General features: G+C 56.6%; 98 protein-coding genes, 1 tRNA gene and 1 pseudogene (1 of these 100 only partly in view). 50 read left to right on the forward strand and 50 right to left on the reverse strand.

Translation table 11 applies throughout. From position 1 onward, the window contains the following. Both CLM58_RS13385 and CLM58_RS17435 read right to left on the reverse strand, forming a co-directional pair. Positions 1-634, reverse strand: partial view of a L,D-transpeptidase family protein gene (locus CLM58_RS13385; protein WP_229666096.1) — the beginning only. 968 nt of this gene lie to the left of the window's left edge; the window shows 634 of its 1,602 coding nt (coding positions 1-634); the start codon lies at positions 632-634; its stop codon lies off the left edge, out of view. Between the two features lie 29 nt (positions 635-663). Further along, complete coding sequence (locus CLM58_RS17435; RefSeq protein WP_268236392.1) at positions 664-789, reverse strand: hypothetical protein; 126 nt, start codon at positions 787-789, stop codon at positions 664-666. Positions 790-979: 190 nt separating this feature from the next. On the opposite strand from CLM58_RS17435, the gene CLM58_RS13390 reads away from it, so the two are divergent. Together CLM58_RS13390 and CLM58_RS13395 are read left to right on the forward strand one after the other, a co-directional pair. Further along, positions 980-1,546: a YcbK family protein gene (locus CLM58_RS13390; protein ID WP_095596394.1), complete on the forward strand. Its 567-nt coding sequence runs from the start codon at positions 980-982 to the stop codon at positions 1,544-1,546. Between the two features lie 92 nt (positions 1,547-1,638). Further along, the gene (locus tag CLM58_RS13395) at positions 1,639-2,364 is read left to right on the forward strand and encodes a VIT1/CCC1 transporter family protein (protein WP_095596395.1); all 726 of its coding nucleotides are present in this window, start codon (positions 1,639-1,641) and stop codon (positions 2,362-2,364) included. Here the strand turns inward: CLM58_RS13395 and CLM58_RS13400 are convergent. Next, entirely contained in the window at positions 2,361-3,476 is a 1,116-nt protein-coding gene (locus CLM58_RS13400) for a DUF6456 domain-containing protein (RefSeq protein ID WP_095596396.1), read from the reverse strand. The genes CLM58_RS13395 and CLM58_RS13400 overlap by 4 nt on opposite strands. 229 nt (positions 3,477-3,705) lie before the next feature. On the opposite strand from CLM58_RS13400, the gene CLM58_RS13405 reads away from it, so the two are divergent. The 9 genes from CLM58_RS13405 (at position 3,706) to CLM58_RS13445 (ending at position 12,822) form a co-directional block, all read left to right on the forward strand. Beyond that, a complete protein-coding gene (locus CLM58_RS13405) occupies positions 3,706-4,002 on the forward strand; it encodes a DUF6477 family protein (protein ID WP_095596397.1) in 297 nt (98 codons plus the stop codon). A gap of 73 nt (positions 4,003-4,075) precedes the next feature. Continuing rightward, entirely contained in the window at positions 4,076-5,635 is a 1,560-nt protein-coding gene (gene guaA / locus CLM58_RS13410; protein WP_095596398.1) for a glutamine-hydrolyzing GMP synthase, read from the forward strand. A gap of 282 nt (positions 5,636-5,917) precedes the next feature. Further along, positions 5,918-7,096: an outer membrane protein transport protein gene (locus tag CLM58_RS13415; RefSeq protein ID WP_095596399.1), complete on the forward strand. Its 1,179-nt coding sequence runs from the start codon at positions 5,918-5,920 to the stop codon at positions 7,094-7,096. 124 nt (positions 7,097-7,220) lie between these two features. Further along, a complete protein-coding gene (locus CLM58_RS13420; RefSeq protein WP_095596400.1) occupies positions 7,221-8,087 on the forward strand; it encodes an ATPase in 867 nt (288 codons plus the stop codon). A gap of 41 nt (positions 8,088-8,128) precedes the next feature. Then, entirely contained in the window at positions 8,129-9,052 is a 924-nt protein-coding gene (gene metA, locus CLM58_RS13425) for a homoserine O-acetyltransferase MetA (RefSeq protein ID WP_095596401.1), read from the forward strand. Beyond that, entirely contained in the window at positions 9,042-9,980 is a 939-nt protein-coding gene (locus tag CLM58_RS13430) for an alpha/beta fold hydrolase (RefSeq protein ID WP_095596402.1), read from the forward strand. Before metA ends, CLM58_RS13430 begins: the two co-directional genes overlap by 11 nt. Before the next feature lie 46 nt (positions 9,981-10,026). After that, positions 10,027-10,896 carry a polyphosphate kinase 2 gene (gene ppk2, locus CLM58_RS13435; RefSeq protein ID WP_095596403.1) on the forward strand — a complete coding sequence of 290 codons (870 nt, stop codon included), beginning with the start codon at positions 10,027-10,029 and terminating at the stop codon, positions 10,894-10,896. Then, positions 10,889-11,506, forward strand: a complete 618-nt coding sequence (locus tag CLM58_RS13440; RefSeq protein ID WP_095596404.1) for a TetR/AcrR family transcriptional regulator — start codon at positions 10,889-10,891, stop codon at positions 11,504-11,506. Before ppk2 ends, CLM58_RS13440 begins: the two co-directional genes overlap by 8 nt. Positions 11,507-11,607: 101 nt before the next feature. Next, complete coding sequence (locus tag CLM58_RS13445) at positions 11,608-12,822, forward strand: NADP-dependent isocitrate dehydrogenase (RefSeq protein ID WP_095596405.1); 1,215 nt, start codon at positions 11,608-11,610, stop codon at positions 12,820-12,822. A 30-nt stretch (positions 12,823-12,852) separates the two neighbouring features. Here CLM58_RS13445 and CLM58_RS13450 read toward each other — a convergent pair whose 3' ends face one another. After that, a complete protein-coding gene (locus CLM58_RS13450; protein WP_095596406.1) occupies positions 12,853-13,059 on the reverse strand; it encodes a DUF6356 family protein in 207 nt (68 codons plus the stop codon). A gap of 111 nt (positions 13,060-13,170) precedes the next feature. Between CLM58_RS13450 and CLM58_RS13455 the strand changes: the two genes are divergently transcribed. The 3 genes from CLM58_RS13455 (at position 13,171) to typA (ending at position 16,346) form a co-directional block, all read left to right on the forward strand. After that, the gene (locus CLM58_RS13455) at positions 13,171-13,635 is read left to right on the forward strand and encodes an Lrp/AsnC family transcriptional regulator (protein WP_095596407.1); all 465 of its coding nucleotides are present in this window, start codon (positions 13,171-13,173) and stop codon (positions 13,633-13,635) included. A 42-nt stretch (positions 13,636-13,677) separates the two neighbouring features. Beyond that, positions 13,678-14,463, forward strand: a complete 786-nt coding sequence (locus CLM58_RS13460) for a hypothetical protein (protein ID WP_095596408.1) — start codon at positions 13,678-13,680, stop codon at positions 14,461-14,463. 62 nt (positions 14,464-14,525) lie between these two features. Further along, on the forward strand, positions 14,526-16,346 hold the full coding sequence (gene typA / locus CLM58_RS13465; RefSeq protein WP_095596409.1) for a translational GTPase TypA: 1,821 nt from the start codon (positions 14,526-14,528) through the stop codon (positions 16,344-16,346). A gap of 36 nt (positions 16,347-16,382) precedes the next feature. Here typA and CLM58_RS13470 read toward each other — a convergent pair whose 3' ends face one another. The 4 genes from CLM58_RS13470 to recA form a co-directional block, all read right to left on the reverse strand. Beyond that, positions 16,383-16,646: a hypothetical protein gene (locus CLM58_RS13470; protein ID WP_095596410.1), complete on the reverse strand. Its 264-nt coding sequence runs from the start codon at positions 16,644-16,646 to the stop codon at positions 16,383-16,385. A 6-nt stretch (positions 16,647-16,652) separates the two neighbouring features. Continuing rightward, a complete protein-coding gene (locus CLM58_RS13475) occupies positions 16,653-16,943 on the reverse strand; it encodes a DUF1330 domain-containing protein (RefSeq protein WP_095596411.1) in 291 nt (96 codons plus the stop codon). A 2-nt stretch (positions 16,944-16,945) separates the two neighbouring features. Continuing rightward, complete coding sequence (gene alaS / locus CLM58_RS13480) at positions 16,946-19,597, reverse strand: alanine--tRNA ligase (protein ID WP_095597113.1); 2,652 nt, start codon at positions 19,595-19,597, stop codon at positions 16,946-16,948. Between the two features lie 150 nt (positions 19,598-19,747). Next, positions 19,748-20,812: a recombinase RecA gene (gene recA / locus CLM58_RS13485; RefSeq protein ID WP_188720408.1), complete on the reverse strand. Its 1,065-nt coding sequence runs from the start codon at positions 20,810-20,812 to the stop codon at positions 19,748-19,750. Positions 20,813-20,850: 38 nt separating this feature from the next. Between recA and CLM58_RS13490 the strand changes: the two genes are divergently transcribed. Further along, complete coding sequence (locus tag CLM58_RS13490) at positions 20,851-21,600, forward strand: sulfotransferase family protein (RefSeq protein ID WP_143226572.1); 750 nt, start codon at positions 20,851-20,853, stop codon at positions 21,598-21,600. A 3-nt stretch (positions 21,601-21,603) separates the two neighbouring features. On the opposite strand, the gene CLM58_RS13495 is transcribed toward CLM58_RS13490, so the two are convergent. From CLM58_RS13495 to pdxH, 15 genes are all read right to left on the reverse strand, one after another. Beyond that, positions 21,604-23,841 (reverse strand): ATP-binding response regulator, encoded by a 2,238-nt coding sequence (locus CLM58_RS13495; RefSeq protein WP_158221912.1) that lies wholly within the window; start codon positions 23,839-23,841, stop codon positions 21,604-21,606. Between the two features lie 249 nt (positions 23,842-24,090). Next, positions 24,091-25,260, reverse strand: coding sequence for an RsmB/NOP family class I SAM-dependent RNA methyltransferase (locus tag CLM58_RS13500; protein ID WP_095596414.1), 1,170 nt, complete (start codon positions 25,258-25,260; stop codon positions 24,091-24,093). Then, on the reverse strand, positions 25,261-26,709 hold the full coding sequence (guaB, locus tag CLM58_RS13505; protein ID WP_095596415.1) for an IMP dehydrogenase: 1,449 nt from the start codon (positions 26,707-26,709) through the stop codon (positions 25,261-25,263). It lies immediately after the preceding gene. Positions 26,710-26,784: 75 nt separating this feature from the next. Next, positions 26,785-27,750, reverse strand: coding sequence for a TDT family transporter (locus CLM58_RS13510; RefSeq protein ID WP_095596416.1), 966 nt, complete (start codon positions 27,748-27,750; stop codon positions 26,785-26,787). A 74-nt stretch (positions 27,751-27,824) separates the two neighbouring features. Next, a complete protein-coding gene (locus CLM58_RS13515; protein ID WP_095596417.1) occupies positions 27,825-28,613 on the reverse strand; it encodes a crotonase/enoyl-CoA hydratase family protein in 789 nt (262 codons plus the stop codon). After that, positions 28,610-29,467, reverse strand: a complete 858-nt coding sequence (locus CLM58_RS13520; protein WP_095596418.1) for a hydroxymethylglutaryl-CoA lyase — start codon at positions 29,465-29,467, stop codon at positions 28,610-28,612. The genes CLM58_RS13515 and CLM58_RS13520 overlap by 4 nt, the downstream gene beginning before the upstream one ends. Then, positions 29,460-31,424: an acetyl-CoA carboxylase biotin carboxylase subunit gene (locus tag CLM58_RS13525; RefSeq protein ID WP_095596419.1), complete on the reverse strand. Its 1,965-nt coding sequence runs from the start codon at positions 31,422-31,424 to the stop codon at positions 29,460-29,462. Before CLM58_RS13525 ends, CLM58_RS13520 begins: the two co-directional genes overlap by 8 nt. 9 nt (positions 31,425-31,433) lie before the next feature. Then, on the reverse strand, positions 31,434-33,005 hold the full coding sequence (locus CLM58_RS13530) for a carboxyl transferase domain-containing protein (RefSeq protein WP_095596420.1): 1,572 nt from the start codon (positions 33,003-33,005) through the stop codon (positions 31,434-31,436). After that, positions 33,005-33,508, reverse strand: a complete 504-nt coding sequence (locus CLM58_RS13535; RefSeq protein ID WP_095596421.1) for a lysozyme inhibitor LprI family protein — start codon at positions 33,506-33,508, stop codon at positions 33,005-33,007. The genes CLM58_RS13530 and CLM58_RS13535 overlap by 1 nt, the downstream gene beginning before the upstream one ends. Then, positions 33,505-34,668: an isovaleryl-CoA dehydrogenase gene (locus CLM58_RS13540; protein ID WP_095597115.1), complete on the reverse strand. Its 1,164-nt coding sequence runs from the start codon at positions 34,666-34,668 to the stop codon at positions 33,505-33,507. The genes CLM58_RS13535 and CLM58_RS13540 overlap by 4 nt, the downstream gene beginning before the upstream one ends. Positions 34,669-34,863: 195 nt before the next feature. Beyond that, a complete protein-coding gene (locus CLM58_RS13545) occupies positions 34,864-38,532 on the reverse strand; it encodes a vitamin B12-dependent ribonucleotide reductase (protein ID WP_095596422.1) in 3,669 nt (1,222 codons plus the stop codon). A 456-nt stretch (positions 38,533-38,988) separates the two neighbouring features. Further along, positions 38,989-39,065, reverse strand: a tRNA-Pro gene (locus CLM58_RS13550). Positions 39,066-39,166: 101 nt separating this feature from the next. Then, on the reverse strand, positions 39,167-39,661 hold the full coding sequence (locus CLM58_RS13555) for a DUF192 domain-containing protein (RefSeq protein WP_095596423.1): 495 nt from the start codon (positions 39,659-39,661) through the stop codon (positions 39,167-39,169). Beyond that, a complete protein-coding gene (locus tag CLM58_RS13560; RefSeq protein WP_095596424.1) occupies positions 39,625-40,155 on the reverse strand; it encodes a cold-shock protein in 531 nt (176 codons plus the stop codon). The genes CLM58_RS13555 and CLM58_RS13560 overlap by 37 nt, the downstream gene beginning before the upstream one ends. Before the next feature lie 127 nt (positions 40,156-40,282). Next, positions 40,283-40,888, reverse strand: coding sequence for a pyridoxamine 5'-phosphate oxidase (pdxH, locus tag CLM58_RS13565; protein WP_095596425.1), 606 nt, complete (start codon positions 40,886-40,888; stop codon positions 40,283-40,285). A 138-nt stretch (positions 40,889-41,026) separates the two neighbouring features. Here pdxH and fabI point away from each other — a divergent pair, with 138 nt between their 5' ends. Continuing rightward, positions 41,027-41,845 (forward strand): enoyl-ACP reductase FabI, encoded by an 819-nt coding sequence (fabI, locus tag CLM58_RS13570; RefSeq protein ID WP_095596426.1) that lies wholly within the window; start codon positions 41,027-41,029, stop codon positions 41,843-41,845. A 19-nt stretch (positions 41,846-41,864) separates the two neighbouring features. On the opposite strand, the gene CLM58_RS13575 is transcribed toward fabI, so the two are convergent. Next, positions 41,865-42,608: a L,D-transpeptidase family protein gene (locus CLM58_RS13575; protein WP_095596427.1), complete on the reverse strand. Its 744-nt coding sequence runs from the start codon at positions 42,606-42,608 to the stop codon at positions 41,865-41,867. A gap of 115 nt (positions 42,609-42,723) precedes the next feature. Here CLM58_RS13575 and gpt point away from each other — a divergent pair, with 115 nt between their 5' ends. From gpt to trpE, 3 genes are all read left to right on the forward strand, one after another. Continuing rightward, the gene (gene gpt / locus CLM58_RS13580) at positions 42,724-43,227 is read left to right on the forward strand and encodes a xanthine phosphoribosyltransferase (protein ID WP_095596428.1); all 504 of its coding nucleotides are present in this window, start codon (positions 42,724-42,726) and stop codon (positions 43,225-43,227) included. Between the two features lie 82 nt (positions 43,228-43,309). Beyond that, positions 43,310-45,154, forward strand: coding sequence for a peptidyl-prolyl cis-trans isomerase (locus tag CLM58_RS13585; RefSeq protein ID WP_095596429.1), 1,845 nt, complete (start codon positions 43,310-43,312; stop codon positions 45,152-45,154). Between the two features lie 7 nt (positions 45,155-45,161). Beyond that, positions 45,162-46,676 (forward strand): anthranilate synthase component I, encoded by a 1,515-nt coding sequence (gene trpE, locus CLM58_RS13590; RefSeq protein ID WP_095596430.1) that lies wholly within the window; start codon positions 45,162-45,164, stop codon positions 46,674-46,676. Positions 46,677-46,690: 14 nt separating this feature from the next. Here trpE and CLM58_RS13595 read toward each other — a convergent pair whose 3' ends face one another. Continuing rightward, positions 46,691-48,136, reverse strand: a complete 1,446-nt coding sequence (locus CLM58_RS13595) for a divergent polysaccharide deacetylase family protein (protein WP_158221913.1) — start codon at positions 48,134-48,136, stop codon at positions 46,691-46,693. A gap of 146 nt (positions 48,137-48,282) precedes the next feature. Between CLM58_RS13595 and CLM58_RS13600 the strand changes: the two genes are divergently transcribed. The 7 genes from CLM58_RS13600 to lexA all read left to right on the forward strand — a co-directional run bounded on the left by CLM58_RS13600 (position 48,283) and on the right by lexA (position 53,781). Beyond that, on the forward strand, positions 48,283-48,870 hold the full coding sequence (locus CLM58_RS13600) for an anthranilate synthase component II (RefSeq protein ID WP_095596432.1): 588 nt from the start codon (positions 48,283-48,285) through the stop codon (positions 48,868-48,870). Further along, on the forward strand, positions 48,867-49,883 hold the full coding sequence (trpD, locus tag CLM58_RS13605) for an anthranilate phosphoribosyltransferase (protein ID WP_095596433.1): 1,017 nt from the start codon (positions 48,867-48,869) through the stop codon (positions 49,881-49,883). The genes CLM58_RS13600 and trpD overlap by 4 nt, the downstream gene beginning before the upstream one ends. Continuing rightward, a complete protein-coding gene (locus tag CLM58_RS13610; RefSeq protein ID WP_095596434.1) occupies positions 49,883-50,542 on the forward strand; it encodes a uracil-DNA glycosylase in 660 nt (219 codons plus the stop codon). Before trpD ends, CLM58_RS13610 begins: the two co-directional genes overlap by 1 nt. Further along, positions 50,539-51,348, forward strand: a complete 810-nt coding sequence (gene trpC, locus CLM58_RS13615) for an indole-3-glycerol phosphate synthase TrpC (RefSeq protein ID WP_095596435.1) — start codon at positions 50,539-50,541, stop codon at positions 51,346-51,348. The genes CLM58_RS13610 and trpC overlap by 4 nt, the downstream gene beginning before the upstream one ends. Further along, positions 51,348-51,827: a cyclic pyranopterin monophosphate synthase MoaC gene (gene moaC, locus CLM58_RS13620; RefSeq protein ID WP_095596436.1), complete on the forward strand. Its 480-nt coding sequence runs from the start codon at positions 51,348-51,350 to the stop codon at positions 51,825-51,827. Before trpC ends, moaC begins: the two co-directional genes overlap by 1 nt. Beyond that, on the forward strand, positions 51,824-52,999 hold the full coding sequence (locus CLM58_RS13625) for a molybdopterin molybdotransferase MoeA (RefSeq protein WP_095596437.1): 1,176 nt from the start codon (positions 51,824-51,826) through the stop codon (positions 52,997-52,999). Before moaC ends, CLM58_RS13625 begins: the two co-directional genes overlap by 4 nt. A 92-nt stretch (positions 53,000-53,091) precedes the next feature. Further along, positions 53,092-53,781 carry a transcriptional repressor LexA gene (gene lexA / locus CLM58_RS13630; RefSeq protein WP_095596438.1) on the forward strand — a complete coding sequence of 230 codons (690 nt, stop codon included), beginning with the start codon at positions 53,092-53,094 and terminating at the stop codon, positions 53,779-53,781. On the opposite strand, the gene CLM58_RS13635 is transcribed toward lexA, so the two are convergent. After that, positions 53,775-55,799, reverse strand: coding sequence for a ComEC/Rec2 family competence protein (locus tag CLM58_RS13635; protein ID WP_095596439.1), 2,025 nt, complete (start codon positions 55,797-55,799; stop codon positions 53,775-53,777). The genes lexA and CLM58_RS13635 overlap by 7 nt on opposite strands. 77 nt (positions 55,800-55,876) lie before the next feature. On the opposite strand from CLM58_RS13635, the gene gltX reads away from it, so the two are divergent. Beyond that, positions 55,877-57,280: a glutamate--tRNA ligase gene (gene gltX, locus CLM58_RS13640; protein ID WP_095596440.1), complete on the forward strand. Its 1,404-nt coding sequence runs from the start codon at positions 55,877-55,879 to the stop codon at positions 57,278-57,280. Positions 57,281-57,357: 77 nt separating this feature from the next. Beyond that, complete coding sequence (gltA, locus tag CLM58_RS13645) at positions 57,358-58,653, forward strand: citrate synthase (RefSeq protein WP_095596441.1); 1,296 nt, start codon at positions 57,358-57,360, stop codon at positions 58,651-58,653. A gap of 47 nt (positions 58,654-58,700) precedes the next feature. On the opposite strand, the gene CLM58_RS13650 is transcribed toward gltA, so the two are convergent. Together CLM58_RS13650 and CLM58_RS13655 are read right to left on the reverse strand one after the other, a co-directional pair. After that, entirely contained in the window at positions 58,701-58,946 is a 246-nt protein-coding gene (locus tag CLM58_RS13650; RefSeq protein ID WP_095596442.1) for a hypothetical protein, read from the reverse strand. Further along, positions 58,943-61,732, reverse strand: a complete 2,790-nt coding sequence (locus tag CLM58_RS13655; protein WP_095596443.1) for a bifunctional [glutamine synthetase] adenylyltransferase/[glutamine synthetase]-adenylyl-L-tyrosine phosphorylase — start codon at positions 61,730-61,732, stop codon at positions 58,943-58,945. Before CLM58_RS13655 ends, CLM58_RS13650 begins: the two co-directional genes overlap by 4 nt. An 84-nt stretch (positions 61,733-61,816) precedes the next feature. Here CLM58_RS13655 and CLM58_RS13660 point away from each other — a divergent pair, with 84 nt between their 5' ends. The 9 genes from CLM58_RS13660 to ilvN all read left to right on the forward strand — a co-directional run bounded on the left by CLM58_RS13660 (position 61,817) and on the right by ilvN (position 69,697). Then, on the forward strand, positions 61,817-62,284 hold the full coding sequence (locus tag CLM58_RS13660; protein WP_095596444.1) for a YbaK/EbsC family protein: 468 nt from the start codon (positions 61,817-61,819) through the stop codon (positions 62,282-62,284). Positions 62,285-62,400: 116 nt separating this feature from the next. After that, positions 62,401-62,787, forward strand: coding sequence for a DUF2852 domain-containing protein (locus tag CLM58_RS13665; RefSeq protein WP_095596445.1), 387 nt, complete (start codon positions 62,401-62,403; stop codon positions 62,785-62,787). Between the two features lie 54 nt (positions 62,788-62,841). Further along, entirely contained in the window at positions 62,842-63,294 is a 453-nt protein-coding gene (locus CLM58_RS13670; RefSeq protein ID WP_095596446.1) for an RDD family protein, read from the forward strand. A gap of 68 nt (positions 63,295-63,362) precedes the next feature. Then, positions 63,363-64,187, forward strand: coding sequence for an arginyltransferase (locus CLM58_RS13675; protein WP_095596447.1), 825 nt, complete (start codon positions 63,363-63,365; stop codon positions 64,185-64,187). 83 nt (positions 64,188-64,270) lie between these two features. Continuing rightward, a complete protein-coding gene (locus CLM58_RS13680) occupies positions 64,271-64,621 on the forward strand; it encodes an antibiotic biosynthesis monooxygenase family protein (RefSeq protein WP_095596448.1) in 351 nt (116 codons plus the stop codon). Positions 64,622-64,913: 292 nt separating this feature from the next. Continuing rightward, on the forward strand, positions 64,914-66,668 hold the full coding sequence (locus CLM58_RS13685) for an acetolactate synthase 3 large subunit (RefSeq protein ID WP_095596449.1): 1,755 nt from the start codon (positions 64,914-64,916) through the stop codon (positions 66,666-66,668). A 3-nt stretch (positions 66,669-66,671) separates the two neighbouring features. Beyond that, positions 66,672-67,904, forward strand: a complete 1,233-nt coding sequence (locus CLM58_RS13690) for a glycosyltransferase family 87 protein (protein WP_095596450.1) — start codon at positions 66,672-66,674, stop codon at positions 67,902-67,904. Continuing rightward, on the forward strand, positions 67,901-69,130 hold the full coding sequence (locus tag CLM58_RS13695; RefSeq protein WP_095596451.1) for a glycosyltransferase family 87 protein: 1,230 nt from the start codon (positions 67,901-67,903) through the stop codon (positions 69,128-69,130). The genes CLM58_RS13690 and CLM58_RS13695 overlap by 4 nt, the downstream gene beginning before the upstream one ends. Further along, positions 69,131-69,697, forward strand: a complete 567-nt coding sequence (gene ilvN / locus CLM58_RS13700) for an acetolactate synthase small subunit (RefSeq protein ID WP_095596452.1) — start codon at positions 69,131-69,133, stop codon at positions 69,695-69,697. A gap of 28 nt (positions 69,698-69,725) precedes the next feature. Here the strand turns inward: ilvN and CLM58_RS13705 are convergent, their stop codons facing one another. The 3 genes from CLM58_RS13705 to CLM58_RS13715 all read right to left on the reverse strand — a co-directional run bounded on the left by CLM58_RS13705 (position 69,726) and on the right by CLM58_RS13715 (position 72,724). Next, a complete protein-coding gene (locus CLM58_RS13705) occupies positions 69,726-70,739 on the reverse strand; it encodes a hypothetical protein (protein WP_158221914.1) in 1,014 nt (337 codons plus the stop codon). Positions 70,740-70,836: 97 nt separating this feature from the next. Beyond that, positions 70,837-71,550, reverse strand: a complete 714-nt coding sequence (locus CLM58_RS13710; RefSeq protein WP_095596454.1) for an RlmE family RNA methyltransferase — start codon at positions 71,548-71,550, stop codon at positions 70,837-70,839. A gap of 61 nt (positions 71,551-71,611) precedes the next feature. Then, entirely contained in the window at positions 71,612-72,724 is a 1,113-nt protein-coding gene (locus CLM58_RS13715) for a Ppx/GppA phosphatase family protein (RefSeq protein WP_095596455.1), read from the reverse strand. Positions 72,725-72,906: 182 nt separating this feature from the next. Between CLM58_RS13715 and CLM58_RS13720 the strand changes: the two genes are divergently transcribed. From CLM58_RS13720 to CLM58_RS13740, 5 genes are all read left to right on the forward strand, one after another. Then, a complete protein-coding gene (locus CLM58_RS13720; protein WP_095597116.1) occupies positions 72,907-73,221 on the forward strand; it encodes a virulence factor in 315 nt (104 codons plus the stop codon). Further along, on the forward strand, positions 73,218-74,198 hold the full coding sequence (locus tag CLM58_RS13725) for a methyltetrahydrofolate cobalamin methyltransferase (protein WP_095596456.1): 981 nt from the start codon (positions 73,218-73,220) through the stop codon (positions 74,196-74,198). Before CLM58_RS13720 ends, CLM58_RS13725 begins: the two co-directional genes overlap by 4 nt. Before the next feature lie 144 nt (positions 74,199-74,342). After that, a complete protein-coding gene (locus CLM58_RS13730; RefSeq protein ID WP_095596457.1) occupies positions 74,343-74,957 on the forward strand; it encodes a DUF6778 family protein in 615 nt (204 codons plus the stop codon). Positions 74,958-75,086: 129 nt separating this feature from the next. Continuing rightward, entirely contained in the window at positions 75,087-76,253 is a 1,167-nt protein-coding gene (locus CLM58_RS13735) for a CaiB/BaiF CoA transferase family protein (RefSeq protein WP_095597117.1), read from the forward strand. 139 nt (positions 76,254-76,392) lie between these two features. Continuing rightward, positions 76,393-78,426, forward strand: a complete 2,034-nt coding sequence (locus CLM58_RS13740) for an ASKHA domain-containing protein (protein ID WP_095596458.1) — start codon at positions 76,393-76,395, stop codon at positions 78,424-78,426. On the opposite strand, the gene ccmI is transcribed toward CLM58_RS13740, so the two are convergent. From ccmI to CLM58_RS13760, 4 genes are read right to left on the reverse strand one after another with little or no spacing between them, the layout of a single operon-like run. After that, positions 78,423-79,637, reverse strand: coding sequence for a c-type cytochrome biogenesis protein CcmI (ccmI, locus tag CLM58_RS13745; protein ID WP_095596459.1), 1,215 nt, complete (start codon positions 79,635-79,637; stop codon positions 78,423-78,425). The genes CLM58_RS13740 and ccmI overlap by 4 nt on opposite strands. Continuing rightward, on the reverse strand, positions 79,634-80,104 hold the full coding sequence (locus CLM58_RS13750) for a cytochrome c-type biogenesis protein (protein ID WP_095596460.1): 471 nt from the start codon (positions 80,102-80,104) through the stop codon (positions 79,634-79,636). Before CLM58_RS13750 ends, ccmI begins: the two co-directional genes overlap by 4 nt. Continuing rightward, positions 80,101-82,074, reverse strand: a complete 1,974-nt coding sequence (locus CLM58_RS13755) for a heme lyase CcmF/NrfE family subunit (protein ID WP_095596461.1) — start codon at positions 82,072-82,074, stop codon at positions 80,101-80,103. Before CLM58_RS13755 ends, CLM58_RS13750 begins: the two co-directional genes overlap by 4 nt. A gap of 54 nt (positions 82,075-82,128) precedes the next feature. Next, the gene (locus CLM58_RS13760) at positions 82,129-83,229 is read right to left on the reverse strand and encodes an OmpA family protein (RefSeq protein WP_095596462.1); all 1,101 of its coding nucleotides are present in this window, start codon (positions 83,227-83,229) and stop codon (positions 82,129-82,131) included. A gap of 197 nt (positions 83,230-83,426) precedes the next feature. Between CLM58_RS13760 and CLM58_RS13765 the strand changes: the two genes are divergently transcribed. Next, complete coding sequence (locus CLM58_RS13765; RefSeq protein WP_229666095.1) at positions 83,427-84,644, forward strand: caspase family protein; 1,218 nt, start codon at positions 83,427-83,429, stop codon at positions 84,642-84,644. 24 nt (positions 84,645-84,668) lie between these two features. Here the strand turns inward: CLM58_RS13765 and CLM58_RS13770 are convergent, their stop codons facing one another. The 5 genes from CLM58_RS13770 to CLM58_RS13790 all read right to left on the reverse strand — a co-directional run bounded on the left by CLM58_RS13770 (position 84,669) and on the right by CLM58_RS13790 (position 91,733). Next, positions 84,669-86,516 carry a TonB-dependent receptor gene (locus tag CLM58_RS13770; RefSeq protein WP_095596463.1) on the reverse strand — a complete coding sequence of 616 codons (1,848 nt, stop codon included), beginning with the start codon at positions 86,514-86,516 and terminating at the stop codon, positions 84,669-84,671. 74 nt (positions 86,517-86,590) lie between these two features. Further along, positions 86,591-88,246, reverse strand: a complete 1,656-nt coding sequence (locus CLM58_RS17035; protein WP_158221915.1) for a hypothetical protein — start codon at positions 88,244-88,246, stop codon at positions 86,591-86,593. Positions 88,247-88,588: 342 nt separating this feature from the next. After that, positions 88,589-89,404, reverse strand: a complete 816-nt coding sequence (locus CLM58_RS13780; RefSeq protein WP_095596465.1) for a M15 family metallopeptidase — start codon at positions 89,402-89,404, stop codon at positions 88,589-88,591. Next, positions 89,401-90,981, reverse strand: coding sequence for a Mur ligase family protein (locus CLM58_RS13785; protein ID WP_095596466.1), 1,581 nt, complete (start codon positions 90,979-90,981; stop codon positions 89,401-89,403). Before CLM58_RS13785 ends, CLM58_RS13780 begins: the two co-directional genes overlap by 4 nt. Beyond that, complete coding sequence (locus CLM58_RS13790; RefSeq protein WP_095596467.1) at positions 90,978-91,733, reverse strand: alpha/beta fold hydrolase; 756 nt, start codon at positions 91,731-91,733, stop codon at positions 90,978-90,980. The genes CLM58_RS13785 and CLM58_RS13790 overlap by 4 nt, the downstream gene beginning before the upstream one ends. Positions 91,734-91,836: 103 nt before the next feature. On the opposite strand from CLM58_RS13790, the gene CLM58_RS13795 reads away from it, so the two are divergent. Further along, complete coding sequence (locus CLM58_RS13795) at positions 91,837-93,009, forward strand: ATP-binding protein (RefSeq protein WP_095596468.1); 1,173 nt, start codon at positions 91,837-91,839, stop codon at positions 93,007-93,009. A 39-nt stretch (positions 93,010-93,048) separates the two neighbouring features. Here CLM58_RS13795 and CLM58_RS13800 read toward each other — a convergent pair whose 3' ends face one another. From CLM58_RS13800 to CLM58_RS13815, 4 genes are all read right to left on the reverse strand, one after another. Further along, positions 93,049-93,522, reverse strand: coding sequence for a phosphoribosyl-AMP cyclohydrolase (locus CLM58_RS13800; protein ID WP_095596469.1), 474 nt, complete (start codon positions 93,520-93,522; stop codon positions 93,049-93,051). 246 nt (positions 93,523-93,768) lie between these two features. Further along, positions 93,769-95,229: a hypothetical protein gene (locus CLM58_RS13805; RefSeq protein WP_143226574.1), complete on the reverse strand. Its 1,461-nt coding sequence runs from the start codon at positions 95,227-95,229 to the stop codon at positions 93,769-93,771. Further along, positions 95,213-96,622 (reverse strand): class I SAM-dependent methyltransferase, encoded by a 1,410-nt coding sequence (locus CLM58_RS13810; protein ID WP_143226575.1) that lies wholly within the window; start codon positions 96,620-96,622, stop codon positions 95,213-95,215. The genes CLM58_RS13805 and CLM58_RS13810 overlap by 17 nt, the downstream gene beginning before the upstream one ends. Before the next feature lie 2 nt (positions 96,623-96,624). Next, the gene (locus tag CLM58_RS13815; protein WP_095596472.1) at positions 96,625-96,840 is read right to left on the reverse strand and encodes a hypothetical protein; all 216 of its coding nucleotides are present in this window, start codon (positions 96,838-96,840) and stop codon (positions 96,625-96,627) included. A 519-nt stretch (positions 96,841-97,359) separates the two neighbouring features. Between CLM58_RS13815 and CLM58_RS13820 the strand changes: the two genes are divergently transcribed. The 5 genes from CLM58_RS13820 to CLM58_RS13835 all read left to right on the forward strand — a co-directional run bounded on the left by CLM58_RS13820 (position 97,360) and on the right by CLM58_RS13835 (position 100,236). Beyond that, a complete protein-coding gene (locus tag CLM58_RS13820; protein WP_095596473.1) occupies positions 97,360-98,559 on the forward strand; it encodes a tyrosine-type recombinase/integrase in 1,200 nt (399 codons plus the stop codon). A gap of 275 nt (positions 98,560-98,834) precedes the next feature. After that, positions 98,835-99,014, forward strand: coding sequence for a helix-turn-helix transcriptional regulator (locus CLM58_RS13825; RefSeq protein WP_095596474.1), 180 nt, complete (start codon positions 98,835-98,837; stop codon positions 99,012-99,014). A gap of 99 nt (positions 99,015-99,113) precedes the next feature. Continuing rightward, positions 99,114-99,425, forward strand: coding sequence for a winged helix domain-containing protein (locus tag CLM58_RS13830; protein WP_095596475.1), 312 nt, complete (start codon positions 99,114-99,116; stop codon positions 99,423-99,425). 309 nt (positions 99,426-99,734) lie between these two features. Then, on the forward strand, positions 99,735-99,866 hold the full coding sequence (locus tag CLM58_RS17440) for a hypothetical protein (RefSeq protein ID WP_269843648.1): 132 nt from the start codon (positions 99,735-99,737) through the stop codon (positions 99,864-99,866). Then, positions 99,859-100,236, forward strand: coding sequence for a hypothetical protein (locus tag CLM58_RS13835; protein ID WP_095597119.1), 378 nt, complete (start codon positions 99,859-99,861; stop codon positions 100,234-100,236). The genes CLM58_RS17440 and CLM58_RS13835 overlap by 8 nt, the downstream gene beginning before the upstream one ends. Positions 100,237-100,511: 275 nt before the next feature. On the opposite strand, the gene CLM58_RS13840 is transcribed toward CLM58_RS13835, so the two are convergent. Further along, the gene (locus CLM58_RS13840) at positions 100,512-101,030 is read right to left on the reverse strand and encodes a hypothetical protein (RefSeq protein ID WP_143226576.1); all 519 of its coding nucleotides are present in this window, start codon (positions 101,028-101,030) and stop codon (positions 100,512-100,514) included. A 253-nt stretch (positions 101,031-101,283) separates the two neighbouring features. Here CLM58_RS13840 and CLM58_RS17360 point away from each other — a divergent pair. Then, positions 101,284-101,471, forward strand: a pseudogene (locus tag CLM58_RS17360) (integrase core domain-containing protein); the annotation flags it as partial. Positions 101,472-101,502: 31 nt separating this feature from the next. Here the strand turns inward: CLM58_RS17360 and CLM58_RS13845 are convergent. The 5 genes from CLM58_RS13845 to CLM58_RS13855 form a co-directional block, all read right to left on the reverse strand. Then, positions 101,503-102,435, reverse strand: coding sequence for a hypothetical protein (locus CLM58_RS13845; RefSeq protein WP_095596477.1), 933 nt, complete (start codon positions 102,433-102,435; stop codon positions 101,503-101,505). A 268-nt stretch (positions 102,436-102,703) separates the two neighbouring features. After that, positions 102,704-103,699 (reverse strand): COG3904 family protein, encoded by a 996-nt coding sequence (locus CLM58_RS17040; protein WP_143226577.1) that lies wholly within the window; start codon positions 103,697-103,699, stop codon positions 102,704-102,706. A gap of 326 nt (positions 103,700-104,025) precedes the next feature. Further along, positions 104,026-104,397, reverse strand: a complete 372-nt coding sequence (locus tag CLM58_RS17045; RefSeq protein WP_143226578.1) for a hypothetical protein — start codon at positions 104,395-104,397, stop codon at positions 104,026-104,028. Between the two features lie 261 nt (positions 104,398-104,658). After that, complete coding sequence (locus CLM58_RS13850) at positions 104,659-105,423, reverse strand: ankyrin repeat domain-containing protein (protein WP_095596478.1); 765 nt, start codon at positions 105,421-105,423, stop codon at positions 104,659-104,661. Between the two features lie 49 nt (positions 105,424-105,472). After that, on the reverse strand, positions 105,473-105,830 hold a 358-nt coding region (locus CLM58_RS13855), incomplete at its 5' end, for a tetratricopeptide repeat protein (protein ID WP_143226598.1).

Raw genomic sequence — 105,830 nt, forward strand, 5'->3', positions numbered from 1 at the left:
CTTTGCCGCTGTCACCTGGTTCTATCTTGCGGCTGGTACGCACCTTTGGCCCCCAGCCTTTGCTGCCCAAGATCCGCTCTAACCGCAGCTTTTCTTCCATCAAGCGCGCGTATTGCGCGCCTTGGGGGGCAAGCGATTTGACGAATGGAGCCGGAGAGCTTTTGGCAAAAGCATTCAGAATGTCAGAGCTTCTGCGACGCGGCGCCTTGCGTTCAATCCCATCAACGACACGTTCCGGGATCAGGATGCCCGATTGGACATCACGAGCATAGCGCAGGAACATCTTGGTCAACTCGACCTCTGCCTTGCCCCGGCTGGTGCCCGACTTGGCCGACCTAAAAAGGGCTTCGATTTGCTCAGGATCATAACGCCCCCCGGGCAAACCATGCGCACGCGCCTCTTCCGCTGCCTTCAAGAAGGCTTTGCGACGGCCGCGATCCGCATTCGAGGTCCAAAGCGGTTTATAGCCGCGTTCTTTATAAAACGCAGCGATGACATCGTCTTGGTACGCTGCCTGCGCAACCGCTTGTTTAAATGGGGTCACCTCTGCCAGTGCAGGGGATCCACCAAGAGATAGCGCAATTGCAACGGCCCCAGCCAGGCCTGCGAATTTGAAGCTCTGAAAACGTGTCACTGCCAAATACCCATTCATTTGTTCGCCCGTCACAGGGCTTTGTCACCAGTTTGCCGAAGCCATCCAGACTGTCCATTCACATTCATGACAGCGTAGAACTTGCCCACGGGATGTTGCAGGAAGCCCGCGTTTTTCGGAATTTTGAGGGCCAGCATAGCGCCTTCCTACACGAAACTTACGGGGAAAAGTCGGCGACAATTTGCCTATAATCTGCCCAAACGCCTCCATTTGGGAACCTAAACTGTTGGTCCGCGCAAAAATTTGTGTAATAAATTCGTCGCACTTGGGGAAAATATAGCAACAGGCTGCGACTAAGCGGCCGATAGCGATGGGACAGCGCAGGTAATGACTGTGAACAAATCGGGTTTCACCCGCCGTGGAGTATTGCAAGCTTTTGCAGCGACCACATTGGCGGCAGCTCCGACAATGTCGAATGCATTTAGCTTTGGCAAAGGCGCCGGCGACATTCGGCAACTCTCCATGTATTCAGGCCGCACCGGTGAAAGCATCAATACCATCTATTGGATTGATGGCGACTACATCAAAGAAGCAGTGAAAGAGATCTCTTACTTCATGCGCGACTGGCGCACGAATGAGGTTAAGATGATCGACACGCGCACGCTGGACATCATGGCCGCGGCGCATAACCTGCTTGATACGTCCGAGCCTTACATGATGCTGTCGGGCTATCGCACCCCGCAGACCAATGCCTCGCTTCGCAGCCGTTCCAGCTCTGTCGCGCGCAATTCTCTGCATATGAAGGGTCAAGCCGTTGATCTTCGCCTGAAGTCGCGGTCGGTTGGCCAGATGTTCAAAGCGGCCTCGGCTTGCAATGGTGGCGGCGTCGGTCGCTATTCGCGCTCGAACTTCGTGCACATGGACTGCGGCGATGTCCGCACCTGGGGCCGCTAAGCGCTTTTGACGCGGCAGGGACTGCCCTGCCGCCTTTTCAATACTTCAGACAAGTTTATTGTGAACCCTGATAGTAAGTTCAGGGAGCCATCATGGATTGGCGAGCACACCGGCGCGAGGCCCATTCATTGGGCAACCTTCAAGAATATCTGAAACAAATCGTCTACGGCGGGAATGACGGGATCGTCACGACCTTCGCCATTGTCGCGGGCTTTGCGGGCTCATCCTTGGATGGCGTTGCTCAGATCGGCGGTATAGCCGTTTTGGTGTTTGGCCTTGCAAACCTGTTTGCCGACGCAATCAGCATGGGACTGGGAGAGTTCCTGTCTCTTCGGTCACAACATGACCTGTACCGTGCGCGCCGCGAAAGCGAATTAAGAGAGATTCAGGAAAACCCCGAACAGGAACGGATGGAACTGTTCGAGATCCTTCGCCAGCGGGGCTTGCCCGCCGGAGAAGCTGACACGACGACCACAATCCTTTCGCGCCACCCGTCACTAATGGCGGATTTCATGATGACATACGAATTCGGCATGCAGGATCCTGAAGAAGAAAATCCGGCGATCAACGGCTTGGTGACGTTTCTGTCCTTTACCGTTTTCGGCGCGATCCCGTTGGTTCCATATTTCATTTTCGAGGCCAACGACCAGACGTTCGCGCTGTCGGTTGGCTCCACGTTTGCCGCTTTGTTCTCGTTGGGCATATTAAGGTGGGTGGCAACAGGCGAACGCCTGTTGCGCTGTGTCTCCGAGACCGTCGCTGTTGGGGCCGTCTGTGCAATGACAGCTTACGTCGTTGGTCTGCTGGTGGGCGGCTAGCCAATCATCTTAGAGCTTTCACCCTGCGCGTCGTAATGCATCCTTAGGCGCTGCAAAGCGATGCGCAGAACGATCTTGCCGGACCGGGCAGACCAGCCCATTCGCTTTTCTGCTGTCTCCATGCCTTCCAGATAACAACAGCAACGCAAAACAACGTCCCCCAACCCTGGGCCTAAGTCGCGCAGCGCCTCGGCGACGCGATCGCGCGCATTGTAAGAGCCACCACCCGCATTCGGATTATACCCGCCCCGTTCGCCACCCGTCAGAAAACGATCCCAGTTTTGCGTCACGCGCGGGCCCATCTGTGCAAGTTCAAAATCTTCGCGCAACCGCTCGCCGGCCGCAACCAGATCAGGGCTTAGGAAGGGTTGACCGTTTTTATCCTTGCGACGTGCCAACAGGGCAAGCGGGCTTTCCGCGAGGTTGCATCGCACCTTCTGGGCCTTTTGCTCGTCCACGCCGGTAATGGTTTTCTCTCCCCAGACCTTGTGCTGGGCACTGAACGGGGCTTGGGCCTCTGCAAACCCGTTTTTCTTGGCCTGTTCTTCAGAAATCATGCGCTTCAAAGCACTTCGGCCTGCCTGCGTCACGTGATAGGTGGCCACCCGACCGGGTTTTGTACAACAGATCCAATCCTTTAGCACAAAGGCTTCGGCTATGGGCCGATCAACCACCGCAATACGTGCGGGCGGTCCATCAGTGGTTTCCTTCATGACAATCGCGCGTTCCAGATCGTTGGCGATCGCCAGAAACGCCTCTTTTTCGCACAGGCGGCGCAGAATACGTTTCGCCTCTTTGGTGATCGTCACTTCGTCAACGGCGGTCGGGGATTGGCGCATGGGGGCAGTCATGGATGAGGGCTCCTTCAGAGTTGGTCGAGTCAAAGTGGTGCTCAGACGATCCAGCGCACTGTCCACCAACGGATCATCCCGCCGTTGTTCAAACCGCCGCACTTGTCTGAGTATGGTCGAGGCATGACGCCCTTCGGTCCGCGCCAAAGCGCGAAGCGAAGTGCCTCTTTGCGTATGATCAAGATACCAGACGACTGGATCAGGCACCCACGCCGGCAAGAGATTGCCCCCGTCTTGCGTGTATGCGTCAGTGCTGCCCATGGACTCTGGTTCCTTTGAGTGAAACCGCCGGGTAATCCGCATCCCAAAAACTTGGAACTTTAGGTACGGGTCGTAACCCCTTATCCGACAGTTAATAAATTCGTTAAAAGAAGAATTTCTTTTTAATCGGTAAAGGTTTCTGAACCCAACGAACGCACAAGAACCTTTGGGCGCAACACCCGCATAGCGCGAATAATGCTTTGCTTACTGGAACAAGCAGGAGCCCAACATGTCCGACCTGAACTCTCTTCTTTCGTCTCTTCGTCGTCCACGCCTTTTGATCCGAGCCGCGCGTATTGGACTTTCTGACTACCGGCGGGACCGCGATCTGGGACGAATCCTGCAGGAAGAGGGCCAAACCACAGCGCATTTGGCGCTGGATGCATTGATCACCGCTGAGGCCGAGATCGAATCGATCCGAAAGGCTGGCGATGTCACCTATTCGGCACGCCGCCATGTCGAGATTTTGATCGCCCTGATGGCCGAATTGAAGCTATTACCGCAGGCACCTGCCCAATCCTGCTGAAAGCACGGCTGAATCCGTCTGTCAGCGTCTACAGGGGCTTGAAAGCGCATCTGCCCTGCCCTAGGACGCTGGCATGACCACCGTATCTCATGACCGCCTTCTTATTATCGACTTTGGCAGCCAGGTAACGCAGCTGATTGCGCGCCGCCTGCGCGAGCTGAGCGTCTATTGCGAAATCCACCCCTACCAGAACGTGACCATGGATATGGTCCGTGAAATGGCGCCCAAGGCGATCATTTTCTCGGGTGGACCTGACAGCGTGACCCGCGAGGGTTCGCCGCGCGCTCCGCAAGAGATTTTCGACTATGGCGTCCCGATCCTTGGCATCTGCTACGGTCAGCAGGTCATGATGCACCAACTGGGCGGTAAGGTCGAAAGCGGTCATGGCACCGCTGAATTCGGTCGCGCCTATGTGACACCTAAGAATTCTTTGGACATCCTGAACGGCTGGTTCACCGAAGGCGACGAACAGGTCTGGATGAGCCACGGCGACCACGTCTCCGAGATCGCACCGGGGTTCGAGGTTTACGGCACCTCCCCCAACGCGCCTTTCGCGATTACCGCAGATACTGATCGTCACTTCTATGCGGTTCAGTTCCACCCCGAGGTCCACCACACGCCGAACGGCAAGAAGCTGTACGAAAACTTCATCAAGCTGGCTGGTTTCACGGGCGACTGGACCATGGGCGCCTATCGCGAAGAAGCCATCCGCGAAATCCGCGAACAGGTTGGCGACGCGCATGTCATCTGTGGTCTGTCTGGCGGCGTTGACAGCTCTGTCACCGCGATCCTTCTGCACGAGGCCATCGGAGACCAGTTGACTTGCGTATTCGTGGACCACGGACTGCTGCGCAAGAACGAGGCGGCCGAGGTCGTCTCTATGTTCCGCGACAACTATAACATTCAGCTGATTCACGCAGATGAAACCGATCTGTTCCTTGGCGAGCTTGAAGGTCAATCCGACCCGGAAACCAAGCGTAAAACGATCGGTAAGCTTTTCATCGACGTGTTCCAGAAACACGCCGACACGATCGACGGGGCAGAATTCCTGGCGCAGGGCACGCTGTACCCGGATGTCATCGAAAGTGTCAGCTTCTCTGGCGGCCCCTCGGTCACCATCAAATCGCACCATAACGTTGGCGGTCTGCCCGAGAAGATGGGGCTGAAACTGGTCGAGCCTCTGCGAGAGCTGTTCAAAGACGAAGTGCGCGCCCTTGGCCGTGAGCTGGGCCTGCCGGACAGCTTTATCGGACGCCACCCCTTCCCCGGACCGGGTCTTGCAATCCGCTGCCCGGGCGAGATTACGCGCGAGAAACTGGACATCCTGCGCGAAGCAGATGCGGTCTATATCGACCAGATCCGCAAGCACGGTCTGTATGACGAGATCTGGCAGGCCTTTGTCGCGATCCTACCCGTCCGCACCGTTGGCGTGATGGGCGACGGCCGAACCTATGACTATGCCTGCGCGCTGCGTGCGGTGACATCGGTTGATGGGATGACAGCGGATTACTATCCCTTCACCCACGAATTCCTTGGCGAAACCGCCACGCGGATCATCAATGAAGTCAAAGGCATCAACCGGGTCACATATGACGTCACCTCGAAGCCTCCGGGAACCATCGAGTGGGAATGACGCCTTAACACTCTGTCACAGACAGATTTTGACGCCACTGGGTGACTTGACGTAATCTTTCTTTGCGTCAAGTCGGCATGCCAATCAGCCTAAAACACATAAAATATTCAGTTTATTGAATAATTTTCTAAGCTATTGAAAAGATGATCACCCTTGGAGCCTGCTCGGGAATTTGATCAAATTTTTCTTATGACGTTGCGTTACAATTGACCCAATGCGACCTAACCCTCTAGCTTCGCCTTATTATTCTGCCACCACTCATCGGCAATAAGGGAGAACAAGGTGAAACTACTGGGAGGAACGGCGCTGGCCTTGCTTGCGCTAGGGAATGCAGTTGCGGCTGGAGGGATCGAGCGGTCACCTCAATCGACAGCCATTCTGTTCGAAGACGGCAACTATTTTGAGGTCACATATAGCAATGTGAACCCGACCGTCAGCGGTACCGCGACCGCCACCTACGGTGGTGTTGACACCGGCGACATGGCTGAAAGCTACAACCAGCTGAACTTCGGAGCGAAGTTCGAGCTGTCCGAGAAGCTGAACCTTGCCCTGATCCAAGACTCCCCGGTTGGTGCGGACGTCTTCTATCCGACAACCTCGGGAGTACCGTTTCCATTCGCCGGCGCGGGCTCAGATCATGTCTTTTCCGGCGGCAATGCTGACCTGAATTCCAATTCTCTTGCGGCATACCTGCGCTATGAATTGCCCAACAACTTCAGCCTAGTGGGTGGTATTCGTCGTGTATCTGTAGGTGGTGAACTCGGGATTCCGTTCTTCAACAACTACACGCTCGACGTCGAAGACTCGACCGAGATCGGATACTCCGCCGGGATCGCTTGGGAAAAGCCCGAGATTGCAGCACGCGTCGCTTTGACCTTCCACTCGGCGACGGATCATACGTTCGCGTCGACTGAAAATACGAACGCAGCACCGATCCCTGATCCGTTCCCAGATTTCGATGACTTCACCGGTTCGTTCGATGTAACGATTCCGAAATCCGTAAATTTGGACTTTCAGACTGGTGTTGCAGCCGACACGCTCGTTTTTGGCTCTATCCGTTGGGTAGACTGGTCGTCCTTTGACATCACCCCCCCAGGCTACAATGCGTTCAGCGGTGGTGGTTCGTTGGTTGACTATGACGACGACGTGATCACCTACAATCTGGGTGTTGGACGCCGCCTGAACGAAAACTGGTCCATTGCCGCAACAGTTGGACACGAGAAATCCGGCGGTGGCTATGTTGGCAACCTTGGACCGACAGATGGCTACACCAGCCTTGGCCTTGGCGCGACCTACACCAACGGGAACATCAAGATTACAGGTGGCGTACGCCACGTTTGGATTGGCGACGCAGACACGTTTGGACCACCGATCACCGGTATAACAGCAGGCGAAGAACTTGCTAACTTCCGCGATAACTCTGCTTGGGCCTGGGGCCTGCGCGTCGGTTACTACTTCTGAGCCGACTATCCTTCCTGAAAACACGAACCCCCGGGCCTGTGTCCGGGGGTTTTGCTTTGAACAATCCGTTTGACCCAAATTCCTTGCCCCGCTACGACGAAACAAAGGCAAGAAAGGTCCGGGCATGATCTATAACTCTGCAAAGGAATGGCGAGAGGCACCGACAAAGCGCGTGCTGCTGTTTGGCATGTCGGGCCTTGGGAAAACCTATCTTTCGAATGCCTTGCGGGCTTCGGGGAATTGGTTTCACTATTCCGTCGATTACCGGATTGGCACGCGCTACATGGGCGAACACATCGCCGACAACTTCAAACATGAAGCGATGAAGGTGCCCCTGCTTCGCGAACTGTTGAAAAGCGATAGCGTCTATATCTCGTCGAATATCACGTTCAATAACCTGGCGCCCCTGTCGACCTATCTGGGCAAACCCGGCAACCCGGAATTGGGCGGCCTGCCCTTTGCCGAGTACATGCGCCGTCAGGATCAGCATCGCGTGGCCGAGATCGCAGCGTTGAACGACACACCGCATTTCATCGACCGCGCCAAGGCGTTGTACGGCTATGACAACTTCGTTTGTGATTCCGGCGGCTCCATCTGCGAAGTCGTAGACCCCAATGATCCGAACGACCCGGTTCTGAATACACTGTCTGACTCTGTTCTGATGGTCTGGATCAAGGGGTCGGATGATCACACCGAAGAACTGATCCGCCGCTTCACCGCGGCGCCCAAACCGATGTATTACGCGCCCGATCAAATGCACGACTATTGGCAAGGGTATCTGGCCGAAAAAGGCGTGGCCGAAGATAAGGTTGACCCCGATGACTTCATGCGGTGGAGCTATGCCAAGGCCCTGTCGCACCGCCAACCTAGCTATGCTGCCATGGCCGAAAACTGGGGGCTGACGATCACGGCCGAGGATGTGGCCAAGGTAAAGACCGCCGCAGATTTCGAAGCCCTGATCGAACAAGCCCTTGAGGATAAGAGCGCTTAGCCCTATCTCTCGTGTTCTTAAGCCAACCGGAATGACCTGAAATGCCCATTAAACTGCCATCAAACCTACCTGCCTTCGACGTTCTGACGAACGAGGGCGTGATGGTTATGGGCGAAGGCCGCGCCTCGCATCAGGATATCCGCCCCCTGCGCATCGGTCTGTTGAACCTGATGCCCAAAAAGATTCAGACGGAAAACCAGTTTGCGCGGTTGATTGGGTCTACCCCTCTGCAGATTGAGTTGTCCTTGATCCGTATGAGCGAGCACGAGACCAAAAACACCGCCGCCGAACACATGGCCGAATTCTATCGCCCCTTCAGCGAGGTTGAAGCGAGTGGCGAAAAGTTCGATGGCCTGATCATCACCGGCGCCCCGATCGAGCATCTGCCGTTCGAAGAAGTCACCTACTGGGAAGAGCTTCGTCGTATCATGGACTGGACCCAGACCCATGTGCATTCCACCTTCGGCGTGTGCTGGGGCGGGATGGCGATGATCTATCATTTCCACGGTGTGAAGAAGCACATGCTTGATCACAAGGCGTTCGGCTGTTTCCGGCACACCAACCTGTCACCGGCTTCGCCGTTTTTGCGCGGGTTCTCGGATGATTGCGTGATCCCGGTCAGCCGCTGGACCGAGATTTTGCAGTCAGAGATCGACGAACATCCCGATCTGGTCACCCTTCTGGGCAGTGACGAGTCTGGCCCCTGTCTTGTACAGGATGCCAAACATCGGGCGCTCTATATCTTCAACCACTTCGAATATGACAGTGGGACGCTGAAGGAAGAGTACGACCGCGACGTCGCCAATGGCGACCCGATCAACGTGCCGATGAACTATTACCCGGACGACGACCCCTCTCGTACCCCGCTGAACCGTTGGCGCAGCCACGCGCACCTTCTGTACGGCAACTGGATCAACGAGATTTATCAGTCGACCCCCTATAAGCTGGAAGAAATTGGCACTTAGCCTAGCCGTCATTCTGATCGCGGTTTTGGGGGTGACCCAATGGCGCGCCTTCGTGCGTGAAGCACGGGCAATGGCGTCCTATCCGCCAGAAGGACAGTTGCTGACCGTCGATGGCACGCAGATGCACGCCGTGGTCCGTGGCGACGGGCCCGACCTTGTGCTGATCCACGGATCCTCTGGGTCAACGCGCGATTTCACCTTCTCTTTGATGGATAAACTGGCACAGGACTATCGCGTCATCGCCATCGACCGGCCCGGGCTGGGCTGGAGCGATTGGGCAGACAGCGCCGAAACCCTGTCCAAGCAGGCCGAATTGATCCGCAAGACAGCGCAAGAGCTTGGGGCGACCTCTCCCTTGGTGCTTGGGCAAAGCTATGGCGGGGCTGTTGCCTTGGCTTGGGCGTTGGACGCGCCGCAAGACGTGGCCGGACTGGTTTTGCTTGCGACGCCATCGCATGAATGGCCAACGGGCTTGCCTGGGCTTTACAAGGCCACCACAAACCCCGTTGGTCGGACGTTTCTGGTGCCTTTGATCACAGCGTTTGTTCCTCCGTCATACGTGGACTCTCAGGTCGAAGCGATTTTCCACCCTCAGGCGGCCCCGTCCGGGTATCTGGACCACTTCGGCCCAGGCATGAGCCTGCGCCGACGCACGTTCCGCGCCAATGGAGCGCAGCGCAAAGCGCTAAAGGATCAGATTGTCGGTATGGAAGGGAACTACCCCTCGTTGCAGATGCCGATCGAGATTGTGCACGGGACGGCTGACGAAATTGTCGGCCTCGACATTCATGCCGTCAAACTGGCCCACGATGTGGACAGCGCGACCCTGACCCCGCTGGAGGGTATCGGCCACATGCCGCACCACGCTGCCGAGGCCGACGTCGTGCAGGCCATTCACCGCGCGGCAACCCGGGCTGGATTGCGCTAACCGACCAGATCGTCATACTGGTGCGGTAACAAGATACGAGGCCCCAATGACCCTGCCCTTTGACGGTGCAATCAGCGACTTTTTCGAAAACACGGCCCCAGCCGCAGTGCGCGCGGCTATCAAGGCCAATGGCAAGGGTTATATTCTTGACAAAACATACCCTTACGACGAGCCGTTGAAGCGTAAGCCCTATGAAAAACACCTTGAAAAGCTTCAGATCGAGCTGGTCAAACTTCAGGCTCACGTAAAGGCCTCGGGGCAAAAGGTGGCCGTTGTGTTCGAGGGCCGAGATGCCGCGGGTAAAGGCGGCGCCATCAAGCGGTTTCGCGAGAACCTGAACCCCCGCGTGGCACGGGTCGTGGCCCTGTCGAAACCGTCTGACCGGGAAGCCTCTCAGTGGTATTTCCAGCGCTATGTGAACCAATTGCCAGCGGGGGGTGAAATCGCCCTATTCGACCGCAGCTGGTACAACCGCGGCGTCGTGGAAAAGGTCTTTGGCTTTTGTACTGACGATCAACGGACACATTTTTTCAACCAACTGCCCGACTTTGAAAAGATGCTTGTGGATGAGGGAATTCACCTTTTCAAAATCTGGCTGAACGTTGGGCGCTCTGAACAGTTGCGACGTTTTCTTGCCCGCGAAAGTGACCGGTTAAAACAGTGGAAGCTAAGCTGGATCGATGTTGAAGGCCTGAAGAAGTGGGACGAGTATTCCGCGGCCATTCAAGAGACGTTGAACACGTCGCATTCCGACTCGGCGCCTTGGACAGTGATCCGGTCTGACGACAAGAAACGGGCAAGGATCGCCGCGATACAAACAGTCTTGTCCGGCGTACCCTACGACGGAAAAGACGAAGCAGCGATCGGCGAAATCGACCGGTCTATTTGCGGAGGCCCGGACATCTGGGATGGCTAAACGCGGTTATCATCACGGCAATCTGCGTCAGGCGCTGATCGACGCGGCTCTTCCGTTGATCGAAGAGAAAAGTCCGCAGGGCTTCACCCTGTCAGAGGCCGCCAAAGCCGCAGGCGTGACCCCCGCGGCAGTCTATCGCCATTTCCAAGGGCGAGAGGACCTGCTGGTCGAGATCGCCAAGCAGGGTTACGCCATTTTCGCCGATCTGATGGAATACGCCTATGAAAAAGGGCAGCCCTCGGCGCTGTCGTCCTTTGAATCCACGGGGCGTGCTTACCTTGCTTTTGCGCGCAAATACCCGGGCCACTACATGGCGATGTTCGAAAGTGGATTGTCTTTGAACGCCAACCCCGATCTGGCACGTGAAGCTTCACGTGCCAGCGCCGTCCTTGAACGCGCCGCTGCGGACCTGTTGCAGGACATGCCCGCAGACAAACGCCCGCCCGCGGCTATGTTTTCTGCCCATATTTCAGCGATGAGCCACGGGGTTGTTGAACTATATGCCCGGGGAAATCCCGGCGCCCGCGCCCCCTTCCCGCCCGAGGATTTGCTGGAAACCGGTATCGGAATTTATTTGCGCGGCCTTGGGATCCTACCCCCGGATTCATAGGTCAACGAATTACTGTATACACTGGTATACAAATCTGGTCATTCCTCGTCTTTTAATTTATGGTTCGCGCAACGACTCGGACCAACCTACGAGGTTTCCCAATGACCAAAATTAAAGTCGACAATCCAATCGTCGAAATGGACGGCGATGAAATGACCCGCATCATGTGGCAGTTCATCAAAGACAAATTGATCCTGCCGTATCTGGACCTTGATCTGCTCTACTACGATCTGGGCATCGAAGAGCGTGATCGTACCGAAGACCAGATCACAATCGACGCCGCTGAAAAGACCAAAGAAGTGGGCGTTGCCGTCAAATGTGCAACGATCACCCCCGACGAAGCCCGTGTGGAAGAGTTTGGCCTGAAGAAGATGTGGCGCTCGCCCAACGGCACGATCCGCAACATTCTTGGCGGTGTCGTCTTCCGTCAGCCGATCATCTGTAAGAACGTCCCGCGTCTGGTTCCGGGCTGGACCTCGCCCATCGTTGTGGGACGCCATGCGTTTGGCGACCAGTACAAAGCCACTGACTTCACCTTCCCCGGCAAGGGCAAGCTGACGATGAAGTTCGAAGGCGAAGATGGCACTGTCATCGAGAAAGAGGTCTATGACGCGCCGTCCGCCGGTGTGTATCAGGCGATGTACAACCTCGACAGTTCGATCATCGACTTTGCACGGGCCTCGTTCAACTATGGTTTGAACCTTGGCTGGCCGGTCTACCTGTCGACCAAGAACACGATCCTGAAAGCCTATGACGGCCGTTTCAAGGATCTCTTCCAGAAGATTTACGAGGAAGAGTTCGAAGAACAGTTCAAGAAAGCCGGCATCTGGTACGAACACCGCCTGATCGACGACATGGTCGCCTGCGCCATGAAGTGGAACGGCAAATTCGTCTGGGCCTGCAAGAACTATGATGGCGACGTGCAGTCCGACACCGTTGCACAGGGCTTTGGCTCTTTGGGTCTGATGACCTCGCAGTTGATGACGCCCGACGGAAAGATCGTCGAGGCAGAGGCCGCACACGGTACCGTCACCCGCCACTATCGCCAGCATCAGAAGGGCGAGGCGACCTCGACCAACTCGATCGCATCAATCTACGCGTGGACCGGCGGCTTGAAGCACCGCGCCAAACTGGACGAGAACACCCAACTGATGAACTTCGCCGAAACGCTGGAACGTGTGATCATCGATACCGTCGAAAGCGGCCACATGACCAAGGACCTTGCGCTGCTGGTCGGACCTGATCAGGGCTGGCTGACCACTATGGGCTTCCTTGAGAAGATCGACGAGAATTTGAACAAGGCCCTTGTAGGCTAACGCAATCGGGCGGCCATTTGGCCGCCCTTTTCATCTGCCGCGGGTCTTTAATGGCTCTGCCATCTCAAGGATCATCCGGCTGGCAGTCTTCTCAAAAAGACACGGAATGATCGCGTGCACCAAGGCCGCGCAGGCTGCCCCGAACAAACGCAAAGAGAACTTGCCGGCGAATGCCGCGTGCTGAAGATAGGTTTCGTCCACTTTGCGTGGGTGGTTTAGGAAAATCTGAGTGATCATTTTACGCCTCCTGGGATATACGCCCACACTACCTGCCTAAAAGCACCCAAGCTTCCCAAATTCACCCGCGTTTACGTTGTAATTTGCATCATTTCACGCCATATCCTTCATATGGCGATACAATTTGACGACATTGACCGCAAAATACTCAACACTTTGCAACGCGACGCGAGTCTTTCAATGGAAGACCTTGGCGAAACCGTCGGCCTGTCCCGCAACGCCTGTTGGCGGCGCCTCAAGGCGTTAGAGGCCGCAGGCGCGATCAAGGGCCGCGTGGCCATATTGGATGCACCAACCCTTGGATTGCCGCTGACGGTTTTCGTACAAGTCCGCACTCATAGCCACGATCAGGATTGGGCGAAAAAGTTCGCCCGTGCCACCAGCGCAATCCCGGAAATTCAGGGCGTGTTCCGAATGAGCGGAGATCTGGATTACCTTATCCGCATTCAGGCGCGCGACGTGGCGGATTATGACCGGATATACCAGAAACTGATTGCGCAGGTACCATTACAGGATGTCTCGGCCAGTTTCGTGATGGAACATATCAAAGACAGCCACCAACTGTATCTTCCGTAAATCCACCCAAGACTTTTTGAACGAAAGGCGGCACATATAAGCATGTTCTGGCGCGCAGTCCTGTTGTTGATCCTGGTTGCGGGGGCGTCCATTGCCCTGACCTACGCCTTTGGAGCGAAGGTGCTTCTGGCGCTTGGACTGATCCTGTCACAATTGAAGATCATCGGCAGCAAGCTGATGGGGATCGAAGCGCCCGCCATCCTGATCTGGCTGAAAACTCAGGCTGCCATGTTCTTTCGGATCGAGCTTTTGAAAAAGTGGTTCATGTCCTCGATGCTGCCACTGATCATGGGCCCGATGCTGCGCCGGAAGATCGTGCAGGTCCTGACCCGTTATAAAGACGCGGTCAAGCAGCGCTATGACAGCATGCTTGCATGGTATCGCGGGCTGGAGTGGTACGAGAAAACTGTCGCCGCCCTGATTGTTGTCTTCGGGACGATTGGCCTATCGGTCAGTTCGCTTGGTCTGTGGCTGGTCCTGTTTTCGGTCAAGCTTCCGTTCTGGCTGATCGCGGCCAGCACGGCGCTTGGACGGATGATCGTGGCAAGCGTCAGCAAGATGGCTTTCAAGACAATCGCCTTCCTGCAACTTGGCTTTGCTTGGCGACTGGTGCGTCGCTGGCTGCCCAAGGACTATTTGGATCGCAAGCGCCGTTGGGACTTTCGTGTCGCCCGTGCGGTGGTACGGCAACGTCGCCTTACGGTGCGCCAGTTGCATGACAGCAAACACTCACTTTCCATGCGTTTAGCGCTTTTACGCGCGTATTTCCGCACAGAACGCCCCAAAATCGCGTCAGAGACTAATGAAACCGCTCAGACTGATCTTTAAGCTCTAGCCTTTTCTGCGCATGCACGATATGGCCCCGGCAACATCGAAAAAAGGCTTCCCTAATGGATCTGCGCAATATCGCCATCATTGCCCACGTTGACCACGGCAAGACCACTCTTGTGGACGAGCTGCTGAAACAGTCGGGCGCATTCCGCGAAAATCAGGCCGTCAGCGAACGCGCCATGGACAGCAACGACCTGGAGCGTGAACGCGGCATCACCATTCTTGCCAAGGCGACCAGTGTTGAATGGAAAGGCACCCGTATCAACATCGTCGACACCCCCGGCCACGCCGACTTCGGTGGCGAGGTCGAACGTATCCTGTCGATGGTCGACGGGGTTGTCCTGCTGGTTGACGCCGCTGAAGGCCCGATGCCTCAGACGAAATTCGTGACCTCGAAAGCGCTGGCTCTTGGCCTGCGCCCGATCGTGGTTCTGAACAAGGTCGACAAGCCGGACGCAGAAAGCGACCGCGCACTGGACGAATGCTTTGACCTGTTCGCAAGCCTTGATGCGGATGATGACCAGTTGGACTTCCCGCACATGTATGCCTCGGGCCGCTCTGGCTGGGCTGACCATGAACTGGACGGGCCGCGTGAAAACCTGCACGCCCTGTTTGACCTGATCGTCAACCACGTCCCTGCCCCCAAGCAGATCAAGAAGCAAGACGACGATTTCCGCATGCTGGCCACCACTCTGGGCAGCGACCCGTTCGTTGGTCGCCTGCTGACCGGTCGTGTCGAAAGCGGGACGCTGAAAGTGGGCGCTACCGTGCAGGCCCTCTCGCGCATTGGTCAAAAGATCGAACAGTTCCGCGTCACCAAGATCCGCGCGTTCCGTGGACTGGCGATGGAAGACATCGAAGAGGCCGTCGCGGGCGACATCGTTTCGATCGCAGGTATGACCAAAGCCACCGTCGCCGACACGATCTGCGCACTGGCCGTCGAAGAGCCGCTGGACGCCCAGCCTATCGACCCGCCCACCATCACCGTGACCTTCGGCATCAACGACAGCCCGCTGGCTGGTCGTGATGGTAAGAAGGTCCAGTCGCGCGTTATCCGTGACCGCCTGATGAAAGAAGCCGAATCCAACGTCGCCATCAAGGTTACCGACACCCCCGGCGGCGAAGCCTTCGAAGTCGCCGGTCGCGGCGAATTACAGATGGGCGTTCTGATCGAGAACATGCGCCGCGAAGGGTTCGAACTGTCGATCTCTCGCCCGCAAGTTCTGTTCCGCGATGTTGACGGCCAGCGGATGGAGCCGATCGAAGAAGTCACCATCGACGTGGACGACGAATACACCGGCGCCGTCGTTGAGAAAATCACAGGTGCCCGTAAAGGCGATCTGGCCGAGATGAAACCGGCAGGTGCGGGTAAAACTCGTATCGTCGCGCACGTCCCGTCGCGTGGCCTGATCGGCTATCACGGCGAATTCCTGACAGACACCCGCGGCACCGGCGTTCTGAACCGCGTCTTCCACGACTGGGCCCCGCACAAAGGCCCGATCCCGGGTCGCCGCGCTGGCGTTCTGATCTCGATGGAAAACGGCGAGGCCGTCGCCTATGCCCTGTGGAACCTGGAAGAGCGTGGTCGCATGTTCGTTGGTCCTCAGGCCGCCGTTTACACCGGCATGATCATCGGCGAGCATTCGCGCGATAACGATCTGGAAGTGAACCCGCTGAAGGGTAAAAAGCTGACCAACGTCCGCGCCTCTGGCTCGGATGACGCGGTCCGCCTGACCCCGCATATCGAGTTCTCGCTGGAAGAGGCCATCGCCTACATCAACGACGACGAACTGGTCGAAGTGACCCCGAACGTCGTGCGCCTGCGCAAGCGCTATCTTGATCCGCACGAGCGCAAGCGGATGGCAAAGGCCAACCAATAAAACAACAAACCCCGGCTGGAAGCCGGGGTTTTTCGTTTAGGTAAGCAATCCGTAGGCTAGGATCGCGACACCAAAGACAATCGGCGCTCCGATGAAAAGCGCGACCAGATTGTAAAGAAAACTGCCGTATTCCAACTTCAACCGTTCTGTAACCAAATCAACAAGGCCAGCGCTGACTGGAAAAGTGATCAGAGACGTCAGCAATAGCGCGATGAAAAACTCGCCCAACAGAAACTTACCCAGTTCGATCCCTAGAGATTCCAAAATCGATGTGACGATGGCTTCTAGGGCTCTAATCAACGGGGCCTAGTCCTCTGTCGTCTCGACCACAACCAAGTTGCGGTCTGACGCCCCGTTCGCGTGGCTTAGGGCCTCTTGATATTCGGGGCTTTCATAACAGGCTACAGCGGCCTCAACCGTATCAAACCGCACCACGACATTGCGCGGGGCCTCCTGCCCCTCAAGCTGCACATAACGGCTGGCACGCGCAATGAAGGTCCCGCCATGTTTGGCAATCGCGGGACCCGCCAGTTCGGCATATTTGGCATAGCTTTCAGGATCGGTCACGGTGACGTGGTTGATCCAAAGCGCGCCCATACTTAGCCTTCGATCACGGCCTTGGCCGCAGCAATCGCACCGTCAGCGTTCGAGGCATCCTTGGCCCCACCCTGCGCCATGTCAGGACGGCCACCGCCACCTTTGCCACCAAGCTCGACCACGGCCGCACGGACCAAATCGACGGCAGACAGCTTCCCTTTCAGGTCATCTGTCACGCCGGCCGCAACGGCGACCTTGTCGCCATCGGCAATCAGCAGCACCGCACCAGAGCCCATGCGTGTTTTATGCTCGTCGATCAGCGCCGGCAGGTCTTTGCCCGAAACGCCGCTTAGAACCTGCGCCATGAAGGCCACGCCATTCACTTGCTCGGCCTCGGGTCCGGACGCGCCACCGCCGCCCATTGCCAGTTCGCGACGCAGTTGAGCCACTTCGTTCTGAAGGGCCTTGCGCTCATCCGACAGGGCTTTGACACGCGATACGATCTCGGCCGGTTGCGCCTTCAGCATCTGGCCAACTTCGTTCAGGGCCTGCTGTTGCGACACCAGATGATCCAACGCGGCGCCGCCTGTCAGCGCCTCGATCCGGCGGACGCCAGAAGACGACGCGCTGTCGCCCAGAACGACGCACAGCCCGATGTCACCCGTGCGCTTCACATGCGTGCCGCCACACAGTTCGATAGACCATGTTGTGCCCTCATGGCCCTTGCCTGTCTGGGCTTCCCCCATCGAAACCACGCGGACCTCATCCCCGTATTTCTCGCCGAACAGGGCCTGCGCCCCGATACCGCGCGCATCATCAGGCGTCATGATCCGGGTCTCAACCGCAGAGTTCTGGCGGATGAATTCATTCACCCGGCCTTCGACCTCGGCCAGTTCTCCGCCTGTCATGCCCTTGGAATGGCTGAAGTCAAACCGCAAACGATCCTCTGCGTTCAACGACCCCTTCTGCGCCACGTGATCGCCAAGCGTTTCGCGAAGGGCTTCGTGCAGCAGGTGCGTGGCAGAGTGGTTCGCGCGGATCGCGGAACGACGGTCGTGGTCGACACGCAGTTCCAGTGGGTCACCAACAGACAGGGTGCCTTCGGTCGCGGTGATCTGATGCGCGAACAGTTTACCCGCCATCTTCAGCGTATTGGTCACGGACCCAGATACACCCGGCTTCAGATAAGATCCGGTGTCGCCAACCTGGCCACCCGATTCCGCATAGAACGGGGTTTGGTTCACGACCATCCAACCGCTGTTGCCTTCGGTGATTTCCTTAACTTCCGCGCCATCAGCGACCAAAGCCAGGACCTGCCCCTCGGCCACTTCGGTTTCGTAGCCAAGGAAGTCGGTTGCTTCCAACTTGTCCGCCAGATCGAACCAGATCGTCGCGTCTTTGGATTCGCCAGAGCCGGACCAGCTTGCGCGTGCCTTGGCTTTTTGCTCTTCCATCGCGGTGTCGAACCCATCGGTGTCTACCGCGCGACCCTTTTCGCGCAGAGCATCCTGCGTCAGATCAAGCGGGAAGCCGTAAGTGTCGTACAGTTTGAACGCTGCCTCACCCGGCAGGTTCGCCCCTTCCGGCAGTTTATCCAGTTCGTCATCCAGTAGTTTCAAACCGCGATCGAGCGTCTGGATAAAGCGGGTCTCTTCCAGCTTCAGAGTTTCCTCGATCAGCGCCTGCGCCTGCCCCAGTTCCGGATAGGCCGCGCCCATCTTGCCGACCAGAGACGACACCAGCTTGTGCATCACCGGGTCCTTGGCCCCCAATAGGTGCGCGTGGCGCATCGCACGACGCATGATGCGGCGCAGCACATAACCACGACCGTCATTCGACGGCATCACGCCATCGGCGATCAAGAAAGACGTCGACCGCAGGTGGTCCGCAATCACACGGTGATGAACGTTCTGATCCCCATACGGGTCGGTCGAGGTCGCATGGGCCGAGGCCTCGATCAGCGCCTTGAACAGGTCAGTGTCATAGTTGTCATGGCTACCCTGCAACAGCGCGCCGATCCGCTCTAGCCCCATGCCGGTGTCGATCGACTGCATGTCCAGTTCGACCATCGAGCCATCTTCAAACTGCTCGTTCTGCATGAAAACGACGTTCCAGATTTCGATGAAACGGTCACCGTCTTCTTCGGGCGAACCCGGAGGGCCACCCCAGATGTGGTCGCCATGGTCAAAGAAGATCTCGGTGCACGGACCGCACGGGCCGGTCGGGCCCATTTGCCAGAAGTTATCCGAGGTCGCGATGCGGATGATCCGATCTTCCGGCACGCCGACCTTCTTCCAAATCTCAAAGGCCTCATCATCGGTATGATAGACGGTTGTCAGCAGACGCGATTTGTCGATCCCATATTCCTTGGTGATCAACTCCCAAGCGAAAGGGATCGCATCGTGCTTGAAGTAATCGCCAAAGCTGAAGTTCCCCAGCATCTCAAAGAACGTGTGGTGGCGGGCTGTATAACCAACGTTATCCAGGTCGTTGTGTTTACCCCCTGCGCGCACACATTTCTGGGCAGTCGTCGCGCGTACATAGTCACGCTTTTCCACCCCGGTAAAGCAGTTCTTGAACTGCACCATCCCAGAGTTGGTGAACATCAAAGTCGGGTCATTTCGCGGCACCAGCGGAGAGCTAGGCACAACCGTATGTCCCTTGCTTTCAAAATAGTTCAGGAAGGTAGAGCGGATATCGTTCAGACTGGCCATTTTCGCGTCTTTCAGCACGGATTTCGGGTGTTTCAACCCGTGTAGCTTTCTGACGCGGGACTGTCCACTGGCGATGGCCTTCCCGCTTGGCAAGAAACAAAAAACCGGGACACTTGGCCCCGGTTTTTCTTAATACTGGTGATCCAAGGATCAGTCTTCCAGAATGTCCTCTCCCATGGGGGCATCAAAATCCAATCCGTGGGCCGCGCGGATCTTATCTTCGATCTCATAGGCCAAATCTGGATTTTCTTTCAGGAAGGTTTTGGCGTTCTCACGCCCCTGCCCGATCCGCTCATCCCCGTAAGAGTACCAAGCGCCCGATTTATCGACGATGCCGGCCTTAACGCCCAAATCCAAAAGCTCACCGCGCTTGGAAATGCCTTCGCCATACATGATGTCGAATTCAACCTGTTTGAACGGCGGAGCCACCTTGTTCTTCACAACCTTCACACGGGTCTGGTTACCGACAACCTCATCACGGTCCTTGATGGCGCCAATACGGCGGATATCCAGACGTACCGAGGAATAAAACTTCAGTGCGTTACCACCGGTCGTGGTCTCTGGTGAACCAAACATAACGCCGATCTTCATCCGAATCTGGTTGATGAAGATCACCATGCAGTTCGACCGTGCAATCGAGCCGGTCAGCTTGCGCATCGCCTGGCTCATCAGGCGGGCCTGAACGCCAACGTTGCTGTCGCCCATGTCGCCTTCAAGTTCCGACTTCGGGGTCAGGGCCGCGACCGAGTCGACCACAACCATGCTAACCGCCCCGGAACGAACCAGCGTATCGGTAATCTCCAGCGCCTGCTCACCGGTATCGGGCTGCGAAATCAGCAGCTCGTCCAGATCCACGCCAAGTTTCCGCGCGTATTGCGGGTCAAGGGCATGTTCCGCGTCAACAAAGGCACAGACGCCGCCTTTTTTCTGTTCTTCCGCCACGCAGTGCAGCGTCAAAGTCGTCTTACCAGAGCTCTCAGGGCCGTAAATCTCGATGATCCGGCCTTTCGGCAAACCGCCGATCCCAAGGGCGATATCCAAGCCAAGCGACCCGGTCGAGGTCGCCTCGATCTCGGCCACAGGGTTATCGGCGCCCAGCTTCATAATAGAGCCCTTGCCGAACTGCCGTTCGATCTGCGCAAGCGCCGAATCCAGCGCCTTTTGTTTCTCGGAATCTTTTTTGTCTGCCATATCCAGAAGGTTCGCCATTGCCATCGTTTCGATCCTTATTTCACACCCGCCCAAAGGCGGCAATGCTTGCCTGTGTTCACCTCTTGTTCACAAATCTATGCGGACAAAAAGAGAACAAATCAAGGAAATTCTATAAAATTCATTTCAAACCAGTTCGGTTAAAGATTAGTTTAGACGCTATAAACAACCTAAGAGTATCAAGGGCAGTTCACGGCATGATGGTTTTTTGGAGGGCAGGAATCGCCTTTTTGGCCGTTCCGAAAACAGGGACGCATGCCTATCAGGCCGCCCTCGCGGATTCGGCGGATATCATTTTGCGTGGACCTCCGGGCGCGAAACACATGAATGCCCGTAAATTCAATCGTCACATGCGCCCGATTTTGGGTAAGGAAGACGCCAAGAAACTGAAAACCATTGCGGTCATCCGTGACCCTATCGATTGGCTGGGAAGCTGGTACAGATATCGCAGTCGCCCACAGCTTGATGGCCTCCCGAATTCTACCGCGAATGTCTCTTTCGATACCTTTGTCCAAGACTACCTAAGCGATGATCCTCCAGCCTATGCCAGGCTGGGCTCGCAGCTTCGGTTTGTTGGAGACTCAGAGGGCAATGTGATCGTGGACCGCCTGTTCGACTATGCACGTCTAAGTCAGCTAGACAGATTTCTGGAGAAGAAACTGGAGCGGAAGATAATCGCGCCAAGGCTCAACGAATCCCCACAAGGCGACCTGCAGATTAGCGCAAAAGTCGAAGCAAAACTTCGAGAGGAAAGATCAAAGGAATTTGAACTTTATCAAAGCGTTGCAGGGTAAACCTCAATCTGCCTTTGAGATTTCAACCTGCTGCTTCACCGTTTTCGTAAAATCCGCCAATGAGAATGGCTTTTGTATGAAAACAGAGTTTGGCAGGTCACCTTTATTTTCTGTAAACGCCTCTTCGGTATAGCCCGACATAAAGACCACTCGGGTATCGGGGTAAGTCTCTCGCGCTTTACGCACCCATGTGGGCCCGTCATCGCCCGGCATAACCACATCCGTTACAAACAGATCAATCGGGACTGTCGTAACCGCCAACACGTCCAATGCCTGTTCAGCACTTTCTGCTTCCAGAACAGTAAACCCACGCATGGACAGGGCACGCGCCGCAAAGGCCCGGACAGAGGCCTCGTCCTCAACCAAAAGGACAATCCCAGCCCCCTGACCGCCTGCTTCGGTGCTCGATAGAATTTGGCGACGCTCTTCTGGCGCAGCTTTGGCATTTAAACGGGTTTCTTCGACCCTCTGGAAACTTTCCGTCAGGCCGATATCGATCTCGTCAGCTCGGTTCGCAACCTGCTGTGGAAGGCTATTGGGCCGACAATCAGCGCTTCCTCTTCGCACGGGGAAGTAAAGATAGAAACGTGTGCCTTCGCCAGTATTGCTGTCCACAAATATGAAGCCACCGCTTTGCTTAACAATCCCGTAGGCCATGGACAGCCCCAACCCAGTGCCTTTTCCTTGCGGCTTCGTAGTGAAGAACGGATCAAATATCTTGTCGATTTGCTCGGCAGGGATACCCTCGCCCTGATCTTCGACCGAAATAACGACATAGTCGCCAGCGGGGACCTTGGCGCGGTTACGGTGCAAGTCACGAACAAGTTTGCGCACCGAAGTCGAGATTTGAATCTCTCCTCCGTTCGGCATCGCATCCCTTGCATTGACAACAAGGTTCATAATCACCTGTTCGAATTGTCGGCGATCAACCCAGATCGACGCATCCGCGCTGTCGTGGTGAACTGTCAACTTTACGGTTGCCCCGACCAAGCGATCCAGAAGATGGCCCAAATCCTGCAAAGCATCTCGGAGCCCAACCTTCTGAGGCCGCAAGTTCTGCTTTCGGGAAAAGGCCAAAAGTTGTTCGACCAAGGCAGCGGCCCGGTTGGCGTTTTGATGAATTTGCATCAAATCGCCGTAGTCAGGATGCCCTTCGTCACGGCGAAGCAGAAGCAGATCACAATGGCCCGAAATCGCCGTAAGCAGGTTGTTGAAATCATGCGCCACTCCACCGGCCAATTCGCCAATCGCTTGCATTTTTTGGCTTTGGTTGAATTGCGCTTCAAGCTGCTTCATTTCAGTCGCATCGTGCAGCACTGCAATCGCAGACTGGTCTTCCGGGAACAGCGAGCGTCTTAGCGAGACCTGAACAAAGACCTCGCGATCCTCGCGACGCACCCGCAAAACTTCGGAGCTGGCGCCATGATCCGTCTCGATCACCTCGTTCACCCATTCCTTGACGGGACGGCCTAACCCCTCGACGTGATCTTGGAAAAAATGTTCACCCGGCGTCAGGCCCAGCAAATCCCTGCCGACCTGGTTCACCACATCAATTCGCCCCCCCAGTTCGATTTTAAGAATTGCCACAGGAAGACCATCGATCAACGAATCTGCCGTTTCCTTCATCGGCTCTGGGCGGTCGATCGGAGCCAGAAGATAATGCGCCCCACCTCGCTCGGCCGGACGTTTGATAACAGTTACAAATTTTCGAGCGTTCCTGATTTTCAGTTCCTGCAATCCAGGTTCCAGACCCCTATCAGCGATCTCGTCAACCCGAATTGGCTGGCCCCTAAGAAGGGTTCTGGCGGGCCTGTTAAGATACCGGATGACGCCGTCGTCATCTGCCCTAAGCATCGGCAATTCCCAGATAGCGCCCAATTCCTGATCTGTCGGAAGCTTGTCAAACCGCCAAAGCAGGCAACTCCCATTCATCCTTAAAGCGCGAACCATCATCCGCTCGGCAGAGGCAACGGCTGCTTCAACCTCTGCAATGCCTCTGGCAATTGCCGCATCCGTCATCTCGTTGAAGACTTTATCGACATTGGCAAAATATAGGCCCAAGGAATGGCTAAGGTGGTCAACCTCAGCGATCTTGAATTGATCTCGGGCAGCTGGATTTGCATAGATCACCTGCCCCGAGTAGCTGGCGACGATACAGGGCGAGGGGTCGAACGTTAGAAGTGCGTCCGAAATTCGGTCTACATCGACCCGAAAGCGGCGGAACTTGCATCGCAAAGCCATAAGGGCAAGGCAACTGAATGCCGCGGCCACTAGGCCTATCGTATGGGAATCTAGGCCGCGATCGAAGTATTCGAACGCAGCAAAGGCTGCAGTCGCTGAGGCACTCAACAGCACACCCAATGACAGCACTGGTTCGCGAAAGATCGAGCCAGAGATCTCACGTAGTTTAGTTCTGGAAGGCCGCATCAAGGGATCCTGCTTGGAGGCTTCACCTTATCTGGCGACAAAGAGGTAAACAGAAGGTTAACGCTATCGACGTAGCAAGGCCGCATACAGTCCGTCACCAGCTTCGTCGGGATGAAACTGCAAACTGCGCTCTAACGTCCATCCCGGATTGCGCTTCAGAAACGCCGATACTTGATCTTCATTTTCGCAGGCCAGCACTGAACAGGTCGCATAAACAATCCACCCGTCGGGCTGAACCAGCGACGCTGCCTGATCTAGGATATCGGCCTGTATCTGGCACAGCTCTTCAAGGCGCTTCGGGGTCAAAGACCATTTACCTTCGGGGCTGCGACGCCAAGAGCCGCTGCCTGAGCAAGGCGCATCGCACAAGACGCCATCAAAGCCTTCGGCCCTGCCAAGCTGATCGGATTGCAGTAATTTGACTGCGACCCCTGCTCGTTTTGCACGCTCTTTGATGGGGGCCAATCGCTTTGGATCAATGTCATGGGCGTAGAAATCCGCATGGACCCGCGCGGCCATCGCCAAGGTTTTACCCCCGCCACCTGCGCAAAGGTCCAAGATATTCTGCCCCGTCTCGACAGGGACAAAATCGGAAATCGCCTGCGAAGACGCGTCCTGAAGCTCGACCAACCCATCAGTATATGCGGTCGATTGCTGCAAACGCCGAGGGTTGCTGCGGATTTCCAGCGCTGTGTCTTGGGTCGGGTGCGGGACGGTCTCTATCCCGTCATCGGCCAACGAGGCTTGCGCCGAAGGCAAATCCGCCTTTGCGAGATTCACTCGCAGGAAAGTTGGGGCGCGCGATTGCTGGCTGCCAAAGACCTCGGACGCGGCAGCACCCAGGGCCTGAACCACATCGGGCCAAAGCCAGTCCGGGCAATCGACCGCCTCGTCACCAAACATCTCGACGCATGATTCCAAATGGGTCAATTCTTCGGGGGTCAGCGGCGCGGGGGCAAACCGGTCGCCGGTAAAGACCTCTTGCAGGTCAACACCGTCTGCCGACAGAAGCCCGATCATCAGCCCCCTGCCTGTTCTTGCCCCGCCAATCGCAGCAGCAGATCGCATGCGACGGCAGGCGCTGAACACATGGTCACGCACCGCCGCCCGATCTTTGGACCCGGCATAGCGGTTCTGGCGCCCCCAGTTGGTCAGCGCTTTCTCAAGCGGTGTTCCATCGAGATAGCGATCAAGAACCTCGATCGCCGCAGAGACGCGGGCCGCCGGGGTCACTTACATGCCACGATAGTTCGGGCTTTCGCGGGTGATCTGAACGTCATGCACATGGCTTTCCTTCAGACCCGCGCCGGTGATTTTCACGAAACGGCAGTTCTTGCGCATTTCTTCCACAGTCGCGTTACCGGTATAACCCATTGCCGCGCGTAGACCGCCCACCAGTTGGTGGATCACGGCGCCTGCAGCCCCTTTGTACGGGACCTGGCCTTCGATGCCTTCGGGAACCAGCTTGTCGCTGGCCGCGTCCTTCTGGAAATACCGGTCGGCAGAGCCACGCGCCATTGCGCCAAGGCTGCCCATCCCACGATAAGATTTGAAAGAACGACCCTGGTACAGGATCACTTCGCCCGGGCTTTCGTCGGTGCCGGCAATCATGCTGCCAACCATTGCGCAGGACGCGCCCGCCGCAATGGCCTTGGCAAAATCGCCCGAGAACTTGATGCCGCCGTCTGCGATCACCGGAGTGTCCCCCGCCGCAATCGCGCAATCAGAAATCGCGGTCAGCTGAGGCACACCAACGCCCGCCACCATACGTGTCGTACAGATCGAACCCGGGCCAATGCCGACTTTCACAGCATCCGCACCAGCATCGATCAAAGCTTTGGTCGCTTCACCGGTGGCAACATTGCCGGCGATCACCTGAACCTCATTCGACAGCGCCTTGACGCGTGCAACAGCGTCCAGAACGCCTTTGGAGTGTCCATGCGCCGTGTCGACGACAACGATATCCACACCCGCGTCCACCAACGCCTCAGAGCGTTCAAAGCCAGCATCACCAACAGAGGTCGCCGCCGCAACGCGCAGGCGTCCAAGGCGGTCCTTGCAGGCCGTGGGGTTCAGCACCGCCATCTCGGTGTCTTTCAGTGTCAGAAGGCCGGTCAGCTTGCCGTTACCATCATGAACCAAAAGCTTCTCGATCCGGCGGGCGCGCATCAGGCTTTTCGCTTCTTCAAGGTCGGCAGGTTCCGCCAGCATCGCCAAGTCGTTGCTGGTCATCATGGCCTTAACCGGCGTGTCATCCGATTGTGCAAAGCGCATGTCACGGTTGGTCAGGATGCCGACAACACGACCGGCTTCATCAACGACCGGGAAACCCGTGAAGTTATAGCGATCAACCAGTTCCTTGGCATCGGCCAGTGTCTGGTTGGCGGTCAGGGTTACCGGGTTATAGACGATCCCGGATTCGAAGCGCTTCACACGGCGCACTTCCTTGGCCTGCTGCTCGACGTTCAGGTTCTTGTGGATCACGCCGATCCCGCCAGCCTGTGCCATGGCAATGGCCATGCGGGCTTCGGTAACAGTGTCCATCGCGGAACTCAGCAACGGGATATTCATGCCAATCGACTTGGTCACGCGGGTGCGGGTATCGGCCGTGGACGGCAGGACAGAGCTGGCCGCCGGAACAAGCAGTACGTCGTCGAAGGTAAGCGCCTCGCGAATCTCCATGGTGATCTCCTTGGAAGCTTTCGTTTGACGCCTCCCTATTTCACGGGTCGGCACAAAAGGAAAGAGAGAATCCGCCTAAACGCGCGCAGCGTTGGTTTTAAGGGCCAACTGGTTGCTTGCCCAAAGCTTCAATACCCGGGTGGCGATCAGCGGATTGACCCCAAGCGCACCTGCCAAAGACAGGGCCCCAAGAATACCGAAGACCGGAGACAGCGATGCCAGCGACATCATCGCTGAACTGAACGCGGCCAGCGGAAAGGTGAACGCCCCCCAGAACGGCGAAAACCCAGCCACGGTCAGCCAGCGCGTCTTCACCAGCAAGGTTCCAAAGATCGCGATTGCGACAATCCCGAAGGCGAAGGAAAGCAACGTCCATCCCAATAGGCCTGCGGTCACAGTGAAAAGGCTAGCCGGAGCCAGATGGATCGCCAGCGTCGGACGCAAAGGCGGAGGTGTTTCGTTGGTCAGGATATCACGCAGGCTTAGGCCCCAGATCGTCATGGCAACCGGAACAGTTACGCAAAAGATCACCACCGAGAGCTGGCTGTAGCCAAGCGGTTGGGCTGCCAAGATCGCGACGATGAACCCGACATAGCTAAGGTGCCAAACAGGCGTGATCTGGCGCTGTTCTGAGGGCAGCGACAGCAAGTATCGAGTTTTGAACAGCACCAGAACAACGTGCCAGGCCAAACCCGCGAACAAGACCACTTGGGCGACAGAAGTCGAAAACGGCAACAACGCCGCCGCCAGACAATAGATCGAAACGACCATCGCAGCAGTTCCGGCACGTCCCGGCAAGGTCCGGATATCCTCGGCCAGAGTTCCGAAACGGCGGATCAACTTAAGCGAATAAGCAAAGATCGCGAACAAAAGCAAAAGCGTCACAGCGCCGGTAATCAGATCGACAATTGGTCTTGGGATCCCAAAGACCGGGACCCCACGCGAAAGCGCGAGCGCCAATCCCATCAACCCAAGCAATGGGGGGAAAATTGCCGGAGGGACCTGATCGCCAAACCGCGGTTTCTGTGGGATTGCCTGCATACTGCACCTTTTCGATTTAGGCGCAGTTTACGCGATCCCGCCACGGCGGAAAGGCGCGAAATGGTCACACTCGCCTAACCGTTGGCCCAAGGCGCAGGACGTTTCTCCAAAAACGCGGCGATGCCTTCGCGCGCCTCGTCCGTTTCCCAGACATCAGCCAGCCGTTCGATCGTGTCGTCAATCACCGCAGATGAGATCTTCGGACCCAGGCTTCGCGCCAAAGCTTTTGCTGCACCAACCGCGCCCGGAGCGACCGAAAGATAGGGGGCTACTTCGGCCTCGATGGCCTCGTCCACTGCGTTTTCATCAACGACTTTCGACACGACGCCAAGATCAACAGCCTCTGTCGCTTTGAACAACCGCGCCGACATGAAAACCTGCCTTGCACGTCCTTCGCCCATACGCGCCAGCACATAGGGGCTGATCGTAGCAGGGATCAGACCAAGCTTCGTCTCTGTCAGGCCAAATCGCGCCGTGGGCAGCGCCAGCGTCAGGTCGCAGACACAGGCCATACCGACGCCTCCGCCATAGGCTCCACCCTGTACCATGCCGATCAAAGGCGTTGGCATCTCGTTCAGAGCATTCAGCATCATGGCCAGCTTGCGGGCTTCTAACATTCGGGTTTCTCGGTCGGCTTTGATCTGGTCCATCATCCAGCCCAGATCCCCACCGGCACAGAAGGTGTCGCCAGCCCCGGTCAGAACCATCGCGCGGGTCGAGGCCTGCGCCCCAACCGTCTTGGCCAAATCTGTCAGCTCTGCAATCATTTGCGCCGACAAGGCGTTGCGCTTTTCGGGACGGTTGAGCGTCACATAGGCAACGCCGCGATCATCAATCTTTACGTCCAAAGTTTGATAGGTCATGCGGCCTCCTTCAATCCACGCGCAAACTCTGCCGCGTTGGCCAGTGCTTGAGTGTCGATGCATGTGTCAAATCCTAGCGCCTGTAGCCGGGCGACCACTGCTTCTGTTGCAACATTCCCTGCGGCCCCGGGCGCATAGGGGCAACCGCCCAAGCCGCTCACGGCTGCATCAAATGTGCGGATACCTTTGGCCAAACACACTTCGATATTATCCAAAGCGCGGCCCTTCGTGTCGTGGAAGTGACCGGCAAGTCTGGCCGCAGGCACGACCTTCAAAACGGCCTCTAGCATTGCTTCAACTGTTTCCGGGGTCCCTGCCCCAATCGTGTCACCAAGACTGATTTCGTAGCAGCCCATCTCAAGAAGTTTTGCTGCAACCGAGGCGACAGATTCAGGCGCAACCGGCCCGTCATAGGGGCAGTCGGTTACGCAAGACACATAACCGCGCACCGGCATCCCCGCCTCTTTCGCCGCTGTCATTACGGGCGCAAAACGGTCAAAACTCTCAGCGATCGAGCAATTGATGTTGGCCTGACTAAACCCTTCCGAAGCCGAGGCGAAAATCGCGACTTCATCGGCTTTGGCCGCAATCGCGCCCTCTAGTCCGCGCAGGTTGGGCGTTAGCGCTGCATAGCTTATCCCTTGCTTGCGCTCGATCCCTGCAAGAACCGCGGCCGCGTCCGCCATTTGCGGCACCCATTTGGGGCTGACAAAACTGGTGACTTCGATCTTCCGAAATCCAGCCTGAGACAACAGATCGACCAAGGCGATCTTGTCAGCGGTTGAAATAAGCGTTTTCTCGTTCTGTAACCCGTCGCGCGGGCCCATCTCGAAGATCGTGACGTGTTCAGCCATCTTCGGCCTCCAACCGGATCAAAAGCGTATCCTTGCCGACCTGATCCCCTTCGACCACGGTAAGTTCTTCGATTACGCCATCGCGTGGGGCTGTCAGGCTGTGCTCCATCTTCATGGCTTCCAGGACGACCAAACGGTCGCCTTCGGAAACAGCCTGACCCTTCTTAACAGCGACATGGCGGACCAATCCGGGCATCGGCGCCAGAACAGCGTCGCCCCCGGCACCCCCGGCTTGAGCGGCCTGTTTCAGAGGGTCGACGCGGGTGTATTGCTGAACCCCACCCCAGAATACGGACAGATGGTCCCCTTTCAGAACCGTCTTGGCGACCGTCTTAACACCGTTGACCCACCACACACCGTCAGAGTTTTTGACCTCGACTGTTTGATCGGGCAGCTCAACGCGGTAATTGCCCCCGCCCAAGGTCGTTACCCTGGCCGCAACCGGTTCCGCCTCTTTTAACAGGCTGACATCCTGCGCCAGAGGTTGCCAAAGGGCAAACCCCGCGAATGGGTCTTCAGCATTGGTCTGCATGAAGGATACGGCCGCGATCGCATCCGCATTCGGCGTTTCCGCGGGCGCGGTCAAGGCGTCCAAGTCACGCGCGATCAGCCCCGTATCCACCTGCCCTGCGCCAAATCCTTCGTGTTTGGCCAGCGCCGACAGGAAGCCAAGATTGGTAACCGTTCCGCTGACTTCGGTTTCTGCCAGAACGTGCTGTAGGCGGGCCAATGCCTTTTCACGGGTTGCGCCGTGGGTAATGACCTTGGCGATCATCGGGTCGTACCAGGGGCTGATCTCATCCCCGGTTTCTACCCCGCTGTCGATCCGGACAGGACCACGGTTGAAGGCACCCCCGTCGGGAAACTGCAGATGCTCCAGACGCCCGATCGCAGGCAGAAACCCACCCGGAACGTCTTCGGCGTAAACGCGGGCTTCGAAAGAGTGTCCCGTTAGGGTCAGGTCGTCTTGTTCGAACGGCAAAGGCTCACCCGCTGCGACACGCAACTGCAATTCGACGAAATCCAAGCCTGTAACGGCTTCAGAAACGGGATGTTCGACCTGCAGGCGGGTGTTCATCTCCATGAACCAGAAACCATCGGTACGCAGGTCACCCGACCCGTCGACGATAAACTCGACCGTGCCAGCCCCACGATAATTGATCGCCTTGGCTGCATCGACAGCAGCCTTACCCATAGCTGCGCGCACTTCGGCAGTCATCCCAGGAGCTGGGGCCTCTTCGATCACCTTTTGGTGGCGGCGTTGCAACGAGCAATCACGCTCGAACAGGTGAACGACATTACCATGGGCGTCCCCAAACACCTGAATCTCGATATGACGCGGGTTCTGGATGAATTTCTCGACCAGCACTGCGGGGTCACCAAAGCTGGCCTGACCTTCACGCTGCGCACTTTCAAGCGAGGTTTCGAAATCCGCTGGATCTTCGACCAGGCGCATGCCCTTGCCACCGCCACCGGCGCGCGCCTTGATCATGACGGGATAGCCGATCTGATCAGCCTCTCCGGCAAGAAAGGCCGCGTCCTGCCGGTCCCCGTGATAGCCGGGAACGACAGGAACATTTGCTTTTTCCATCAGATCCTTAGCGGCATCTTTTAAACCCATCGCGCGGATCGCGTCAGCCCGTGGACCGATGAAGCTAAGACCTGCGGACTCGACAACCTCGACAAACTCGGGGTTCTCGGACAAGAAGCCATAGCCGGGATGAATGGCCTGCGCACCGGTCGATTTGGCCGCCGCGATAATCTTGTCCGTCAGAAGATAGCTTTCCGCGACAGGGGCTGGCCCAACGCAAACCGCTTCGTCTGCCATACGCACGTGTCTGGCAGTCCGGTCCGCTTCGGAAAAGACCGCGACAGTAGAGATGCCCATTTTGCGGCAGGTGGCGATAACACGACAGGCGATCTCGCCCCGGTTGGCAATCAGAATCTTGGTAAACATGTCGCCTCCTTACATCCGGAACAGGCCGAAACGGGTGTCTTCAATCGGCGCGTTCAGACAGGCCGACAGTGAAAGCGCCACGACCTTGCGGGTCTCGCGCGGGTCGATAATGCCGTCGTCCCACAACCGGGCCGAGGCATATAGCGGATGAGACTGTTCAGTGAACATGTCGATGGTTGGCTGTTTGAAGGCGGCTTCTTCTTCCGCGCTCCATTCCCCGCCAGAGCGTTCGATCGCGTCGCGTTTCACGGTCGCAAGCACGCCCGCAGCCTGTTCGCCTCCCATCACGCTGATCCGAGAATTCGGCCATGTCCACATAAAGTTTGGGCTGTAAGCCCTTCCACACATTCCATAATTCCCCGCACCAAAAGAACCCCCGACCAACACCGTGATCTTGGGAACTTTCGAGGTCGCGACAGCTGTCACCAGTTTTGCACCGTCTTTTGCGATGCCACCAGATTCATACTCTCGACCGACCATGAAGCCTGTGATGTTCTGCAGGAAAAGCAACGGGATTTTCCGCTGGCTGCACAGCTCGACGAAATGCGCCCCCTTCAGCGAGGATTCCGAGAACAATACCCCGTTGTTCGCGATAATCCCGACCGGCATCCCGTGAACATGGGCGAAACCGCAGACAAGGGTCGTGCCATAGCGCTCTTTGAACTCATCAAAGGTTCCTGCGTCGACGATCCGGTCGATCACGACGCGAATGTCATAGGGCGTTTTCAAATCTGAAGGGACCACGTCCAGCATGGTGCTGGGGTCTTCCGCAGGATAGACCACGTCCCGCATCGCAAGTTGGTCCGGTTTCTTAATGTTCAGATTGCGAACGGCTTGCCGTGCAAGGGCCAGCGCATGCGCATCGTCTTCGGCCAGATAGTCGGCAACACCGGACAGGCGCGTGTGAACATCGCCACCACCCAGATCTTCTGCGGTTACGACCTCTCCGGTCGCGGCCTTCACCAGCGGAGGGCCGGCAAGGAAAATCGTACCCTGCTCTTTCACGATAATAGAGACGTCGCACATAGCCGGGACATACGCGCCACCAGCGGTACACGACCCCATCACAACTGCGATCTGAGGAATGCCCGCAGCAGACATATTGGCCTGATTAAAGAAGATACGGCCAAAATGATCGCGGTCGGGGAAGACTTCGTCCTGATTTGGCAGGTTGGCGCCACCGCTATCGACCAGATAAACACAAGGCAGCCGGTTCTGGGCTGCAATCTCTTGCGCGCGCAGGTGTTTCTTCACGGTCAGCGGGAAATAGGTTCCCCCCTTCACCGTGGCGTCATTGCAGACCACCATGACCTCTTGCCCTTCGACCCGACCAATTCCAGCCACGGCGCCGGCACAGGGAACCTGATCATTATACATCCCGTGGGCAGCAAACATGCCAACCTCTAGAAACGGCGAACCGGGGTCCAGAAGGTTTGCAATCCGGTCCCGAGGCAACATTTTCCCGCGCGACAAATGCCGTTCGCGAGCCTTTTCACCGCCACCGGCAGCCGCTTTGGCCGCAGCTTGCTGAACCAAGCCCAAATCTGTGGCGTGCGGGCCCTTTATCTGGATGTCTGTCATCAAAATTCCTCGCGCATTTGCAGCAGTTCGATCGTGCGATCCGCTGTCATTTCCATCAGGCAAGAAGCGCCGGCGATATGGCGCATCGAGCCAGAGCCCCAACGGGCATATTCCAACGCACACTCCGCATCGCGAAATGCGATCCAGGCAATTTGTGTTTTACGAAGGCTGTCCACACGCATCGCATAAGCCGGAAAATAGATTGCTTCGTCGCTGTCCATTTTGCGGTAAACCGCCATGGTTGTTTGATATTCTTGGTTCAGGAACTTGTCCCAAACCTCCATCTCGGCGTGGGTGCAACCGGTCATGCCAAGTGTAGTCTCGCCACCATCTTCGCCAACAATGCAGGCCTGTGACATGGCACCTTTGCATTGAGCCTTGGCTTCAGCCCCCTGCGCCTCGGTATAGCATTGCTCTAGAAGCGATCCGTATTTGGCGATCTGTTCGGGCTGGGCCAAGGCAGGCCCAGCAACCAATCCAAAGATCGCCAAATGGCGTATCATTTCATCGCTCCCATCATTTCGCGACCGATCAGCATCCGACGGATTTCGCTGGTCCCTGCCCCGATTTCCATCAGCTTGGCGTCGCGGAAGATGCGGCTGACTGGGGTTTCGTTCATGAAGCCCATGCCACCCATCGCCTGAACCGCCTGATGCGCAACAACCATCGCCTCTTCCGAGGCATACAGGACGCAAGCCGCAGCGTCTTGGCGGGTCACCTCGCCACGATCACAGGCCTTCGCGACCTCGTAAACATAGGCGCGGGCCGAGTTCATCTTGGTGTACATATCGGCGATCTTGCCCTGCATCAGTTGAAAGTCCCCAATGGGCTTGCCGAACTGCTTGCGTTCCGCAAGATATGGCATCACCTCATCAAGACAGGCCGCCATGATGCCGGTACCGATGCCCGACAGGACCACTCGTTCATAGTCGAGCCCCGACATCAGCACGCGAACGCCTTTGCCTTCTTCACCCAGAACGTTCTCGAAGGGCACTTCGACATCTTCGAAGATCAATTCTGCCGTGTTGGAGCCGCGCATCCCCAGCTTGTCGAAATGTGCAGACGTGCTGAACCCTTTCATCGTCTTCTCAACGATAAAGGCGGTCATGCCTTTTGATCCCGCCTCTGGGTCAGTCTTGGCATAAACGACAAGCGTGTCAGCATCAGGACCGTTGGTGATCCAGAACTTGTTGCCGTTCAGCGTGTAATAGCCATTCTTCTTCTCGGCACGCAGCGACATGGAGACGACATCAGACCCTGCACCGGTTTCCGACATGGCCAAAGCGCCGACGTGTTCCCCCGAAATCAGCTTCGGCAGGTATTTGGCCTTCTGCTCATCTGTCCCGTTCAGCTTGATCTGGTTCACACACAGGTTCGAATGCGCCCCGTAGGACAAGGAAATCGAAGCGCTGGCACGCGCGATCTCTTCCGTCACGATGACATGAGCCAGATAGCCCATGCCTGCCCCGCCAAACTCGTCGGGCACGGTGACGCCCAGAAGACCCAAGTCTCCCATTTCGGCCCAAAGCTCGTTCGGGAATGCGTTGTCCTTGTCCGTCTTGTCCGCGATCGGTTTGACGCGGTCCTGCGCCCACCGATGCACCATATCCCGCAATGCGTTGATCTCATCGCCCAGGTCGAAGCGCATAGTTGCGTTGAACATGGGATCCTCCTCGCCATTAATGAACGCTTGTTCATTAAATGACATGAGTTGCCGATTCCTGCAATAGGGAAAGAAAAAGGGGGGCCGAAGCCCCCCTAAGTTTCGCTGATAAGGTTCAATATTAGATACCGCTCGGTGATTTTTTGCCTGCGACCTTATCCGCGTCAGGGGCGAGCGCACCCGCCCCGGTGACCCTTAGGAACAACCAGATGTTGCTCCGCAGGTATTGCATTTCATGCAGGTGCCGTTGCGAACCAGCGTGTAGTTACCGCAGTCGCCGCACGGATCGCCTTCGTAACCCTGCATCTTCGCCTTGACCCGTTCGTCCATGGTGACGGCACCAACAGCGGTTTCGACTTTGGTTTCTGTCACCACAGCCTGCACAGAGGCGACCGGATCGGTGGCCGTGTTCAGCGCAGCAGTACTGGACGCCCCACCCTGCAGAACCACCAGTTCTTGCGGGACGCGGTTCCGCAGATAGCCGCTGGACGCCACTTGCTTCAGCACGTCGATCGGGCTGGAACCTGCGCTTTCCGGTACTTCGGTGAAGTTGCGCTTGCCCTCTTCCTCACCGCGACCAAGGTCGTCGAAGTGCTGGCCGCCAGGCTTCACATGCGCCAGATCGGTGCGATCCAGATAGCTGATCGCCAGCTCGCGGAAGATGTAGTCCAGGATCGAGGTCGCGTTTTTCACGCTGTCGTTGCCCTGAACCATGCCCGCGGGTTCAAACCGGGTGAAGGTGAAGGCTTCGACGAACTCTTCCAGCGGAACACCATATTGCAGGCCGACCGACACGGCGATGGCAAAGTTGTTCATCATCGCACGGAAGCCAGCGCCTTCCTTGTGCATGTCGATGAAGATTTCGCCCAGCTTACCGTCACGGTATTCACCGGTCCGCAGATAGACTTTGTGCCCACCAACGATGGCTTTCTGGGTGTAACCACGGCGACGTTCCGGCAGCTTTTCACGCTCGGACTTGATGATCTCTTTGATCACCACCTTCTCGACGATCTTCTCGGCCAGAACAGCGGCCTTTTCCTGCGTCGAGCCGCTTTCAAGGATCTCTTCCGCCTCTTCATCGTCTTCGATCAGGGCAGCGGCGAGCGGCTGCGACAGTTTCGAGCCGTCGCGGTACAGCGCGTTCGCCTTGATGCCAAGCGACCAAGACAGTTCGTAGGCCTTCTGGCAGTCCTCGATCGTTGCATCGTTCGGCATGTTGATCGTTTTCGAGATCGCACCCGAGATGAACGACTGCGCTGCAGCCATCATGGTGATGTGGCTGTCCACGGACAGGAAGCGCTTACCTTTCTTGCCGCACGCATTCGCGCAGTCGAAGACGTTCAGGTGCTCTTCCTTCAGGAACGGCGCGCCTTCCAGCGTCATGGTGCCGCAAACGTGGTCGTTGGCCGCGTCAATATCGGCTTTCGAGAAGCCCAAGTGACGCAGAAGGTCGAACGACGGGTCGTTCAGCTTCTCGGTCGGGATGCCCAGGGTGCCGGCGCAGAACTCTTCACCCAGGGTCCACTGGTTGAAGACGAAGCGAATGTCGAACGCAGTCGGCAGTGCGGCTTCGATCTTGTCCAGCTGCACTTGTCCGAACCCATGACCCACCAGCGAGGTGTGGTTGATCACCGGGGCGTTGCCCAAGGTGCCATGACCCACAGCGTAAGAGATGATCTCTTCGATCTGGGCCGAGCCATAACCCAGCTTCTCAAGTGCCGCGGGAACCGAGCGGTTGATGATCTTGAAGTAACCGCCACCGGCCAGCTTCTTGAACTTCACCAGCGCGAAGTCAGGTTCGATCCCGGTGGTGTCGCAGTCCATGACCAGACCAATGGTGCCGGTCGGCGCGATTACGGTGGATTGCGCGTTGCGATAGCCCCACTTTTCACCCAGCTCCAGCGCGTTGTCCCAAGCCAGTTTTGCCAAGCGTACCAGACGCTTATCCGGGCAATTCGCGTGATCCAACGGTACTGGCTTCACGGCCAGATCTTCATACCCTTCGGTGTTTCCATAGGCCGCGTTGCGGTGGTTCCGCATCACGCGCAGCATGTGCTTCGAGTTACGGGCATAGCTTGGGAACGGACCCAGCTCTGCGGCGATCTCGGCCGAGGTTTCATAGCAGACGCCGGTCATGATCGCGGTCAAGGCACCGGTCAGGGCACGGCCCTCGTCGCTGTCATAGCCCAGCCCCATGTTCATCAAGAGGCCGCCAATGTTGGCATAGCCAAGACCGGTTGTACGGAAGTCATAGGACAGCTGCGCAATCTCTTGGCTGGGGAACTGGGCCATCATCACCGAGATTTCCAGCGTCAGCATCCACAGGCGGGTCGCGTAGATATAGTCGTCCGCGTTGAACTGGCCGTCGTTATAGAAGGTCAACAGGTTCATCGACGCCAGGTTACAAGCCGTGTCGTCAAGGAACATGTACTCCGAACACGGGTTCGAGCCGCGAATTTCGCCATCTTCCGGGCAGGTGTGCCATGCGTTGACGGTGTCGTGGTACTGGATGCCCGGGTCGGCACAGGCCCATGCGGCGTGGCCAACCTGTTCCCACAGATCGCGGGCCTTGATGGTCTTGGCAACGGTTCCGTCAGTCCGGCGCAGAAGTTCCCAGTCGCTGTCATCACGAACAGCCTGAAGGAATGCGTCGGTCACGCGGATCGAGTTGTTCGAGTTCTGGCCAGCAACGGTACCATAGGCTTCCGAATCCCAGTCGGTGTCGTAGGTCGGGAATTCGATGCTGTCATAGCCCTGCTTGGCATAATCCAGAACGCGCTTCACGTAAGTCTCTGGGATCGCGACCTTTTTGGCTGAACGGATTGCGGCTTTCAGAGACTCGTTCTTAGACGGATCCACCGCATCTTCGCTAGAGCCATCCCATTCGCGGATCGCGCCGAAGATGTCGTTCAGACGCGCTTCGTGCATCTTGGAACCAGCGACAAGGCTTGCCACTTTCTGCTCTTCTTTCACCTTCCAGGTGATGAATTCTTCGATATCGGGGTGGTCTGCATCACAGATCACCATCTTCGCCGCACGGCGTGTGGTGCCGCCCGATTTAATGGCGCCCGCTGCACGGTCACCGATCTTCAGGAAGCCCATCAGGCCCGAGGATTTACCACCGCCCGACAGCGCCTCGCCATCGGCGCGCAAGCTGGAGAAGTTAGTGCCGGTGCCCGACCCGTATTTGAACAGACGCGCTTCACGGACCCACAGATCCATAATGCCGCCGTCGCCAACCAGATCGTCTTTCACCGACTGAATGAAACACGCGTGGGGCTGCGGGTGCTCATAGGACGATTTCGACTTGGTCAGTTTGCCGGTCTTGTAGTCGACGTAATAGTGACCCTGCGAGGGGCCATCGATGCCGTATGCCCAGTGCAGACCGGTGTTGAACCACTGCGGAGAGTTCGGTGCGGCACGCTGCGTGGCCAGCATGTAACGCATTTCATCAAAGTAGACGCGCGCGTCTTCTTCGGTCGAAAAGTATCCGCCTTTCCAGCCCCAATACGCCCAAGCACCTGCCAAACGGTCGAAAACTTGTTTGGCAGAGGTTTCGCCACCGAAACGCTCGTCCTCTGGCAGCTCTTCCAGAGCTTTCTCATCCGGGACCGACCGCCACAGGAACTCCGGCACGCCTTTCTCACGAACTTTCTTGAGGCGCGCCGGGACCCCTGCCTTACGGAAATACTTTTGTGCGATCACGTCCGAGGCAACCTGGCTCCACGATGTCGGAACCTCGAGGTTGGGAAGGCTGAACACAATCGTGCCGTCGGGATTACGAATCTCTGACGAGGTTTCAGTAAATTCCAAAGCACCGTATGCGCCGGTTTTGCTTTTCGTGAAATTGCGTTCAAACTTCATGACGTGCCCCGTCGTTAATCGTTTCTTGTCACCGCGAGGTTTCCCCTCGGCTAAATTCCCTTGATACGCAGAGACTAAACGACACCGATCGCGTGAATCTCACGCGAGACACAGACTCGCCCCACTCAGACGAGCTAGATCTTGGTAATCTTATCCCTGCTGCAGCCGCTCTCACTATATCTTGTGGTTGAGCCGCGAACCCCTACAAACTGACGTATCCACCCATAGCTGGTCAACGAAAAAATTTCACATTTCGGCGGGAAAATTCTGTTGACCGGAAGTGGTTTTTGAACCGAACCGAATCGTAAAGTGATTCACTAAATCATTGCCTAAAAATACACCAATTAGTGGCCAGCGAGATTTTCGCACACAATATATAGACTTAGCGTAGAACCTTGAGAAATAGGATGAATTCCTTCTGCGCTGCAGAGAGGGAATTCGCCTATTTCTTGGAAATGGTCGGGACGGCAAGATTCGAACTTGCGACCTACGGTACCCAAAACCGTCGCGCTACCAGGCTGCGCTACGCCCCGACTTCGGCCGCAGTCCTATCCTGCAAAGGAGAGAAAGAAAAGGCTCTATTTTAAGTGCGCAGAGAAAGATCCATTTTGACGTGCCTCAGACGGAAATACCCTTATTTTCCGCAAGGCCAAACTGCGCTGCGCTGGTCAAAGGCCTCGTGACGCAACACATCGCCTACTTCCAGACCCAACCGGCGAGACAGCCCTCCGTTGATCTCAAGCACGGCTAAGATGTTGTCCCCGCCGGGAATCGGTGTTTCGTCCAGCGGGATGGCGTTTTCATGGATTCGCGCAATTGTCCCAGTCGAATCGACGAAAAGCATATCCAGCGGGATCAGCGTGTTCCGCATCCAGAATGCGACGGATCGGGGACTTTCATAGACGAACAACATACCAGCGGCGTTCGGCAGCGACTCGCGAAACATCAGCCCCTGTGCCCGCTCATCCTCATCATCGGCAACTTCGATGTTGAAGCGCGCTTTCCCAAAGTCACCTTTGATCGTGACGACAGACGGGCTGCACCCGGCAAACGCGGGTGTCGAAAGGCCTGCAATTAGAGGAAAAAGAAAGGCTAACTGCCCGAAGATCGATCCAACGCGCTTTCCCATGGTTTCACCACCGTGGCCATCCGGCCTCTTTTACCATCAACAACGCGCAGGCACACAGCCTCGCCCGGTTGCAAATCAGCCAGACCCGAACGGCGCAAGACCTCAACATGCACGAAAATGTCATCGTCATCACCGAAAATATTCGCAAACCCGAATCCTTTGGCTTTATCGAACCACTTCACCCGCGCCGGTTCCAGCGGTAGTGAGTCGTCGTCGGCAAAGTGCCCATCCGTGATTTCAGCCAGTGGAGATTGATCGGCAGGTTCAGGCGGGTCAATGTGCAAGACCCGTGTCGCCTGAACACCGCGGTCGGTCTTCTGAACCTCGATGTCTATCCCGGAATCATCCGCGACAGAGCTTTGACCGAAGTTGCGCAAGACATTGGCATGCAGAAGGATATCGGGGCCTCCGCTGTCAGCTACCACAAACCCGAAGCCCTTTGTCGGATCGAACCACTTCACACGGCCATGTACCGAGGTGGTGCTATTATCCATGGGGTCGTCCAACGCTAAAACACCTTACGCTGCGCATATCCCTTGCGCTCAAAATGACTGTCACGACCGGGCTTTCAAGCTATCCTTTTGAGAAGAACGCCTTACAACCCATTAAATTTATTAGTATTCAGGGGTTTAGCCGCTCGATATTCCAAGCGTCCCCAACTTCTTTTCGCGTCCACCGAAACCTGTCGTGCAACCGAAAGGCTCCGTCTGCCCAAAATTCTATCTCAAAGGGTTCGATTCGATATCCACCCCAGAATGGCGGCCGATCCGGATCTGTCCCTTTTTCCAAGGTGACCTGTGCCACCTTGGCCATCAAACTGGCCCGCGATGCCAGCGGCTTTGACTGGTCCGAGGCCCATGCCCCTAACCTACTCTTTAATGACCGCGACTTGTAATAAGCATCGGCCATTGGCCCTTCTTCTCGCGTGACGCGACCACGGACACGAAGCTGCCGTCTAAGCGACTTCCAGTGTAACACAAAGGAAGCAAAGCCAGAGTCCTCTATTTCCGTAGCTTTAACGCTACCATAATTAGTGTAAAAAACGAAACAGTCCGGTTCAATGCTCTTCAAAAGGACCATTCGCACGTTAGGTCGGCCGTCCGCATCAACGGTCGAAAGCGCCATTGCATTGGGGTCATTGACCTCTGAAGCCTCGGCCTCGCTTAACCAGCTTTGCGCGATCATAAAGGGGTCTTCCCCTGCGAATATCCCTGTTCTGTCCGACATAGAGGCCTCTTGAGTAGTGCTTGTTGTGGGTCAGGCGATTTCCGGTCGCTACTTCGCGCGCAGATTGCTTCACTCTTGAAGCAAGGTGTCAGATCACCTAAACCCGATCTCAATGAAAACATGCTCTAGGGATGAAAGATGTCAAGCAACCTGATGCAAGGAAAACGCGGCCTGATCATGGGTCTGGCCAACGACAAATCCATCGCTTGGGGCATCGCCAAAGCCTGTGCTGACGCGGGCGCTGAGCTGGCTTTCTCGTACCAAGGGGATGCGTTGCGAAAGCGGGTTGGACCGCTGGCGGCGCAACTGGGCTCTGATCTGGTGATCGAATGCGACGTGACCAACACCGAGTCCATGGACGCCCTGTTCGCCGAACTCGAAGCCAAGTGGGGCAAACTGGATTTTGTTGTCCACGCGATCGGCTTCTCGGACAAGTCTGAACTGCGCGGCCGCTATGTCGACACCAGCGCCGAGAACTTCCAGATGACCATGGACATCTCGGTCTACTCTTTCACAGCCGTTGTGCAGCGCGCTGAAAAGCTGATGACCGACGGCGGCTCCTGCCTGACACTGACGTATTATGGCGCAGAACAGGTTATGCCCCATTACAACGTTATGGGCGTGGCGAAAGCCGCACTGGAAGCTTCGGTCAAATATCTGGCAGAGGATCTTGGCAAAGACGGCATCCGCGTAAACGCGATCTCGGCTGGCCCGATCAAAACACTTGCCGCCAGCGGCATCGGCGATTTCCGCTATATCCTGAAGTGGAACGAGCTGAACTCGCCCCTGCGCCGCAACGTGACACAGGACGAGGTCGGCAAATCGGCGCTCTACCTGCTGTCCGATCTGGGTTCTGGCGTCACGGGTGAGAACCTGCACGTCGATGCTGGTTACCACGTGGTCGGCATGAAAGCCGTCGACGCCCCGGATATCGACGCCGTCACCGGGCGCAAATAAGAATAGATTTGGGCGGCGACTAGCCGCCCGCAATTTGATAGTGCCGCCCGGTCATCTCGACCTGCGGCACTTTCTTTTTGGTCTCGAAAGCTTGGTAAGCCTCTGCGATTTCAGACCAAAACCCATGCCACCGGTGCCCTTCAGCCTTGGCCAGGCGCCTCTCTGTCATTCGGAACGGAAAGGCATGAACAGGGACATGGTCCTGCCCTGCTCGCAGCGCGGCTTCGACCATCACATAGATCTCTTCAATCGCCGGATCGGTCATCGCGTAGCACCCGATTGAAACGCAGGCCCCATGCACCATCAGAAACGACCCCGTGCGCCCATGCGCGCGGTCAAACGCGTTTGGAAAGCCCAGATTGAAGGACAGATGATAGGACGACCAAGGGTTCAGGCTGTCCTGGCGCACTTGATAGAACCCTTCGGGCGCTTGCCGGTCCCCTTCTCTTAGCTTCGGGCCAAGCCCACCAGAGTAGCGGCAGATCGGATAGGTCTTGAACAGGTCATAGGTCTCGCCGTTGCGCACCCATACCTCTAGCTCGGCTTCTTCCTTAAACAGGCGCAGATACAGATCAGAGCCAAACTCCAACCCTGCCTCGGCCAATGCAGACGTCAGAATTGGTCGCTGCTCAGCACGGATTTCTGCAATCGGGCGTTTCGGCAGATCAATGACCGGCGAACGGTCACGGAAAGAGATCATGGCGATCGCCCCGACCGCACTGAACACCGCGAGCCCCAAAATAGCCCTGCGAAGAAGACGCATATACCCTGCCCTTTTTGTTTTCCTATACATGCGCATGACGCTTGACGATTGCCACCCCCGGCCAGACAGCTTATCTCTGACCTGCGAAAAACTGCTTATAAGAAGAGAGTCACTCATGTCCGAACGTCTGCCACACGAGAAAGGTTTTCACGTAAGCTGGGATCAGGTGCACCGAGATAGCCGTGCGCTTGCTTGGCGGCTGGACGGGCGCGGCCCGGATAATGGCGAATGGAAGGCCATCGTTGCGATCACCCGTGGCGGCATGGCACCGGCCATGATCGTGGCCCGAGAACTGGATATCCGCGTGATCGACACCATTTCGGTCAAATCCTATAGCCACCAAGACCAGTCCGAAGCCAAGGTGCTGAAAGCCCCCGACCCCGAAATGATCGGCGATGGCCGCGGTGTTCTTGTGATCGACGATCTAGTCGACAGCGGTAAGACGCTGGAACTGGTGCGCGAGCTTTATCCGAACGCCCATTTCGCAACCGTCTATGCCAAACCAAAGGGCGAGCCGCAGGTCGATACGTTCATCACCGGCGTTAGCCAGGACACGTGGATTTTCTTCCCTTGGGATATGGCCCTGCAATATGTCGAGCCCTATCGCGGTAGCGACTGATCCAAGACGGTCGCCAAGCGCTTGCGGCTACTTGCGCTTGGCTCTACACAACTTGCACTGAATTCAAACTAAGGACCTGCGTATGTCTGGCGAAAAGAAAAACAGCCTTGGGAAAATGGCCTCGGGCGTCCTTCTGGTTCTGCTGATCGTGGGCCTTGCAGGCTTTGGTGCCACGAACTTTGGTGGCGCGAACACGGCCATCGCGACTGTTGGTGACGAAGAAATCACCGTCACCGATTACGGGCTGGCCCTGCAGTCTGCGATCCGCGCACGCGAGGCTGAAACAGAGCAATCGCTCAGCTTCATTGAAGCCCAGAACATCGGCCTGCCGGCCGTCGTGCGCTCGCAACTGATTGCAGAAGCCGCGCTGGACAACACCGTGACCGGCATGGGCCTGTCCATCGGCGACGAGGAAGTCCGCCGTCAGGTGCTGGCATACCCCGCATTTCAGGGCATCGACGGGCAGTTCGACCGCGAAAGCTATCGTTTCTCGCTAGAGCAGATCGGCCTTAGCGAGTCCGAGTTCGAAGAACAAATCCGCACCGACACCGCGCGTAGCATTCTGCAATCCGCTGTTGCCTCTGGCGTGCCCCATTCGGTTCAGTCTGTGGACGCAATGTTCAACTATATGTCGGCCCGCCGCAGCTATAACCTGTTCACGCTGACCGCCGATAACCTGTCGAGCGAAATCTCTGAACCCACCGATGCAGAGCTGCAAACCTACTACGAGGAAAACGCCGCTGCTTTCACTGTGCCCGAGGCGCGTGAAATCACCTATGTGTGGATCACGCCTGACATGATCGTGGATCAGGTTGAAGTCGACGAAACCCTTCTGCGCGAACTCTATGATCAGCGCATCGATGAGTTCGTTCAGCCGGAGCGCCGCCTTGTCGAACGACTGGTCTTCCCGGATCAGGCCGCTGCCGACGATGCGGCCGCGCGCCTTGAAAGCGGCGAAGCCAGCTTTGACGATCTGGTCACTGAACGTGGTCTGGAACTGGGCGACGTCGATCTGGGTGATGTCGGGGTCGATGACCTTGGCGCCGCCGCTTCGGCAGTCTTCGGAATGGCAGAGCCCGGCACAACCGGCCCCCATGCCAGCGATTTCGGCCCGGCCATCTTCCGCATGAACGCCGTTCTGGCCGCTCAGGAAGTCACTTTTGAAGACGCCCGCAGCGACCTGTCGCTAGAGGTTTCTCTGGATCAGGCCACCCGTATCATTGCGGACATGACACTGGAAATCGACGACCAGCTCGCCGCTGGCGCCACCTTGGAAGAGCTGGCCAAAGACACCGATATGGAGCTTGGTCAAATCGCCTTCCACGAGGGTGTGACCGATGGAATCGCCGCTTATAACAACTTCCGCGAAACGGCCGTCGAACTGCGTGAAAGTGATTTCCCCGAGCTAGCCGACCTTGAAGACGGTGGCATTTTCGCGGCTCGCCTGAACGGAATCGCCCCGCCAAACCTGCAGCCGCTGCAAGACGTGCGTGACGAAGCCATCGAAGGCTGGACCCGCGAAGAAACCGTACGCTTGCTTCAGGAAGAAGCGATTGCAATCAAAGCTAAGCTGGAAGCCGGAGAGAACGCTATCTCTGTGGGCTACCCGGTTGAGCTTTTCGAAGGTCTGACCCGCTCTGGCGTGTCGCCGCTGATCCTTTCGGAAGATCTGTTTGCGGCCGAGATCGGTAACATCCTGATCAAGGCAGACGGCGATCAGGTTTACGTCGTTCAACTTAAAGAGATCCTGCCGCCGGACACCGAAGACACCTCGACCGCGCTGCTTCGTCAGCTGTGGGAACAGCAAAGCGCGCAGTCGCTGACGCAAGACCTGTTCTCGATGTTCTCGCAGTCGCTGCTGAACGACGCAGAGCTTAGCCTGAACCAGGCCGCGATCGAAGCGGTCCACACACAATTCGTGCAATAGGTTTAACATGGCCACCCTGACACCATCCTTCGCAGAGTTTCAAGAAGGCTTTGACGAGGGAAAGACCCAATTGGTCTATGCCCGCCTGGCCGCGGACCTTGATACGCCGGTCAGCCTGATGCTGAAACTGGCCGAGGCACGCAAAGACAGCTTCATGCTGGAATCGGTCACCGGTGGTGAAACGCGTGGCCGTTATTCGATTGTTGGAATGAAGCCGGACCTGATCTGGCAGTGTCATGGGGAAGAAAGCCGGATCAACCGTCAGGCACGCGTTGATGCCGAGGCGTTTGAACCGCTAGAGGGCCATCCGTTGGACACCCTGCGGGCGCTTCTGGCCGAATGCCGGATCGAGATGCCCGACGACCTGCCTGCCGTTGCGGCTGGCCTGTTTGGCTATCTTGGCTACGACATGATCCGTCTGGTCGAGCACCTTCCAGACGTAAACCCCGACCCGCTTGGCCTGCCTGACGCGGTGCTGATGCGCCCAACCGTTGTTGCGGTTCTGGATGGGGTTAAGGGCGAAGTTACCTTGGTGTCACCCGCATGGGCCAACAGCGGCTTGTCCGCACGCGCCGCATACAATCAGGCGGCAGAACGTGTCATGGACGCGCTGCGTGATCTGGAGCGGGCCATTCCGGACGCCAGCCGCGATCTGGGCGAGATATCTCAGACCAACGAAGCCGTCTCGAACTTCACCAAAAAGGGCTATCTGGCCGCGGTGGAGAAGGCCAAGGAATACATCCGCGCCGGGGACATTTTTCAGGTTGTTCCGGCTCAGCGATGGACACAGGACTTCCCGCTTCCGCCTTTCGCGCTTTATCGCTCGTTGCGCCGGACCAACCCGTCGCCCTTTATGTTCTTCTTCAACTTCGGCGGTTACCAAGTCGTCGGCGCAAGCCCGGAAATCCTTGTCCGCCTGCGCGAAGAAGAGGTCACCATCCGTCCAATCGCAGGCACCCGTCCGCGTGGGAAGACTCCGGAAGAAGATCGCGCATTGGAAGCGGACCTGCTGGCCGACAAAAAGGAACTGGCAGAGCATCTGATGCTGCTGGACCTTGGCCGCAACGATGTTGGCCGCGTTGCCAAAATTGGCACGGTTCGTCCGACCGAAGAGTTCATCATCGAGCGTTATAGCCACGTGATGCATATCGTATCGAATGTGGTCGGCGAAATTCGCGACGACCAGGACGCGCTATCGGCCTTGCTGGCGGGCCTGCCCGCAGGCACCGTTTCGGGAGCGCCGAAAGTGCGCGCGATGGAGATCATCGACGAATTGGAACCCGAAAAGCGCGGCGTCTATGGCGGCGGTGTGGGCTATTTCAGCGCCGATGGCGACATGGATATGTGCATCGCCTTGCGGACCGCTGTGATCAAGGATCAAAAGCTGTACATCCAAGCCGGTGGCGGCGTCGTCTATGACAGCGACCCCGAGGCGGAGTTCCAAGAGACGGTGAACAAGTCCAAAGCGATCCGCAAAGCCGCTGAAGATGCGGGCCTGTTTGCCCGCAGCGGCAATAGCTAATCGCTGACTTCGGTCTACTCCACGGCCTTCAGTACGGCAGACAACGGAACAGCCTGAACACCGCTGGAGGTGCTACCGCTTAGCGCCCACTCCAACAACGTGACATAGGTCCACGGATGGGTGTGTGCATAGACAACGGCAGCGCCGTTTTGCGAAGCGTCGAATACAGCCTTGTTCAACGCAAAACGCTGCTTGGCGGCGTCGTCGCCCTCTGCGTCCAGCACGCGCGACACGGAAACGACAGGCACGTTGGTGCCCTCGGCCAGTTGCTCTGGTCGGACAAGACCTTTGCCCGATGTCACCAAGCCATGCCCGGTTGTCGCCGCAGCCTCGACCAATTGACGCATGACCGGACGCGAAATGGTTTTCTCCATTTCCGGCATCAGTGCCACTGTGGATGGAACTTTGGCCATGTATTCAGCGACTGTTCCCGCGACATCCCCCGAGACACCAGTTGACGGCAATTCCGTCGCCAATAGCACGACTTCATAACCGGCGTCGCGATAGGCCTGCGCTTGTTCTGCAGCACCTTCCTGAGTTGGATCAACCGCGAAGGTGATCGGCATACGAACGTCTTTCCAAGCAGGCAAAGCAACCCCACCTTGTCCGACATCGCGAAGAACGACCGCCAAAAGGGGAATATCGGCAGCGATCTCGAACTCTTCAGCATTCGCATCCAGTGCCCGGGTGAACACCTCTGCTACAACTGGCTCTGCTTCTTCCGTTGCTTCTGGCTCCGCTTCGGCCCCAACAGACGGCAGACGATTGACGGCAACCTTCGGCTCTTCAGCCTCTTGTGGCGCGGCGCTTTGCTCTTCCTCTGATGCCGGTGATTCTTCTACAGGGGTTTCCGCTTCCGGTGCGCTCTCTGCTTCGGCTTCCACCGGTTCCGAAGCGGCAGGCGCCGGTGTGGCAACAACAAGATCAGTCACATCTGGCAGCACCACTGGAGATTCGGGTGCAGGCGGTGCTTGCGGTGCGGGAACGGCGGGGCTGGGTAAGGCTGGCTCGTTGGTCAAGGTGTTGCCAGGCGCTGCTTCAACCGAAGGCGCACCACCTTCGGATTGTTCTTCGACCGCATCGTTCACGGTCGGGACCGCCACGCTTTCGGTGTTCGCTAAAGGCGCCTCATCATCAGCTTCGGGAAGCTGCGCTGGCTCAATGGTGATCTCTGGCTCCGCTTCAGGCTGACCAAAGGCCGACCCGGTCCCTAGTTCGACAGTTGATTGGACCCCAGTCGAACGCTCTGGCGTCGGTTCAGGATCTTCAGCTGGTTCAACCGTTACAGACTGCGCCGTAAGCGTCTCTGCCTGCCCCTGAACAGGAAGCGGGCTTGCGTCACTGGCTGGAGCTGGCGCTCTCGTAATAGTGCGAAGTGGCGAAACAGATGAAATAATCAGCAAAAAGCACAACGAGACGATTAATCCCATGATCACTCCGCCAAGGAAACCTTTGCCCATCATTTGCCTCCGTCAAATTACCGCTTTTAGCTGGTTCTCTTACCACCGGATTGGGCTGTCTGCCCTTGACCCCATGGCGATGCTCTGAACATGTATACCGCGACCAAGGCCAGCGGGTCACCCCTAATTCACGAAAGGCGCAAAAGATGCTGCTGCTGATCGATAACTACGACAGTTTTACCTACAACCTAGTTCATTACCTGGGCGAGTTGGGTGCGGATGTGCGCGTCGAGCGTAACGACTCTTTGGATGTACAGCAGGCCATGGCGCTGAAACCCGAGGCGATCCTGCTTTCGCCCGGCCCTTGTGACCCGTCGCAGGCGGGTATTTGCCTTGCGCTCACGAAAGCAGCGGCAGAGACCCGAACACCCCTGATGGGCGTCTGCTTAGGCCACCAGACCATCGGCGAGGCCTTTGGTGGGAAGGTCGTTCGCGCAGGCGAGATTGTGCACGGCAAGATGGGAACGATGCATCATGACGGGACTGGCGTCTTCGCTGGCCTGCCCTCGCCGTTCGAGGCCACCCGCTATCACTCTTTGACGGTAGAGCGCGAAAGCCTGCCCGATTGCCTAGAGGTCAACAGCTGGCTGGACAGCGGCATGATCATGGGATTGCACCACAAGGAACTGCCGATCCACGGCGTTCAGTTCCACCCTGAATCCATTCGCTCTGAACACGGGCACAAGATGCTTCAGAACTTCCTCAATCTGGCCAAAGTGAAGGCAATGGCATGAGCGACGCGCTGAAACCCCTGATCGGTGCGGCGGCCGAACGCGCCCTGACCGGCCAAGAGGCCGAGAAAGCCTTCGACATCCTTTTCTCGGGCGAAGCGACACCAAGTCAGATTGGCGGCCTTCTGATGGCCCTGCGGACCCGCGGTGAGACCGTGGATGAGATCGCCGGTGCAGCAACGGCCATGCGCCGCAATTGTGTTCCGGTCAAAGCACCAGCAGGTGCGATTGACATCGTCGGCACGGGTGGCTCCGGCAAAAAGACCCTGAATATTTCGACCGCGACTATCTTCACCGTGGCAGCCTGCGGCGTACCCGTCGCCAAGCACGGCAACAAGGCAGCGTCTTCTCTGTCTGGCGCCGCAGATGCGCTTGGCCAGATGGGCGTGAACGTCATGGTCGGCGCTGATGTCGTCGAAGAGGCGTTACGAGAGATTGGCGTCGGTTTCATGATGGCCCCGATGCATCACCCCTCTATCCGCCACGTCATGCCGTCGCGCATCGAACTGGGCACGCGCACCGTGTTCAACATCCTTGGCCCCCTGACCAACCCCGCAGGCGTGAAACGCCAGCTGACAGGTGCCTTCTCGCGGGATTTCATTCGCCCGATGGCAGAGGTTCTGGGCAAGCTGGGTTCAGAAAAAGCGTGGCTGGTGCACGGCTCGGATGGAACGGATGAGATCACCATCACTGGCATCAGCTATGTCGCCGCACTGGAGAACGGATCGGTGACAGAGCTAGAGCTTCACCCAGAAGAGGCTGGCCTTCCCGTCTACCCGTTCGAAGAAATCAAAGGCGGCACGGCCGAGGAAAACGGGGCCGCCCTAAGGTCCGTTCTTTCCGGGGACAAAGGGGCTTATCGCGACTGCGTCCTGTTGAACGCGGCAGCCGCCCTGCAACTTGCCGACAAGGTTGATAACCTGAAAGACGGTGTCGCAATGGCGGAAGAAGCCATCGACAGCGGCGAGGCGATGGCCCGCATCACCGCTTTGGCAGAGATGACAGCAGGTCACTGATGCAATTCGACCTGTCGCGCCTTGGCGACTGGTCGTCGCTTCCGTTCTTCGATGACGCGTTGCCATCCATTGCTTCGGCACTGGCAACGGACAGCCGAACAATCCTGCCACCCTCGGCGCAGGTTTTCGCGGCGCTTGAACGCACCCAGCCAGACGCTGTCAAAGCCATCATCCTTGGTCAGGACCCCTACCCAACCCCGGGTCATGCACACGGTCTGGCCTTTTCGGTAGAACCCGACGTTCGCCCCCTGCCCCGATCCCTGAACAACATCTTCAAGGAATTGGCCGACGATCTGGCGTTTCAGCCTTCCAACGGCGACCTGCGCCCTTGGGCCGACCAAGGGGTACTGCTGCTGAACACCGCGCTGACCGTCCCGGCGGGCGAAGCCGGTGCTCATGCCAAACTTGGCTGGTCGACGCTTGTCGAGCAGGTTCTGCAACGTCTCGACGATCATCCTCGCGCCTGCCTCCTTTGGGGCAAGCACGCGCAAAAGCTTGGGGCGCATCTGCACAACCCCGACCATTTGCGTATTGAAACCGCCCATCCCTCGCCTCTTTCTGCCAGACGCGGATTTTTCGGCTCTCGCCCCTTTTCACGGGTGAACGAGTGGCTTATCGCAAGAGGGGACACACCAATCGACTGGACCGGCACATCATGAGCGCAACCATTCTGGACAAAATCAAAGCCTACAAGCTGGAAGAGGTCGGCGCCGCGAAGGCCGCGAAACCACTGGCCGAAATCGAGGCAGAGGCAAAGGCCGCAAGCCCGACCCGGGGTTTTGCGAATGCTCTGATCAAGGCCTCCAAGGACGGCTATGGCCTGATCGCCGAAATCAAAAAGGCCAGCCCTTCAAAAGGTCTGATCCGTGAAGATTTCAATCCGCCAGAGCTGGCCAAGGCATATGAAGCTGGCGGCGCAACCTGTCTGTCCGTTCTGACTGACACCCCGTCGTTTCAAGGCGCGCCAGAGTTTCTGACCGAAGCCCGCAACGCCGTTAGCCTGCCCGCCCTGCGGAAGGATTTCATGTACGACACCTATCAGGTGGCCGAGGCCCGCGCATGGGGTGCTGACTGTATCCTGATCATCATGGCGTCGGTCTCAGATACCCAAGCGGCAGAGCTGGAAGACGCCGCCTTTGGCTGGGGCATGGACGTACTGCTAGAGGTCCACGACGCCGAAGAGCTAGAGCGCGCCAGCCAGTTGAAATCGCCGCTGATGGGCATCAACAACCGGAACCTGAACACGTTTGAGACCACGTTGGACACCACGCGTACCCTTGCGCCGAAAGTGTCCTCGGATCGTCTGGTGGTCTGCGAAAGCGGACTGTTCACGCCTGAGGACCTTGCCAGCATGGCCGAGGTCAACGCTCGCACCTTCCTGATCGGCGAAAGCCTGATGCGGCAGGCAGACGTGGCAAGTGCCACTCGTAATCTTCTGGCCAACCCCGTGAAAGGAGCCGCCTGATGTCGGAACTGACTCATTTCGATGGTAAGGGCGATGCCCATATGGTGGACGTGTCCGAGAAGGACGTGACAAGCCGCGTAGCAATTGCCGCCGGGTCCGTCAAAATGACGGCCGACACGCTTGCGATGATCACCGAAGGTCGCGCCAAGAAAGGTGACGTGCTGGGTGTTGCCCGTCTGGCTGGGATCATGGGCGCCAAGAAAACCGCCGACCTGATCCCGCTGTGTCACCCTCTGCCGATCACCAAGGTCGCAGTAGAGCTGACCCCTGATCCTTCGCTGCCCGGCGTACAGATCGAAGCGACGGTAAAAACCACCGGCCAGACCGGCGTCGAGATGGAAGCTTTGACTGCTGTTTCGGTCGCCGCCCTGACCCTTTACGACATGGTGAAAGCGGTCGAGAAAAGCATGGTCATTTCCGATATTTCGCTGCGGATGAAAGACGGCGGCAAGTCGGGCCGATACGAGGCCAACGAATGATCTCTGTCGACGAGGCCCTGGCCAAGGTCTTTGCCCTCGTCGACCCGACCGAGGTCGAAGAAGTCCCCCTGCGCAATGCCGCGGGCCGGGTTTTGGCAGAGGACGTCTCGGCCAAGCGCGACCAACCACCCTTCAGCGCCTCGGCCATGGATGGCTATGCGATCCGGCGCGAAGACCGGGTCGATGGCAAAACACTGACCCTGATCGGGGAAGCGGCCGCAGGCTCAGGATTTGACGGCACAGTATCGGCAGGTCAGACCGTCCGCATCTTCACCGGCGCCCCGGTGCCCGAAGGCGCGGATCACGTTGTAATTCAGGAAGACGTTTCGGCCGTCGGCGACCGGATCACTCTGGTGAACTCTGAAAGCGACGATAACGGCAACATTCGCCCCGCTGGCGGAGATTTCAGGGTCGGTGACACGATCAGCTCACCCAGTTTGTTAAGTCCGGAACTGGTTGCTCTGTTGGCCTCTATGAACATCGACCGTGTTCCTGTGCGTCGGAAGCCCATCGTCGCAATCATCGCAACCGGGGATGAGCTGGTGATGCCTGGCGAAACACCCGGCCCCGACCAGATCATCGCGTCCAACAACTTTGGACTGAAAGCGCTGTGCGAACGCGCCGGTGCCGAGGTCAGAATGCTTCCCATTGCGCGGGACAACGTGGCCTCATTGACGAAGGTTCTTGAACTCACCGAGGGTGCAGATGTGGTCGTGACCATCGGTGGCGCGTCGGTCGGTGACCACGATCTTGTAGGAGAGGTCGCCGCCCAGATGGGAATGGAACGCGCCTTCTATAAGATCGCGATGCGCCCCGGCAAACCTTTGATGGCGGGTCGCCTTGGGCAGTCGGCCATGCTGGGCCTGCCGGGAAACCCTGTATCCTCGATGGTCTGTGGGCATCTGTTTCTGCTTCCGCTGCTGCGCAAGATGCTGGGGTTGGGCGAAGCCGCCGCCCCGCGTGTTTCGATGAAGCTTGCAAAAGACCTGACACCCAATGGCCCGCGCGAGCACTATATGCGCGCCACCACCGATGGCGCATGGGTGCAGGCATTTGATCGTCAGGACAGTTCCTTGCTTTCCATCCTTTCGAAGGCCGACGCGCTGATCGTTCGTCCGCCACATGACGGGCCGGTCAAGGCAGGCGAATGGGTGGACGTTGTACGCCTTTAACCCGGCATTGTTGACACAAAACAAGAACACGCGTAGAACAAAGGGGACACAAGCCCCGAACAACGCGGGGCGCGCCATGAGGGGAGCAGCCCATGTTAACGCGCAAGCAACTGCAACTGCTGGAGTTCATCAACAAACGCCTGCAGCAGGATGGTGTTCCGCCTTCCTTTGACGAAATGAAAGACGCGCTGGACCTTCGGTCGAAGTCCGGCATCCACCGTTTGATCACCGCTTTGGAAGAACGAGGTTTCATTCGGCGCCTTGCCCACAGGGCCCGCGCGATTGAGATAGTGAAGCTACCAGACAGCCTTGATAAGGGCGGGTTCAAGCCGAAGGTGATCGAAGGCGATGCACCGCCGCCACCGCCTGCAAATGCGATTGCGGTCGACAGCCTGCATGCATTGGAATTGCCGGTCATGGGCCGGATCGCCGCGGGCACACCGATCGAGGCGATCAGCGAAGTTTCCCATAACGTGACTGTTCCGGGCTCGATGCTGTCGGGTCAAGGCAGCCATTACGCTCTAGAGGTCAAAGGCGACTCGATGATCGACGCCGGAATCAACGATGGCGACATCGTTGTGATCCGTGAACAAGTATCCGCCGATAATGGTGAGATCGTTGTCGCCTTGGTTGAAGGTCACGAAGCGACTTTGAAACGCTATCACCGCAAAGGAAACATGGTCGCCTTGGAAGCCGCGAACCCAGCCTATGAGACCCGCATGTTGCGCGGTGATCAGGTTAAGGTTCAGGGGCGTCTCGTCGGCCTGATCCGCAGCTACTGAGCCCAAGGGCGCCCCGCGCGCCCTTCATTCGCTCTGACGAAGCGCGGTTTCCCATTATTGTCATAAACGGCAATGGCCCCTGTGCGGGCCAATGTTCGGCGGTCCAACAGGCTGCACTTCCCATTCGGGCGATCACGGATCCACTGTGGCACAATCAGCCAATCGGCTTGCTGACATGCAGGGTCTAGTCGTTCTCGCCAACCACGCCCTTTCAACAAGACTACAGATTTTCCTAGCACTTCGGTCTGAACCCAATTCGGATCTGGGCCCCAGTCTAGCCTTGCATGCGCTATGACCGGGTTTCCCGCGTCACCGTCATTCTCAAGCCAGCTTCGGGCGGAAAACCCGTCGCCCTTCGCTTTGCTCAACGCGCGCCCGGATGGGGTCATAACACCGTAGAGGCTTGCGGTGTCGGCGATCAGCATAATGGGCCGGTCCGAAATGCCCCACAAACCGACAGCGATTGCGCAGGGTATGAACCCGGCCAAGCGCAGGGCCCCACGCCAGATGATCACGAACAACCCGCCAAGCGCTATCAACGGCAGAACGGCCACGTTGGGCGTTGTCACCGGCCATATCGCGCCCTCCAATGACGACACCCACTGCGCAACGTACAAGATCCACTCGATACCCCACCCCATCAGGGTGAACCCCACTTTCCCCAAGCCAAGCGGAGCAAGCCCCAACCCCAGAACGGCAGACGGAATAACCAAGATCCCCATCAGAGGGACCGCCAGCAGGTTTGCCAGAAGGCCAAATTGTGCAACCTGATTGAAATGGGCCGCCGCGAAAGGCGCAGTCGCTGCGCCTGCGACTGCAGAGGAGATCACAGTTCCCAATATAGGGCGCGCCCATTTGGGGGACTGCGGCCAGTGATCAGGCCAGTCTTGTAGCGCACCAAATACGGCAACCAGCGCTGTCGTGGCAGCAAAGGACATCTGGAAGCCCGGCTCGACAAGGCTTTCGGGCTCTAAAAACAAGATGATCAGCGCGGCAATCGCGACAGACCGCAAGGTGACTGCCCTTCGATCTAACAACACGGCAAGCAACATTACGGCCACCATGACAAAGGCGCGTTGGGTAGCGACATTCGCCCCCGATAAAGCCAAATACCCCGCCGCCGCGATTAACGCGACTAAGGCGGCGATCTTCTTGCTGTTCACGCGAAGGCCAAAAGCTGGCCAGAGGGCGAATCCAGCCCGCGTCAAGGCGAAGACAAACCCTGTCAGCAACCCCATGTGCAGCCCAGAGATTGCAAGAAGGTGCGCAAGGTTAGAATCTCTAAGATTATCCAACCGCTCTCGTGAAATGCCCGACCTATCCCCTGCAAGGATCGCCGCCGCAAAGGCGCCTGTTTCACCCGGCAATTGTTTATGCAGATAAGACGACAACGCTTGGCGCTGCTTCGCGACTGGCAAACTGTCAGCCTTGTCCGGGAGGATTTCGACCTCGCCCCTGACATATCCAACGCCACCAAGCCGGTCGAACCACGCATGCCGTTGAAAATCAAAACCTCCCGGCTCGACCGGCCCTGAAGGCGGCGACAAATTTGCCGTCAGGCGGATGCGCATCCCCGCCAGCAAAGGTTGCGAAGGCAATGGACCATGAAGCGACACCCGCAGTTTTGCCGGCATCGGCCCAGAGAGTTTTGCGATGATCACGTTGTCCAAGGTCAGGCGCGGCGCATCCGACAAGGATCGGTCGACGCCAATCAACCTCCCCTCGACCAAACTGTAGGTGCGATATTCCAAAACCGGGGCGGCAACGGTCTGCGCCCGGACAGAGATCAGAACGACCCCCAGAAGGACGAAACCAATAGCACAAAAGACAGGGGCGACAGAGCGCGCCCAAATGCCAAGCGTCAAAAGAAACAGCGCGAGGCCCGTAAAGATCATCAGGTGACGCGAACCCGGTTCCCAGGGCAATTGAAAGTAAATGCCGATCCCGCAGGCAAGTGCGACGGGCACCCATAAAAACAGGTGACCGCGTTGCGCCGCAAAGAGATCACCTGGGGCCATGGCTTGTTCTTGCGCCTGCGATTGCTTAATCAGGCGCCAACGCTACGACCAACAAAGTTTCCAGAAGGTTAATCCTCATGTCCGACGCCCCCGTCGTCACCCGTTTTGCCCCCTCGCCGACCGGCTACCTGCACATTGGCGGCGCCCGCACAGCCCTGTTCAACTGGCTTTATGCACGCGGGAAAGGTGGCAAGTTCCTATTGCGGATCGAAGATACTGACCGCGAACGTTCTACACCTGAAGCGACCGACGCCATTCTGAAAGGTCTAGAGTGGCTGGGACTGGACTATGACGGAGAGCCGATCAGCCAGTTCTCTCGTGTGGATCGCCACGCAGAGGTTGCGCATCAGCTTCTGGCCGAGGGCAAAGCCTATAAATGCTACGCCACTCAAGAAGAGATTGCTGCCTTCCGTGAAGCAGCAAGGGCCGAAGGAAAATCCACCCTCTATCGCAGCCCCTGGCGCAGCGCTGACCCGGCAACCCACCCGGATGCCCCCTATGTCGTGCGCATCAAGGCACCGCGGGACGGCGAAACCGTCGTACAGGACGCCGTTCAGGGCAAAGTCGTCACGCGCAACGAATTGCTGGATGACATGATCCTGTTACGTTCGGACGGCACACCGGTCTACATGCTGGCAGTTGTCGTTGATGACCATGACATGGGTGTGACCCACGCGATCCGAGGGGACGATCACCTGAACAACGCTGCGCGTCAGATGATGATTTACGACGCGATGGGATGGGAAGCGCCCGTCTGGGCCCATATTCCCCTGATCCATGGTCCCGACGGCAAAAAACTGTCGAAACGCCACGGCGCGCTTGGTGTCGAAGAATATCAAGCCATGGGTTATCCGGCCGCAGGTATGCGCAACTATCTGGCCCGTCTGGGGTGGAGCCACGGGGATGATGAATTCTTCACCGACGCGCAAGCACGTGAGTGGTTTGATCTGGATGGAATCGGCAAGGCGCCGGCGCGTCTGGACTTCAAAAAACTCGAGAATATTTGCGGGCAACATATGGCGGCGGCAGATCATGCTGCGCTGCTAACAGAATTTGAAACATTTTTGTCAGCGACCGGGGCGTCTCCGCTTACTGCGACACAAAGAACCAGCCTCAGTGCGGCCCTGCCGTTTCTTCAAGGCAGTGCGAAGACCTTTCCTCAACTTGTTGAAAAGGCTAATTTTATTTTGGCATCCCGTCCGTTGGAACGCGACGCAAAAGCAGAAAAAGCGCTCGACACGGTATCCCGTAGTATACTGAAACAATTGACGCCGCAGTTGCAAAATGCTAGCTGGGACCGCGAAGCGCTAGAGGCGACTCTCAACGGGTTTGCGGAAGCTAACGAATTGAAGTTCGGCAAGCTTGCAGCACCACTCCGAGCAGCCCTCGCAGGGCGAGCAGTCTCGCCTAGCGTGTTTGACATGATGTTGGTTTTGGGCCGCGAAGAATCGCTGGCCCGGATCGAAGACGCGCAGGAATAACAGGTCACTGTCATCCCTGCGAACCACACAGGTCGGGGCCATCCTGCCCCGATCTTTCCTACGAGGGGATAGATACCATGGCTGACAGCCCAAAAACTGCCACGCTGACGATCGGCGAAAATAGCTACGAATTGCCGATGAAAAGCCCAAGTGCTGGGCCTGATGTAGTTGATATCTCCAAGCTGTATGGTTCCGCAGGTGTGTTCACGCACGACCCCGGCTTCACCTCGACCTCGTCTTGTGAATCCACCATCACCTATATCGATGGTGTGAAGGGTGAACTGCTGCACCGCGGGTACCCGATCGACCAACTGGCCGAGAAATCGCACTATCTGGAAGTCTGCTTCCTGCTGCTCTACGGCTATCTGCCGTCCAGCGTCGAGCTTGAGAAGTTCGAAACCACCATTACGCACCACACCATGGTGCACGAGCAGATGGGCAACTTCTTCCGTGGTTTCCGCCGAGACGCACACCCGATGGCGATTATGACCGGTGTTGTTGGTGCGATGTCAGCCTTCTACCATGACTCGACCGATGTGAATGACCCGCGCCAGCGTGAGATCGCTTCGCACCGCCTGATCGCGAAAATGCCGACCATTGCCGCCATGGCGTACAAATACACCATCGGTCAGCCTTTCGTGTATCCGCGCAACGATCTGGACTATGCGTCCAACTTCCTGCGCATGTGTTTTGCCGTTCCTGCCGAGGACTATGAGGTCAACCCGATCCTGTCCCGCGCCATGGACCGCATCTTCACCCTGCATGCCGATCACGAGCAGAACGCGTCGACCTCGACTGTACGTCTGGCCTCGTCCTCGGGTGCGAACCCGTTCGCCTGTATCGCCGCTGGCATCGCCTGCCTGTGGGGTCCGGCTCACGGTGGCGCAAACCAGGCGTGTCTGGAAATGCTGCGCGAGATCGGCACCGTCGATCGCATCCCTGAATTCATCGCCCGTGCGAAAGACAAGAACGATCCGTTCCGCCTGATGGGCTTCGGTCACCGCGTCTACAAAAATACCGACCCGCGCGCGACGGTTCTGAAGAAATCGGCCGACGAAGTGCTGGAGCTTCTGGGTGTCGACGACAACCCGCTGCTGCAGGTCGCGAAAGAACTGGAACAGACTGCTCTGAACGATCCGTACTTCGTCGAGAAGAAGCTGTTCCCGAACGTCGACTTCTACTCGGGCATCATCCTCGAGGCGATGGGCTTCCCGACCTCGATGTTCACCCCGATCTTCGCGCTGTCGCGCACCGTTGGCTGGATCAGCCAGTGGAAAGAGATGATCTCGGATCCAGCGCTGAAAATCGGTCGCCCACGTCAGCTGTACACCGGAGAGACCCTGCGCGATTACGTGGAAATCGAAAACCGCTAATTCCGGTTCTCATAATACGAAACAGCCGCCCAATCGGGCGGCTGTTTTCATTTGCGACGGCGGCGTTTTCGGTGAATCGGAATCTGCGCCTCATTTAACACCGTGATCATCGGATGATCTGGGTGATCTGCGCCATGTCGCTCTGCAAGCACTGCCGCACTTGGGGCCATGTCATCATGTGGCAGGGATACAGCCCAATCCAGAAATATGGTTCGACAATCCTGAAGCGTAATGTCGGGGATCTGGAAGGACTGGGCGATCAAGCCTCTGGGGTCATGTGTGTCGTCGGTCATTTGGAGGGGTCACCAAGAGCCTGCGTGATGGTCGCCCCAGCCTCGGCTGTGACGCTGTTCAACGTTTTGGACAACTTGTCCAAGTCATCGACCTCGCATGTTTGAAGTACAAACCGCAAGCTGCCCTGCCCCAACTTGTCTGGTGTGATTTCGCTGTCACTTAGCAGTTTCGAGGCGATCTGAAGTTTGCGCAGCAATGTATGCGCGCGGTTCAATATCTCTGCCTGTTCGGCACTCGGCCATCCGCCGGCGACAGCATCTTCCAACTGTTCCGTCGGACGAACCTGAGTGCTCGCCGCCAACAACGCCCCGGCAGAGGCAACCAACTCGATATCGGTCAAATTTCCGGGGCCGTTCTTGGCATCCCAAACGCCCGTGCCGGGCTTGGCATCGGCAAGGCGGGTACGCATATCACGCACACCTTCCAAAACATGCTCTGGATTGCCTTTTTCGGCCAGCAGAAGGCGGCGGAATGCCTCGACCACCTGCGCCAGATCGGGCGAACCCGCAACGACACGCGCGCGCGTCAGAGCAAGATGTTCCCACGTCCATGCCTCTTCGCGCTGATACAGCCGGAAGGACTCCAACGAGGTTGCCACAGGCCCTTGATTGCCCGACGGCCGCAGGCGCATGTCGACCTCGTACAGCTTGCCTTCGGACATCGGCGCGGACATCGCAGTTACCAAGGCTTGCGTCAGTCGGGCGTAATATGTGCGCGAGGCCAAAGGCCGTCTTCCCTCAGAACTATCAACGCCCGCCGGGTCATAGATCACGATCAGGTCCAAATCGGACCGCGGGGTCAGGCGCCCTGCCCCCAAAGACCCCATCCCCAGAACGACCGCACCATTACCCGGGGGTGGCCCGTGTTTTTTAGCGAAATTATCGACAACTACAGGCCATAGAGCCGCCAGAATAGCCTCTGCCAGATCAGCATATTCGGAAGAGGCCTCTTCCGCAGAAACCAGCCCGCGCAAAAGGTGCACACCAATCCGGAAATGCCACTCTTTCAGCCAACGTCGCGCCGTGTCGAGCTTGCGCTCATAGTCGTCGGCCCGCCCCATTGCTGCGGACAATTCCTGCACCAATGGTTCGAGGCCGGGCCATGGTGCAAAGAAGTCCCCGCCGATCACCGCATCCAGAACGCTGGCATTACGCGACAGGTATTGAGACAGCTCTGGCGCGATCGACGTGATATCGATGATCAGATCGATCAGCTGCGGATTTGCTTCGAACAACGAAAACAGCTGCACACCGGCAGGAAGACCCGACAAGAACCCGTCAAACGCGGTCAGCGCCTCTTCCGGGCGGTCGGAATCTGCCAGTTTTTTCAAAATTCCGGGGCGCAGGCGGTTAAAAATTTCGACCGCACGTTCAGATCGCAACGCGGGATAGCTTTGCCAGCGCTCAACCACTTTGGCGGTTGCCTCGGGAATGTCGATCAAAGCGTTCTGGCCGGGTTGCGAGGGCTCAAAGAAGTCCTCTGTCAGGTCTGCGACCCGTTCTAGTCGCTCGGTCAGTTCATCGCGAAACGCCTGCGTATCGCCATAGCCCATAAACCGTGCGATCCGGTCTACACCTTCAGCACTTTTGGGCATGGTCTGCGTTTGGGCGTCTCCGACCATCTGCAGACGGTGCTCCAGCTCTCGGTGGATACGGTAGTCTTCGGACAGCTGTTCGCTGACGGCCTGCGGAATCCATCCGTTGGTGGCTAGACGGTCCAGACCTTCGACAGTGCCCCTAACCCGCAACGAAAGGTCCCTGCCCCCCGCAATCAGTTGGCGGGTCTGTGTGAAAAACTCGATCTCCCGAATTCCACCTGCGCCCAGCTTGATATTGTGGTTTTCAACCGTGATCGGGCCATGCAGCCCCTTGTGGTCGCGAATACGCAGGCGCATGTCATGGGCGTCCTGTATCGCGGCGAAATCAAGGTGCTTTCGCCAGACGAAAGAGGTCAGGCGATCCAGATACCCCTCTCCGGCTTTGATATCTCCGGCGCAGGCGCGCGCTTTGATATGTGCGGCTCGTTCCCAAGTGCGGCCAAGACTTTCATAATACCGCTCGGCGACCTCCATCGAGATACAGACCGGTGTCACCGACGCATCGGGACGCAACCGAAGATCCGTTCGAAATACATACCCATCGCCGGTTTGGTCGGACAGGACCCCTGCCAATTCTCGCGTTGCGCGGATGAAACCAGAGCGGACCTCGTAGTAGTCATCAGGGTCGAATTGCGTTTCATCGAACAGACAGATCAGGTCGATATCAGAGGAATAGTTCAGCTCGTAGGCGCCCATCTTCCCCATTGCGATGGCGACCATGCCGCCGCCTTGGTCCAGACGTTCGCCACAAATAGACGGCAGCTTCTTACGTCTGACCTGTTCAGCGACCAGCAGGCCAAGCGCCTTATGAGTGGCCGACTGGGCCAATCGTGTCAGGGCATCGGTGACCTCTTCCAGCGACCAGACGCCCCCAAGGTCCGCCAATGCAATCAACAGGGCTGCGTGCCGCTTGGCCGTTCGCAGGCCCGGCTTTAGCCCTGCATAATCCAGCGCGTCTATATCTTTCAGGATCTGTTCGAACGCAGCTTCAGGTGACTGACACAAAGCGTCCTGCGCCCAGGCCATGTCCCGCTTCAGCAATCCCCCCAGAAACGGACTGCAGCCAGCCGTGCCATTCAGAAGCTCTTGCATCTCGGGTCCCAGCCCGGCAAAGGACTGAGCAACTTCTGCTCCAATATCCGGATCGAAGGGAATAGGTGCGCGGGTCAGTCTTCTTGCGAACTCCATACTGAATTCATGACCTTGCGCAGAGGGCTGGTCAACCAGATTACGACCGGATCAGCCGACGAGAATTCGAAAGGACGAACGACAATGAGCAAAAGCCTGAAACGGGTCAGGGCCGCCTTGGAAGCCGCAAACCTGCCAGACGGTATTGTCGAGGTTGGCGTCGCCCGCACCGCGGCAGAGGCCGCAAGCTCTGTCGGATGTCATGTGGACCAGATTGCCAAGTCGATCATCTTCAGAGGTGAAGAAGACGGGCTTGCATGGTTGTTTCTGACGGCAGGTGGCAATCAGGTCTGCGCTGACAAGGCGTCAAAACTGGCCAAGCAGACATTGGGCAAAGCCGACGCCACACTTATCCGCGCGCAAACCGGGTTTGCCATTGGCGGCGTGTCACCGATCGGGCATCTGAACCCGATCAATGCGTTTATCGATCCGCGCCTGACCGAGTTTACAGAAGTCTGGGCGGCCGCCGGCACGCCCCGACATGTGTTTCCCCTGTCTCCGAAAGACCTGCTGGAACTGACCAAAGCGGAAATCGCTGATTTCACGACCTGACCGCAAAATGTAAAAAAGTTTTACATTAGCCCTTGAACCACGGCGGACAGTCCCCAAATCCTGATATGTGAAAGCAATAAACATCACCTTTTGTCATTATCTTTCGGGAGTAAAAAATGAGTTCCGTCGCCACCTGGCCATCACAGGCCGAATCCTGGCTCGATCAGCGCGGTAAAGGCGCGTGGATCGCCGCCACGGTACTTGGTTTCATCTTCTTCTGGCCGGTTGGCCTTGCCCTTTTGGCTTATATGATCTGGGGAAAAAACATGTTCGGAAAATGCGCAGCTCGTAAATCCAACCGCCACCACGGCTTCAAATCGTCGGGCAACACAGCATTCGACGCCTACAAGGCCGAAACCCTGCGCCGCCTTCAGGACGAGCAGGAAAGTTTTGAGGCCTTCCTTCAGCGCCTTCGCGACGCCAAGGACAAGTCCGAGTTCGACCAGTTCATGGACGAACGCGCCGCAAAAGCCAAAGACGCTGGCGAAGCCGAACTTGCATAACGCAATGCCCCGCCCCAATTTTGGGGCGGGTCTTCTTAATTCTCAGGACAAGATATGTATTCCCAAATGACCAGCGGCCTGCCTGACCCGGAATTTCAGGCAGAGTTCTATCAGGACGTTCCCGTAAAAAGGCTGATCGCTTGGGGAATCGACTTTGCGATTACGATCGCTTTGACCTTGGTTCTTGCCCTGCTGACCTTTCCTATCAGCGTCTTCTTTTTCCCCCTTTGGTTTTTGATCGTCAGTTTTGCTTATCGCGTTCTGACGATTTCTCGCTGGTCCGCAACGCTTGGCATGCGACTGGTGGCGATTGACCTGCGCCAATCGGATGGCAGTTACTTCGACACACCGTCAGCCATCATGCACACGCTTTTGTTCACGATCAGCAGTTCGTTCATTGTGCCCCAGATAATTTCCATCATCATGGCGGTGAACTTTCCTCGCGCTCAAATGCTGCATGATGTGTTCATGGGAACAGCCGCCGTAAATCGCTCTGCACGCAGTTAACCTTTACAGGGCTTGGCCATTGCGATCCGCTTTGCTAGGCTTTGATGAGTTTTCAGCACCGAGAGCATATGCGCCACAGTCTACCACTTGCCCCGCAGTTCTATGTGACTGCCCCGCAGCCCTGCCCCTATCTGCCTGACCGGATGGAGCGGAAGCTGTTTACAGCATTGCAAGGTGACTTTGCCGACAAGCTGAACGACAGCCTGTCCAAACAAGGCTTTCGCCGCTCGCAGAACGTCCTCTACCGGCCCTCTTGCGCAGATTGCTGCGCGTGCCTGTCTGCAAGGATCAAGGTCTCGGAGTTTACGCCTCGTCGCAGCCAACGCCGCACAATAAAGCGGAACGAACACCTTCAGCGGCAAGCAAGCTCTCCTTGGGCGACAGAAGCGCAGTTCGATCTGTTCCGGCGCTATCTGGACCAGCGCCACGCCGATGGTGGCATGGCCGACATGGATATCTTCGAATTCGCAGCGATGATCGAGGAAACCCCGGTTCGGTCACGCGTCGTTGAATACACGGCACCGGAAGAAGACGGCTCTCGCAGCTTGCAAGCGGTTTGCCTGACCGATGTTCTCGAAGACGGGCTGTCGATGGTCTATTCCTTCTACGAACCCGAATGTGAGAAAGACAGTCTGGGAACCTATATGGTGCTGGATCACATCGCCCTCGCTCAGGAAGCAGGCCTGCCCTACGTCTATCTGGGCTACTGGGTGCCGGGCAGCCCGAAGATGGGGTACAAATCTCGCTTTGCGGGGCTAGAGGTCTTTCGCGCCGGTCAGTGGCAACCGCTTGGCGATCCGGACAGCTACAACACCGAGAAACATCCGATGTCCGTCGACCCAATTGCCGAACAGGTCGCCAACATCACCTTGCCAGATATCGGCCCGTCCTAAGTTCAGCTTGAAGGTCCATGGCCAAACCTGTGGACACAGGATTGGCTGGAACGACTTCGACACACCCCAGATACGAGTACAGCATGCTTGCAATCATTTTCGAGGTCTTTCCCGCAGAGGGGCGCAAGGCAGAGTATCTGGACATTGCCGCCAGCCTTCGCGACGACTTGTCCCAGATCGAGGGTTTTATCTCGGTCGAGAGGTTCCAAAGCCTGACCAACCCCGACAAGATGCTTTCCCTCTCATTCTTTGAAGACGAGGCCGCCGTCCAACGCTGGCGCAACCGGGCCGACCACCGTCTGGCACAGGAAAAAGGACGTGCAGGAGTGTTCCGCGATTACCGCCTGAGAGTGGCTCATGTCATGCGGGACTACGGCCTTTCAGACCGGGAACAGGCCCCAAAAGACAGCAAAGCCCGGCACGACGCGGATTGAGCCGTCATTTTTAGCAAAATTTCAGAATCCGCGACATTTTGCGCAACAAAATATCAAATTTTTCACCTCCAGAGACAGAAAAAGCGCCAAAACGGTGGTTGACGCCCCTTTCCACCCTGCATAAAGTCACCGCCACGAATTGAAGGACCCCGAAACGATGCAAGACATTCTAGTCGTCGTAGGAACATGGCGCATGGGCCGGTAACGGTAGACCATAATGGTTCCCATGCGCCCCCGAAAAATCGGGGGCTTTTTTATGGCCCATAGGGCCGCGCCGAGTACGGAGAGAGACATGGCACAGGCGATGAGCGGAGCGAAAATGGTGGTACAGGCCCTGAAGGATCAGGGTGTCGAGGTGGTCTTTGGCTACCCCGGTGGTGCCGTGCTACCGATCTATGACGAGATCTTTCAGCAGAACGACATTCGCCACATCCTAGTCCGCCACGAACAGGGCGCTGTGCACGCCGCCGAAGGCTATGCCCGCTCGACCGGCAAGCCCGGCGTCGTATTGGTCACCTCGGGCCCCGGCGCGACCAATGCTGTGACTGGCATCACCGACGCGCTGTTGGATTCGATCCCGCTGGTCGTTCTGACCGGTCAGGTTCCGACCTTCATGATCGGCACTGACGGGTTCCAAGAGGCCGACACCGTTGGCATCACCCGCCCCTGCACCAAGCACAACTGGCTGGTCAAAGAGACCGACCAGTTGCCAAAGGTTATTCACGAAGCGTTCCACGTCGCGACCTCTGGTCGTCCCGGGCCGGTTCTGATCGACATCCCGAAAGACGTTCAGTTCGCCTCGGGCAACTATCAGGGCCCGCGCGAAATTGGCGCGAGCCACTACAAACCCAAGGTCAAAGGCGACATCGCCACCATCACCCAGTTGGTCGAGGCCATCGAAAACGCAGAACGCCCGGTCTTTTATACCGGTGGCGGCGTCATCAACTCTGGCGATGCGGCCACGCAGCTTCTGCGTGAGATCGTAGATGAAACCGGCTTCCCGATCACTTCGACCCTGATGGGGCTGGGCTGTTATCCGGCCAGCGGTAAAAGCTGGCTTGGCATGCTGGGCATGCACGGTCTGTACGAGGCCAACCTTGCGATGCATGACTGCGATCTGATGATCAACATCGGCGCCCGTTTCGACGACCGTATCACCGGTCGCATCGCGGACTTCAGCCCGAACTCGATCAAGGCGCATATCGACATCGACCCAAGCTCGATCAACAAGGTCATCCACGTGGACATGCCGATCGTCGGCGATGTTGCCCACGTTCTGGAAGACGTCCTGCGTGTCTGGAAGTCGCGTGGCCGCAAGGTTAACAAGGAAGGGCTGGCCAAGTGGTGGGCCCAGATCGAGGACTGGAAAAAGGTCAACTGCCTGGATTTCAAGAACTCGGACAAGATCATCAAGCCGCAATACGCGCTGCAGCGTCTGGAAGAGCTGACCAAGAAACATGACCGCTATATCACCACCGAGGTGGGCCAGCACCAGATGTGGGCCGCTCAGTTCCTTGGGTTTGAGGATCCGAACCGCTGGATGACCTCGGGTGGTCTGGGCACCATGGGTTATGGCTTCCCGGCCTCCATCGGTGTGCAGCTGGCTCATCCTGATGCGCTGGTCATCAACGTTGCCGGCGAAGCTTCTTGGCTGATGAACATGCAGGAAATGGGCACCGCCGTGCAATATCGCCTGCCGGTGAAACAGTTCATTCTGAACAACGAGCGTCTGGGCATGGTCCGCCAGTGGCAGGAACTGCTGCACGGCGAGCGTTATTCGAGCTCTTGGTCCGAAGCGCTGCCCGATTTCGTAAAGCTGGCCGAGGCCTTTGGTGCCAAGGGCATCATCTGCAAAGACCCTGCCGACCTGGACGACGCGATCATGGAAATGATCAATTACGACGGCCCCGTTATCTTCGACTGTCTGGTCGAGAAGCACGAGAACTGCTTCCCGATGATCCCGTCGGGCGAGCCGCATAACAAGATGCTTCTGGGCGAGGCCTCGACCCAGGATGCCATCGGCAGCTCGGGCGCAGTTCTGGTCTGATCCATGTCTGGCGCAGCCGCCACTGACACACGGGACCTTTCGGCTGGAGACCGCCGGATCGCCGAACTGACGGCGTTCCGGCCCTTGGCCTCTGTCCTGATGTTGACCCTTCCTTCACTCTTTCTGGCGTGGCGGGTCATCACTTTTGGCACAGCTCACCCGGTGATCGGCGACTGCATCGACAGCCCTACTGATTTTTGCGTCTTTTGGGATGCTGCTAAGTTGGCGATTGCCGGGGACGGTGGGTCGGTATTCGATCAGACCCTGTTGCGTTCAACCGCCAGCAATGTTGAAGCCGACTGGTTTCCATGGCTGCACCCGCCAGCGACACTTCTTCTATTCTCGCCATTGGGTACCCTGCCCGCCGCTTGGTCATGGGCCCTGTTTTCTGGACTGTCGCTGCTTTGTTTCGGCGCGGCACTTAGTTTGATACTAGGCCGCACCCGGACCATCTGGTTTGAGTTCTGGCTGACCCCAGCAATCTTCCCTGCCCTAATCCTTGGGCAATTTACCATTCTGTGGCTGGCGGGGCTTCTGGCTGCATTCGAAGCATTGCGCCGGGACCGTTTTGTACTGGCGGGTGTCCTCATCGGCCTTCTGACGCTGAAACCCACCTTGGGCCTGCTGATCCCAGTGGCCCTTCTGGCCTTTGGCGCGTGGCGCACGATTTTTGCGGCCATCGTCACGACCGTCGTCATCCAAGGCGGCGCAACGCTGGTGTTCGGCTTTGACTATTGGCCGGCCATGGCAGAGATCTATCACGAACACACGCTGCGCCTGCTACAACAGCTTGCGACACTTGACCGGATGGCCAGCCTGCCTGCTCTTTTGTCCCAAATGGGGCTAAGCGGCTCTATCCTTCTGTCGGCACAATCCGTGCTTACCCTTGCACTGGTAGCGCTGGTGGCTTGGATTTGGAAAGCACGGGACGTCAGCTTTGACGCCCGCATGGCCTGCCTTTGCGCGGCCATTCCGCTGGCGACCCCCTACCTTTGGTACTACGACGCAGCCCTTGCGACCCTCTCGGCGCTTTACCTGTTCCGTTCAGGCGCACTTCCAACAGTGGGCTACGGGCGCGCGTTGTACTTTCTATTCTGGCTCGGGGCCGGTCTGTTTATGTGGGTCCGTTTAGTAAGCACGTCAGTGGTGATCCCCGCCACGGCACTGGTTCTGCCTTTGGCCTTGCTTGCGCTTGCTCTGGCCGCGTCTCGCTCCCGTATGGGAGAGGCGACATGACTTTGCCAAACCAAACGCCGGGCGACCTGCGCCTGTCTAACTTCGCAGCCCGTTGGCGGGTGCCTTTCGGCATCCTGTTCACAGCAGCCATGGTTGGCGCGGCCTTCATCTTTGTCTTCACCATCTCGCAATACCCACGCGGCGAAGGCTGCCGTGACGTTCTGGTCGATTTCTGTGTGTTCTGGAGCGCCGCCAAACTGGCGATGGACGGTCAGGTCATGTCGGTCTTTAGTCAGGACCTGATTGCCCAGTTCGGCACCATGGAAAGCGCAGGTTGGGCGCCATGGCTTCACCCTGCGGCGACCTTGCTGGCGCTTTATCCCATCGGCGCGATGGAGATGCAGATCGCCTGGGCCCTGTTCACGGGTCTGTCGGTTTTGGCAATGCTGATCGCAGCCCGCCCCTTCACCGCACCGCACACGCCGATTTGGACCAGCTTCGCGCTGGCCCCCGCCGTGATGCCCGCGCTGATCATTGGCCAGTTCACCATGCTTTGGATGGCCGGCCTACTAGCCGCGCTTTGGCAGTTACGAGAGGGCAGAAAGGTCGCCGCAGGTGTCCTGATCGGCCTGCTAACACTGAAACCAACCTTGGGCATCCTGATCCCCGTCGCACTTCTTGCCGCGAAAGAGTGGAAGGTCATCATCTTTGCCTCTGCCACCACAATCGGTATCAACATTGTCGCCAGCCTTCTGTTCGGCTTCAGCTATTGGCCTGAGCTTCTAAACACCTATGCAGAACATAAAGACTGGTTGCTGGTTGAATTGTCCGGGTTGCAGCAAATGGGCAGTCCGGCGGCCCTGTTGGCCAGCCTTGGCGTGACCTCGGATACAGCCGTCCTTCTGCAAGGTCTTCTTCTTCCGATCTTGGCGCTTTGGGTCTTTTGGGTTTGGCGACAGGACATCGAATTTGATCGCAAGGCCGCCCTGCTGTGTGCTGCCCTGCCCCTGTCGACCCCCTATCTTTGGCATTATGACGCCGGGCTGGTTCTGCTGTCGGGCCTATTCCTGCTACGAGCAGGCCAGCTTGATCGCTCTGTACTTGGCGTAATTGCCCTTTGCCTCTTGTGTTTTGGCCCCGGTCTGCGCACATGGATGAGCCTTCTAACTCCTTGGGACGTACCGCATTCTGCGTGGATCACAGTACCGATGATGTCCCTCGCCCTTCTTCTGTGCTTGCGCCCCGTGCGCAGCACCCCGCAACAGCCGCTTGAAAGGACCACATAAATGTCTGCACTCTCCATCAAACCCGGCGCTTCTCGCAAATCCGCCTATGACTTGCGTGATCCAAATGCTGATCTGACTGAAACCCACACCCTGACCGTACTGGTCGACAACGAGGCAGGTGTTCTGGCCCGCGTCATTGGCCTGTTCTCGGGGCGAGGCTACAACATCGAAAGCCTGACCGTGGCCGAGGTCGACCATGAGGGCCACCGGAGCCGGATCACCATTGTGACCCGAGGCACGCCCGCAGTGATCGAGCAGATCAAAGCGCAGCTTGGTCGTATCGTTCCGGTTCACGAAGTTCACGACCTGACCGTTGAAGGCCCCTCTGTCGAAAGGGAACTGGCGTTGTTCAAAGTCGTGGGCGCGGGTGACAAGCGCATCGAAGCCCTGCGTCTGGCCGAGATCTTCCGTGCGAACGTCGTGGACAGCACGCTGGAAAGTTTCACCTTCGAGATGACCGGCACCAGCGAAAAGATTGACGCCTTCGCAGAACTGATGCGCCCTCTGGGTCTGGACAAGACCGCGCGCACCGGCATCGTCGCATTGAAGCGCGGCCCAAGCCTGTAAGCTTGATCGGGGCGCGGAAGACGCGCCCCTATTGCAGAATGTCGGGGTAGCTCGGCAATCCGAAGAAGCAGTTGTCAAAGGGAAGCCGGACGGACTGTCCGTTGCTTCCCATCAACTGCAATTCATTCCCACAGACGCGAATATCAGCAATGCTCTTCCATCCCTCGGGACGTGGTATGGCGCCGATCGCCTGACGGACAACGTGCTGCCGGTTCATCGCCAAGGGCAGAACCGATGCTTTGAACGCCACGCAGGAAGACGCTTCGGTAAGAGCATCCTGGCCATCAGCACAACCATCTTCGATCTCTAGCAGGCCACCGGACCCTTGGGCCAATTGCCCCCAATTCGATCCGTCGCAGGAATATCGAAGCTTTGTCAGCGGCAGAACCCTTGGGTCCTTCAACACGAAGATAATGTCATCCTCTGCCCCTCGGACGACGGCCGACCAACCAAGTTCATTCCCTTGCGCCTCTACCAAGGTGACGATGTCCTCTCGCGCAGTACGCGCGGGGTACTCGTGCAGATCGACCTTTGATCCGCGCCCGGGGAAACGGGACAGGTCCGTCGAATAGGCTGGATATTGTAGAAGCCCCTGCTCCATCGAGGTCGCTTCGGTCAGGGCGACCTGCTTCGACGAAAAACTCAATCGTCCACTGCGCCCCAGTTGGATCAGGGGATGGTGGCCAACACTCATACGGCCTTCGCCGCCTGTGATGCGGTGGGTCTGGTACAAGATCGGCTCGTCGCGACGCAGGCGAATCTCTTTCTCGACCAGCGCGCCTCGAACGCGGCGTGCAAGCGTCAGCCGAGCAATTGCTTCTGCCTCTGACTGCCATATTTCATCCGGATGCCAGTTTACGTCCGGCGTTTCCGACTTGGGATCACCCAAAGCGCTGCAAGTAAAGCCGTTGCCATAATGAACTGAGTTCTCCCCGCCATGAAGCGGAAGAATGGTTCCTGGGCGCCCCTCAAACCGAAGGTCGCGAACGCCCCCCAAGTAAGGGTCCAGCGACACAGTCGCCCCGGAAACAGCCAATGTCATCAAATGTGCCATAACAAAATAATCCGAGAAATTTCTCGCGATTAGAATAATGGCAAAAATGTGGCAGTAAATATTTTGTTAAGAAACAATGTGTTGCCTAGTTGGCACCACGGAATCCAGTGGCCACTACGAATTTTTCTGAACTGTCAGACCGGCTTGCTGGTGGTTTGACGTTGGCAACTTTGGTGAACCGCTGCTTCAAAAGCTTCTGCAACTCACCCTCTGCACCGCCGGCCAGAACCTTGGCGACAAAGGTGCCGCCCTCTTCCAATACGTCGAAAGCAAAGTACGCGGCGGCTTCGCATAGCGCGATAATCCGCAAGTGATCGGTCTGTTTGTGCCCTGAGGACGCAGCGGCCATGTCGGACATAACCACGTCAGCTTTGCCGCCCAGCCATTCCTTTACCTTCTCATCCGCGTCGTCTTCCATGAAGTCCAACTGATGAGTCTCTGCCCCTGTGATCGGCTCTACCTCTTGCAGATCGACGCCCAGAACGGTGCCGACAGCCTTGCCTTTTTTCTCACCCAAGGCATTCACGCGTTTGACCGCAACTTGGCACCAGCCGCCGGGGGCACAGCCAAGGTCAACGACCCGCGCACCGGGAACTAGGAAACGGTATTTATCGTCCAATTCCAATATCTTGAAGGCCGCTCTTCCCCTGTATCCTTCGGCTTGCGCGCGTTTCACATAGGGGTCGTTCAGCTGGCGTTCCAACCACAGGGTCGAGGACAAACGACGCCCGCGCGCCGACTTCACCTTGACCCGAAGGTCACGCTGTCCGCGTCCGCTGGATTTCTTTTTGCCCACCATGGAACCATCTCCGTCTTAAAAGATCGGCCTTCATTGCCGTATTCGGCGCGGACCCGCAAGCTTAGAACGGGCCGTCCTCTAACACGCCATCGGCGCTCATCTGTGCATACAGAAGCCCTTCGCGCAGGCCACGGTCGGCTACAGACAGCCGATCCGTCGGCCAGACGCGCATCAGCGCCTGAAGGATCGCCGAGCCCGACATGATCAAAGCCTGTCGATCCCGCCCGATCCGCGGGTCATTGCGACGGCCCTTTGGACCAAGGCTCAGATAATTCTGGATCACCGTGTCAATCTGGTCCGACGTCATCCGCAAGCCATCGACCTTATTTCGGTCGTAACGCTTCAATCCAAGATGGCTGGCCGCAACGGTCGTAACAGTGCCGCTGGTGCCAATAATCTGGAACCCCTCGCGGGTTTGCTCTGACGCATAGGGCGAAAACTCGGCCAGATTCTCTTCGAAGTGCCAGCTCATAAGCGCGAACCGTGCTGCGTCGTCCTCGACATCGTTGAACTGGTCCTTCAGCGTCGCCACCCCAAGCGGGACCGATATCCAATCAACCACTTTTGCCGCCGGAAACGGACCTTCTGTCGGCTGAAAGCCCGTATACAGCCGCATGATCGCTCGGGGCCGATCAGCCCGCGGGACCGACGACAGATCGATCCAGACCAGTTCTGTGGACCCTCCCCCGATATCCACCACCAAAAGCTGTTCCGTCTTGGTAGAAACGAGCGGCGCACAAGAAACCACAGCAAGGCGCGCTTCTTCTTCCGGTTGGATGATATCCAGCTGAAGCCCGGCCTCGTTCTTGACCCGCTTGATCAGGTCCTTGCCATTGGTCGCGCGGCGGCAGGCCTCTGTCGCGACTAGGCGCATCGATTGCACCTTATGCCGATCCAGCTTGGACTTGCAGATTCGCATAGCTTGCACAGTCCGGGAAATCGAAGCGCGGCTCAGCCGCCCCGAGGCCTCTAGCCCGGCGCCAAGTTGTACGCTTTTGGAAAAGCTGTCGACCACATGGAACTGGCTGCCCTTAGGCTGGGCAATCAGCATTCGACAACTGTTAGTTCCCAGATCCAGCGCCGCGTACAGATCGGCCGGGTCCGGTTTTCGAGGCGCGGGGGTTGCAACCGCCTTCGGGAACGCGCCCGCACCTTTGGGACGCTTGGGCGCCATCTTGATCGCCCTCCAACTCTAGTTACCTCCAGAGTAGTCGCGCCCAATGCCCGGTGCAACACCAACTACGCTTTTGCGTGCTCAAAGCTCACATTCGTTCTGAAGATTTTTCATTTGCAGAATTCAACAATCCGAGTGACAAACGCTGGCTAGAAAACGAACCGAAACTCTCAGGACGCCCCATGCCCGATCTTACCCTAGTTTATTGGCGCGATATTCCCGCCCAGGTCATTGTGGGCAAAGGTCGCCGCGGCACAAAACGCGCCCTGCCCGAGCGGTTCGAACAAGCGATTGACCGCTGCGCCATGAAAATCGGCGCGAAGGACAGCGACGCCTATCTGGCCGAATGGCGCAAGGCCGCGCCAGTCGCTGTCGAAGGCGACGCCACCGAGATTGCCGAGGCCGAAGTGGCCCGGATCGACACCGAATTTGACACAACCCGCCTCAAACAGCTGATCGAAAACGAAGGCTGGGCCACCGCAAAGGACACCCAATGACCCGCACTGTCATCGAAAGCAAAACCAAGACTGTCACGATCGGCTTTGATGAGCCCTTCTGCGTGATCGGCGAACGCATCAATCCGACCGGCCGCAAGAAACTGGCGGCAGAGTTGGAACTGGATGATTTCTCGACCGTCGAGAAAGACGCGCTGGAGCAGGTAGCATGCGGCGCGATGGTGCTGGACATCAACTCTGGCGCGGTTTTTGCCAACAAAATGGCCGAAGACCCGCGTTATGCCGACAACAACTTTGTCGAACCTCCGCTGATGAAGTCGCTGGTCGAGAAGGTACAGGCGCTGGTCGATGTGCCGCTGTGTATTGACAGCTCGGTTCCCGGTGCATTGGAAGCCGGTCTTGAAGCCGCCGAAGGTCGCCCGCTGCTGAACTCTGTCACTGGCGAAGAAGAGCGGATGGAATTGGTTCTGCCGCTGGTCAAAAAATACAACGTGCCGGTTGTCGCCATCTCAAACGACGACACCGGGATTTCAGAAGACCCCGATGTGCGGTTCGCCGTCGCCAAGAAGATCGTCGAACGCGCAGCTGACTTTGGCATCCCGGCCCATGACATCGTAGTGGACCCGCTGGTGATGCCCATCGGCGCGATGGCCACCGCAGGCCAGCAGGTTTTCACCCTTGTCCGCCGCCTGCGCGAGGAACTAGGCGTCAACACCACCTGTGGCGCGTCTAACGTCAGCTTTGGCCTGCCGAACCGTCACGGCATCAACGCGGCCTTCCTGCCCATGGCCATCGGCGCGGGCATGACCAGTGCGATCATGAACCCTGTCCGCTCGGTCGAGATGGAGGCCATCCGCGCCGCAAACCTTCTGATGAACCACGACGCCAACGGCGGCGAATGGATCAAGTTCAGCCGTGTACTGGATGCGGTCAAAGAAGGTGCGACATTTGCAGAGGCCTCTAAATCTGCGGCTGCCTCGGGCTCTGGCCGCGGCGGGCGCCGTCGTCGTCGCGGATAGTGACCGAATTTCCGCAGTCATTTGGCGGAACCCAACGTTTTTTGGGTTTTGCCAGCAAAAGGGTTTGAGTGGTTAATCTTTCCCCTCTACATCTTTTTGGCAACTGGCCAAGATGGCCCAATGCTATGCAGTGATGAGGATCCTATGAGTAAAGTGTCAATAATCGCCGCCATTACCAGTATGGCCATGCTTGCGGGCTGTACTACCGGGCAGTGGCAGACATCGTACAACGACGTTGTGTCTTCTTCGGATTCCCGGAACTGGCGCGTGACCGAGATCGATGTGCGCGTCCCAGAGACCCTGACCGTCTCAGAAGAAAACTCCTTTGCCCCTGACGCGGATATCGTGTGGCGGGAAGAGCCGCGCGGAGATCGTTACGCCCAGGTGGATCGCATCATCACAGAGGCCGCACAACGCGGTTCTTCGGGCCTTCGGGGCAATAAACCGGTGAAACTCGTACTGGTGGTCGACACGTTCCACGCGCTTTCGGAAAAGGCGCGGACCAGGCTAAGCCGCTCTGGTGTGCACAACATTGGCTTCACCGCGCAAGTTTTCGACGCGCGCACAGGTCAGGCGCTTACACCGGCGGACCAAGTTCAAGCGGACTTGGTGGCTTATGTTGGTGAACAGGCCAACGCAGCGGTCGCACAAGGCCAGACACAGCGTGTCCGCATTGTGCGTCACGTCGCCAATACGATCGCCGGTTGGTTAGCCGCTGGCCCCGATCCGCGCGGCGTCTTCAGCAGACGTGGCCGTTAACGCCTGAAAAATCCTGAAACCCCCGCCTTAACCGCGGGGGTTTTCATTTAGCCCTTCTGGCTGATCTGCGTCATTTGACCATTTCCCGTCACGCGACATTAATTGGGTCGTGGTGCAAAGGAATCGCTGATGTCAAAACCTTATGAGAACCTTGTTATTCTGGACCTGACACATGTTCTTGCCGGGCCCTTTGCCTCGACAATGATGTCAGACCTCGGGGCCACGATCATCAAGGTCGAACGTCCCGGCATCGGAGACGACACGCGCGCCTTCCCGCCGTTTGTAGAGGGGCAAAGCGCGTATTTCGCGGGCTTGAACCACGGTAAACAGTCGATTGCTTTGGACCTGAAAAGCCCGTCGGACCGAGAGGTTTTTGAAAGGCTTTTGCAGCAGGCGGACGTTCTACTGGAAAACTTCCGCCCCGGCGTGATGGAAAAATTGGGTTATGGCTGGGACAGCCTGCACGAGAAACACCCACGGCTGATCTATGGCGCGGTTTCAGGGTTCGGGCACACTGGCCCAGACAGCCAGAAACCGGCCTATGACATGGTGGTTCAGGGCCGAGGGGGCGTCATGTCAATCACCGGCGAGAAGGACCGAGAGCCGGTCCGCGTCGGTGCCTCGATCGGGGACATCGTTGCGGGCCTGTACCTTGCACAAGGGGTAAGCGCTGCCTTGTATCAGCGAGAGCAGACCGGCCAAGGCCAGAAAATCGACGTTGCGATGCTGGATTGCCAACTGGCCATTCTGGAGCATGCGGTTGCGATCACCGGCGCGACGGGAACCCCGCCGGGCCGAACCGGTGCCCGCCACCCCACGATCACGCCATTCGAAACCTTTCATGCCAGCGATGGCCTGTTCGTTATCGCCGCAGGAAATGATGCGCTGTTCCAACGTCTGTGCGACGCCCTTGAGCTGCCCGACCTGCCCGCTGACCCTCAGTTCGCGACGAACGCGGCGCGCTGTGACAATGCCCGTCTCTTGAAGCGGCTGATCGAGGCTGTAACCCTGTCCCAAACCAAGGCGCACTGGATCGAGGTTCTAACAAAAGCCGGTGTGCCGACCGGCCCCATTCAGAACGTTGCCGAAGCTTTGGAAGACCCTCAACTCTTGGCGCGCAACATGGTGGCGACGGTGCAGGCCGGCACAGATAGGCCAAGCTTTCTGGCTGCGGGCAACCCAATCAAGATGACATCGGTGCCCGATACGACCTCTCGCGATGCGGCCCCTCTGCTTGACGGAGACAGAGAGGCAATCCTTCAGTGGCTCGCATCGAAGGAAAGCACTGGTTCCTAGTCCGGGCCTTGTTTGAATGACCGAACCGCCGACAAACCTGCGGTTACCCTGCGCTACTTGCTAGAAAATCATACGCGGCTCCTTTCCCTTGCCGCCGAAAGCGTTATTGTCCCTCGCAAACAATCAGCAGTGGCCCACCATGACGCAAGATCCTCTGGTCATCTTCACCCCCTCAGGTAAACGCGGACGCTTTCCGATCGGCACACCTGTGCTTCAGGCGGCAAGGTCCCTTGGCGTGGATTTGGACTCTGTCTGCGGTGGGCGCGGGATCTGTTCAAAGTGCCAAGTCGAACCGTCCTTCGGAAGCTTCCCGAAACACGGGGTCGAGGTTTCCAAAGACGCGATCAGCGAAATAAACCCGGTCGAAGAACGCTATGACCGCGTGCGCGGGTTGAAACCGGGTCGCCGTCTTGGCTGTCAGGCCACCATTCAGGCAGATATCGTCATCGATGTCCCGCCAGAAAGTCAGGTCCATAAGCAGGTCGTGCGCAAACGCGCCGAAGCGCGTGAAATCACGATGCAGCCCTCGACCAAGCTGTTCTATGTCGAAGTCGCGCAACCAGATATGCACGACCCCTCTGGCGATCTGGAACGGCTGATTGCCGCGCTGGAAGACCAATGGCAGCTGACCGGCGTAAAAACCGATCTGCACATTCTGCACGTTCTGCAAACAGCTCTGCGCAAAGGCGATTGGAAGGTCACGGTCGCGGTGCATCTGGGCGATGCCAGCCAGCCGCCGAAGATCATGGAAATCTGGCCGGGGTATTACGAAGGCACCCTGTATGGCCTGGCGATCGACTTGGGTTCGACCACCATCGCCGCGCATCTGTGCGACCTGCAAAGCGGAGAGGTCGTCGCCTCTTCCGGGCTGATGAACCCACAGATCCGATTTGGCGAAGATCTGATGAGCCGCGTCAGCTATGGCATGATGAACCCCGGCGGGGATCAGGAAATGACCAAGGCGGTGCGCGAGGGTATGAACCAGTTGTTCTCTCAGATCGCCGAGGAAGCACAGATTGAACCGCACCTGATTGTCGAAGCCGTGTTGGTCTGCAATCCGGTCATGCACCACCTGTTCCTTGGCATCGATCCGTACGAATTGGGACAGGCGCCGTTTGCTTTGGCCACCTCCGACGCATTGCACCTGCGCGCTGCAGAACTGGACCTGTCTTTGCATCCGGCTGCGCGGGTCTACATTCTGCCCTGCATCGCCGGTCATGTCGGCGCGGATGCGGCCGCAGTTGCCCTGTCCGAAGCCCCCCACAAGTCCGACGACCTGATGCTGGTCGTCGACGTCGGCACCAATGCGGAAATTCTTCTGGGGAACAAGGATCGGGTGCTGGCGTGCTCCTCTCCCACGGGGCCAGCGTTTGAGGGCGCGCAGATTTCCTCGGGGCAACGCGCAGCGCCGGGCGCGATTGAACGGGTTGAGATCGACCCGGTGACCAAGGCACCACGGTTCAAAGTCATCGGCTCGGACCTTTGGTCGGATGAAGAAGGTTTTGACGCCAGCATCGCGGTGTCCGGCATTACTGGGATCTGCGGCTCTGGCATCATCGAGCTGGTTGCTGAAATGCGCATGGCGGGCATCGTTGATGGGCCCGGCCTGATCGGCTCGCCCGAGCAAACCGGGACGGACCTGTGCTTCCTAGACGGGCGCACCTATTCCTATCTGGTCTGGGATGGCAGCGCCGATGGTGGGCCCAAGATTACGGTTACCAATCGCGACATCCGAGAAATTCAGATGGCCAAGGCCGCGCTCTACTCTGGTGCGCGCCTATTGATGGATAAGTTCGAGGTCGACAGTGTTGATAGGATCATTCTGGCGGGCGCCTTTGGGGCGCATATCAGCCCGAAACACGCGATGGTTCTGGGCATGATCCCCGATTGCGAATTGGACAAGGTCACCTCTGCCGGGAACGCTGCGGGGACAGGTGCGCGGATCGCTCTGCTGAACACTGACGCCCGCGCCGAGATCGAAGCGACCGTGCGCAAGATCGAAAAGATTGAAACCGCGATCGAGCCGCGCTTCCAAGAGCACTTCGTAAATGCCTCGAACATTCCGAACTCGGCAGAGCCTTTCCCGATCCTCGGCCGCGTTGTTGAGCTGCCGAACGTGACCTTTAACGCCGGGGGCGAGGCAAGCGGTCGCCGGCGCCGACGCTCGCGTTAATTCAGGCCAAGCGCCTGGGCGGTGTTTTCGATCATCTGGGCTTGCTGTGACTCGTTGGGAAACACGGCCCGCGCCCGGCGCAGGGCGTCACCTGCGGCCTCGCGGTCACCAAGAACTGCATAAGATCGGATCAGCCGAACCCAGCCTTCCGGGTCATTCGGGCTGTCTGTCAGACGTTCCGCGAGACCTTCAACCATACCCATGATCATTGCCTGCCGGTCAGATGCACTCATCTCCTGGGCGGCAGCAACCTCTTCCGAGGTCGGGTTACGCAAAGTCGACTGGGGCGGTAAAAGGTTTTCATCTGTCATCCCGCCCTGCCCCTTGGCGGTCAATCGGTCCCTTAAGTCCGAGGCCCACGGCGCGTCAGGCGGTGTGTTGCGCAATGCGCGTGCCCACAGCGCGACCGCCCCGTCGATGTTCCCGGCCTGCTCCAGCGCGATACCCTTGTAGTAACCAGCAAGCGGATTGTCGGGGTTGGCGGCAAGGCTTGCGTCAAAGGCCGCGATCGCCGTGTCATCAATCTCACCCGACTTGCTTTGAACCAGAGCCTCACCATAGGCCGCCTGAAGGTCAGCATTCTGCGGGGCAAGTGCCGTCGCGCGGCCATAGGCGGACACCGCCTGATCAAAGTTGCCCATACGCAAATGAGACCAGCCCAACATCTGCCAGCCCGCTACATCGCCGGGATTTTCCTCTAACCGCGCGGCAAGCCGGTCAATCAGGGTGTTCACATCCGCCAAGGGCTGCTCTGACGGCGCCGACGGCAAGGTCGGCGACGAAACAGGCGCCTGCGCCATCCGGTCAATCGGTGACAGCGCCTGCGGGGCTTCGGCAACCCGTGTCGCCGAGGAGGTGCGCGGTTCGCCGATGACCGAATACAGGACCACGCTGCCAATAACGATCCAGCCACCAGCCAGTGCCACTGCAATCAGGCGGGTGCGGTCGCGGCTTGGGTTTACGTGTTCAACACCTTCTGACTTGGCAGCAGCCAAAGCTCGGCGCTCGATCTCTCGTCTGGTTTCTTCGGCTGCGTCGCTGCTGATGCCGCCCCGCGTCTCTTCCTCGGCCAGCTCTTTCAGTTGCGATTTAAAATGCGCCATCTCTTTGCCCGCACCGAAATCCTCGCTCTTGAAACGACGCAGAAGACTGGGCAGCAAAAGGCCCACGGCAAGCCCCAGCAATAGGGTGAATACAGCCCAAAGGGTCATAAGGTCTCCTCATCATTCAACAGCGACCGGACCAAGGCGCGGTCCTCGTCAGAAAGCTCTTCCACCAGGTCTGTTGTAGCGCGCGCCTTACGGAAGATGCGGGAAAAGCCAAACAAAGCAGCTAGGAAAAACAAAAGCGGCCCGACCCACAAAAGGTAAGTCGTCGGGTTCACGGGCGGGTCTAGAAGTACATAGGCGCCATATCGGTCGACCAGATAATCAAATGCCTCTTGGTCCGTATCCCCCGCGACCAACCGTTCGCGCAACACAATCCGCATGTCCCGCGCGATCCCGGCGTTGGAATCGTCGATGCTTTGATTGCGGCAGACCACGCAGCGTAGGTCTTTGCTGAGGTCCCTAGCCCGCGTTTCCAAAACGGGATCAGCAAGCACTTCGTCGGGGTTTACGGCCATGGCTGGCATCGCGCAGACCAGCGTGATCAACCAGACGGCAATCAACCGGATCATGCTTTGACCCCCCGCCCCGTTCGAACACGACCGCTGGTCACCCCAAGGCGCAACCGGCGATCTGCAAGGGAAACGACCCCCCCTAGCGACATCAGCAACGGGCCAAACCAGATCAGCAAGACCAGAGGGTGATAATAGACACGAATGACCCACTGCCCACCATCCGCAGGCCCGCCAAGCGAGGCATAGAGATTGGTCAGGAAGCGCGGAGAGATCGCAGCTTCGGTCGTGACGTTACTGCTGTTGGGATAGAACCGGCGTTCTGCACGCATGTTGGAGATCAACTTGTCGCCATTGGTGACGCTGATGAAAGCTTGCTGCGCCTCATAGTTAGGTCCCCGGTCGATGGTGACATTGTCCAAGGTGAACGTGTAGCTGCCCGCATCAACCGCCCCACCAATGGGAAGTGATACGATCTGCTCTTCCTGCCAAGCGCTTACGGCCGTGATCCCGGCGACCAGCAACCCAAGCCCGGCATGCGCCATAACCATCCCATAAACCGCGGGTGGCGTGTTCCGAGCCAGCTGCCAGGCTCGTGGCAAACCTTTGTTCAGTTGGAAGCGCGCCAGCAGTACCGCAATGGCGCCCAGTACCAACCAGGCCGCCAGCCCAAGCGCCAGCACCGGCCACACATTGCTAAACCCGAACACGGCGACACCCAGAACAATCAGCGCGGCAACCCCAACGGCGACCCATTGCAGGCGTTTTAGCGCGTCTGGCAGACGATCACGCTTCCATCGCAGGAAGGCTCCGACGCTGAGCGCCAGCATCAATGGCACCATGATCGGAATGAAGCTGCGGTTGAAATACGGCGGTCCGACAGAGATTTTCTCGGGCGTCACAAGCTCGACCAGAAGCGGATAGAACGTACCCAAAAGGACTGTCCCTGTCGCGACCAACAGCAGGATATTGTTCAGCACAAGCCCGCCCTCGCGGCTGACGATGCGAAATGCACTTGTCTGAGAAAAGCCCGAAGCGCGGGCTGCAAACAGTGTCAGTGCCCCGCCCGTGAAGAGTGCAAGTATACCTAAAATCCATAGCCCACGCGCGGGATCAGAGGCAAAGGCGTGTACACTGGTGATGATGCCCGAGCGCACAACGAATGTACCCAGCAACGACAGTGAAAATGTCAAGATCGCCAGCAACAATGTCCAGACAACCAGCGTCTGGCGCCGCTCTACCACGATCACCGAATGCAACAGGGCGGTACCAACCAGCCAGGGCATGAAACTGGCGTTTTCGACAGGATCCCAGAACCACCAACCGCCCCAACCAAGCTCGTAATAGGCCCAATAGCTGCCAAGCGTGATGCCAATCGTCAGAAACACCCACGAAGACAGCACCCACGGACGGACCTGACGGGCCCACAGCGCGTCAACGCGCCCCTCAATCAGCGCGGCAACCGAGAAAGAGAAGACAATCGAGAACCCAACATAGCCCAGATAAAGGAACGGTGGGTGCAGGACGAGACCGATGTCTTGCAGCAAGGGATTTAGTTCTCTACCGACAAGCGGTGCTGGCGTCAGTCTTTCGAACGGGTTCGATGTGAAGATAACCAACGACAGGAAAGCCACCGCGATCATCCCCTGCACCGCCAGAATGCGGGCCTTTTGCAGGATGGTCACAGACCGAGACAGCGCCAATGCCGCACCGAAGATCGCAAGGATCAGGCACCACAACAGCAACGATCCTTCGTGATTGCCCCATGTCGCTGAGAAACGGAAATGCGTCGGCATATCTGGGTTTGAGTGGCTGGCCACCAACAGGACAGAGAAATCGGATAGAACAAAAGCCCGCGCTAGAATGGCGAAGGACACCCCTACAAACAGCAACTGCACAAGCGCCGAGGCGCCTGCGAAGGCCAGCAGGTTGGCATCCCGTCGCCAGACACCGATCAAGGGTACAACCGCTTGCAGTACTGCAACCGTGGCCGCAAGGATCAGAGCGTAGTGACCAATCTCAGGGAACATCGCGGTACTCCGGTGATCGGGCAAATCAAGCGCCTGCCCGTGAAAGCTGAGGGATCAGCGGAACTGCGAGAACTCAATCCGACGATTACGGCCTTTGTTGAACGGGCTGTCGTTCGGCACCATCGGGCGGTCTTCACCAAAGCCTGCTGAATACAGACGCAGCGGATCGATGCCCTCGCGGATCAGGTACTGCACCACGGATTGAGCCCGTTGCTCTGACAGGCGCTGGTTATAGTTTGGCGTTCCATCGCTGTCGGTATGGCCAGAAATAAGCACCCGCAGGCGCGGACAACGTTTGATGATGTCGGTGATTTCGGACAAGACAAACCGGCTGTCAGGTTGCAGCCGTGCGCTGCCTGACGAGAAATAGATATTCCCTGTCTCTGAAAGAATCTCGAACCGGCCAGTGCACTCCTCGTAAGAAAACTCGCCTTGGGTTTCCAGAGCCACTGGCTGAACTGGTTGTGCGGGCTGTGCCGGTGCAGCTGTAACCACCTGCGTTCCAAACCCGCCAGCGCGGCGGTTGAAGGCCAATTGGAAAATGACATCCATCTCTGGCACAATCTGGAAACCACCTGCCGTCTGCGCGATTTTGGTCAGATTATTCTGCAGACCGAACTCGGCCACCCTGAACCGGAACGGACGGGCCGAGTTCACGACTATCCGGTCATTCCCCTCGGCCGTGACCGTAATATCAGTGCTGACCTGACGCGCCTCACCGTGAATTTCAAAGTTGAAGGGCATCGTCATCAGAGAGCTACCAGAGGACTGCACACCGCTGGCCATTTCAGGCGTCAGCTTGGTTGTCACGATCGCCTCTGGAAATTTGAAAGTCTCAAAGAACAAGAAGCGCATCCGGACGTTGCGCAGGTCGTTGTTGGTATCGACGGATTCCAGCTTGACCACAATTTTCACATCGCCAGTCGGCTCGATCACGCTTGAGAACGTGGCAAAGGAGTGGGTCTCGACCACCTCTTTGCCATCTACATTCTTTGTCGAGATGAAGCGGATGTAGGATCCCGCTGGATCTAAATCCCATCCCGGAGCAAAGGGGTTGTCTTGCGCCATGGCAGCGGTCATTGCCGCGACCAGAAATACCGGAACAAGCAAAATTCGAACGAGAAGTCTTCCGAACTGGGCGATTGAAATAGTCATCTTCCACCTCTGAATTCTAAATATAATTCATAGTACCAAATGTTTATTTCATTGGTAGCAAATGTTTATTGAGCCACCCAAGTCATAAGACCGCCAAGAGACGCCTTTACGACTCTCTGGCCGAAACATTAGATTTATGTATAGTATATTACTGGTCTGGCCTCGCGGATGAACCGACCGATTTTGGAGAGAAGACATTGAAACATATCCTCTTTTCCTGCTTTCTTTGGCTTGGTTTGGCAGGTGGCACCGCCTTCGCGGAAGAGCGGATTGCCCTGATCGTCGGTAATGGCGCTTATCAAGCCATCTCTCCTCTGGACAACCCTGTGTCGGATGCAGCCTTGATGGCTAGTACCCTTGAAGCCGTAGGTTTCAAGGTCACGCACTTGGCCGACGCCAGTCAAGCTGCGATGAAACGGGCCGTTGCTGATTTCGGACGCGACCTGCGCAATGCGGGGCCCGAGACCACGGCATTGTTCTATTATGCGGGCCACGCGGTACAGTCTTTCGGAAACAACTACCTTCTTCCCGTTGACGCTCAGATCACTCACCAGACCGAACTTGATCTTTACGGGGTAGAGGCTGATTGGATCGTGCGCCAATTGTTTTCGGCCCGTGTGAAAACCTCGATCGTTATTCTGGACGCTTGCCGCAATAACCCGTTTGAAAACGTCAGTGGTTTCGACAGCCAGGGACTGGCCGAGATGAATGCGCCAACTGGCAGTTTCATCGCCTATGCGACCTCTCCCGGGAACGTCGCGCTGGACGGCACACAGGGCAACAGCCCCTATACACTTGCGCTGGCTGACGAGATCGCGCGCAGCGACCAACCGATCGAACAGGTCTCGAAAGCCGTCCGCATCCGCGTGATCAACCAGACCGGCGGGGCACAGACCCCATGGGACAGTTCGTCACTTACCAGTGATTTCTACTTCAACCGACCTGCCCCCGGCGCGCTGGACAACGTGGCAGAGGCCAACTTGTGGAACTCTGTTAAAAACAGTTCGGATCCTGAACAGATCAAACTGTTCTTGCGCGTTCACCCCAATGGCAGCTTTAGCGGTCAGGCCCGCGCGCTGTTGCTGGCAATGCCGACACCGAAGCCCAGCACTGGCGCGGCACCGCGGCTGGCCTTTGATGCCCCCCTTCCCGAAGGCGACCCGCATATCAAGGGCAAGGCGATTGCAGAACTGATCAACGGCTCTCCGCTTTACCCCCCATTCGAAGGTGTCCCGGAAGAGTTGTGGAAGGGTCAGAAGTGTACCAATTGCCACCAATGGACGCGCGAGCTTTTGTGCGAGCAAGGGCAGTTCTATGTCGCGGGAAACTCGGACAACTCTCTGGCAAAACTGCACCCGTACGGCGGGACGTTCAAATCGAACGTTCGCAAATGGGCCTCCGCCGGGTGTAATTAACCTGTCGCCAGCCAGCGTTGCGATCTAGAACCGCCGAGACAGCCCCAAAGTCACGAAGGTATCGTTGCGCTCTTCTTCCAAGGAAGAGCTTTCGCCGTTTCTCCAAGTGCGCCCAACTTCGGCACTAAGGTTGGTTTGATCATTTAACTTGTAGCGAAGATTGACTGAAGGGGCGATCGTCAACTGATGACCCTCCGAATAGTCTCGATAACCAACACGGACCCGCGGTCGTAGCGAAAGCTTTTCGTTGACCGGGTAAAGAAGTGATGCAGTCGCCAAAGCGTAATCATTGTCTTCGCTGTGCGAGTAGCGCAACCCAAGATTTATCTGGTCTCGTTCTTTAAAGATCCCTGAACCAGATAACTGTATGCCAGCATAGCTGCGGACACCGCCGTTTTCTGTAGCGGCCACGTCAAAGGAGGCTGGTGTTCCGCTCGTATAATAGAGGCTCCCGAAAGCGGAGAGGTTCCACCTGTCATTCAGCTTCGTCGAATAGGTCAGACCGAAGGTGCTGACCTTTGCAGCCCGATCCACAGCCATTTGTTCGATTTGGCTATCAGTAAAGCCAGCATCGCTCAACTCTTGGAGAGTGTCTTCATCCTGACCGATCAAAGCGTTATCCAAAGAAAGGCCGGGGCTGCGATAATGTGCCAGTCGTGCTGTCAGACGAGAGCGGTTCTCGAACACACGGGTACCAGTCACAAGAACTCGGTTCAGCTCGTTGAGTTGCAGGTCATATTCCCCGTTCAGGAACAGATAATTACTGCCTAGGTTCACGCGGTATTCTGCCCCAATCGCTTGGCGCAGGGAAAAAGAGTCTTCTTCCTCTTGCACAAAGTAGACAGAGACTTCTCCATCGTTTGGAAGCTGCTCATAGGTCGCACTTACACCCAAAAGGTAGGCATCACCGCTAAATGGGTCATCCCGCGTGCTTTCAACTCCCATACCGGCGAAAAGTCCAATCTCCAGACCGTTCTCCATTGGTGTTTTGTACGACAAACCATCCAAACGATAGGCGATACCGCTTGGGCGCAGCCGATGACGACCGAATGTCAGCTCGGATCCGTTTTCTTTGCTCAATAAGCTTACATAGGCTTCATGAAGCCGGAACTCGTCATCGTCATCTTCGAAATCAAGTTCGTGAGAACCACTAATTGCGAATGTCAGCTTCCGGTTCGCGTCCTCTACCGTTCGTGTGTAACGCAACCCTGCCGTTAAAGAGTTTTCGAAAACGTCGTCTTCACGCTCTTCCACGTTAGGTATCGGGTCCGGTGTCAGTTCTGTGAGGATCGTCTCACCTTCGTTGTAGCGATATGTCAAACGAAGCGATCCACGATCTTTTACAATCGTTCCACCCGTTTCAATGACATCTCTATCGCTTGCTGCAGCCGCAGCGCCCACGCCGCCAATACCAAATGTTCTGCGGTCTTCACTTGGACGTTGGCCAGCAGGTATGGGTTGAATGTCTTGACGCGGCGCTGCAGCGACGACACTCGGATCGACTTGTCTTGGCTGGGCCCCGCTAAGGATCGCACTCAACCGCGCACTCACGCGGGCCGCCCCCTCCCCTTCAGGATACTTCTGCAGATAGATACGGTACTCGGCAACAGCATGGGCCAGTTGCCGATTGGCTTCGCGCACGTTTCCCAGCAACTCTTGGGCACGTTGACTATGCACATGCTCTGGCATTCCAACCAATGACGTCAGTAGCTGCGTCGCCCTGATATATTGGTCTGACTGGATAGCTGTCAGCGCCGACTGGAACTGGGACTCGATCCCTGGAGTCGTTCGAACGGACTGCGCAACAACAAAGCTGGGCTCTGCGACTAGAAGCGCCAAGGCGAAAATGCCAATCCCTCTTATGCGTCCCATTTTCTGCCCTCGTTCTTTCGATTTAAAAAAGTTTGTCGTAGCAATTTGACTTCTATCGTTCCGAGACCACCACCCTAGAAACGGCTATGGCAATCAACACAACCGGCATCTGCATCCGGGTCCCCTTCTGGATAACGGCTACCCGGAGCACTCGGAGGGAAACCGGTGATGTAAAATGTCAGTGTGGTCATAGAAGCAAACGATACTGACGAACCAAAACCATTGGTTGGTGCGGTTGTGTGACAGCTACTGCAGGTGAACGAATACTGCCAGCCATTCGAGGAGTGCCAACTTGGCTGTGTCGTCGCTCCAAGTTCACCCGTTTGGTGGCACAGTGCGCAGTCCGAAGAAGAAATCAGACTGTGATCCAACTCTGCCAATGACACATCAAAGCCATCGGTATCATGGCAAGATCCGCAGCTCGTCGAAGTGATCCCTGTAATGTGTGCTGATGAAGTCGGTCCAGGAGCGCCCAGACCGCCGCCAACATGGCAGCTTGCGCAATCGGACGATGTCACCTCGCTGTGCTCGAAATCTATCGAAGAAACTGTCCAATTCGTCCCTGGCTCGTGACACGATCCACAGTTGTCACTTGTGCCAGTATGTGCGCCAGTTGGCTTGGCTCTCCAAGCTGCGCTGAAACCGTCAACAAAACTGCCGTTGCTGTGGCAATTCACACAGGCTGTCGGGCTGCTAGAGGCATAGGTGTGATCGAAACTGACGAGGCTGAAGCTGTCAGTGCTTGTATGGCAGCCATCGCAGGTTTCTGATGTTTCGACATGCTCTACCGGCGGCACGGGCGCCCCCCAAGAATTTCCGGTAAAGTGGCAATCAGCACAGTTCCCCACGACCTCGTCGTGGTCGAAAGTTCGGCCAATGCTGAACGCAAAGGTGTCATGACACTCGGAACATTCGTTGCTGGCTGGCGGATGCGCTGCGGGTTGGAACGGGGCACCAATTGGATTTCCCGGATAGTGGCACGACACACAGTCGCCCGGCACCACATCATGGTCCAAATCGACCTGCGTGAAGCTTTGCTCGAAGAAAGGTGTGTGACAGTCTCCGCAGGTTTCGGGAGCAGGTATGTGATTTACGGGCTTACCAACAGCGGTTGTTCCATTGTGGCAAGTCGCGCAGGGCTGATCGATCTGATTGTGATCCAGAATTGCACCCGCAAACTGGAAAGTAGAGTGGCAACTGGCGCAGTCATCACCGACCTTAATATGATCGACCGGCTGGCCAGGAGCCGTCACACCATCGTGGCAGGTCGCACAGACACCGATGACTTGTGTGTGATCCACACGAGCGTTCTGAAACCCGGTCGTGACGTGGCAATCATCGCAGCTGTCGCTGGCCGCAATATGGTTTGCAGGCTTGGCACGCGCCTTGCTGCCGTTGTGGCAGGTCGCGCATTCCTGATTGATCCCCACATGATCAAAGGCGAAGGGCACAAAATTCCGTGTGGTATGGCAATCCGAACAGGTATTTCCAGCCGCCGGGTGCGTCGCGGGTTTGCCCGGAGCAATCCCACCATTGTGACAGGATACACAGTCGCGCGGCGTCCCTTCCAGCTTGTTATCAATGTGGCAGCTTTCGCAAATGATCTCGGCGTGGCGGCCAGTCAGGTTAAAGCCCGCCATTTCGGAATGCTCGAACCCTTCCATCGGGTTCACCCCAGTCACGGTCTCTTGGGCTTCTGCGGCTTGGAAAAAGAGACTGCCGATCAGCATAAGCGCGCAAAGCTGCAAGACCTTCAAAATCGAGAGGGACCGAATGCTATGGCATTCAGGAGACTTTGGCGAATAAGCTACAGTCATCTCATATATCCAAAATGGCCATGTTCGCGTCCGAACACCGCTCTTAAATAAAATTGCGACAAAACGCCGCCTTTCGGCAGAAGACTGCCTATAACGTGTTCAATCAAGAAATATTTTTGCTTTTGTGCTTGAAAAAGCGCTGGAAGTGGCATGTAGCCGACAAATTACGAACTTGCTCAATCCCCAAAAATTTGGATTTCTTAAGCCGACATCGGGCTTGGCTAAGTGAAGTCGGATCACCGTTAAATCAATAATTTAATTCGGGAAAACTGCCCCATACCGGGCGGGTTCGATCTTGGTTTGCTTGGTCATCGCGCAGACCAACTGGTACATTTGGTTACCAAAGTCGAAATGCCAGAACTCTTGGGGATAGTTCGTAAACCCCTGTTTGGTCATCGCATGAAACAGCAGCCTGCGGTGCAAAAGCCGCCGATCATCTGGGGCGATTTCGCCATTGCGCAGGCTGCTTTCAAAAAAAACTGTCTGGGCGACATCCTCCATCTGATCAAAATGTGCGCCCATCTCCAGCAGCGCACCACTGGCGGTATTTCGTAGGGTCAGATCGACAGAGGCGCCCGTTAAATGGGTCGGCCAAGTCGTAGGATCATCGTGCAGAAACGCGCGCGGATCTGAGACATAGCGCCTTACCTGCGCCTCGATCTTATCAGCGTTCGCATTCGGGTCGGCGTGGCGAAACTTCGTCTCAAAAAACGCCCAAAGCCCTGCTTGGGTTTCCACCGGGCGATAGGCGTCCCAGACAAACAGTTCCAGATTGAGATGGGCAAGGCTGTCATTGACCCGCCGAAGCCGTTCCGCAACGCCGCTGCGGACCAAAACCCGCGGGATCGCCCCGTTCAACCGGCAGCCGTAAGGCAGGTTTTGCCCGTCAGTTCGGTTGTAATAGGCCTCTCCTGCGATATCGAAGTCCGCAATATCGACCAGCGGTTCTTGCTGCTCTGGGGCCGTCAGATCGACTGGGACACTGCGATAAGCGGATGTGTCAAACGCCGGAAGCTCTGGGATTGGAGGCAGCGCCCCAAGATCATCAAGGGACGCAGGCAGAGTGCTCACAGCAGACGTTTTTCCTCTAGCAGGTCAGGCAAGTCGTTTTCGTAGAGTACGACATCCTTCTGTTTCAGGTCCTTGGCAATCGCAGCGCGGGCGGCGGCAAAACTAGGCACCTCGACAACGGTAACCTTGTCCGCATCAATCGTCTCGGCAAAGCTTGGGATGCGCGACGGGTTGATCACATAAACTGTGTCACAGCGATCCGAGCAGAACTCTCCAAGTCGCGCGTGCACGCGATCATGTTCCAATCCGAGCTCGGCAATACCAGGTGTCACCAGAATGCGGCGACCGCCCCGTTTCTTGGCAAGCTTGTCCATCGAGGCAACCGCCGACATGAACCCCTGCTCGTTCGAGTTATAAGCGTCGTCCAAAATCAATGCGGAACCCGGCGTATCCAGCACCTGCAAACGGTGCGGAACCTGCGCGATCGTCTTCGTGAAATACGGAATCTGATCCGCAATTTCTGGATCGATCACCAGTGATAACGTCACCGCAAGCGCCGAGTTGGTCACATTGTGCGCACCAAGCAGCGGCAGGTCATAGGTCACGTCAGGGATCAGCCCCAGCTTAGAGTGAAGACTAATCCGCCAAGATGCGCCGTCCGTTTCCTGCGCGTCGACCACGACGTCCGAACCCTCTGCGCCGACGGTGATCATCCGCAGGTCATAGATCTTCTTCAGGCGCTGGAAGGGTTCGTACTGCATCACATCGATGTTCACCACGACGGTGCCGCCCGCCAAACAAGCCTCTTCCGCCAGTTCAGACTTGGCCTGTGCGATGGCTTCGATGCTGCCAAAGCGTTCTGTATGGGCATCGCCAATTGCGGTGACGATGCCGTAGGTCGGATGGATGAAGTCGCACAGACGTTTAATCGACCCGATGCCATAGGCCCCCATCTCTGCGATGAAATACTTGTGCGACCACTGCAAGCGCTGCCGGATGTGGCGCGTGTGGCCCAGAACCGTATTGATCGAACCGGGGCTATAAAAGACAGAGCCTGACGCCTCGAGAATCTCGGCCAGCATGTGCTTCACAGTCGTCTTGCCGAACGACCCTGTGATCCCGATCCGCACCGGGTCCAGCCGGGCGAGTTTGGCTTTGGCCTGATCCGTATACCCTTCGTTCACGCGGGTCTGCAGTGGCTTCAGGGCCATGTTCGCCAGAACCAGCGTCACCGGGGCCAGTTGCAGCGCGACGATCGCCCAAAGAGGGTGAACAACCGTCAGAAGCGCCAAGACCAAGGTTAGCGCAAAGGACAGATACAGAAGGCGTTTCGCACGCTCTGTCATCGCCAGAGGTTTCTTGAACCGATAGCGCCGTTCGATCAACATGATGCCTGCAAGGGCGGCTGCAAGGGCCAGTTTGACACCGACAAAAGGTGCCCCGGCGGCGATGACAACCAAAGCGACCACGATCGTCGCCGTCGCCCGCAGATCGAACAGACGGACGTTCTGCCAAGCTGTGAAGAAGCGGGTGTTGTCGTATTCCTCTTGCTGGAAATAAGTCAGCAAAGTGTGCTGACGCTGCCAAAGCAGCGCGGCAAGAGAGACCAGAACAAGAAGGCCGGCCAAAGCGGTCATTTCGCGCCTCCATTCAGTTGCTCAAGAACCATCGTGGCAATCTGGTGCCGCCCCCGCGACAGGATCGAGTGGTGGTCATATTCGGGGCACTCGATATACTCGGACTGCGGGATCGCTTCGTGGATCAGCTTGCCGACTACGGGCGGTGTTTCGGTGTCTTTGCGGCCATAGATCAACGAGGTCGGACAAGTGATCTTGGGTAGCTCTGCAATCTGATCCTCTTGAATGGTCTTCAGGAAAATGTCGCGCATGCCGATCTCACGGCTTTGGACATAATCGGCGCTACCGTATTCGCGCTCTAATTCGATCAAGGCATCTTGCGTCGTGGCCTTCGCCTTTTTCTGCTGGAAGATCATAGAGCGGCGCTTGCCGCGCAGTCGCTCTAACACCGTCGTTGGGCGCTTGACCCCTGCCCCGGCGACGATGAACAGATGCTCAACCCGGCTGTCGTCCATCGCGGCCAGCCGCAAGCCAATGCGGCCACCAAAGCTGTGTCCAACCCAGTGAAACCGGTCGACGCCCAAACCGTCCAGATGCGCCAGAACGGCCTTGGCATAGTCGATCGTATCCCAAGCAGGCTCCGGTCGTGGGCTTTCCCCGAACCCGGGCAGATCCAACAAGATCACGCGGGCCGACGGCGCCACAAGCTCTGCCGTAGCCAGCAAGTCCTTGTGATCGCGCCCCCAACCGTGCGCAAAGACCACGGGAAACGCATCTTTGCGCCCCAGCTCTACCGTAGAGATCTTCGTCATTCGGACTGCCCCGGATACCTTTTCAGCCACCACTAGCTATGGTGTTTCTTATAGTGATACGACATACTTACCAGACGAATTCAACCGACGCTAGGACAGGACCTTGGACAAGCTGAATGTAGCCGTAATTTTCGGCGGCCCCAGTCAGGAACACGATGTCAGCGTCGTCAGCGCGCACCAGCTTATGGATGCCGCAGATGTGCGTAAAATCAACGTCATACCGGTTTACATGAACTTCGAGGGCCGCTTTTTCCACGGCCCCCTGCTGCGTCAGCTTGGCAAGTTTCGCCCCAAACCCGGCGGGTTGTCCGAGGTCCAGTTCGCATGGGGCGAAATGGGCCCCTGTCTGCGCCATGTCGGATCGGACAAAACGACATTGATCGACTGCGCCCTGCCCGTCTTTCACGGCCCCTTCGGAGAGGACGGTCGCATTCAGGGCATGCTGGAAGTTATCGGCATTCCAACAACCGGGTTCTCGGCGGTGAATTCGGCACTCGCCATGCGCAAAGACGCGACAAAATCGCTGGTGAAATCAGTTGGCGTGAACGTCCTGCCCCACGCAGTGGTCAACACCGAAGAACTGCGCCACGCTGACGCCGTTTGCGATCGGATCGAGGCAGAGTTCGCCTATCCCTTGATCGTCAAACCAGCAAACCTGGGGTCCAGCGTCGGGGTCGGTCTGGCCAAGGACCGCGCGACCCTTTTGGTCAGCTTGCAGAATGCCCTGCGCGAGGACAGCTTTGCCTTGGTAGAGCCTCAGGTCCAGAACATGGAAGAGCTGAACATCGCCGTCATGTTCCGCGACGGAGAGATCTGTTTTTCCGCCATCGAGCGCCCGAAGTCCAGCGCGGAACTGCTTGACTTCAAAGAGAAATACCTATCCTCGGGCGACAGCAATCAGGTTGATAGTGGCAGCAAACTTGGGGCCGGAACAGCGATCTCTCAGGGGATGCTTTCTCTGACCCGCGACATCAACCCTGACATTTCTGATGAGTTGAAAAACCGCGTCTATGACTACGCCGCCAAGGCCTTTACGGTTCTTGGTCTGCGGGGGGCACCGCGCATGGATTTCATGCGCAACACCGAAACCGGAGAGGTCTGGTTTAACGAGATCAACCCGATCCCCGGCTCTTATGGGTTTTTCCTGTGGGAGGCAGCATCACCAACCACCCTGTTCCCCCATCTGGTGGAACATCTGGTGCAAGAAGCGCTGGCAGACAGCCGAAAAGAGTTCGGCGATCCTGTCCCGCAGGCTGCTCAGCTTTTGCCCAGATAAAAAGCCCGCCGAGGGTCTTCGCGGCGGGCTTCTGTCAATTTACGGCTGATACGGCAGAGACGAGTGGTGCAGCACGATCCGCAGTGCACCGTCGGCGTCTTTCTTGTAGCCAAAGGTCTTGTCGACCTTGGTCACATTGCCGTCTTTGTCGGTCAGGATAACCCACCCCATCCACATGCCTACATCGCCTTCGATGAAGCTGGCTGAGGTGACAGATTCCATCTCGCGCCAGCCCTTTAGGCCAAACCCGCCATCCAACGGATAATCGGCGTCGTGACCGACAAAATAGGACAGCGCGCCGGTGCGTGTCGGTCGGAAGGTTTGGTCGCCGCTCGCCAGCGTGGGCTTAAACAGAACCGGTCCCAGGTTGTACCCATAGGCGGCATCCAGAACACCCTCGGCAACCGGACGCGCAGCTTCAATTCCACCCTCTTCATAGGCTTTAGAGATGGCAATCAGCCCCTCTCCCCAAGCCTGACGGGCCGCAGCGAGTTCGTCTTGTGTCACCGACATGTTTCTGTCCTTTCTAAAGCGCAAATTTCGTTCCTCGGTAAGTGTTAATCCCGAGCGATTAAGTCAAGGAGTAATCGAGATCTTTCAACGCCTACAGCGCCCGGGGTTCCAAACCCGCCTCTAGGGCACCACCCCCGCACTATGAAGAATACCAACTTCCGTGCAGATTGGCTGAATACACCGCGTTTCTAGAAACTTTCCTCAAATGCCCCATAGTATTTCGGCAACTCTTGCTGAACTCTTGGTTCAAGGTTCACCCAGATAAGGTGCCATCACAATCGGGATAACACTTTGAAGAATCTGCGGTTGGCGTATCAGTCTCTGTGGCCTTCCAGGCTCTCTTATCGCGAGTATCGTTTGACGCATATAAAGGGGGTTCACTTTCGTCTTGTACCAAATCAATCGGGGCCCATGGTCGCCGTGTATGACAACCGTCAGGTCCTCGATTTCCGCCGCCGCATCCAGCGTTGGGGCAAGCAAACTATACGTACATGCGACCTGATCCCAGTAGGCTTCATAGTAAACAGGGTCCATCGGATCGGAGCCATAGTACTGCTGGGAATATCCCCACTTGCTTATTGGTAGTAGATTACATTCCCTATCAAGCACGTATGGGAAGTGTGGCAGCAATAGATGTACGAACAATACATCCCCATTCTGCATCTGTTTGATCCGGGAAGGCATCGCATCCATTACCCGTTTCACCGTTTTTGGTTCTGCGAAGTTATGAAATTGCAACCGCTCTGCGTCACTGAGAGTGAAATAAACAAACGCTGCAGACCGATACAACTTGACCTCTGACCGACCGCCAAACGCGAGTTTCTGATGCAACGCTATGCCTGCAATCTGCAACCGAAGCCAGAATGGCTCATCATAAAAGACACTGTTGTCGCCAAACGAGCTATAGGTTTCACATGTCAGCTCATCGATACCATGGCAGTAGTCTATGAAATCTGTCTGGATAACAGAAACATCGTATCCGCTGTTAACGAACCCCTTGTGAAGACGGTTCGACTTTACGCGGTGCAAGAATTTGTCTCCGGCACCAAGTTCTACAAAGTTGGTTTCATCCAATGACAGGTCCGCTATTGCCCCCATCGATCCTTTTGTCCTCGGCGAAACTGTTTCGGCTTGAGTTCGCACTTCAAAACCCCGCGCAACCAAGTCATCCAATATATCATCTGCGGGATGACCTTCCGCGATGCTACCAGACATAGCGTCCGGTGATCCCATCTCATCTAAAACGATGTGCAGCAATTTTGGTTTAGCCACCAAAGCTGCTGCGCGATCTTGTTGGTTTTGATCCGCTACAAAGCTCTTGTTGTGAATCGGCGGCACGAAAAGGGCACTGACTGAAAAGAAAACCACAAACACGGTGACAACCGGTAGGACTTGTTTTTCGAATAAAAACAAAACCGCCAAAATTCCGTACAAAAGCAAGGCGAGCTCAATACCTGTAAGCTCTCTCGGGCCTATGAAATAAGCATCCAAAAAGGCACAAAATAGGAGCGAGAAGAATATCCAAAAGAGTGACCTAACTTTGCAGAGCAGTAGACCGAAACCTATTCCAAACAGAGCAGCGACACCGGTCAGCAAGATCACCTCAGCGCTCAAAACATTGTAGCCGGATTCCAGTAACATTGAGAAAGGAAGCGCGCTGGATACGGCTGTGAAAGCAAAGACGCGTGTTCTAGTGAGCTGTTTCATACGCAAACATGACCCGATTGTTCTCTTCAAACCGATGCTCTGCCGTAATTGCGGCCCGGTCCATGATGGCTTTGCGGAAGGCATCTTCGCTGTAATCGGAATAGACGTCTTCGCGCGAAGCCAGCAGACCTTGCACCATCGCATCAGACTTTGGCACGAACTCGATCACACCCGAGGGCGCCATACTCATCAGCCAATCTACGGCGTCAGCAAGCGGGAGGTTGCTTCCGATAACCATGTGGTGGATCACGGCCATCGCAATCATGCCGTCCGCTTTGGCACGCTGCTGCAGACCTTTACGCTCCTTTTGACGCCAGCCCATATCCGGCGTCGGATCGCTGAGATTCATTAACAAGGGCAGAACTGCCCCCGGGAAATCCCTTCTTTGCAAATAAGCGACTTCGATAGAATCGATATCGATGTCCAGGATGGTTGATCGACGAACTCCCCCCTCCATTGTGGCCCGCGTGTAGTCTCCGGTGTTACCGCCAACATCAATCAGTGATTTCGCGCCACTGCGTTGTGCCCAGGCCCTGACGAAGTCGAGCTTCGCTTCTTTCATACTGTCTGTGTAAGTGTTCTTTGCGGCGTAATCCTTCCAATAGCTTGCGGGCCGCCGCTTTGATTGCAAACCGCTCACGAAATCACGCAATTGCCTTAGAATCGCGACATATTGCTGGGGCTTCAGGTGCCTTGGATGTCCCATGGTTGAAGTCGAGGAACTGGCCCGTGCGACAGAGCGCCCGTGAAGATAGACATGCATAAACCCGCTCGGGCTCGTAAATAGTTTTATACGTGGCAGGATCTTGAGTGCCTGGTCAAAGCCAATCCCCTCAATTGATCCTCGGAAGAATGGCTGGAACGGCAAACCACTCCACGCCTCGATCAAAAGCGGTAACAGGAATTGCCGGCAAAACTGGTTATAGCCCTCCCAGACCTGCCCGTCCTTGTACCGCCGCAAAGAGGTGCAATCTATGTGGACAGGATCACCGTCGAGAAATTGCATATTATAGGCGGTCGCATCGCTCAGGACGAACCCCGCCTCAAAAGCTTTGATCTGAATATCCAGATGCGCAAGAGCCGCATCCTTCAGTTGCGAAAAAACCCATTCGTAAGGGTAGCTGAGGAACGGAACAACAGGGTGCTCGAATAAAGCGACTGCCGCTTCATTTCGGGCGCCAGTGAACAAATCCAATTGCTCCTGACTCGCCTTCAGTTGGTTGCAGCCGATCATCAATCCGCACTCTGCTAAATCATGAAGGATCCCGCTTTCATATACATCCTGAAAGGTAGCAATCCCGGTTTTGGTGACCGCTCGATAAACCTTGTTTTCTTTGGTGAAGACATAGGCGCTTGGATCGCGGAATGAGCCGTCGTCCAGCTGTGGTTTCAAGGTCACTTCTGGTTTGCCCCATCGACCTCCGTGTCAGACGCCCTTCCAAAAAGCCCGAAGACCTTCTGACGAAAGTTACGCAACCCGACGAGAAGTGCTGCAAAACCACCGATAAGCGTTTGCAGCACAATGCTTCCGGTTACGGGATCAATGTAAGCCGATGCGGTGTAGGTCCACGACATCAATGAAATTGCCGACAACAGAAAAACAGTTCTCATTCAACATACTCCAACTTCCGAAATCCGGAAATTAGCTCGAAAAAACCAAAAAAATTTTTCAATATATTCCGGAAAATCTTAAAATACTTATTCTTAATCTCTTATAGGTTGATAGCAGAGCGACTGTATTACTTCAAGTTTGCTTTCCGTCAGCACCAAAGAGAAAGCCTAGAGATTTTTTTGCCTCTTAAGGGCGTCGGACAAATTTCGGAATCGAATTTCTAGAGACCGATCGCCCCACATCCATCCGCAATTCAAACATATAGAAATTGACCGCGCTACAGCGCGCCTACGTAGTAATTCTGGCGGAACGACGAGCTTAACAAATTGCCCATATTGAACAATAAATTAGGAAGTTAATGGCGCACCCGAGAAGCGCCATTTACGGTTCCAAGCCGGTCCAAGAAGAGCTGTAGGTATTAGGTTTAATTAAGTTATTTCAACAATTTGTTTCCCAAACCGTCTTGATTGTTCCTTTGTGTTCCACCACTTTATGGGGGAACAATTGGGGGAATTTATATGCCGAACCCTAATCCCAACAACAAGCCGCTGTCGGTAGCGTTCGTCAATTCTGTAAAAGCGCCGGGCAAATATCACGACGGCAAAGGGACTGGATTGTTTCTGTTGGTCAAACCAAACGGAAGCCGATTCTGGGTGCAAAGACTGACCATTCGTGGAAAGCGAAGAGAGATAGGCCTGGGAAGCCAGCAATTCACCTCCCTAGCCGAAGCACGCGAAAAGGCATTGGACAACAAGCGTATGGCCTTGGCGGGTCTTGACCCGATTGCAGAAAAGCGAAGAGCAAAACGGGTATTGTCCTTCGAAGAGGCCGCACGAAAGACACACATTGAACTGTCGCCCACATGGAAGAACCCGAAGGACCGGGCTGCATTTCTCTCTACCTTAGAAACCTACATTTTCCCCCGCTTTGGTTCTGTTTCGCTTCCCGACGTAACCAGCGCCGACATTCGCCAAGCAATACTTGCAGCACGAGAACGCGCGCCGGGCGTGGCCCGTAAGCTGGTTTACCGTGTCTCGTCAGTCTTTAGATGGGGCATTGCGGAAGGCATGTGCGTCAGCAATCCAGCAACCACCGAAGCGCTGGCACTTCCTCGTGAAACGCGCACCCCAAACCATCGTAAAGCGCTGCCCTACAACGATGTTCCCGCCTTTTTAAAATCGCTAAAGGCAAGCAATGCCGGTGTTTCTACAAAACTGGCACTTGAGCTTTTGATACTAACAGCCACCCGCTCTGGTGAAGTTCGTTTGGCTGATTGGTCAGAAATTGATTTGGACGAGGCAGAGTGGACCATTCCCGCCAGCCGAATGAAAGCGAAACGCGAACACCGCATTCCCCTTTCGCCCCGCGCTGTTGAAATCCTGTTGGAATCCAAGACGCTTACCGGCGGCAAGGGACTAGTCTTTCCCGGAACGAAGAAAGGGAGACCATTATCTGACATGACCCTTTCAAAGCTGGTTAAAGAACTTGGCTACGATGTCCATGTCCACGGGTTCCGCACATCATTCAAAACATGGACGCAGGAACGAACCAACACGCCCCGCGAAGTTTCAGAAGCCGCGCTGGCGCATTCGATCAAGGACAAGGCCGAAGCGGCTTATGCACGGTCGGATCTATTTGAGAAGCGGCGGAAACTTATTGAAAGGTGGGGTGCACAATGTGCCAATGTCGCTTCAGGCACCGTTGCACAGATCGGCTAACACCATGAAATTTATAAGTGCCCCAAGGCGTTAAGCACCTCCTTCGGTTACCTTAAACCATTACTGGAGCAATCGGGCTTGCCACAGCCCTGTTAACACTATATCTTGTGCCTTGGAGAAGTGCGGCCACCAAATGATGCTATGCGTCTGCGGCGGGCGATCTATCTCAAAACGACAGTCATGGAACACCCGCGTTGTGCGGGGGTGAAAAGGCCGTCTTGCTGTGTCCTTTGGAGCCAGCAAGGCGGCCTTTTCGTTTTTAAAAGGAGGTGCGCATGCGCATCTTGAGAAGACCAGAAGTGGAAGCCCGCATCGGGCTGTCCCGTTCGACTCTGTACAAAATGATGTCAGATGGCGATTTCCCACGCCCAATCAGGCTCGGAAAACGAGCTGTTGGATGGCGTGAAAGCGACATCGAAGACTGGCAATCCAACTTAACTCTGATCGGGAAATGAAAACACCCGCAACCTTGAAATCAGAGGGCGCGGGCGTTCGGGTAGCTTGGTACCTATCCCTTACCGCGTTCGCCCTCACAAATCAAACGAGGAATTCGAATGCAGAAATCAAAAATTAACACTTGGTCTAAGGCCAAGTTTTCAATCGCCAATGAAGGCTCACCCACCTTCTACATAGGCGTTGGAGGTCGGCAGCGTTGGGCGCTGGAATGTTTGCTTAGAGCAGGAAAGAAAGGTTGCAGCCCGATTGACCATCCTGGCCCCCGCTGGTCGGGCTATGTGTTCGATTTGCGCGAATTGGGCGTACAGATCGAAACTATCACCGAAGCGCACGACGGTCCCTTTGCAGGAACACATGCCCGGTACGTTCTGCGTTCGCAGGTTCAACTGGTTGAAGGGAACGCGGCATGAAACCTTCGAAACCACTAACCAGCCACCGGGAAACTTCAGACAGCTATAAAGGCGAGGTTTTCCGCAGAGACGACTTGAGGGTGATTGTCTGCATTCACTGCATTCAGTGGATACTACAACGCAAGAGGCCGTCTGGAGCGAAGTGGGAGGCTTTGGGCTACTTCCGGTCACGAAACGCGCTTCAACGGCTGTGGACGGGGCTACACGGCCACCCTGCGCCCGAGATAGAGGATCTACCACCGAATTTTCCAAAGCGCCCTCGCGCGCGCGTATTGGTCACCCTACCCCGTTCAAGCGAGGAGGTGATCAATGGATAAGCGCCACCACCACCCTAACCCGCGCGACCTGCAAACCCGCAGATTGCAATCCAAGCACGGAATTGCCGGGCCTAGCGCCCGCGTCATTGCCGAGCTTTTCTATGGAGCGAAGCGAAATGGGTAAACTCTACCGGCATGGAAAAAGGGGGGCTGGGCGTCATGTCCAGCTTCCCGAATGGCTACAGGCATCCGAGGCATGGGCGACAATGAAGCCCGGCCCGAGAGCGCTCTATGTCGAAGTTAAGCGCCGCTATAATGGTGGGAACAATGGCCAAATATTTCTAAGTCACCGGCAAGCGGCAGCGTTGCTCAACGTCGGGAGAGATACAGTGGGGTCATATTTTCAGGAATTGCTGAAGCGGGGATTTCTACGCGTTACGCGCGGGCATTGCCTTGGCCCCTCCGGCATCGGACAGGCGGCATCTTATGCCATTACAGAAGAAAAGGTCGGAAATGACGCTGCAACGAAAGACTTCATACGCTGGCGTAAATAGAAACCCCGTCGGAAAATCCGGCTTTCATTGGCCGGGTTTTCCCTCACCTAATGTCGGGAAATCCAGCCTTCGCCATTTCAAACGTCGGGAATTCCAACCACTTTAGGTCAATTCCCGCTTTTTTCGGTGTCGGAAAATTCAGCCATATATACATCTGGCCATTTGCCTTCCACTCTATGAACATCGAATGGGTTTGAAATGGAAATACCTAGCCAGACGAAAGACGCCCTAGTAAGTCGACACTTCGGAGCCCGTTTACTGCTTGTACAGCAACACTAAGAAGCCTCTGAACTGCGTATCAGCCAACCGTTTCCATAAACAAGCTTGTGCAGATTGTATCCGATTTCGCCGCGACCCTTAATGGTTCGCACTTCACCCGCAGGCACATACTTGCTGGCGGTACTCCTCGACAATTCTCCACCGTTAATATTCTCCAGTAGATAATCCACCTCGACCCTTTTAGGTGTGTCCGAAAGATTTTCGATTTGATACTCCCAAAACCAAACAACACTTACTTCGGGCCCTTCAAACAAATCCCAGAAGCTTTCAACCTCGAAACGAGCCGCTTCTAAATGGCTGAAATAATGTGTACTTCTGACAAATCTGAGGGGTGGATTTTCTTTTTCTTCACCCTGGTAATTTATTGATGATGTTGAATCAGTCACGGCTTCCATTTGGTTTTTCAGAGAAGCTACCTTCACAGGGTGAGCATTTAGGTAACCCAGTAAAAGAACGACTGAAGGCAACAGCATAAAGCCAAACCCAATCCCAAAATACTTAAAGAAGTCCCTCATTTTCATACCTCCCAAATAACTTCACAATCGATAACCAGAGGACACAAATGGCCCAAAAACCGACAACGAAGGACACTGATTTACCCGTAGTTACTACCCCAACGAGCCAAGGGTTTTGATTGAAATCAATTTCAGATCAGTATTGTTTGGCGGGTAGCTTTCAAACAAAGCACCATGACCAGACTTCTCGCTTTTTTCTTCGCCATTACCCTGTCGGCGACATCCGTCCATGCGAAAGAAATCAAGGGCCGTGAGCTTCAGCGCCTGGCTCCGGGACGAGGTTTTAAACTGTGAGTTCTTCTACAGCCTGCGTTTGGCACACATCCGAATCGAACAATGGATAAACACTACAACACCAGGCAACCACATAGCGCTCTGGGTTATCGCCCACCGGCTCCAGAATCCATCGCCCCGATGGCCCAAAAGCCGGTAATGCACTAACAATCAAACGGGACTACTTAGGTGGGACTGATCACTTCCGGAGGTCTTCCTTCAAGTCCTGAAGGTCCTCGTAGTGCACCGCGATTGCCAGCATTTCCTTCGTCTGCGGAAGACCTGCCTTGGCCAAGTCCTCCATCGTCCACGCCAGCTGTTCCTGTGCCATCTTCTTCATTTCCGCATCTGGCATCACTCGCTTGAACTTGAACTCGCCACCACCTTGGCTGCTGGCTATCCAAACAGGGTGATATTCATATATGCTGTCCGCCCAAGTTCCTATTTTCCCCGACCGGTGAAGGTCTTGAGTATAGCGGAAACTCGGGTCGGCACCCATAATTTCTATTTTTTGTTTTCGGCGCCTCTCGAACCTAGTTCCACTAGGTGGAATTGTTTTTATTTTCACTCTTAAATACTCGTACATTTCGTCTTCCCATACCCCATCTCGTCTTTGTTTTAGAATGCCACAGTCAGGAAACTGTTCAGCTGGATGACTGTAGGCCTTCGTAGTCGGGTAAAAGGATTTCGAGGCCTCGTTCGTTGAGTTTCCAATTGGAATTGAGTTGATCCTTACCGCTCCAACCTCGTTTGTTTCATCTGGGCACCGGCGGTCCGCATCTTTTAATCTGCGGGATTTCTTTTCGGTCGCTTTTTCCGTTTTGTTAAAGGAGACCCGACTGATTTCCGCGCGTTCCTTGGGCTTTGAATCGCTAGGAAATGGAAAGCCAAGTGCCGTCCAAAAAACTAAAGCTGTATACACCGGAAAGAATATGATTGCGGGCAACAGTCCCCTACCGAAGACTAAACTCACGCCCCACATAGCACCAATTGTTATTGGAACGCTGACGAACAGGCTGAAGAAGATAACGAAGGCTGCACCTCTCAGCATATAAGTGTTGTCCGATGTCAGGCCAACAATCAATGGTAGACCGAATAGGTACATCATGAAGAAAACACTGAAATCGCTCATTCTCTACGTTTCCCCGTTGCTAGCACTGCCCATTATGAGCTTAGCCTACCCGGTCGGCAGCAAAGTATAATTGAGCTGCGTCAACCCCACTCTGGAAAACCCAATAATTGAGGCAGCCGCGGTTCTGGCCGTCATGCTCAAGAGGGTCGCGACACTTCCTATAAGAGATTGATCTATTCGGACGCCAACCTTCCTGGCGCTGTCCAGCGTCGCTCAGGCGCCGGGCTTGATGGATTTCATCACGGCGTAGGCCGAGGCGGCAATCGCGTTACCTTCGCTGGATAACGCGCCCGTCCTCTCGGTTAATTACAAAGCCATTTGAACCCCATGTTAGCCCTATGATCACAGTCGACGTACCACGCGATGTTTTCCCCCTCTCGGGACTATGGGCATACCAATCAACTTCGCCTCTGACAGTGCAAAGTCCGAATTCATCGCATTTCGTTCCGCCGGGCTGGGGGCGAAAATGATAGTCTCGTACAGGCCACCGATTGGCAAAGTTCACCTTCTCTATCATCACTTTGTGCCGAGGCTGCGTTTCGCCGTAAAAGTCAACTTCTGAGCTGTAAGTGTCGGATATCCGGCTCAGGGCATCGCTATTATTCTCCGACCACATCCGGTTGTGCCATGAAACAAAGGCGATAGCTTTCTCATCCCAATTTGTTTGGCTCTTGTTTGTTGGCGCTGAGGAAACTTTTTTTCTGGATTGGTTTCCTAGCGAAACCAATCCCAATTGCGTCAATTCGTCTTGGGAAAAAACATACATGTCATCTGAAGGGGTCCGCAACATTCGCACTAAAACGTCATTATGAACGCCAAACTGCTCCAGAACATCGATTATGTCTGAAAGAGCGACTTGTCCACTTTGCAGATCTCCACGTTTATTTGAAATCTGGTGAACACCAAGTTCCCCACTCACTGTCCGGTTTTTTCCTGCTGAGAAAACAAAGAAACAAGCTGAATAACATCCCTTTTCGACAATCGTATCAATTCCTAGGCGGTTTACTTCCAAGGCCAAGGAAAGGCCCGCATGTACGTCGCCGCCTGCACTGGAAAGCATCAATGATTGAGGTGATCCATACTCTCCAACTGCTCGTTGAAAGTTCAATGGTGTACGGGAGGTAATTGGTCCTGATAACAAAAAAATGCTCGGATCATCTTTTGCAACAAAAATAGGAGCATAGCTGTCATCAATTTCACCCCTAGCCGTAGTTACGGTAAATGCAGTTAACAACAGGGTTGCAAAAAACACTTTACGTTTCATAAGTCTTCCTTAGACGGCCTGCTATGAATGTTGGCGTTTGGCTAGACGCTGGTCCATCGGGGTTATGAACTCTAGTTTATAGCAGTCAAAAATGGCGTCTTTCTAGCCCCTTGGATCACACTCATTGACCCGGCTTCGCCCCCCACCATGTTCGCAGCCACGAGGTCTCGCTCCGATTAATTCAGGCAACCCTGGTGGCAACGTTGGTTTCATAAACGCTGGCAAGCTGATTTCGCAGGGCCGCAAGCCTGAGAGGTGAACGGACTGTGCGCAATTACAAAGCGTTAGCGACCATGCTGTTTTGACGTCGAGGTCACCAAGGTTGCTCAGTCAAAAATTGGCCTCGTGCAATACCCCGATACCAATTCATGGCTTAGGCCTATCGAAATATCATTAAAGTAACCCGAGAGCCTTCCGTCCCCAACATTGAGCACAATAGAAATTACATCTCCGTCATCAACGCCATGTGCAACAAGATGACCCTCAACCTCAAGATAGGGAAGCCAAGTAGCCGATGGCCCTTCAGGGTTAGGTGAAAGGCTATGGCTTTCGGCATCGACGGCCAACTTGTAATTGCCTTCTTCTCCTCTTTCTTCACCTTCTGCTGCGAACCGAAGCTTGCAGTTCAAATATGTCGGTTCAGCCAGAGCAGGAAATGCAGCCAGACATACCAAGATTGCGGCGATTGAGTTCTTCATTCGTAGTTCCCGTTAAATTTTCTAACAGGAGCATATCAAAGACCGCACCGTGAGACATGGGGTTGTTTACGAGTTATTCGGTGGTTACGGGTGTCATTCAGAAAAAACAGGAGCCCCTGATCCTCTCCCACTGAAGTGGTCTGCTGTTATCTTGAGACAGCGGACACCCGTAGCTAGGAATCTCTCCTTATCTGGCGGCGGGTCACCCCCCCGACGGCGTTGAAAGAGCCTCGCTACGCATTACCCAGCAAGTCTCCGACTTCAATCAGTCCATAGCAAATCGCGTATCTTCCAATACTCGTCAGTTTTGTTTCGGTTCGAAAATTGCCTATCAAGATATATCAGCGCCGTCTCACCATCCGTGTTCCGAGCATTCAGATCCGCGCCCGCTTCCAACAACGCCCGTATGCCGTCTCTGCTTCCCCACTGCGCCGCAATCATCAGCGCCGTCTCACCCTCTATGTTCCGAGCATTCACATCCGCGCCCGCTTCCAACAACGCCCGTATGTTGCCCGCAGTTCTACCAAAAACCGCAGACATCAGCGCCGTCTCACCATCCGCTTCCCGAGCATTCACATCCGCGCCCGCTTCCAACAACGCCCGCATGCCGTCTCCGTTTTCAAACAACACCGCAGACATCAGCGCCGTCTCACCATCCGTGTCCCGAGCATTCAGATCCGCACCCGCTTCCAACAACGCCCGTATGCCGTCTCCGTGTCCCGACACCGCCGCATTTATCAGCGCCGTCTCACCCTCCATGTCCCGAGCATTCAGATCCGCACCCGCTTCCAACAACGCCCGTATGCCGTCTCTGCTTCCCCACTGCGCCGCAATCATCAGCGCAGTCTCACCATCCATGTTCCGAGCATTCAGATCCGCGCTAGAAATCTCCTTTTCAATCGCATCCTGCGAAGCGCTGTCCCACCAGTCTGCGTCGCATAGATTGCCGCAAGTTTGTCCCAGCCCAACACTTCCCCACACCGACAGGGACAATCCCAGAACCAGACCCGTAAAAACCTGCTTCATACTGTTTTCCTTTGCGGATAGACCCAAAACCAGTTTGCTTGAACGAACCTCAGCAACCCTTGTAGTTCTTTGCGACACATTCACGAGCAAGTCTTTGCGCCTCTGATATGTCTTTCGCAGACATCTTTAGTGCTACTAAGTCTCTGCCTATTTTCCCATTTTCATTACCAAGAGACGCTGCGATGTTTGCCCACATATGTGCGTAGATGTTGTCTTGAATGACGCCGAATCCGTTGTAATACATCTTAGCCAAATTGTTTTGCGCGCTTGCGTCTCCTTGCTCAGCAGCTTTGCGATACCATTTGGCCGCTTCCGCATAATCCTGTGTGACACCGTCGCCATTATAATACGTCACACCCAGATTGAATTGCGCTGATGCGTGTCCTTGCTCAGCAGCTTTGCGATAC

The organism is Actibacterium pelagium, from assembly GCF_002285415.1.
GTDB classification, from domain to species: Bacteria; Pseudomonadota; Alphaproteobacteria; order Rhodobacterales; family Rhodobacteraceae; genus Actibacterium_B; species Actibacterium_B pelagium.

Excerpts from the sequence above, each read along its gene's own strand:
- CLM58_RS17435 (WP_268236392.1), bottom strand. The coding sequence starts at position 789 with ATGCTGGCCCTCAAAATTCCGAAAAACGCGGGCTTCCTGCAACATCCC.
- CLM58_RS13390 (WP_095596394.1), top strand. The coding sequence starts at position 980 with ATGACTGTGAACAAATCGGGTTTCACCCGCCGTGGAGTATTGCAAGCT.
- CLM58_RS13395 (WP_095596395.1), top strand. The coding sequence starts at position 1,639 with ATGGATTGGCGAGCACACCGGCGCGAGGCCCATTCATTGGGCAACCTT.
- CLM58_RS13400 (WP_095596396.1), bottom strand. The coding sequence starts at position 3,476 with ATGGGCAGCACTGACGCATACACGCAAGACGGGGGCAATCTCTTGCCG.
- CLM58_RS13405 (WP_095596397.1), top strand. The coding sequence starts at position 3,706 with ATGTCCGACCTGAACTCTCTTCTTTCGTCTCTTCGTCGTCCACGCCTT.
- guaA (WP_095596398.1), top strand. The coding sequence starts at position 4,076 with ATGACCACCGTATCTCATGACCGCCTTCTTATTATCGACTTTGGCAGC.
- CLM58_RS13420 (WP_095596400.1), top strand. The coding sequence starts at position 7,221 with ATGATCTATAACTCTGCAAAGGAATGGCGAGAGGCACCGACAAAGCGC.
- metA (WP_095596401.1), top strand. The coding sequence starts at position 8,129 with ATGCCCATTAAACTGCCATCAAACCTACCTGCCTTCGACGTTCTGACG.
- ppk2 (WP_095596403.1), top strand. The coding sequence starts at position 10,027 with ATGACCCTGCCCTTTGACGGTGCAATCAGCGACTTTTTCGAAAACACG.
- CLM58_RS13440 (WP_095596404.1), top strand. The coding sequence starts at position 10,889 with ATGGCTAAACGCGGTTATCATCACGGCAATCTGCGTCAGGCGCTGATC.
- CLM58_RS13445 (WP_095596405.1), top strand. The coding sequence starts at position 11,608 with ATGACCAAAATTAAAGTCGACAATCCAATCGTCGAAATGGACGGCGAT.
- CLM58_RS13450 (WP_095596406.1), bottom strand. The coding sequence starts at position 13,059 with ATGATCACTCAGATTTTCCTAAACCACCCACGCAAAGTGGACGAAACC.
- CLM58_RS13455 (WP_095596407.1), top strand. The coding sequence starts at position 13,171 with ATGGCGATACAATTTGACGACATTGACCGCAAAATACTCAACACTTTG.
- CLM58_RS13460 (WP_095596408.1), top strand. The coding sequence starts at position 13,678 with ATGTTCTGGCGCGCAGTCCTGTTGTTGATCCTGGTTGCGGGGGCGTCC.
- typA (WP_095596409.1), top strand. The coding sequence starts at position 14,526 with ATGGATCTGCGCAATATCGCCATCATTGCCCACGTTGACCACGGCAAG.
- CLM58_RS13475 (WP_095596411.1), bottom strand. The coding sequence starts at position 16,943 with ATGGGCGCGCTTTGGATCAACCACGTCACCGTGACCGATCCTGAAAGC.
- alaS (WP_095597113.1), bottom strand. The coding sequence starts at position 19,597 with ATGGCCAGTCTGAACGATATCCGCTCTACCTTCCTGAACTATTTTGAA.
- recA (WP_188720408.1), bottom strand. The coding sequence starts at position 20,812 with ATGGCAATGGCGAACCTTCTGGATATGGCAGACAAAAAAGATTCCGAG.
- CLM58_RS13490 (WP_143226572.1), top strand. The coding sequence starts at position 20,851 with ATGCTTGCCTGTGTTCACCTCTTGTTCACAAATCTATGCGGACAAAAA.
- CLM58_RS13495 (WP_158221912.1), bottom strand. The coding sequence starts at position 23,841 with ATGGCTTTGCGATGCAAGTTCCGCCGCTTTCGGGTCGATGTAGACCGA.
- guaB (WP_095596415.1), bottom strand. The coding sequence starts at position 26,709 with ATGGAGATTCGCGAGGCGCTTACCTTCGACGACGTACTGCTTGTTCCG.
- CLM58_RS13510 (WP_095596416.1), bottom strand. The coding sequence starts at position 27,750 with ATGCAGGCAATCCCACAGAAACCGCGGTTTGGCGATCAGGTCCCTCCG.
- CLM58_RS13515 (WP_095596417.1), bottom strand. The coding sequence starts at position 28,613 with ATGACCTATCAAACTTTGGACGTAAAGATTGATGATCGCGGCGTTGCC.
- CLM58_RS13520 (WP_095596418.1), bottom strand. The coding sequence starts at position 29,467 with ATGGCTGAACACGTCACGATCTTCGAGATGGGCCCGCGCGACGGGTTA.
- CLM58_RS13525 (WP_095596419.1), bottom strand. The coding sequence starts at position 31,424 with ATGTTTACCAAGATTCTGATTGCCAACCGGGGCGAGATCGCCTGTCGT.
- CLM58_RS13530 (WP_095596420.1), bottom strand. The coding sequence starts at position 33,005 with ATGACAGACATCCAGATAAAGGGCCCGCACGCCACAGATTTGGGCTTG.
- CLM58_RS13535 (WP_095596421.1), bottom strand. The coding sequence starts at position 33,508 with ATGATACGCCATTTGGCGATCTTTGGATTGGTTGCTGGGCCTGCCTTG.
- CLM58_RS13540 (WP_095597115.1), bottom strand. The coding sequence starts at position 34,668 with ATGTTCAACGCAACTATGCGCTTCGACCTGGGCGATGAGATCAACGCA.
- CLM58_RS13545 (WP_095596422.1), bottom strand. The coding sequence starts at position 38,532 with ATGAAGTTTGAACGCAATTTCACGAAAAGCAAAACCGGCGCATACGGT.
- CLM58_RS13555 (WP_095596423.1), bottom strand. The coding sequence starts at position 39,661 with ATGGGAAAGCGCGTTGGATCGATCTTCGGGCAGTTAGCCTTTCTTTTT.
- CLM58_RS13560 (WP_095596424.1), bottom strand. The coding sequence starts at position 40,155 with ATGGATAATAGCACCACCTCGGTACATGGCCGTGTGAAGTGGTTCGAT.
- pdxH (WP_095596425.1), bottom strand. The coding sequence starts at position 40,888 with ATGTCGGACAGAACAGGGATATTCGCAGGGGAAGACCCCTTTATGATC.
- fabI (WP_095596426.1), top strand. The coding sequence starts at position 41,027 with ATGTCAAGCAACCTGATGCAAGGAAAACGCGGCCTGATCATGGGTCTG.
- CLM58_RS13575 (WP_095596427.1), bottom strand. The coding sequence starts at position 42,608 with ATGCGTCTTCTTCGCAGGGCTATTTTGGGGCTCGCGGTGTTCAGTGCG.
- gpt (WP_095596428.1), top strand. The coding sequence starts at position 42,724 with ATGTCCGAACGTCTGCCACACGAGAAAGGTTTTCACGTAAGCTGGGAT.
- CLM58_RS13585 (WP_095596429.1), top strand. The coding sequence starts at position 43,310 with ATGTCTGGCGAAAAGAAAAACAGCCTTGGGAAAATGGCCTCGGGCGTC.
- trpE (WP_095596430.1), top strand. The coding sequence starts at position 45,162 with ATGGCCACCCTGACACCATCCTTCGCAGAGTTTCAAGAAGGCTTTGAC.
- CLM58_RS13595 (WP_158221913.1), bottom strand. The coding sequence starts at position 48,136 with ATGGGCAAAGGTTTCCTTGGCGGAGTGATCATGGGATTAATCGTCTCG.
- CLM58_RS13600 (WP_095596432.1), top strand. The coding sequence starts at position 48,283 with ATGCTGCTGCTGATCGATAACTACGACAGTTTTACCTACAACCTAGTT.
- trpD (WP_095596433.1), top strand. The coding sequence starts at position 48,867 with ATGAGCGACGCGCTGAAACCCCTGATCGGTGCGGCGGCCGAACGCGCC.
- CLM58_RS13610 (WP_095596434.1), top strand. The coding sequence starts at position 49,883 with ATGCAATTCGACCTGTCGCGCCTTGGCGACTGGTCGTCGCTTCCGTTC.
- trpC (WP_095596435.1), top strand. The coding sequence starts at position 50,539 with ATGAGCGCAACCATTCTGGACAAAATCAAAGCCTACAAGCTGGAAGAG.
- moaC (WP_095596436.1), top strand. The coding sequence starts at position 51,348 with ATGTCGGAACTGACTCATTTCGATGGTAAGGGCGATGCCCATATGGTG.
- CLM58_RS13625 (WP_095596437.1), top strand. The coding sequence starts at position 51,824 with ATGATCTCTGTCGACGAGGCCCTGGCCAAGGTCTTTGCCCTCGTCGAC.
- lexA (WP_095596438.1), top strand. The coding sequence starts at position 53,092 with ATGTTAACGCGCAAGCAACTGCAACTGCTGGAGTTCATCAACAAACGC.
- CLM58_RS13635 (WP_095596439.1), bottom strand. The coding sequence starts at position 55,799 with ATGGCCCCAGGTGATCTCTTTGCGGCGCAACGCGGTCACCTGTTTTTA.
- gltX (WP_095596440.1), top strand. The coding sequence starts at position 55,877 with ATGTCCGACGCCCCCGTCGTCACCCGTTTTGCCCCCTCGCCGACCGGC.
- gltA (WP_095596441.1), top strand. The coding sequence starts at position 57,358 with ATGGCTGACAGCCCAAAAACTGCCACGCTGACGATCGGCGAAAATAGC.
- CLM58_RS13650 (WP_095596442.1), bottom strand. The coding sequence starts at position 58,946 with ATGACCGACGACACACATGACCCCAGAGGCTTGATCGCCCAGTCCTTC.
- CLM58_RS13655 (WP_095596443.1), bottom strand. The coding sequence starts at position 61,732 with ATGGAGTTCGCAAGAAGACTGACCCGCGCACCTATTCCCTTCGATCCG.
- CLM58_RS13660 (WP_095596444.1), top strand. The coding sequence starts at position 61,817 with ATGAGCAAAAGCCTGAAACGGGTCAGGGCCGCCTTGGAAGCCGCAAAC.
- CLM58_RS13665 (WP_095596445.1), top strand. The coding sequence starts at position 62,401 with ATGAGTTCCGTCGCCACCTGGCCATCACAGGCCGAATCCTGGCTCGAT.
- CLM58_RS13670 (WP_095596446.1), top strand. The coding sequence starts at position 62,842 with ATGTATTCCCAAATGACCAGCGGCCTGCCTGACCCGGAATTTCAGGCA.
- CLM58_RS13675 (WP_095596447.1), top strand. The coding sequence starts at position 63,363 with ATGCGCCACAGTCTACCACTTGCCCCGCAGTTCTATGTGACTGCCCCG.
- CLM58_RS13680 (WP_095596448.1), top strand. The coding sequence starts at position 64,271 with ATGCTTGCAATCATTTTCGAGGTCTTTCCCGCAGAGGGGCGCAAGGCA.
- CLM58_RS13685 (WP_095596449.1), top strand. The coding sequence starts at position 64,914 with ATGGCACAGGCGATGAGCGGAGCGAAAATGGTGGTACAGGCCCTGAAG.
- CLM58_RS13690 (WP_095596450.1), top strand. The coding sequence starts at position 66,672 with ATGTCTGGCGCAGCCGCCACTGACACACGGGACCTTTCGGCTGGAGAC.
- CLM58_RS13695 (WP_095596451.1), top strand. The coding sequence starts at position 67,901 with ATGACTTTGCCAAACCAAACGCCGGGCGACCTGCGCCTGTCTAACTTC.
- ilvN (WP_095596452.1), top strand. The coding sequence starts at position 69,131 with ATGTCTGCACTCTCCATCAAACCCGGCGCTTCTCGCAAATCCGCCTAT.
- CLM58_RS13705 (WP_158221914.1), bottom strand. The coding sequence starts at position 70,739 with ATGACATTGGCTGTTTCCGGGGCGACTGTGTCGCTGGACCCTTACTTG.
- CLM58_RS13710 (WP_095596454.1), bottom strand. The coding sequence starts at position 71,550 with ATGGTGGGCAAAAAGAAATCCAGCGGACGCGGACAGCGTGACCTTCGG.
- CLM58_RS13715 (WP_095596455.1), bottom strand. The coding sequence starts at position 72,724 with ATGGCGCCCAAGCGTCCCAAAGGTGCGGGCGCGTTCCCGAAGGCGGTT.
- CLM58_RS13720 (WP_095597116.1), top strand. The coding sequence starts at position 72,907 with ATGCCCGATCTTACCCTAGTTTATTGGCGCGATATTCCCGCCCAGGTC.
- CLM58_RS13725 (WP_095596456.1), top strand. The coding sequence starts at position 73,218 with ATGACCCGCACTGTCATCGAAAGCAAAACCAAGACTGTCACGATCGGC.
- CLM58_RS13730 (WP_095596457.1), top strand. The coding sequence starts at position 74,343 with ATGAGTAAAGTGTCAATAATCGCCGCCATTACCAGTATGGCCATGCTT.
- CLM58_RS13735 (WP_095597117.1), top strand. The coding sequence starts at position 75,087 with ATGTCAAAACCTTATGAGAACCTTGTTATTCTGGACCTGACACATGTT.
- CLM58_RS13740 (WP_095596458.1), top strand. The coding sequence starts at position 76,393 with ATGACGCAAGATCCTCTGGTCATCTTCACCCCCTCAGGTAAACGCGGA.
- ccmI (WP_095596459.1), bottom strand. The coding sequence starts at position 79,637 with ATGACCCTTTGGGCTGTATTCACCCTATTGCTGGGGCTTGCCGTGGGC.
- CLM58_RS13750 (WP_095596460.1), bottom strand. The coding sequence starts at position 80,104 with ATGATCCGGTTGATTGCCGTCTGGTTGATCACGCTGGTCTGCGCGATG.
- CLM58_RS13755 (WP_095596461.1), bottom strand. The coding sequence starts at position 82,074 with ATGTTCCCTGAGATTGGTCACTACGCTCTGATCCTTGCGGCCACGGTT.
- CLM58_RS13760 (WP_095596462.1), bottom strand. The coding sequence starts at position 83,229 with ATGACTATTTCAATCGCCCAGTTCGGAAGACTTCTCGTTCGAATTTTG.
- CLM58_RS13770 (WP_095596463.1), bottom strand. The coding sequence starts at position 86,516 with ATGGGACGCATAAGAGGGATTGGCATTTTCGCCTTGGCGCTTCTAGTC.
- CLM58_RS17035 (WP_158221915.1), bottom strand. The coding sequence starts at position 88,246 with ATGCTGATCGGCAGTCTCTTTTTCCAAGCCGCAGAAGCCCAAGAGACC.
- CLM58_RS13785 (WP_095596466.1), bottom strand. The coding sequence starts at position 90,981 with ATGACCGCTTTGGCCGGCCTTCTTGTTCTGGTCTCTCTTGCCGCGCTG.
- CLM58_RS13790 (WP_095596467.1), bottom strand. The coding sequence starts at position 91,733 with ATGACGAAGATCTCTACGGTAGAGCTGGGGCGCAAAGATGCGTTTCCC.
- CLM58_RS13800 (WP_095596469.1), bottom strand. The coding sequence starts at position 93,522 with ATGTCGGTGACACAAGACGAACTCGCTGCGGCCCGTCAGGCTTGGGGA.
- CLM58_RS13805 (WP_143226574.1), bottom strand. The coding sequence starts at position 95,229 with ATGAAACAGCTCACTAGAACACGCGTCTTTGCTTTCACAGCCGTATCC.
- CLM58_RS13815 (WP_095596472.1), bottom strand. The coding sequence starts at position 96,840 with ATGAGAACTGTTTTTCTGTTGTCGGCAATTTCATTGATGTCGTGGACC.
- CLM58_RS13820 (WP_095596473.1), top strand. The coding sequence starts at position 97,360 with ATGCCGAACCCTAATCCCAACAACAAGCCGCTGTCGGTAGCGTTCGTC.
- CLM58_RS13825 (WP_095596474.1), top strand. The coding sequence starts at position 98,835 with ATGCGCATCTTGAGAAGACCAGAAGTGGAAGCCCGCATCGGGCTGTCC.
- CLM58_RS13830 (WP_095596475.1), top strand. The coding sequence starts at position 99,114 with ATGCAGAAATCAAAAATTAACACTTGGTCTAAGGCCAAGTTTTCAATC.
- CLM58_RS17440 (WP_269843648.1), top strand. The coding sequence starts at position 99,735 with ATGGATAAGCGCCACCACCACCCTAACCCGCGCGACCTGCAAACCCGC.
- CLM58_RS13835 (WP_095597119.1), top strand. The coding sequence starts at position 99,859 with ATGGGTAAACTCTACCGGCATGGAAAAAGGGGGGCTGGGCGTCATGTC.
- CLM58_RS13840 (WP_143226576.1), bottom strand. The coding sequence starts at position 101,030 with ATGAGGGACTTCTTTAAGTATTTTGGGATTGGGTTTGGCTTTATGCTG.
- CLM58_RS13845 (WP_095596477.1), bottom strand. The coding sequence starts at position 102,435 with ATGAGCGATTTCAGTGTTTTCTTCATGATGTACCTATTCGGTCTACCA.
- CLM58_RS17040 (WP_143226577.1), bottom strand. The coding sequence starts at position 103,699 with ATGAAACGTAAAGTGTTTTTTGCAACCCTGTTGTTAACTGCATTTACC.
- CLM58_RS17045 (WP_143226578.1), bottom strand. The coding sequence starts at position 104,397 with ATGAAGAACTCAATCGCCGCAATCTTGGTATGTCTGGCTGCATTTCCT.
- CLM58_RS13850 (WP_095596478.1), bottom strand. The coding sequence starts at position 105,423 with ATGAAGCAGGTTTTTACGGGTCTGGTTCTGGGATTGTCCCTGTCGGTG.